The organism is Micromonospora zingiberis, assembly GCF_004331455.1.
Lineage (GTDB): Bacteria > Actinomycetota > Actinomycetes > Mycobacteriales > Micromonosporaceae > Micromonospora > Micromonospora zingiberis.
Genome location: NZ_SJJR01000008.1, coordinates 115,344 through 230,686, shown reverse-complemented (window position 1 = coordinate 230,686; position 115,343 = coordinate 115,344). Strand labels below are relative to the sequence as shown.

The window sequence follows — 115,343 nt, the reverse complement described above, 5'->3', positions numbered from 1 at the left end:
CAGCCCGGCCAGGTCGCGTTCCCCCCGCACCGGGACGGCCGACCGCACCGCGAACCGCTCCAGCACGTCACGCAGCTCGTACAGCTCCCGTACGTCCCGGTCGGAGAGCGTGGCGACCCGGACCCCCCGCCGGGGAATGTGTTCGACCAGCCCTCGCTGGGCCAGCAAGCGCAGCGCCTCCCGCAGCGGCGCCCGGCTGATCCCGAGCCGCCGGGTGAGCTGCTCCTCCACCAGGCGCTCACCCGGGTCACTCCGGCCGCTGAGGATCTCCCGGGTCAGCCGGGAGACCGCGAGGTCCACCAGACTGACGCTCTCCAACTCACCGTCCACCGGCGACGCGGCCACCTCGTTCACCCCGACGAGTCTGCCAGGCCCCGCCGACGCCGATTTGATCAACTCCGTTTCGGCGAAATGGCGGGGTCGGGATGGTCGGGATTCCGCCACACCGCCGACACCACGCCTCGCCTGGTGCGGGCGTGTGGGGTGTCAGTGGAGGATGCCCTCGTGCAGGGCGCGGAGGACCGCGTTCGTGCGGTCTCGGGCGCCGAGCTTGGTGAGGATCGTGGAGACGTGGTTCTTGACGGTGCCCTCGGCGAGGAAGAGGATGCCGGCGATCTCCCGGTTGCTGTAGCCGTGCGCGACCAGCCGCAGCACCTCCTGCTCGCGTTCGGTGAGGTGCTGCACGGCGGGCGCGTCCGGTCCGGCCGGCGACGGGCCGGACCGGATCGCCCGGAGCATCCGGTCGGTGATCGACGGAGCGATCAGCGTGCCGCCCTCGGCGAGGGTGTGGATGGCCCGGGTGAGCTGTGCCAGCGTCACGTCCTTGAGGAGGTAGCCGCGGGCCCCCGCGCGGAGGGCGCCCAGCACGAGCGCGTCGTCGTCGAACGTGGTCAGCACCAGCACCGGGATGTCGATGTCGGCGGCGCGTAGCTGCTCGATCGTCCAGATGCCGTCGAAGCGGGGCATCCGCAGGTCGAGCAGGATCACGTCGGGGGTGGTCCGCGCGATGACCGCGAGGGCGGCCCGACCGTCGTCGGCCTCGCCGACGACGTCGATGTCGGCGACTTCGAGCAGCCCACGGATGCCCTGCCGGATGAGGGTCTGGTCGTCGACGACCACCACGCGGGTCATGCCGCGGGCACCCGGGCGGTCACCCGAAATCCTGCCGCACCGTCGACGGCCAGGTCTCCGCCGAGGGCCTGGAATCGTTCCCGCAGGCCGCGCAGCCCGTTGCCGAACACCGGGTTCCGCGCGCCGCGCCCGTCGTCGCGGGCGTCGAGGATGGTTCCGGTCTCGTCGGCGGTGACCGAGATGCGCAGCTCACCCGCCTCGGCGTGCCGGATCGTGTTCGTGATGATCTCCTGGGCCGCGCGGACGAACACCGCGCCGCGCTCCTCGTCCACCCGCACCCCGGACGAGACGTCGATCGACACGTCGAGGCCCGGCAGGTCGCGGGCCATCCGACGGAGTGCCTGTTCGAGATCGGGAGTCTCGGTTCTCAGCTGCCCGACGGTGCTGCGTACGTCGCCGAGCAGTTCCCGGGCGACCTGGTCGGCGCGCTCCACGTGCCGCCGCGCCGCCGCGCCGTCGAGGTGCCGGGCGGTCTCCAGTTCCAGGGTCAGCACGGTCAGTTGGTGACCGATCAGGTCGTGCAGCTCGCGGGAGATCCTCAGGCGTTCCTCGGTCCGGGCCGACTCGGAGAGCCGGAGACCGGCGGCCTTCAGCTCGACGTGCGCCACCGCCAGTTCACGGCGCATCCGCTGTTCGCGCAGCAGGGTGATCGAGCTGAGCAGCGAGGCCAGCTGGATGAGCAGGTAGAAGCCCACGGTCAGGGTCAGCTCCACCGACGCGGTCGCCGCCGACACCGCGACGGTGGCGATCACCACCGTGTTGAGACCGACGACGACCAGGCCCGCGTACAGCGGGATCAGGTAGACGCTCACCGCCGCGGTGAGGACCAGCAGGACCGGCAGCAGCCCCGGGTGCCGCGCGGTGAGCACGAGCGACCAGGAGGCGACGACGGCCAGCCCGAACGCCACATGGCGCAACCGACCCGACGCGGGCGCGGCAACCGAGGCGAGCAGTGCGAGCAGGAACAGGACGAACAGGGCGATCCACCAGCCCTGCGGGATCACCAGCGCGACGGCGCCGAACAGGCCGGGGACGGCGACGCCGACCGCCACCACGAGCATGGCGAGGCCGGACCACTCCTCCGTGCCGACACGTCGCATGAGCCCACTGTAGGTCGGGTCCGGGCTGGTTAACCCGTGCCGGAAGTCATGGCCACCGGTGCTGACTTCTGGCACAGGATTCGAGGCGGCGACGGCCGTAGCGTCGGGACATGACCAGTTCCGAGCCGGCCATCCTCGCCGAGAACCTCGCCAAGAGCTACCGCCGAACCAGGGCGGTCGCCGATGTGAGCCTGCGGGTCGACAACGGCGAAACGATGGGCGTCCTCGGCACCAACGGTGCCGGGAAGACGACCACCGTCGAGATGATCGCCGGATTACGGGCACCCGACCGGGGGCGGATCCGGGTGCTCGGTCTCGATCCCCGCCGCGACCGGGCCCGGCTGCGACAGGTGCTCGGCGTCCAGCTACAGGACGCCTACCTGCACCACGCCCTGCGCGTCGTGGAGCTGGTCGAGCTGTACCGCAGCTTCTACCCCGCCCCCCGGTCGACCGACGAACTGCTGGACATGGTCGATCTGACCGATCAGCGCCGGACCATCTTCGAGAAGCTCTCCGGTGGCCAGAAGCAGCGGCTGTCCATCGCCCTCGCCCTCGCCGGGCGACCGCGCGTCGTGATCCTCGACGAGCTGACCACCGGCCTGGATCCGGCCGCCCGGCGGCGCATGTGGGACACGATCGCGCGGCTCAAGGCGGACGGTGTCACCGTCCTGCTGGTCAGTCACGCGATGGAGGAGGTCGAACGGCTCTGTGACCGGGTCGCCGTCATCGACAGCGGCCGGGTCCTCGCGCTCGACACCCCCGCCGGTCTCGTCGCCCGGGCGGGCGCGGAAAGCCTCGACGACGCGTTCGTCGCGTTGACCGGTAAGAGCCTGGAGGTCTCGGCATGACCGAAGCGCACGGAACTCTCGTCGCGGCGCACCGCCCCGGGGTGCGGTCGCTGCTCACCCTCGTCGGTTGTGAGGCGAAGATGGTCATGCGGGACACCGCCGGACTGGTCGTCCCGCTGGGCCTGCCGCTGCTGATCCTGCTGACCAGCGCCTCCTCGGCGACCGACCAGGTGGTCGTGAACGGACGCACGGCGCTGGACGTGTTCGTCCTCCCGATCGTGCTCACCATGGTCGTCGCCATGATCGGCATCGTCAACATGCCGAGCTTCCTCGCCTACTACCGGCGCAGCGGGATCCTGCGCCGGCTCGCGGTCACGCCCGCGTCACCGGCGATGGTCCTCACCGCGCAGGCGATCGTCGGGCTCGTTCAGACGATCATCGGCATCACGGGTGCGCTCGTCGTCGCGTACGTGGTGTTCGGCGCCAACCCACCCGCCCACGTCGCGACCGCGCTCGGCGTGCTCGGCCTGACGATGGCGGCGATGTACGCCACCGGCATGATCGTCGCCGCGGTGGCGCCCACCCCGAACTCCGCCGTCGCCATCGGTCTGGTCATCTTCTTCATCGTGGGGGCGCTCGGCGGCATGTTCGGCGGGCGCGACGCGCTGCCCGATCCGCTCGCCGAGATCGGCGGCTGGCTGCCCTTCGGCGCCGCCGTCGAGGCCCTCGGTGCCGCCTCGGCCGGCACCTCCGTCGAGGTCGCACCCCTGCTCGGTCTCGGCGGCACGGTCGTCGTCGGCGCCGTGGTCGCGGGCCTGCTGTTCCGCTGGGAGTGACGCCGGGCGGCTCCGGCGGGTCGCCCGAACGGCGACCCGCCGGAGTCCCTGTCCGTCAGCCCGTGTACTTGCCGTTACGGGTGTCGCCCCACGCGCCGTCGTAGAGCACGGCGCGGAAGCGGTACACCGAGCCCTTCGTCACCTTCTGCCAGGTCCAGGACGGCACGAAGAAGTCGTGGTGCTTCACGTAGTCGCCGTCGGTCTGCCGGTAGTAGATCCGGTGCCGGGCGGCGTTGCCGCCATTGCAGTTGGCCAGATAGCTGTGCGCGTACAACGCCCGTCCGCCGAAGTCGGCCGAGTAGTAGGTCTTCGCCGGGTGGTGCACCGACGCGGGAACGGGATACCCGGGCAGCTCGGCCCAGTGGTACGGGTCGAAGTACAGGTCCCAGCAGCTCGTGATCTTCCGCGCGGCCGTACCATCCGACGAAGGCACGGCCAGGTCGTCGGCGACCACCAGGGACGACGCGATGCTGCGGCCCGCCAGTTCCGGCGGGGTCGGCGTGCCCGGTGCCGGCTCCGCCAGCAGTTCCCGCGGCACCGGCACCGACGCGGGCGTGATGCTCAGGTACGCGGCCAGCATGCCCCGCTCGTCGTCGTCGACCAGCGGTGCGTTGCGCTCGACCTGACCGTCCTCCCGCAGGCCCCAGTCCCCGGACTCCGCGTCCCGGGTGAACGTCACCCGCACGCCGTTCTGGTAGCTCAGCCGCGCCAACTCGATCTCGCGGTCGACCGGCTCGTCGCCGACGGCCCCCGGCCGCAGCGCGTCGGCGGCACTCGCTGGCGCTGCGGTGGCCAGCATCGGCAGGACGACCAGCGCGGCCAGCAGTGCGCGTCCCGACAGCAGTCTCGTCATGACACCCCCCTTGGTGCGATGAATTCGCGGCCCCACGGCCGCGGACCCGGCAATCGTCGGCGAGTGGGCTCAGGGCGCCGTCAAAGTGGCGTCAAAGACATCGATCCGCTTGCTGTCGCAACAGCGACGCTGGCGTGTTCAGCACGGCCGGCGAGGAGCCAAATAGAACATGGACCAACCGCGATCGGAGGGGCGTCAGATGGGGGTGGCGGAGGATCGGGTGCTGAGCCGGCGGTGCGCCTTCGTCGTCGCCGCCGCCGGCTACGGCAAGACGTTCGCCGTACGCGGCTGGTTGCGTGACCGCGCGGCGCGCTGGTGTGACGGCGCGGAGGCGGTGGAGCTGGCGACCGACGGTCCTGAGCACATTGCCGCGTTGGCCGCGCGATGGGGCGCGGAACTGCCCGGCAGCGCACCGGGCTGGCTCGTGCTGGACGACGTGCCGAGCTTGTCGCAGCGGCAGACGCAGGCGCTACTGGCGGTCGTGGAGTTGCTGCCCCGCCGGCTGCGGATGGTGGTGCTGACCCGGCATCCGCCGGCAGCGGTCGGACGGCAACAGGCGGGACTCGTGGCCGAGCATGGGCCGGCGCAGTTGGCGCTCTCGCCCGAGCAGGTGGTGGCGGTCCTCGCCGACCACGGCATGGCCGACCGGGCGCTCGCCACCCGTCTCCACGCGGTCACCGGCGGGTGGCCGGCGTTGGTCGCCCTGGCGGCGAAGACGGCCAGCGTCAGCGGCACCGACGGGACGGACCTCGCCGGTCCGGGTACCCCGCTGGAGTCGTACCTGGTGCGGGAGGTGTTCGCCGAACTGCCGGCGGAGCTGCGCCGGTTGCTGAGCGACGTGGTGCATCTCGATCCGGTGCATCCCGACCTGTGTCAGTTGCTCGGGCACCGGCGGGGCCGGGCGCTGCTGGGCCGGGCGGTCCGTGCCGGCCTGCTGCGTCCGCTGGGCGGGGACGGGCAGCGGTACCAGGTGGTGCCGGTCGTCGCCGAGGTGTTCCGCCGGTGGCGCCCGCTGTCCACCGCAGAGGTGACCCGCCTGCATGCGAGGGCCGCACCCTGGTACGCCGAGCGCGGCTGCCCGGTGCCCGCGCTGAGGTCGTACGCCCGGGCCGCCGCCGCCGAGCAGACCGCCCGGCTGCTCACCGACCACGGTCCCGGGATGCTCACCTCGGGCGGCGCCGAGGACGTCGTCGCGGCGTACCGTTCGCTGCCCGAACCGGCCCGCAGCGACGACCTGCGCCTGTTACACGGCGAGGCGTCGCAGATCCTCGGCGACTTCGATGCCGCGATCACCGGGTACGCCGGGTTGGCCGGGCGGCAGGAGCGCCTCGCCGCCGGCCTGGCCTGGCGGTACGGCCTGGTGCACTACCTGCGTGGTGAGCCCCGGTGCGCCGTCGACATCTTCCGGCGGGGGCGGCTCGACCCGCACCCGTCCATCGACAACGTGCGGCTGCTTTCCTGGAGCGCGGCGGCCTACTGGACGAGTGGAGACGCCACCGCCTGCGCGGACCACGCCCGGCAGGCACTGGCCACGGCGACGGCGGTGGGCGGGGACGACGCGCTCGCCGTGGCGCACGCCGCGCTCGCCCTGGCGGCCAAACTGCGCGGTGACCGGCCGGGCGCCGACGCGCATCACGAGAAGGCACTGCGGGCCGCCGAGTCCGCGCGGGACACCGTGCAGGTGACCCGCATCCGCGCGAACCGGGCGTCCGCGCTGGTGGGTGAGGGTCATTACGACCAGGCCCTGGCCGAGCTGCGGCCGGCGGTGGAGCTGGCCCAGGCCAACGGGTACGCCGCGATGCTCGCCCTGGCGCTGTGCAACGAGGGCACCGCGTACTTCCGGCTGGGCCGGTTGGACGAGGCGATGGGGTGCTACGAGCATGCCGTTCCGCTGTTGCAACGGATGGGTTCCCGCAAGGTCGCGTACGCGCTGCTGGGAGTCGGGGAGGTCCACGCGTTACGGGGCCGCGCCACGCTGGCCCGGGCGGCGTACGAGGAGGCGTTGCGGGCCAGCGAGCCGGTCGCCGACCTACAGGCCCAGGTGCCGGCGCTCGCCGGTCTGGCCCGGGTGTTGGCCGGCGAGGACGCCGCCACGGCGTCCGCCCTGGCCCGACGCGCGGTCGAGCTGGAACGCGGACCGGATTCGGCCATCGCCCGGCTGGCACTCGGCTGGGTTTGCTTGGAGACCGGGCACCGGCAGCGGGCGGCCGAGGTCGCGGCGACGGCCGCCGAGGCGGCCCGGCGACATCGCGACCGGGCGGCGCTGGCCGAGGCGTTGGAACTGCACGGTGCCGCGAGCGGCGACGCGCAGGCCGCCGGGCACGCCTGGCGGGAAGCGCTGGCGATCCTGCGCGACATCGGGTCGCGGGTGGCGGCCGACCGGGTGGCGGTGCTGCTGGGCCGGCGGTCGGGCGCGGATCCGGCGGAGCGTCTCGCCGCCCGGCTGGCCGCCGAGCGGTTGGTGGCGGCCGGCGTGCCGGTGCCGGCCACCGGGCGGACGCACGACGTGGCCCGGATCCGGATCCGTACGCTCGGCCGGTTCGAGCTGGTAGTGAACGGCGCGCCGGTGCCGGCCACGGCGTGGCAGTCGCGCAAGGCCCGGGACCTGCTGCGGATTCTCGCGGCCCGGCGCGGTCGAGCGGTGTCCCGGGAGCAGCTCGGTGAGCTGCTCTGGCCCGGTCAGGACCCGGCCCGGGTCGGCCACCGGCTGTCCGTGGCGCTGTCCACCCTGCGCGCGGTCCTCGATCCCGAGCGCCGGGCCGCCACGGACCACTTCGTCGTCGCGGCGCACGCCAGTCTGGCGCTCGACACCGACCACGCCGAACTCGACGTCGAGGAGTTCCTCACCGAGTCCGCGCACGGCCTACGCCTCGCCGGGCAGGGTGAGTTCGACGACGCGCGTGCCACGCTCCTCCTCGCCGAACGGCGTTACCAGGGCGACTTCCTGGAGGACGAGCCGTACGACGACTGGTCGCGGGCCACCCGTGACGAGGCGCGACGACGCTACCTACAGGTGATCCGCCGGCTGGCGGCGCTGGCTCGGCACGCGCACGAGGTCGACGAGAGCGTCCGCCATCTCGGCCGGGCGCTCGAGATGGAGCCCTGCGACGAGGGCGTGCACGGCGAGTTCATCCGGACGCTGCTGTCCGCCGGCCGGCACGGCGAGGCGGGCGAGGCGTACCGGCGCTACACCGAGGCGATGTCCACGATCGGGGTACCGCCCCGGACCCGCGACGACCTGTGTGCCCGCGGTGGCCCCTGGTCGGTGGCGTGAGGACCGGCCCCGGCGATCCCGCGACGTGCCGGGCCGCCAGGACCGGTCGGGTCCCGGCGGCCCGGGTTCGCGGTGACTCCGGCCCGGCACCGCCGCGTGGTGCCGGGCCGGCGACGGTCACCTGGTGGCCGGTCCGGTCACCAGTTCCCGGACGTCGGGGGCGGTGGTCGACCGGTGCGGCGCCGGCCGGGGCAGGCCGTAGTGGTCGCGCAGGGTGCGGCCGGTGTACTCGGTGCGGAACAGGCCACGGTCGCGCAGGATCGGTAGCACCTGGTCGACGAACTCGGTCAGCCCTCGGGGCAGCACCGCCGGCATCACGTTGAAGCCGTCGGCGGCGCCCGCGTCGTACCAGTCGGTGATCAGGTCGGCCACCTGCTCGGGAGTTCCGGCGACGGTGTAGTGGCCCCGGCCGCCGCCGAGCCGGACGATCAGCGCCCGGACCGTGAGGCGCTCCCGGCGGGCCAGTTCCACCACCAGGGTTCGCCGGCTCTTGGCCCCTTCGATCTCGTTCTCGCTGGGCAGGTTGGCCGGCAACTCGCGGTCCAGATGCAGTTCCTCGGTGCCGACGCCGAGCAGGTCGGCCAGTTGTGGCAGGGCGTACTCGGGTTTGATCAGCTCGCCGAGTTCCTCGGCGTACGCGCGGGCCTGCGCCTCGGTGCCACCGAGGATCGGCACGATTCCGGGCAGCACCTTGATGCTGGCCGGGTCGCGGCCATGTCGCTGTGCCCGCCGCTTGAGGTCCTGGTGGAATTCGCGGGCCACGGCGAGACTCTGGTGGGCGGTGAAGACCGCCTCGGCGTACCGGGCGGCGAACTCGCGGCCGTTCTCCGACGATCCGGCCTGCACCAGCACCGGATGGCCCTGGGGTGAACGCGACACGTTGAGCGCGCCGGCCACCTGGTAGAACCGGCCGGTGTGCGCCGGTGGGTGGATCCGGCTGTCGTCGCCCCACACCCCGGCCGTCTTGTCGGCCAGCACCGCGTCGTCGGCCCAACTGTCCCAGAGCTTGCGGGACACCTCGACGAACTCGGCCGCCCGTTCGTAGCGTTCCCGGTGCGCCGGCAGGCTGTCCAGGTTGAAGTTGCGGGCGGCGTCCAGCCCGGCGGTGGTGACGATGTTCCAACCGGCCCGACCGCCGCTGATGTGATCCAGCGAGGCGAACCGGCGGGCCAGGTTGTACGGCTCGTTGTAGGTGGTCGAGGCGGTGGCGATCAGACCGATCCGGCTGGTGGTCGCGGCGATCGCGGCAAGCAGCAGGGTCGGTTCCAGCGCGGTCGCCGGGCGGCGAGCCACGCTGGACCACAGCACCGGGCTGTCGGCGAGGAAGACCGAGTCGAGCCGTCCCCCCTCGGCGATGCGGGCCAGGTTGCGGAAGTGTTCGACGTCGGCGTCGGCGTACGGGTCGCTCTCCGGCAGCCGCCAGGCGGCCTCGTGGTGCCCGACGCTGAGCAGGAACGCGTTGAGGTGCAGTTGGCCGGGGCGGCCTGCGCGGGTCGCCATCAGGCGTCCTGCGGGGTCGGCGTGTAGTGGGTCGCGGCGTCGCCCTCGACGACGTAGCTGGGCCGGCCGTCGAGGCCGACCGGCACGTCACCGGCGACGGTCACCCGGTGCAGCCGGCGGGGCAGGTCGCCGTAGTCGTCCACGGCGTAGTGCTGGGTGGTCCGGTTGTCGAACAACACCAGGTCACCGGGGGCCCAGCGCCAGCGCACCACGTTCTCCGGCCGGGTGACGTAGCTCTGCAACAGGCGCAGCAGGTCGCGGGACTCGGTACGGGACAGTCCGATCAGTTGTTGGGCGAACCCGCCGATGAACAGGTTCGGTTCGCCGGTCTCCGGGTGCACCCGCACGACCGGATGGACGGTCTGGTAGCGGGTGGAGACGAATACCTCGCGCCGCTGCTCCGCCTCCTCCGTGCCGAACTGTGGATGCGGGATGTAGTCGTAGTCGTTGCTGTGCACCGCCTGGAGTCCGTCGGCGAGGCGACGCAGCGGCTCGGGCAGGTCGGTGTAGGCGGTGGCGGTGTTGGCGATCAGGGTGTCTCCGCCGTACTCGGGGACGACCAGGCTGCGCAGCGTGGTCGCCTTCGGCGGGGAGAGCACGAAGGTGACGTCGGTGTGCCAGTTGTTGGCCCGGGCGCCTTCGCCGCCGTCCACGGCCAGGATGTGGTCGCTGCCCGCCAACGCGGGCACGGTCGGGTGGGCGGTGGTGAGCTGGCCGAGGCTGGCGGCGAAGCGCACCTGGGCCTCGTCGTCGAGTTGCTGCTCCCGGAAGAAGAGCGCCTTGTGCCGCAGCAGGGCGGTGTTGATGGCGGAGATGGTGTCGCCGTCGAGCGGGGCGGCGAGATCGACGCCGCTGATCTGGGCGCCGATTCGACCGCCGATGCGGTGCACGTGCAGGCGGGTGTCGGTGAGGGTCATCAGGGTCCTCCTGGGTTTCAGGCGGTGCGGGCGGACAGGTCACCGAGGCCGGTGTAGCGGCCGTCGTGGTAGAGCAGTGGATCGCCGGTGCCGGTGCCGCCGTCGACCGGTTCGGCCAGGACCACCGCGTGGTCGCCGGCGGTCACCCGGTCGATCAGCCGGCAGAGGAACCAGGCCAGCGGGTCGTCGAGGATCGGCACGTCGTACGGTCCCGGCCGCCACCGGGTCGGCTCGGCGAACCGGTCGATTCCGCTGGTGGCGAAGCGTCGGGCGAGTTCCTGCTGGCCGGTGGCGAGCAGGTGTACGGCGACGTGCCCGGCCCGGGACACCGCCGGCCAGCTCGACGAGGCCCGGTCGACGCAGAAGGACACCAGCGGCGGGCGCAGCGACACCGAGGTGAAGGAGGTGGCGGTGAACCCGGTGGGCGGCTGCCCGGGTGCGGTGACCACGGTGACGGTGCTGGCCTGGCGGCGCAGCAGGGTGCGGAACAGGGCCGGGTCGAGTCCGGTGGTCGGACTGGACGCTGCGGTGATCGTCATCTGCCCCTCCGGGTGGGACTCGGTCGTGGGTGGCGGCTGGTCGTGCGGATCACTGGGTGCGCCAGGTGGAGAAACGCCGCTCCAGGTGGACGAGGAGCTGGTTGACGAGCAGGCCGATGGCGGAGATCGTGATGATCCCGGCGTACATGTCCGGCACCGCGAAGTTGTACTGGGCGTAGTTGATCAGGTAGCCCAGGCCGGCCTTCGCGCCGACCATCTCGGCGGCGATCAGGATGAGGATCGAGTACGCCCCGGCGAGCCGGATCCCGGTGAAGATGGTGGGTACGGCTGCCGGCAGCACCACCTTCTGGAACAGCCGTACCGGACCGAGTCCCAGCGACCGGGCCGACTTGATCAGCAGCGGGTCGACGGTGCGTACTCCGCTGACCGTGTTCAGCAGGATCGGCCAGGAGCAGGCGTAGAGGATGATGGCCACCTTGGACGTCTCGCCGAGGCCGAGGATGAGCACGAAGACCGGCAGCAACGCCAGGGCGGCGGTGTTGCGGAACACTTCCAGCAACGGGTTGAGCAGGTTGGCGATCGGGGCGTACCAGCCGATCACCAGGCCGAGCGGGATGGCGATGACGATGGCCAGGCCGAACCCGCCGAGCGAACGCAGCAGGCTGGCCTGTAGGTGGGCGGTGAGTTCACCGCTGGCCGCGAGCTGCCACCAGGCGACGAGCACCTCGGACAGCGGCGGCAGGAAGGTGGCGTCGGCGAGCCCGAGTCGGGGGAAGAGTTCCCACCCGGCGGCGAGCAGACCGATGGCCACGAGCCGGGTGGCGACGGCGGTGAACACGGAGATGGCCCTGCTCCCCCACCGCCGGGCCGCAGCGGCCGGTCGTTCGACGACCGGTGGGGTCGCCACCGGGGCCGGCGCCTCCGGGTTGGCGGCCAGCGCGGCGGGTCGGGCGATGGTGGCGCTGGACGTGGTGGCGCTAGACAACGCTCGCCTCCTGACGGTTGCGGGCCAACTCCTGGTCCTGGGCGCGGCTGACCTCGTCGCGCAGCAGACTCCAGATCTGGTGCCGGTAGCGGGTGAACTCCGGGTCGGAGCGCAGGTCCTCGGTGTCGGTACGGCCGGCGATGGGGATCTCGACGATCTCCTTGAGACGGCCGGGGCGGGAGGTGAGCACGGCGACCCGCTGACCGAGGTAGACCGCCTCCTCGATGCCGTGGGTGATGAAGACGATGGTCTTGCCGGTCTGCTGCCAGATGCGCAGCAGTTCGTCCTGGAGACCGTCGCGGGTCTGCGCGTCCAGGGCCGCGAAAGGCTCGTCCATCAGCAGGATGTCCGGGTCGAAGGCGAGACTGCGGGCGATGGCCACCCGCTGTTTCATCCCGCCGGACAGCTCGTGCGGGTAGCGGTCGTGGAAGCCGGACAGGCCCACCAGGTGCAGGTACTCGCGGGCCCGATCGGCACGCTCCCGACGGGGCACGCCCTTGGCCTCCAGCCCGAACTCGACGTTGCCCTGGGCGGTGCGCCAGGGCAGCAGCGCGTACTGCTGGAAGACCACGCCTCGGTCGAGGCCGGGACCGGTGATCGGCACCCCGTCGACCAGGATCCGGCCGCTGGTCGGTGCGGCCAGCCCACCGAGCAGGTCGAGCAGGGTGGACTTGCCGCATCCGCTGGGCCCGACGAGGACGAGGAACTCCCCGGCGGCGACGTCGAGGTTGATGTCCTGTAGTGCGGTGACGCTGCGGCCCCGGCCGTGGAAGACCTTGCCGATGCCGTCGAAGCGGATCTTCGGCGGTTCGGTGCGGTCCCGGCCGGCGGAGTCGATGCTGGTCACGACAGCTCGCCCCCCGCTCGGTACGGGTTGAACTCGTTGCTGTAGATGTCGGCGGAGCTGACCTTCTTGCCGCGCAGTTCGCCCTCGCGGCTGAGCCAGTCGACCCAGGTGGCGAACTCGCTGTCGGCGATCACACCGCCGCTGCCGGCCACCCCGTAGCTCCTCCAGAACTGGAGCTGGCTGTTGTCCTCGTTGCGGGCCCGCTTGCGCAGGATGTCCTCGAAGCGGGCGATGACCTCTTCGCGGGGCTGGCTGCGGGACCACTCGATGGCCTTGGCGACGCCGGAGACGAACGTCCGGACGGTGTCCGGGTTGGCCTTGATGAAGTCGTCCCGGAAGACGTAGCTGCCGGCGGTGAAGGTGCCGAGTAGTTCGTGGTCGGTGAAGATCGGCCGCACGCCGCCGCGTTCGAGGGCCCGGTCGCGCAGCGTCCCGCCGAGCCCCGCGACGTCGATCTGCCGCTGGCGCAGGCCCTGCTCGGTGTTGACCGGCGGCACCACGACCAGTTCGACCTGCTTGATCTCGTCGTCGTTGAGGCCGTTGCGAGCCAGGTAGGTCTTGACCACCGCTTCGGCGTGCGCGCCGAGGGTGTTCACCCCGATCCGCTTGCCGATGAGGTCCCGGGCAGTACGGATCGGGCTGTCCTCCAGGACGTAGAAGCCCTGGTAGGTCACCTCGTTGGAGCCGTAGTAGCCGATGACGGCGGTGATCGGGGCGTTGGCGGCGGCGAGTTTGACGATCGCCCCGTTGAAGGCGCCGCCGAACTCGGTGTCACCGGTGGTGGCGGCCTGGATGTCCTGTGGACCGCTGATCGTGTTGCCGATCCACTTGAGCTTGACGCCGTCGAGATAGCCGAGGTCCTCGGCGAGTTCGGGCAGGGTGACCGCTCCGACGCTGCCCTGGTAGCGCAGCTCGGTGACCTGCTGTCCGGAGGCGGTGGCGGCGCTGCGGCCGCAACCGGCGGCAGCGGTGACGACGGTGAGGGCCAGGGCGAGCAGGGTGGTCGAGGTTCTCGTTCTGGGCACGGAAGGTCTCCTGGTCGTGCGGGCAGCAAGGGGTACGCCGACTGCGGCCGCTGACGCGAGGTGACGCGTCGGGGCGGATGCGCGGGAGGGGTCGGGCGTGGCCGGGCAGGTGTCGTCGTCGACACGAGGCCGGTCAGGTCGGGCCGGGGGCGGGTGTCGTCGTCGACACGCACGGGCCGGTCGCCGCTGGCGACCGGGCGGCCGGTGGGAGGGGTACGCACGCCGCGAACCGCGGCGGCGCGGATGTTCGATGGGCCAGGGCTGGTCGCGCCGCCCGACTCAACAGGTGCCGCTGGCCACCCGGAGGAAGTCGACGAAGCGGCGCCGGATCAGGCGAGTGCTCCGATTCATGCCCTCGAAGGTAGCGGTCCGGGCCGACCCAGTCAGGAGGCATGTGACCGGCGTCACATACATTTCCCATAGGATAAGAGGGTTATTGTGCTGGCCGACACCACCTCCCCGCTGGAGCGCCTGGTGCTGCGCAATCCGGGCACGAGCGTCAGCGAGATGCGGGCGGCCATCGAGCAGGCCGCAGCCGAGACGGGGCTCGGCTACGACGAGTTGCTCGCCCAGGCGGTGGCCGAGTCCGAGCGCGCCGTCGAGGTGGAACCGGGCCTGGTGACGTTCGCCCGCGCACACTGGATCGGCCTCGACGGCAACCGGATCGGCGTCGCCGCCGGTGGCGGTCTACTGGCCGGCGTGGCCGGCTTCCTGCTCCTCGGCCGGCGCGGCCGGTCCGGGAATCAGGGCTTGCGGGCCAGCCCGGACCAGTAGTACGCCGCCTCCGGGTCGGCCGGCGCCGCACCGTCGGGTCGCCAGGCCAGCACCGGCACCACACCGGGCTCGACCAGCTCCCAGCCGGCGAAGAACTCTTCCACCTCGGCGCGGGTACGCGGCACGAGAGTCATGTTGCCCTGCGTCGCCGCCGCGACCGCGGCCTGCATCTGGACGGGGTTGAAGTCCTGGGTGGGATGGGTGATCGCCAGGTAGCTGCCGGAGGGCAGCGCGTCCATGAGCGCCCGCACCTTGCCGATCGGGTCGTCCTGGTCGCGCAGCAACATCAGCACCGCGATCAGGGTGAGTGCGACCGGCTGGCTCAGGTCGAGCGTGTCGACCAGTCGGGCGTCACGCAGGATCGTCTCGGGAGCCCGCAGGTCGGCGTGGATGTACTCGCTACGCCCCTGCTCGGTGCTGACCATGAGGGCTCGGGCGTGGGCGAGCACGATGGGGTCGTTGTCGACGTAGACCACCCGGGCCTCCGGCGCCAACTCCTGGGCGACCTCGTGCAGGTTCGGCTGGGTGGGGATGCCGGTGCCGATGTCGAGGAACTGACGCACCCCGGCCTCGGCGACCAGGTACCGGGCCACCCGGTGCACGAAGGCCCGGTTCTCCGCAGCCATCGTCTTGAGGGTGGGGATGGCCTGGATCAACGCCTGACCCATCGCCCGGTCGACGGCGAAGTTGTCCTTGCCGCCGAGCCACCAGTCGTAGACCCGCGCGGAGTGCGGCACCGAATCGTCCACACCCGAGGGCGGCAAGCTGGGCACCTTCGTGTCGCTGTCCCCGTGGATCACCATGTCTCCGCTTCGCCAAGTGGTTCGGACTCGCGCAGCTTAGTCGATGCCGGATCGGGCGGTGGCTCCACTATGGATCGTACATATTGACAAATGTCGTTAACAGTCGGAACCTGAGAGAGCGCTCTCCCGCACCGCGTCACCACCGACCGGAGGAGTTACCGTGCTTGTCCGACGCAGACTGTTGGCGGTCGCCGCCGCTCTGATCGCCGCCGTACCGACCAGCCTCGCCGCCGCCAGCCCCGCACCGGCCGTCGGCCCGACCCTGCTGCCCGTCACGGTCACCAACAACACCGGCCGCGCCGGAGCCGTCCACCTGTACGTCATCGGGGTGCAGCTCTCCTCCGGCCGGCTCGGCTACGTCAACCAGGCCGGCACGTTCGTCCCGTGGTCCGGCGGCCAGATCCCGCCGTCGCCCGCACCAGACGTGTCGATCCCAGGGCCGGCCACCGGCGCGTCCGCGACCATCCGCTTCCCGCGCGGCTTCTCCGGCCGCGTCTACTTCTCCCTCGGCGAGAAGCTGAAGTTCTTCCTCACCCCGACCGGCCTGGTCCAGCCGGCTCCGTGGGCCGCCGGTGACCCCAACCGCGACATCCTCTTCGACTGGAGCGAGTTCACCTACAACGACGCCGGCCTGTGGCTCAACAGCTCCCAGGTGGACATGTTCGCGGTGCCGCACGCGGTCACCGTGACCGGCGCCAACGGCGTCACCAAGCGCACCGGCGACGTCGTCTCCGGCGGCCGCAACGCCATCATCAGCGGCATCCGCTCGCAGGCCGGCTGGGCCAACACCATCCACACCCGGGGCGACGGTACGGTGCTGCGGGTGCTGGCGCCGGGCAAGGCCGCCGGAGCCGGCCTGTTCAGCCCGACCTACCTGGACCCGTACATCGCCTCGGCGTGGAGCGCGTACGCCGCCCGGACGCTGACCGTGGTGCCGTTCGGTGACCGGCCGGACATCCGCTACTACGGGCGGACCTCCGGCACGGTGATGACCTTCACCAACGGTGCGGGTCAGGTCGTCGCGTCGTTCAACCGGCCATCGTCGGCGAGCGTGTGGGGCTGTGACGGCGACCTGCCCGCCCCCAACGACCAGGTGGTCGGGCCGATCTCCCGTACGCTCTGCGCCGCGCTGAACCGGGGCACCCTGGGCACCGTCCACACCCAGCCCAGCACCAACGCCGCCGAGTTCTACCGCAACAGCCCGACCAACCACTACGCCCGGATCATCCACGCCAACATGCGCGACGGAAAGGCGTACGCCTTCGCCTTCGACGACGTCGGTGCCTTCGAGTCGCTGGTCCACGACGGCGACCCCCGCTCCGCCGGCCTGATCCTGAGCCAGTTCTGATCCCGACCACCGCACGACCCACCGGGACCGAGCCACCGCCCCCTCGATGACCACGCCCGATCCGGGATCGAGTGGCCCCGCCGCGCGCAGGCCATTCGCTCCCGGGTCGAGGTCGTCGACCCGCCCGCTGAGCACCCTGCGTCGGCTGGCCGACGCGAGCGGGCGGCGGCCGGTGCCGGGCCGACATAATCGAGTCAACCGCCCGAGTAAACCTTCCGGGCTCTGCTGGCTGTATTCGGATGTCGGAGTCAGCACCTGGAGGAAGGACGCGGCACATGGTTGACGCGGTCGTGTTGGTGATCGTGGTGACGGGCGCCCGGTTGGCGTACGCGCTGGTGTCCCTCTACACCGGACCGGCCCGGATCCGGACCCGGGCGCAGGCCATCGCGTTCCTGGTCCGGGCCGCCGGTCCGGGCGCGGTGGTGGAGGCCGCCGCGCCGGACGGGACGCGGGTGACCGTACGGTCGGCACCGGTTCTGCCGTCGGTGGAGGTGGCTCGGTGACCGCCGGGTCGGTCGGGCCCCGCCCCGACTTCGCCGAGTTCTTCGCGTACGCCTACCCGGCGGTGCTGACCCAGGCGATCATGCTGTGCGGCGACCGGGCCGACGCCGAGGACGCGACACAGGAGGCGTTCGTCGAGGCGTACCGGGTGTGGGACCGGATCGCCGCGTACGACGTACCGGAGGCGTGGATCCGGCGGGTGATGGTGCAACGCCTGTGGAAGGTGTACCGCAAGCGCAAGACCGGTCAGGAGCGGCTGCTCCAGTTGCCCGTGCCGGCACAGGCCAGCCCGGAACAGACCGCGGAGGCACGGGAGGTACTGCGCCTGCTCGCCACGCTGCCACCCCGGCAGCGGATCACGCTGGCCCTGTTCTGTCTGGAGGGCTGGTCGCAGCAGGAGATCGCCGCCGCCCTGGGGATGACCCGCGGCGGGGTGGCCGCCAACGTGGCCAAGGCTCGGCAGACGTTGAGGGAGGCGCTGGGAATGGCGGCCGACGAGGCGACCGGGCGTGAGCCGTTGGTGGCCGGGATGGGCACGGGGTGGCTGGGCCGGTTCGGCGCACCTCGGCTCGGCACCGGTCAGGACCCCCTGGTCGGGGTGCTGTTGGACACGCAGTCCTGGCTGCGGGCCGCCGTCGAGGCCGATCCACAGCTGGTCGAGCGGGCCCGGACGGAGCTGGCCGAACGGCTCCGGGAGGGCCGGTGAGCACCGGCACGGCCGTACCCCGGCCCCGCCGTCGGCCGGTACGCGCGGCGAGTGCGGTACTCGGCTGGCTGCGCGGGCTGCTCGCGGTCGGACTGCTCGCCGGGGTGTACCTGCTGGCGGTCGTCCTGGTCACCGTGAACGCCCTGCTCGTCGCGCTGGTGCTCTGGGGTGCGTTCACCAGGCCGGCCAACAGCGGCGTCTGGCCGCTGGTGGTCGGTGGCAGCATCGCGGCGGCCTTCGCGCTGGTCTACGGCGTCACCACGGTCAGCCGGGTGGCGCAGCCGCCGCCCGCTGCGGTGTTCCTGCCCCGCAAGCACGCTCCCGAGCTGTGGCGGCTGGTCGAGGAGTTGGCCCGCGAGTTGGACACCCGGCCACCGACACGGATCTTCCTCACCCCGGAGGTCAACGCGGCGGTGTCGGAGGAAGCCCGGATGCTCGGCTTCGCTGTCGGCCCACGGACCCTGTATCTCGGCGTGCCGCTGCTGGCCCAGTTGACACCGACGCACCTGCGGGCGGTGCTCTGCCACGAGTTCGGCCACTACGCCGGACGGCACACCCGGTTCGGCGCGGTCGTCTACCGGGGCGCGGCATCGTTGGAGTCGGCGCTGTTCCGGTTGCGGATGACCGCGCTGACGCGGCAGGGCGTCTCCGGGTACCCGTGGTTCTACCAGTTGGTGTTCGGCGCGTACGCCAAGGTGTTCCTGTGGGTGTCACTCGCCGTGCGCCGGCGGCAGGAGTTGGAGGCCGACGCCCGCGCGGCGGAGGTGGTCGGCCCGGCCGCGACCGCCGCGGCGCTGCGCGGAGTCCACGCGCTCGGGCAGGCGTGGAGCGGCTACCTGACCATGTTCGTCCAGCCGGTACAGCGGTTGGGTTTCGTGCCGGCGGACCTGTTCGGGGCGTTCGCGACGATGGTGGACGACCCGCCGGTCCAGCGGCGGCTGGCGGAGTTGCGGCGGCACCCGGTCGAGGCCAACCGGTCCTGGTTGGACTCCCATCCGCCGCTGGCGCGGCGCCTCGCCTCGATCGAGGCGCAACCGGCAGGTCGGCCCACCCCGGCGGAGCAGCCACCGCTGCCGGTCGACCGGGCGCCGGTACTGCGCGTCCAGCAGAAGATGTACGCGCTGGCCCGCAGCCGGCCCACCGAGTTGCCCACGGACACCTGGGTCGACGTGGCCGCCGAGGCGTTCGCGGTCGAACTGGCGAGCCAACTGCTCGCGGCCGCGCGCAGTGTCGGGATGTCGGCGCGGCCCACCCTCGGTACGGTCCTGGACCTGTTGGCCAAGGGCCGGCAGGACGAACTGGCTCGCCGGCTGACCGACGCACCGGAGCCCCGCGAGCAGCTCGCCGAGGCGGTGTTCGCACTGGTGGGCCAGGCGCTGGCCGGTGCCGGCCAGGCGCGGTGGGCGTTGAGCTGGACGACGGGTTACCTGTTGTTGCCGGTCGACGGGACCGCCCAGGGCCGGACGGACCTGACGGACCTGGAGGCTCTGGTGGCCGCCGCCGCCCGCGATGCCTCGGCGGTGGCCGCGCTGCGGCAGGGGTTGCTGCGCCGGGGTGTCCGGGTGTCGGAGCCGGTGCCGCTGCTGCTGCGCACCGTGTCTGCCCCGGCGGGGTCGACCACCGGGGTCGACATCGCCGGACGGCTACCGGACTTCGTGCTGGACGAGTTGCGCCGGCAGGACGCGGTCCGCCGGTTCACCATCGTGGTGCTGGTGGTGCTGGCCGGGTTCTGGGGGATCACGCTGATCGGCTCCGACGACCCGCTGGGCCGTCCGTCGACCGCCAGCAGCCTGCCGGCGAACTGGCCGACGCTGCTGCGTCAGACACCCTGGGTGTTGCCGCCCACCGGCCCGCCCACCGACCCGCTGTCGTACCCGGGCTGGCCGTACCCCCGGTCGACCCCCCTGCCCTGGCCGTACCCCGAGCCGTCGTATCCGGCGCTGGAGGCGCTGCTGCTGAACGACGTGGTCGTGGTCAAGCGGGGTGACACGCTGACCAGGATCGCCGCGCGGCACTGCACCACGGTGAGGCACCTACAGAAGATCAACGACATGGGCCGACGGACCACCATCGTGATCGGCCAACGCCTGCTGGTGCCCGCCCTGTCCGGCAGCGCCGCCGGGAAGTGCGACTGAGCCCGGTAGCGCCCGACGGGCAACCGGTGCGGCCAGACGTTCAGGGTGCCGGCGCCCGCCACCAGGCGAACCGGTCGCTGCGTCGCCACGAGTAGCCAGCCCGGAAGGCCGAGAACGGTTCGTGATATGCCGACGCGTCGGCGCGGCTCGACCGGGCGTCGCTGCTCGGGCCGGCGCCCGGCGTCCAGTCGAACGGGTCGGCGACGGTGTCGTCCGGCGCCGGTGACGGCGTTTCGGGTTCCGGCGTGGGGCCGGTGTCGCGGTGACGCCGGTCGTGTGCGGCCCGCCGGGAGGGATCGAGCAGGGTCTCCCGCGCCTGGTAGAGCCGCCGGAACGTCTCGGCGTCGCCGCCCCGGTCGGGGTGGTGGACGAGCGCCGCGTGGCGGAACGCCCGCAGGATCTGCGCCTCGGTGGCGTTGGCCGGCACACCCAGCAGCGTGTAGTAGTCAGGGTCGCCCGGTGGTCCCATCACCCGGCCACCTCGGCCTGCCGGCAGATCAGCTGCCACGACACCCGGTGCGCCGGCCCGGACCGTCCGCTTCCGTGCCCGGACACGAACGTCACCCACCGCCGCCCGGCCAGGTACGCCCAGATCTCCAGCCGGTCGTCGTCCCCCCGGTAGTAGTAGCCGCTGTCGGTGAGCACGTCGCCGTTGACGAACGGCCACTGTAGTCGGGCCTGCGCGTCGGCCGGCAGGTTGCCCAGCAGGTCGCGCAGGCCGGCGGAGAGCGGCAGGTCGGGCGCCACCGGGGCGGTCGACTGGCCGGCCGGCAACGACGGGCGTCCGGGCAGCCGCCGCGCGGGCTTCTGCACCACCACCGCGTGGCGCAGCGACGCCGGGACGAACGGCACCACGGTGAGCAGTTGGGCCCGCCCACCGCGATCGTTCACCGTCGGAGTGCAGACGGCGAGGCCGCGTGGGCCGAGCACCACGGCGTACGCTCGGTCGCCGTCGACCTGGTGGCAGTCCGCCCACCAGTCGACCATCGGGCCGACCCGGGCGATCATCCGATCGCGGACCGGCTCGCCGAGTTGCTGCCACCAGTGCTCGCGGCCGGCACGCCGGGCGAAGCCCAGGGTGGCGGCCGCGTGCACGGGCGGCGCGACACCGGCGGGCCGGGCCGGCACCGGCTCGGCGCCGACCCGGCCCGCGAGCGGGCCGTGCGGTGGCAGGGCTGGCTGATTCGACGCCATGGACGCCTCCCGATCAGGGCGTGTCCACTGTATCGCCGGCGCGCCCGCCCCCGGAACATCGACGAGCACCGTGCCGGTCGTCCTGGTGGATCCGCCGCTACCGCGGGTCGGGTGCGGGGATCTCCCGCAGGCCGTCGCGGTCGAGCCGCAGCCACCGCCGCACACCGATGTCCCGTAGGAACCGTTCGTCGTGGCTGACCACCACGAAGGCGCCCTGGTAGGCGTTCAGCGCGTCCTGCAACTGACCCACGCTGACCAGGTCCAGGTTGTTGGTGGGTTCGTCGAGCAGCAGCAGGTGCGGCGCCGGCTGCGCGTACAGGACGCAGGCGAGGGTGGCGCGCAGCCGTTCGCCGCCGGAGAGCGCGCCGACCGGCAGGTGGGCACGGGCACCCCGGAACAGGAAGCGGGCCAGCAGGTTCAACCGCTGCGACTGCGGCCGGTCCGGGGCGTACGCGGCGAGGTTCTCCGCCACCGTACGGTCGGCGTCGAGCAGGTCCAGCCGCTGCGACAGGTACGCCACCCGGCCGTCGGCCCGGCGCAGCTGCCCGTCCTCGGGATCGAGTTCCCCGGCCAGCAGGCGCAGCAGGGTCGACTTGCCGACGCCGTTGGGCCCGGTCAACGCGATCCGCTCCGGACCCCGGATGTGCAGGTCGAGTCCGTGGCCGGCGAACAGTGGCCGCGAGTCGTACCGCACCTGGAGCCGTTCCGCCTCGACCAGGGTCCGGCCGGCCGGCACGTCGGTCTCCGGCAGGTCCAGGGTGAGGGTCTGCTCGTCGCGCAGGGCCCGGCTGGCCTCGTCGAGCCGGCCCTGGGCGTCGCTGACCCGGTTGGCGTGCGCCTGTTGGGCCCGGCCGGCGGACTCCTGCGCGCTGCGTTTGAGTCCGCCGGCGACGATCCGGGCCAGCCCGGCGTTGCCGAGGTTGCGGGCGGCATTGCCGGCCCGGCGTTCGGCCCGCTCGCGGGCCTGCTGCATCTCCCGTTTCTCCCGCTTGACCTCCAACTCGGCGCTGCGTACGTGGCGCTCGGCCAGGTCCCGGGCCGCCTGGGCGGCCTCCTCGTAGGCGGTGAAGTTGCCGCCGTACAGCCGCAGCTGACCGCTGTCGAGTTCGGCGATGCGGTCCATCCGGTCCAGCAGCATCCGGTCGTGGCTGACCAGCAGCAGGCAGCCGGACCAGTTCTCCAGCACCGTGTACAACCGGTGCCGGGCGTCGATGTCGAGATTGTTCGTCGGTTCATCGAGCAGCAGCACGTCGGGGCGGCGGAGTAGTTGGGCGGCCAGTCCGAGGGAGACGACCTGTCCACCGCTGAGGCTGTGCAGGCGCCGGTCCAGGGCCACCTCGCCCAGGCCCAGCCGGTCGAGTTCGGCGTGGCTGCGCTCCTCGACGTCCCAGTCGTCACCGACGGCGGCGAAGTTCTCCTCGCTGGCGTCACCGGACTCGATCGCCCGCAACGCGGCCAGCGCCGGGGCGACCCCCAGCACCTCGGCCACGGTGGGTTCACCGGTCAGCGGGAGGTTCTGCGGCAGGTAACCGAGCACTCCCTCGACGGTCACGCTGCCACCGGCCGGAGTCAGCTCGCCGGCGATCAGGCGCAGCAGGGTCGACTTGCCGGCGCCGTTGGGCGCGACCAGGCCGGTGCGGCCGGGCGGCACGGTGAAGGACAGGTCCTGGAACACGATGGTGTCGTCGGGCCAGGAAAAGGAGAGGTTGGTGCAGACGACGCAGACGTCGGACATGGTGGGAGAACCTCGGTAGGACGAGCCGGGGCGCGACCGGCGCCCCGGTCAGGACAGACAGGGCGGTAGGCGGGCCGCCCCGGCGTCGGCCGGTCGGCGGCGGGGCCACTCACCCCGAGATGTCGTCGTCCCCCGACTGCATGTGGCGCTCCTCGTCCCGTCGCGCTCTTCGTCCCGTTCGGCGCGGCTGACCCGCGCGGCCCCAGCCTAGCAACCGGACCGACCGTCGTCACCGGAGATCGCAGCTCGGCGGAACCCGCCGCCCGAGGCTACCCAGGCACAGCCCGGCAGGCATGATCCATCGGCCGGCGGGCGTCGGGCCATCGGGGTGCGGCACCCTGGTGTGGTGGACGAGGTGGCGGACCTGTTGGGCCGGATCTGGCGGACGGACTCGGCCGGCATGCTCGGTGCGCTCAGCCGCCGGCTCGGTGACCTGGACCGGGCCGAGGAGGCGTTGTCCGACGCGCTGACCGAGGCACTCGACCGCTGGCCGGTGGAGGGCGTGCCGGAACGTCCGACCGGATGGCTGGTCACCACGGGGTGGCGCAAGGCACTGGACCGGCTGCGCCGCGACGCCGTCGGTCGGGAGAAGGTGGCGCAGCTGGCCGCGCAACGGCCACCGGAACCGGGCGTGGACGACCGACTGGTGATGCTGTTCGCGTGTTGCCACCCGTCGCTCGCCGAGCCGGCCCGGGTCGCGCTGACGCTGTACGCCGCCAGTGGACTGAGCACGGTCGAGATCGCCGCCGCGTTCCTGGTACCGCCGCCGACCATGGCGCAGCGGCTGACCCGCGCCAAGCGCCAGCTTCGGGACCGTGGCGTCCGGTTCGAGGTGCCACCGCCCGAGGAGTACGTCGACCGGCTACCGGCCGTACTCGCGGTGATCTACCTGGTCTTCAACGAGGGTTATCTGTCCAGTGGGCGATCCGCCCAGCGGCGCGAGTTGGCCCGCGAGGGGGTCGAGTTGGCGCGTCAACTGGCCGAGTGGCTGCCTCGGGAGCCGGAGGCCGCCGGTCTGGCCGCGTTGCTGGAGCTGCACCATGCTCGCGCCGAGGCGCGGTTCGACTCGTGGGGCCGTATCGTGCTGCTCGATCAGCAGGACCGGCGGTTGTGGGATCGGGCGGCGATCGGGCGGGCGGCGTGGCGGCTGCGTTCGGCGGTGCGCCAGGGCCGTACCGGGCCGTACCAGTTGCAGGCCGGCATCGCCGCGCTGCACGCCCTGGCTCCCTCGTACGCGGCCACCAACTGGACCGAGGTGCGGGCGCTGTACGACCGGCTGTCCGCCCTGGATTCGTCGCCGGTGGTGCTGCTGAACCGGGCGGTGGCGACCCGGTTCGCGGTCGGTCCGGCACCGGCGTTGGCGGAGGTCGAGGCGCTCGGCGGGCAGTTGGCCGGTTACCACCTGTGGCACGCCACCCACGCCGACCTGCTGGCCACACTGGATCGTCCGACCGAGGCGCTGGCGGCGGCGCAGCGTGCGCTGGAGTTGGCGACGAACCCGGCCGAGCGGGAGCTGATGTCGCGTCGGGTGGGTGAGCTGAGGCGCCGGTGAGGAGACCGGCGCCCCCGCGATCTGGGGCGCCGGCCCGGGTCGTGCTCGGCGTGGTCCTACTCGCGGGTCATCACCGGGCGGACCTCCAGCGCGCTCATCCCGGCGGCGAGTGGCCAGGTGGCCGCGATCCGCGCGGCCTCGTCGATGTCGTCGCACTCCAGCATGATCACAGCCCCGATGACCTCCTTGAGTTCCAGGTACGGCCCGTCGGTGGTCACCGGCTGCCCGTCGGCTCCGGCACGAACCGTCTTCGCCGTCTCGCGGGGTTGCAACTCGGCGCCACCGTCGGCGATCTTGCCGGTCGGCTGCCACCGCTCGTACCAGCCGTAGATCTGCGTCATCAGATCCTGCTCCTCGGCCGGGGACAGCGCGGTCCACTCCTGGTCGTCGCCGAAGATCAACATCGCGTACTGCATCCTTGCTCCTCCTGATGGCAGAGTCGGTCATCGGGGTAACGAACGGCCGACACCACTTCTCGACAGGTTCCGCCGGAACTCGCCGGATCCGGGCAGGTGCTCCGACAGTCGCAGGTCGTGCAGCCAGGAGTCACCGGCGAGACATCATGGTGCGGCGAAGGGCTGTCCCTCTCGCCCGGCCACTGCCGAGCCCGGGCGGCGGGACGTGCCGAGGTGGCTGGCCAGGACCACCAGCAGTTCGAAGCGGACGGCCGGGTCGTCGAGGTCGGTGCCGTACCGGTCGCGGAGGCGTTTGAGCCGGTAGCTGACGGTCTGTGGGTGGACGAACAATTCGGCGGAGACCTCGGCGCGCGAACCCCAGTGGCGCAGCCAGGCGTGCAGGGTGGCCAGCAGGTTGTCCCGCTGCGCCGGGCGCAGGTCGTGCAGCGGGGCCAGCCGACGGGCGGTGAGTACGGCCAGTGCGCCGGGTTCGCCGCGCAGGGTCAGCGCGACGAGGTGGTCGTCGACGAAGACCGGCCCCGGGTCGGTGCCGACCAGCCCGGCGGCCTGCTCGGCGAGACGTACCGCCGCGGGGAGCTGCGGCCAGGCCGTCGCCGAGGAGATCACCGCCCACCGGCCGGCCAGCGCCGTGCCCAGTGCGGCCCGGGTCGCCCGGGGGCCGGCGCGCAGCAACAGCACGGCGTCCCGGCCGCGCTCGACGACCAGGCCGTCGGTGCCGTACCGGAACCGGGCGTCGCGGGCCTGGTCGGGTGGCAGCAGCACGGGCACCACGAGGTTCAGGTCGGGCCAGCCGATGCGGGCGGCGGCGGCCTGGACGGCGTCGGGCATCCCGTCGCCGCGCAGCAGCAGTTCGGCGAGCTGCCGTCGGCGGTCGACCTCGCCGGCCTGCTCGCGTACCTGTAGGGCGTAGCCGTCGGTGCTGGCGGCGGCCAGTTCGGCGACGTACGCGCTGACCGCGTCGGACAGGTCGATCAGTTCCTCGGTGTCGACCGGCCGGAGCCGGGCCAGGGACTGCGACGCGGTGCGCAGCAGCAGCCGGGCCGCCATCCGCAGCGCGGCCAGCAGCGCCTCCGGTCCCCGGTCCTCGCGTGCCTCGGCGGCGCCGAGCGCGACGAAGACCTCCCGGATCCGGGGTGGCAGTGCCGGTTCGTCGGTGCCGACCAGGTCGAGGAAGCGGTCGAGGGCGACCTGGACGGCGGTGTGCACGTCGCGGGTGAACTTGTCGTCGGCGATGACCGCGAAGGCGGGTGTCGCCTCGGTGACCGCGACCGCCACGGCGGGCACCGTGGCGGGCAGGTGCGGACGCATGGCGGTGGCCAGGTCGGCCGGCAGGCGCTGCCAGGGGGTCGCGGACAGGGGCGCGCTCACCCGGCCGATTTTGTCACGGCGGGATAGTTCCGGGCCGGATTCTCGCTGCCGTCCGGACGGTGTTTCGACCTGGTCAGCCGGGCGAGGATGGACCCCGCCGAGCCCCAGGAGTCGACGGAGGAGCGCCGTGCAGCATCGCCTGTCCCGCCAGCACGTGGTCGACATGTGCCGCACCATGCTCGCCCGTGGCTACCTCAAGGCGACCGAGGGCAACGTGTCGGTGCGGGTGCCCGGCCACCGGCTGTACGCGGTGACCCCGAGCAACTACGACTACGACCGGATGCGGGTCGAGGACGTCTGCATCGTCGACTTCGACGGCAAGCACGTGCCCGACGACACCGGCGCGGACCTCAAGCCGTCCATCGAGTGCGGGATGCACGCCAACATCTACCGGGAACGCCCGGACGTCAACGCGATCGTGCACACCCACCAGCCGTACGCCTCGGCGCTGGCCTTCCTGCGCAAGCCGATCCCGGCGCTCACCGACGAGCAGGTGCGTTTCCTCGGCCGCGAGGTGGCGATCATCGACTACGCCCCGTCGGGCACCTCGTTCCTGGCCCGTAACGTGCAGAAGAAGGTGGCCAGCGGCGACAACGCGTTCATCATCGCCAACCACGGGGTGGTCGCGGTGGGCACCGACCCGGACCGGGCGGTGTTCAACATGGCGTTGCTGGAGAAGGTCTCCATCGCGTACCTGCTGGCGTTGACCAGCGAGACGGGCAAGGTCTACACCATTCCGACGGCGATTCGGGAGATCGCCTTCGGCAAGCTGCGCGCCGACGAGAAGCGGATCGCCGCGCAGATCACCGAGGCGGTGGAGCCGCTGCGGGTACCGGCCGACGAGGAGTTGCCCAGCGCCGACGCGACGGCCGCTGGCGTCGACGTACCGGACCGGGCCGGCGGCAGCGACCCGGACGCGGCCGGCGGCAGCGACGCGGAGCCGGGGGCGGAGTCCGCCCGGCTCGGGTACGCGATCAGCGAGTACCCGGACGTCGCCGACGTGATGCGCCGGCTCAAGGCGCTGACCGCGCAGCCGCTGCGCGGGCTGCGCCACGACGCGCTGCTCGACGTGTTGAACTACTTCGACACCAAGTGTCGGGCCAGCCGGGAGATCACCGACCGGGCCAAGCGGCGCATCCCCGGCGGGGTGCAGCACAACCTGGCTTTCAACTACCCGTTCCCGCTGGCCGTCGAGAAGGCCGAGGGGGCGTACCTGGTCGACCGGGACGGCAACACCTACATCGACTTCCTCCAGGCCGGCGGGCCGACGATCCTGGGCAGCAACTACCGTCCGGTCAACGAGCGGGTCGCCGAGGTGGTCCGCGAATCCGGCCCGGTGACCGGTCTGTTCCACGAGTACGAGCTCAAGCTCGCCGAGATCATCCACCGGTTCATGCCGCACGTGCAGATGTACCGCTCGCTCGGTTCCGGCACCGAGGCGGTGATGGCGGCGGTACGCGGCGCCCGCGCCTTCACCGGCAAGAAGATGGTGATCAAGGTTGGTGGGGCGTACCACGGCTGGTCCGACACGATGGTCTACGGCCTGCGGGTGCCCGGCACGTACCGGATGAACGCCAAGGGCATCCCGTTCGGCGCCACCGCCCGCACCCGGGAGGCGTTCCCGCACGATCTCGGCCAGCTCAAACGCAAGCTGATCGAGAACCGGGTACGCGGCGGCACGGCGGCGGTGGTGGTCGAGCCGGTCGGTCCCGAGTCCGGCACCCGTCCGGCACCGCGTGACTTCAACGCGAAGGTCCGCGAGCTGTGCGACGAGTTCGGCGCGTTGCTGATCTTCGACGAGGTGGTCACCGGGTTCCGGCTCGGCCTGGGTGGCGCGGCCGGCTACTTCGGCGTCACCCCGGACCTGACCGTGCTCGGCAAGGCGGTCTCCGGCGGCTACCCGATGGCCGGCGGGGTCGGTGGCCGGGCCGACGTGATGGCGGTCTTCGGTTCGGGGCTGGACGGCAAGAGCGGGGCGCACATCCAGGTCGGCGGGACGCTCTCGGCCAACCCACTGTCCTGCGCGGCCGGCTACTTCGCGATCGAGGAGATGGCCCGTACCAACGCGCCGGTGATCGCCGGTCGGGCCGGTGACCGGCTCACCCGGGGCCTGCAGCGGCTGATCGACTCCTACGGGCTGCCGTACGTCGCGTACAACCAGGGTTCGATCGTGCACCTGGAGTGCAGCGGCGTGATGCTGCTGGACATGCGCAACCCGGTGAAGCTGCTCAAGGAGAACAAGGCCCGCAAGCGGCTGATGGAGCAGATGGGCGCGGCGTACACCGCGCACGGCATCATCACCCTGGCCGGTTCCCGGATGTACACCTCGATGGCCGACACCGACGCCGTGATCGACGACGCCCTCGCCCGGTTCGACCAGGTCTTCGCGCTGGTCGAAGGGGTCTGAGCCGGTGGCCACCGTCCCGCCGCAGATCCTCGCGATCGACCTGGGCACCTCGGGGCTCAAGGCGGCCCTGGTCGCCGCCGACGGCACGGTGACCGGCTGGGCGGAGCGCGCCGTCCCGCTGCGGGTATTGCCCGGCGGCGGCGCCGAACAGGACCCCCTGGCGTGGTGGGCGGCGCTCGGGGAGGTGACGGCCGAGTTGGGTCGCGCCCACCCCGAGCAGCTTCGGGCCGTCGGCACGGTGTGCGCCTCCACCCAGGGTGAGGGGACCATCGCGGTGGACGCCGCCGGGGAGCCGCTGACCGCGTGCATCTCCTGGCTCGACATGCGGGGCGCACCCCACCTGCGTCGACAGTTCGGCGGCTTTCCCGCGTACCAGGGGATGTCGGTGCGCCGGATCGCCCGGTGGCTGCGGCTCACCGGCGGCATGCCCTCGCCGACCGGCAAGGATCCGGCCGCGCACATGCTCTTCGTCCGTGACGAGCTGCCGCAGGTGTACGCGCGTACCGCGTCGTTCCTCAACGTGCTCGACTGGATGAACCTGAAGCTCACCGGCCGGACGGTGGCCACCGTCGACTCGATCCTCACGTCGTGGGTGACCGACAACCGCCGGCCGGGCCGGATCCGCTACTCCCCCGCCCTGGTCGCCGACTGCGGCATCGACGCCGACAAGCTGCCGCCGATCGTGGCCTGCACCGAGGTGATCGGCACGCTGACCCGGGCCGCCGCCGCGCACCTGGGGTTGCCGGAGTCGGTGCGGGTGGTGGCCGGGGCGATCGACACCACCGCGGCGGCGATCGGCGCCGGCACCACCGGCGACAACGAGCCGCACCTGTACGTCGGCACCTCGTCGTGGATCGCCGCGCACGTGCCCGGCAAGAAGACCGACATCGCCGCCGGCATCGCCTCGGTGCCCTGCGCGATCGGCGACCGGTACCTGATGACCGCCCTGCAGGCCACCGCCGGGGCCAACCTGACCTGGCTGCGCGACAAGATCGTCGAGTACGACGATCCGCTGCTCGGCGCCGGCCACGTCAGCCGCGACGAGGGCACCATCTTCGACGCGTTCGACCGGATCATTCCGGCCGTGCCGGCGGGCGCCAACGGTGTCCTCTACACCCCCTGGCTGTACGCCGAGCGGGCGCCGGTGGACGACCCGCACCTGCGGGCCGCGTTCCTCAACATCTCCCTCGACACCAACCGGTCGGACCTGCTGCGGGCGGTCTTCGAAGGGGTCGCCCTCAACACCCGTTGGCTCGCCGGGGCGGTGAACCGGTTCCTCGGCGCACCGGTCAGCTCGCTGGCGATCACCGGTGGCGGCGCGCTGTCGGACTCCTGGTGCCAGATCTTCGCCGACGTGCTCGACGTCGAGATCCGCCGCGACGCCCAGCCGCTCGCGGTCAACGCCCGGGGCGCCGGCTGGATCGGCGCGGTGGGCACCGGGCTGCTCGATTTCGCCGACATTCCCGGCCTGATCCGTACCGATCGGGTCTTCACCCCGACGCCCGCGCACCGGGCCACCTACGACGACGTCTTCGCCGTATACCGGGAGCTGCACAAACGACTGGCCCCGGTGTACCGCCGGCTGCACCGTTCCCGCTGACCCACACCACCTGAGCAGCGGAAACAGCCACCTGCGACGAGCCGGGTGGGCAAGACTGACGGCATGGTCGACGTCAGGCGCTACGTGGCCGAGTTCATCGGCACCTTCCTGCTGGTCTTCCTCGGCGTGGGCAGCGCCGTCGCCGCCCGTGTCGAGGGTGGCGTCGTGGTGGTCTCGCTGGCCTTCGGGTTCGTGATGCTGGCGTTGGTCTACACGATCGGCCAACTCTCCGGCAGCCACGTGAACCCGGCGGTCACCCTCGGCGTCCTGCTCTCCGGCAAGATCTCACTGATCGGCGCGGTGGCGTACTGGATCGCCCAGTTCGCCGGCGCCGCGCTGGCGTCCTTCCTGCTCTGGGTGCTGGTGCGCTGGGGTGGGGTGACCGACCAGACCGGGATGCTGGGCGCAAACGCCTACGGTACGCACATCAACGCGGGTGGGGCGATGCTGCTGGAAACCGTACTGACCTTCCTGTTCGTCCTGGTCGTGCTGGTGGTGGGCAAGCGCAGCACGGACCTGTCGGGCTTCGCCGGCCTGGCGATCGGCCTGGCCCTGGGTGTGGCGAACCTGGCCGGGGTCGCGCTGACCGGTGCGGCGGTGAACCCCGCGCGGGCCTTCGGACCGGCGATCTTCGAAGGCGGGGACGCGCTGCGGCAGCTCTGGGTGTTCATCGTCTTCCCGCTGCTCGGCGGAGTGCTGGCCGCGCTGGTCGCGCCCCTGGTCGAACACGGCTCCGGCCTCAGCCGGATGGGTACGCCCCGGCCAGCCGGACGCTGAGCGCGGCCCGGCTGGCCAAGGTGGGACCGGGCGTCTCGCACCGCCAGCGGAGCTGCCGCGAACAGTCTCGGGTCACCCATGTCCCGTTTCTCGCCCAGTGGGAGCGATGGCCGGTAGGCCACTCCGGAAGTATCGGTGGCCCATCCACGATGGCGTTTGTCCTCCCTTCGATGCGACGCTATGAGCTCGGCGCCGGACATCGACGGGAGGATTCGTGCAGGCGATTGGTCGAAGGCTTGCCGGAACTTCGTCCGCCGACCGCCGGCAGGACGACCCGGAGCAGGCAGAACCGCCGCCGCGACCCCCGCACGGACCGGGCCGGTTCGCCGCAGTCGCCCGGCCGGCGTCGCGCCTGCTGCGCCATGAATGGACATTGGCGGCAATCGCTGGCGTCGCGTTGGCCGTGCTCCTCACCTGGCCGACGCTGAAGCATCCGTTCACCACGATCCCGGGCGACGCCGGCGATCCCACACTCCAGGCCTGGCAGGTCGCCTGGGCCGGACACGCACTGGCCACGGACCCACTCCACCTCTGGCATTCCAATACGTTCTTCCCGGCGTCGTACACGTTCGCCTACACCGACAGCATGCCCGGTTACGCGCTCGCCGGCTTGCTCGGCCACGGCGTCGAGGCAGCCTTGTTCCGCTACAACCTGCTCTACGTGCTGGCCCACGCACTCGCCTTCGTCGGGGCGTACGCGCTGGTGCGCCAGCTGGGTGGCATCCGGACGGCGGCGGCCGTGGCGGGCGTGGCCTGGGCCTTCGCGCCGTGGCGGCTCGCCCACAGCGGGCACCTGAACGTCCTCTCCATCGGCGGCATCGCCCTGTGCCTGGCGATGCTGGCCCGCGGCCACGGCTGGTCCCTGCGGGACGGCCACCGACCGGCGCGGCACCGCCCCGGATGGATCGTGGCCGGTTGGCTGGTCGCCGCCTGGCAGGTGAGCCTCGGCCTCGCGATCGGCCTGCCGCTGGTGTACTTCCTGGCCGCGACCGGGCTGGTGGTCCTCGCGGCGGTCGGTTGGGCCCGGTGGCGGACCGGCCGGTGGGCGCTGGGCCGCCGGGTGGTGCTCGCCAACCTGTTGGGCGGCGGCGTCTTCGCCGGGGTGTGCGTCTGGCTGGGCACCACCTACCTGCGGGTGGTCGAGCTGAATCCGCAGGCGCGCCGGGACCTGGCCTGGACGGAGATGTTCTCCCCACCGCTGCGGGGATACTTCGTCGCGCCCGCGGACTCGTGGCTGTGGGGTGAACACTTCACGGCCGCCCGCGCCCAGTTGTCCTGGCCGCCGGAGATGACCCTGCTGCCCGGGGTCACGTTGATCATGTTGGCGGTGGCCGGGCTGAGCTACTCGGTGTTCCGGGTCCGGCACCGCGTACTGCTCGGGCTCGGTGTGCTGGTCAGCGGTGCGCTCGGGCTGGGCACCAGCCTCGTCGGTCAGGGCGACCCGGGATACCTGACGTTGTCACGGCTGCTTCCCGGCTGGGACGCGCTCCGCACCCCGGGGCGGCTCATGGTGTGGACCAGCCTGCTGTTGGCCGTGCTGGCGGCGGGGGCCATCACGGAGTTCGGACGGCAGCTTCCCACCCTCAAGTGGCCGCGACTGGCGGGGAGAATCCTGCTCCTGGTGCCGTTGCTGCTGGTCGTGGTCGAAGGCGTCAACCGCACCCCCCACCCCACCGTGCCGACCGCCCCGGCAGCGCTCCGGTCGGCGCCCGACCCGCTGCTGGTCCTGCCCAGCGACAGCTACTCCGACGCGCACGTCATGCTCTGGTCGACCGACGGGTTCCCCCGCGTCGCCAACGGTTACGTCACCTTCGTGCCGGCCAGTCAGCAGCAGATCCGCACCGCGAGCACGACCTTCCCCGATCGGGACAGCGTCGCGTACCTCCGGCAGGTCGGCATCCGGTCGGTGGTCGTGCTGCCGGATCGACTCGCCGGCACGCCGTGGGACGGCATAACCACCCGGCCAGTGGACGGCCTCGGCATCACCCGGGAGGAGATAGCTGGCGCGCTGGTCTACCGCCTCGACTGAGGCGCGGCGGCTGCCGCGCGCCCCTCACTCCCGGGTGGCGCCCATCGGTTCGCGGACCAGGGCGCCGTCGATGTAGCAGTAGCGCCAGTCCTCCCCCGCCTCCAGTGACCGGATCAGCGGGTGGCCGGTCTGCCGGTAGTGCTGCTCGGCGTGGTTGTTGACCGAGTCGCTGCAACAACCCACCGCACCGCAGGTCAGGCACAGCCGCAGCTGCACCCAGTCGTCGCCGGACTCCACGCACTGCGGGCACGCCTCGGCGTCGGACTCGGTGATGTTGATCCGGTCCAGGTGGGTGCAGGCGGTGCTGATGGTCTCCTCCCGCACGTACCGCCAACTGGCGTGCAGCAGCCGGTCCGGGATGATCCGCGCGAGGTAGCGCGAGTTCGCCGCCAGCAGCGGACTGGCCACCGCCAACACCAGCACGTACAGGGCGATGAACGGGCCGAGGCGGGCGTCCAGGCCGGCGGCGAGCGCGAGGGTGGCCAGGATCAGGGAGAACTCGCCACGCCCCAGCACGGTCAGGCCGACGTTGGCCGCGCCCCGCTGGTTGAGCCCGAACAACCGCCCGGCGATCAACCCGGCGAGCACGTTGGTCACCACGGTCAGCAGGACCGCCAGCAGCACCGGCAGGGCCACCGAGCCGATCGCGCTGACGTTGATGCTGAGCCCGAACGCCACGAAGAACACCGCCGCGAAGACGTCGCGCAGCGGCAGGACCAGCCGTTCCACCCGCTCCCGGATGGGGGTACGGGCCACCACCAGGCCGATCATCAGCGCACCGATCGCGTCGGAGACGCCGATCTCGGCCGAGATGCCGGCCACCAGCACCACCAGCCCGACCATCAGGATGGCCAGCAGCTCGTCCTCGTTGCTGTCGATGATCTTGCCGACCAGTCGGGCGCCGAACCGGGCGACGGCGAAGAGCACGACCAGGTACGCGAAGCTGAGCCCGATGCGCAGCGTCAGCTCCCCCGCCGACCCGGCCCCGGACAGCAGCGGCGACAGCAGCGCCAGGTACAGCGCGAGGAACAGGTCCTCGATCACGATGATGCCGAGGATGACCGGGGTTTCCGCGTTGGCCAGTCGGCGCAGCTCGATGAGCAGCTTGGTCACGATGGCCGACGAGGAGATGCCGAGCGCACCGGCCACCACGAACGCCTCGTAGCCACCCCACCCGAGGGCGTACCCGAAGAGCAGACCGGCGCCGACGTTGAGCGCGATGTACGAGCCCGCCGCCACGAAGAGTCGCTTGCCGCTGCCGAGCACCTGCTCGACAGGGAACTCGACGCCCAGGTGGAACAACAGCAGCACCAGGCCCAGCGAGGCGAGCAGGCTCAGGTCCTCGGGATGGGCGATCAGCACCGGGCCCGGGGTACCCGGGCCGAGCAGGATGCCGGCCAGCATGAAGAACGGCACCGTGGGCAGGTTGATCCGGCGACCGAAGCGGGCCAGCAAACCCGCGATCAGTACGAGGGCGCCGAAGCCCACGAGGTCAGCGTGCACGGTGAGACTCCTGAGGTGGGCGCGGTGGGCTCGACGGGGGCAGGGTCGACTACTCGGAGAAGTACGTGCCGGACAGCAGCGCGCCCACCTTGCGGGCCTGCTCCTCCGACATCTCGATCACGGCCACCGGGTCGTCCACCCCGGCGGCGAAGACGTAGAGGTCCCGGGCGCCGTCACGGCGTACCACGATGGAGATCCGTTGGGTGTTGCTGCCCAGGTCGACGTCGTACCGTTTGCCGATCCCCGGCAATTCCTGCACGTAGATCCCTTTTCCCATGGCCCCTCCCGCTGCGCGGTCCGCGATTCCCTGCGCAATCGTACGAGCCTGCGGGCCGTTCCGTTGATCCGCGTGGCACCGGAGTCCGCTGGGTGGTGCAGGTCAGGTGGTGGCGGGCCCCATTTCCCCGACGCCGCCGCGTACTTCATCTTCCTCCGCGACCTCGGTCCACGGCGAGCCGCTCTGGCCGCGGCCGGAGCAACGGCTGTCGTCACCGCCAGCTTCCTGTTCGTGATCTACCTCGCGGTGTTCGCGTTCATCGTCGCCGCCGGTGTCTACCTGCTGGCACGCGACCGGGTGCGGATCAGCCACGCGCTGGTACTGGCGGGGACCACCATCGGTGGGCTGCTGGCCGCTTCCGTCCTCGTCTTCTGGGTCAGCCTGACCTACGTCATGTGACGGCGGGCCCGCCTTGGCTGCCCCGCCCCGGCCGGTGGCTCAGGAGGCCGTGGCGGACCGGCTGGCGGGGTCGGCCGGGGTGCGGCCGTGGGCGGGGCGGCGGGTCAGGACCTGAGGGCCGGCGGCCGTGATGGCGACCGTGTGCTCGGAGTGGGCGGTACGGGAGCCGTCGGCGGAGCGGATCGTCCAGCCGTCGGCATCGAACTTGATCTTGTCGGTGCTGCGGCAGAACCAGGGCTCGATGGCGATGGTGAGGCCGGGCTCCAGTTTCATGCCCCGGCGGGCACGGCCGTTGTTGGAGACGTGCGGGGCCTCGTGCATGGTGCGGCCGATGCCGTGCCCACCGAACTCGGCGTTGACCGGGTAGCCGTAGGAGTCTGCGACGCCACCGATCGCGGCGGAGATGTCGCCGAGGCGGCCGCCGGGCTGGGCGGCGACGATGGCGGCCTCCAGTGCGACCTCGGTGGCCTCGATCAGCCTCAGGTCGGCCGGGTCGGGGGTGCCGACGACGACCGACAGCGCGGAGTCGGCGGCCCAGCCGTCGATGACCACCGCCATGTCGATGCTGAGCAGGTCACCGTCGCGCAACACGTAGTCGTGCGGCAGGCCGTGCAGCACCGCGTCGTTGACCGACAGGCACAGTACGTTGCGGAACGGGCCCCGGCCGAACGAAGGGGCGTAGTCCCAGTAGCAGGATTCGGCGCCGCGTTCGGCGATCCGCCGGCGGGCGTGGTGTTCGAGATCCATCAGGTTGACGCCGACTGCGGCGACGCCGCTCAGCTCGGCGAGCAACTCGCCGACGAACTGGCCGGTCACCGCCATCCGAGCGATCTCCTCGGCGGACTTGAACTCGATCACGAGCACCTCCCTCGTCCTGTCCGGTATTTTTATACCACGCCCGGTTGGACTGCTCCGGAGGACTATCCTGCTGCCATGGTTCGTCAACCACTCACCCCCGAACAGATCGCAGCGGGCCAGCGTCTCGGCGCCGCCCTTCGCCTCGCGCGGGGCGGCCGCAGCCTGGTCGAGGTGGCCCTGGCAGCCGGCATCTCCCCCGAAACCCTGCGCAAGATCGAGGCGGGCCGGCTGCCGGCACCGGCGTTCGGCACCGTGGTCTGCCTCAGCCAGGCCCTCGACGTACCCCTCAGCGACCTGGCCGACGTCTGGCGGGCCGACACGCCCATCCGCCAGGCGTCCTAGCGATCGACCGCACGACCGGGTCGCGCGCAGAGTCGGCCAGACACCGCCCCTGCGAGGTATGGGCGCTGAAACGGCGCAGCGGCTGGCGCCATCGGCGGGTCAGGCGGCCCGGGCCTGGGCGAGCAGCCTGAGGCTGCGGGCCAGGCCGAGCCGGTGCCCGGTCCGGCGTTGCACGTCCACAGCCCTGAGGGCGAAATCGACGGCGTCTTCCGGTGCTCCGTGCACCAGCATCACGCGGCCCAGCATGGCGAGCGCCTGACCCTCGTAGCCGGTGTAGCTCGCCGAGCGGGCCAGGTCCAGTGCCCGGCGCGCGGTGACGGCAGCCGCGGTGCTCAGGCCCACGGCCAGCTGCGCCTCGGCGGTGCCGAGCAGCGCAAGGCACACCCACTGCCGGTCCGCCGTGTCCTCGGCGAGGCGCAGCGCACGTCGCAGGTACAGCAGGCTGCCGTGGTGCCGGCCGTACCGGCCGTGGACCGTGGCGAGACTGATGAGGGCCAGCGCCTCGGTGTGCGGATCGCCGGTGCCACGGACCGCGGCCAGGGCGCTGCGCGCACTGTGCAGTGCCTGCCCGGGACGAACGAGCAGCAGCTGCACCAGCGCGAGGTGGCTGAGCGCACTCGCCGCACCCTCCCGGTCGGCGAGACCGTGGTAGATGTCCGCGCTGTGGCGTAGGTACCGCTCGGCCCGTTCCGGACGGCCCTGGGCGTAGTGCAGGGAGCCGAGGTTCACCATCACGGATGCGGCACCCCGCCGGGTGCCCGCGCCGGTGTGCAGTCGCAGCGCCTCGGCGAGCTGCTGGCCAGCGATGGCGAACCGACCGAGCTGAATGTTGATCGCGGCGAGGTTGTTGAGGTTGATCGCGACGCTGGCCAGTCTGCCAGCGGATCTGCTGGCGGTCAGGGCCAGCTCGGTGCACCGGGCCGCCTCCGCGGTGTCGCCCAGGTGGGCGTGCCGCACGCCGAGCGTGGTCAGCGCGGACGACAGTCCGACGGTCCAGCCCGCCTGTTCGCTCAGTGTCGCGGCCCGTCGGCAGTGCTCGACCGCATCGTCGTGCTGGCCGGCGACGACCCGGGCGACTCCCGCCGCGAGGTGCATGGCGGCCTGGGCTCGCACGTCCCCCTGCGCCTGGGCAGCTGCCAGGCCGATGCCGATGAGCTGGTCCCACAGGACCAGGTTGCGGGACGACATGAAGTGGCCACGCAGGCTGTCGGCGAGCCGCCAGCCCATCGCCGACTCGCCCCGGGACTCGGCCGCGACGATCATCTCGGCCAGTTGCGGCTCCTCGGTACGCAGCCACAGCACCGCGTCCGCCGCCTCCGCGAAGACCGGTTCAGGCTCCGGCTCCAGCCGGACCAGTTGGGGGTAGAGGATGTGGGCGGCACTACGGGCCCGTCGCAGGAACCAGTCGTACCCCCGGCGGATCGACGCCTGCCGCACGTCGTCCGAGTCGCTTCGCGCGGCTCGGTCACGGGCGTACTCCTTGAGTAGGTCGTGAAAGGTGTACCGATCGTCGGCGACCCGCAGCAGCAGATGCGCCGCCACCAGCCGCTCCAGCCCGTCGTCGACCGGGGCCTCCAGTAGCGCCCCGGCGAGCCCGGCGCTGAACGAGGTGACCGGAAGGTTCCCCAGCAGCCGGAACAGCCGTTGGGTCAGCGGGTCGAGCGCGGCGTAGGAATGGTCGAAGGCCCGCTGCACGGTGGCGCTGGCGTCATGGTGAATGGCCAGCGCGCCGAGCCGCTGGTCGGAGTTGAGTCGCTCGACGAGGACGTCCACCGGGACACGGGCGCCACTGACGACGGTGGCACCGGCGATGCGCAGCGCGAGAGGCAGCTGGCCGCAGGCCCGGGCCAACTCGGCGATCCCGGGCCGGGGGCCACCCAACACCCGTTCGAGCAGCGTGCTCGCCTCGGCGATGTCCAGCACGTCGATGTCGATCTCGGTGGCGCCGTTCTGGGCGACCAGACCAGCGAGGCGTTCCCGGCCGGTGACGACGACCCGGCAGCCGGGGCCGGCGGGCAGCAGCTGCCGGACCTGTTCGGCGGACCCGGCGTTGTCCAGCAGGACGAGTACCTGCCGCGCGGCGGTCATCGTCCGGAACATCGACGCCGCCAGTTCCACGTCGGCTGGGACCTGGTGGGCCGGCACGCCCAGGCCGGTCAGCAGGTGAACCAGCGCGGTCTGCGGAGTCAGCGCCGGCTCCTCGTCCCAGCCGCGCAGATTCACGTACAACTGGCCGTCGGGAAAGGCGGGTGCCTGACGGTGCGCCCAGTTCAGCGCGAGGGCGGTTTTCCCGACACCGGCCATGCCGCAGATCATCGTGAGTTTGCCGAGCCGGCCCAACAGCTCCATCTCGGTGTGCCGGCCCACGAACAGCTCCGGCGCCGGTGGGAGCTGCCGGGGCACGGTCGGGGTCGGCGGTGGCCCGGCAGGTGGGTGCGGCGTCGAAAGCGTCCCCCGGGCACCGCTGGTCGATTCGAGCGGCACCGGGGCGCCCGGGCCGTCGTCGCGGTCCGTCCCGCGCAGGATGGCCAGGTGCAGTTCCCGCAGCTCGCTGCCAGGTTCGACGCCAAGCCGTTCGGCGAGCAGCGCACGGGTGTTCGCGTAGCTCTCCAGCGCCTCGGCGGTCCGACCGGCCCGGCACAGGGCCCGCATGGTCACCGCCACGAGCGGCTCCACCAGGGGCTGTTCTGCGGCCAGTCTGGGCACCTCGGCCAGCACCCGCCGGTGTTCGCCCAGTCGCAGCTCGCATCCGGCCCAGGTGACGATGGCCGACAGATGCTGGCGGCGCAGGTCTTCGCGGATCCGGTCGAACCAGGCGCCGGGCAGACCGGCGAACGGCGCGCCGCGCCACAGGTCAAGTGCCGCCCGCAACTGGGCGGCCTGCCGGCTCGGATCGTCGTGCAGCGCCGCTGCGGCGTCGATGATCCGGATGAAGCGGTGCAGGTCCACCGCGTCGGGGTCGATGTCGAGCTGGTAGCCGTCGCGGGCACGGACGAGCCGTGGCGCATCCTCGCCGGCCAGCGCCCGCCGTAGATGCATCACGTGGACGTAGAGCGCGTCCCGGGCGGCGGCCGGCGGTTCGTCGTCCCACACCCGCCGGACAAGCACCGAGACCGGCACCGGGACGGCCGGATCCGCGGCGAGCGCGGCGAACACCGCCCTGCGTTTCGGTGGTCCGAGGTCGACCTCGACGTGGGAGTGGCACACCCGGACCTGACCCAGCAAGACCACTGTCGACACGGATCCCCCCGAGCCCCGACCGGCTGTACTGCCGAATATAGCCGTCTTCCAATGCGGCACCAGATCGGTGACCAGATATTGGCAAGACGCCGACCAAGACCTGCTTGGGAGGGTCGTCCTGCCGGGATGTCGGCACCGACGAGTGAGGAGATGGCATGTACAAGAAGATCGAGAGCTGGGGCACCCAGCTGCTCGGCCGGCTGGTGCCCGTGGTGACGGCCGACGCGGCGTGTGGGCCGCCCGTCGACACCTACTACGCCAGCTGCTGGCAGTGCAACTACCGCTCCTGCTGGGCGATCTGCCGCAGCGGCTGCGGCTGCCAGGTCTACTACTGCAACTGAGCGCCGAACTGGGCACCGTGATCTGACGGCGGTGCCGGCCGGCGGCCCGTCCGACATGGACGGGCCGCCGGCATCCCGCCCAGCCGTTTCGCCGGACAGGAGTGAACATTGCCCATCTTGGTTGCCGCCGTCGTTGTGCTCGGCGCGCTCTGCGTTTTGAACCTGATACTCACCATCGGCCTGGCCAAACGGCTGCGGGAGCAGTCGGAACGGCTCGGCGACCTCGGCCGTCCACCAACCCGGGTACGCGTCGGCCAGGCGATCGACGCCTTCGATTCGGCGACCGTGGACGGGCACCCGATCCGCTCCACGGACATCGCCGACGGCACCGTCGTGGCGTTCCTCTCGCCAACCTGCGGGCCGTGCCAGGACAAGTTGCCGGCCCTGGTAGAGTACGGCGCACAGACCTGGCCCGACGAGCCGCTGGTCGCCGTGGTGACCGGTGATGACGACAGCGCCGATGAGTTCGTACAGCGGCTGCGTCCGGTCGCCCGGGTCGTGCGGGAGGACCGAGACGGGGGCGCGGTCGGCACGGCGTTCGGGGTCAGCGCGTACCCGATCATCGTGCGGGTCGCCCGGGCCGACGACGGCCGGCTCGTCGTCGCGGACAACGATGTCGTCGTCGGTCGCCCGGCCGGTGCCCGGGCATGACCACCACGGGGGCGGCCGACGGACCGGGCCGCGGTGGCCGCCTCGACGCGGCCGGCCCTCCGGGGTCGGCCGGCCGGGCCACGCCGGCCGGGGCCGACACTCACCTGCCACCCGAGCCGGGAGCGGCGCGGCGGGCCCGGGTGGCCGTCGCGCTTGCCGCGCGCACCGCACCCTGGCGGTTTGCCCTGTACGTGACGGTGACACTGCTCGCGGGTGGCCTGCCGGTGCTGACCGCGTGGCTGACCAAGCTGGTGCTCAACGGCCTGACCGGACCCAGCGTCTCGACGGGTGCCGTGGTGGCCCTGGCCGGCGGCCTGGCCGCTGCGGGTGTGGTCGCCGCCATGGTGCCGGTGGTGGCCCGATACCAGCGTGCGGAGTTGGATCGCCGGGTCGGCCTGGCGGTGCGGGAGCGGCTGTTCGTCGCCGTCGACCGCATCGTCGGGCTCGGCCCGTTCGAGAACCCCCGGTTCCTGGATCGACTCCGGCTCGCCCAACAGGGTGCGATGCTGCCGAACGAGGCACTCGACGGCGGGCTCGGCGTGCTGCGCGCCGGCATCACCATCGCGTCGTTCCTCGGCGTGCTGTGGGTGGTCAGCCCGGCAATGACCGTGCTCACCCTCGCGGCCGGCGTGCCGACGCTGCTGACCCAACTCGCCCTCGCCCGACGTCGGGCGCGGGTGTTTCTGGAGATCGGGCCGGTGGAGCGGCAGGAGATGTTCCACGCCGACCTGCTCGGCACCGTCGCGGCGGCCAAGGAGATCCGACTGCTGGCGATCGGGGCGCACCTGCGTGACCGGATGCTGGCCAGCCGGCGGACCGCTGACGGCGCCCGGCGGCGGCTGGACCGCCGGGAGGCGGCCACCCAGGCCGGGGCCGCGTTGCTGGCCGCGGCGGTCGCCGGGGCGGGACTCGTCTGGGCGGTCGGCGCCGCCGCCCAGGGCCGGCTCACCATCGGTGACATCAGCATCTTCGTCGCCGCGGTCACCGGCGTGCAGGCCGCGCTGACCGCGATGGCGCAGGAGTCGGCCCGTACGCACCACGCGTTGCTGATGCTCGGTCACCATCTGGCGATCACCGATGCCGATCCGGACCTGCCGGTCGGTGCGGCACCGGCCCCGTTGCCCGCGCTGCGACACGGCATCGAGCTGCGCGACGTGTGGTTCCGCTACTCCGACGCGCACCCGTGGGTGCTTCGCGGCGTCGACCTGGTCATCCCGCGCGGCGCGGTGCTCGGGCTGGTCGGCCTCAACGGGGCGGGCAAGTCCACACTGGTCAAGCTGCTGTGCCGGTTCTACGATCCGACCCGGGGCAGCGTGCTGTGGGACGGTGTCGACATCCGCGAGGTCGACCCGGCCGAGCTGCGCCGCCGCGTCGGTGCGGTGTTCCAGGACTACATGTGTTACGACATGTCGGCGGCCGACAACATCGGGCTCGGCGACCTCACCGCCCTCGCCGACCAACCGCGAATCGAGGCGGCCGCGCGCCGGGCCGGGATTCACGACACGGTCGCGGCGATGCCACACGGCTACCGGACCCTGCTGTCCCGGATGTTCTTGAGCGAGTCGGACCGCGCCGGCCCGGACAGCGGCGTGCCCCTGTCCGGTGGGCAGTGGCAGCGGCTGGCGCTGGCCAGGGCCTTCGTCGGGCAACGGCGTGAACTCATGATCCTCGACGAGCCGTCGGCGGCCCTCGACGCCGCCGCCGAGGAGGAGATTCATCGGTCGCTGCTGACCTTTCGCGGCGGCACCACCCTGCTCATCTCGCACCGGCTCAACGCCTTGCGGGACGCCGACGCCATCGTGGTGCTCGACGGGGGCCGCGTCGTCGAACAGGGGAACCATGCCACGCTCCTGTCAGCTGGCGGCCGGTACGCCCGGCTGTTCCACGCCCAGGCCAGCGGGTACCAGCCGGCGTCGCCGGTACCGGAACCCGCGACGGGGCGACGATGAGTACCGGGTTCGGTCTGCTCACTCTGCTGCTCGGCGTGCCCTTGCCGGTGGTGCTGTGTTCGTCGGCTGCGGTGGTGGTGGCGGGGATCGTCGCGGTGCGGCGCGGGCTGGCCGTCGTCACGGTACGCGGGCAGAGCATGTGGCCCACGTACGGCGACGGCGACCGGGTGCTCGTGCGCAGGGGCCGGGCGCCCCGGCCCGGCCAGGTCGTCGTCCTGGAACGCCCGGACGTACACGGCTGGCTCCGTCCGCCGATGCCGCCGACCGCCGGCCCGTCCGCCGTCGCGGACCGGCAGTGGATGATCAAGCGGGTGGTGGCGGTTCCGGGCGACCCCGTGCCCTGGGACCTGCTCCCGGCGCTCAGCGGCAACCCGTCCGGGCGGGTGCCGGCCGGGCAGTTCGTCGTGGTCGGCGACAACCTGGCGCGCAGCTGGGACTCCCGGCTTATCGGATACGTCCCGGCCCACCGGCTCCTCGGCCGGGTCCGATGTCGACTCGGCTCGTCCGGCAACACGCAACGGCCGTGGTCATGACGTACGTCGGCGTACTGTGCGCGGTACTGACCGGCCTGGTTCTCACCGTCTCCTCGGTGAGCAAGGTGCGGGGCCTGCGCGCCTTCGCCGCCTTCGCCGCGTCGCTGCCGGCCTTCGGCGTACCGAGGCGCCTGGCACGCCCGGTGGCCGGGGGTGTCACCGCCGCGGAGACCGCCGTCGCGATCGGTCTTGCCGCCTCGCCGCTGGTCGGGGTCGGCTTCGCGACCGCCGCGCTGCTCTCCGCCGCGGTGCTGTTCACGGTCCTCACCGGCGCGGTGGTGACGGCGCTGCGGCGCCCCGGCCGGGCAGCCTGCAACTGCTTCGGGCGTGGCGCCGAGCCGCTCGGCCCGACGCACGTGGTCCGCAACCTCCTGCTGACCGCAGCCGCGGTGACCGGGGCGGCAACGGTCACACCGGAGCCCGGCCACCCGGCGGGCCTGACGGTGGCCGCCGCCACGGGCGCGCTGCTGGCCGGCCTGGTGGTGCGCTGGGACGACCTGACCTATCTGTTGCGCCCGACCGGCCCGTCCGGTCAGGCCGACCTCAGTGGTCGCTGACGGGATCGAAGGCCTCACCGGCGTTGCCGGCCGAACCTGACGGAAGGACTCGGCGGCGACGCCGCACAGGTGGGCCCCCGGCTCCGCCACGGCCGGCTGCCGTGGCGGAGCCAAGGGGCACGGGAGTTACGAGGTCAGCCGGAAGGTGGCGTCGTTACGTCCCGGGGTGTCCGTGATCGGGTCGAGGCGGAGTTGGTAGTCGTAGTGCCGGATGTACCGGTCCGGGTAGTTGTACGACTGGAACGACGACCAACCGCTGTTGCCCAGCCCGGCGACCTGCCGGAAGGTGGCGTCGGCGGCGAAGATCGAACTGCCGTCGTTGGCCGCGAGCACGAAGTCGAAGCCGTAGTGCCGCAGGTAGTAGCCCGGATAGTTGACCGACTCGAACGACACGTACCCGGAGTTGTTGGCCAGGCCGGGCACCACCCGGAACTGGGCGTCCTGGGCGGGGCTGACGTTCGGGTCGATGCGTACGTCGTAGTTGGCGTGCCGCACGTACCGGTCCTGGTGGGTGTACGACTGGATCCGGTTGACCGGGGAGTTGACGCTGCCCCAGCGGGCCAGCACCCGACTCTCCTCGGCGGCGGTCAGGTTCAGGATCGAGCCGTGCCGCTTACGGCTGGCGCCCATGTTGTAGTCCGACCGGATCCGGAAGTTGGTGACACTGCCCAGGTTCGTCGAGGTGATCGGCAGGTAACCACGGTTGGTGGCGAACTGGTCCAGGTACAACGCCCACTCGTCGCGGCCGTTGAACTGCATCCACATCGGGCCCTCGACGATGTTGCCGCCGCCGGTGCCGTTGGAGATGCCCAGGTGCGACAGGTTCCCCAGGCTGGTCCAGGTGCCCAGGATCGAGTTGCTGGCCTCGATCGGGATGTGCCCGTCGGCCGAGGCCCGGTAGTAGCGGTAGCCACCGACGCTGTTCGGCACCTCGATGATCTGGGTGTCGATGATGCCCTGGCCGCCGGGGCGCTCGATGTACAACTGCGGGGCGGTGAAGGTGCGGAAGTCGCCGGTACGTACGTACCAGATGCGGTTCTTGGTGACGCCGTTGCGCGGAGAGTTCGTCGCCCAGTAGAGGACGTAGTCGCCGGTGGCCTGGTTGTAGATGGCCTCCGGCGCCCAGGCGTTGCCCGCGCCGGGGATCGCACCCGCGACGTTGATCAGCCAGGGGGTGGACCAGTTGACCAGGTCGCGGGACTCCCACACCACCAGGGAGGTGCTGCCCCGGTTCAACGCATCGCTCCACGAGATGCCGCTGGCGATACGCAGGTCGGTCGCGACGATCCAGTACCGGTCGCCGGCGGGCGAACGGACCAGGGCGGGGTCGCGGACGCCGCGCGTGCCGAGCGTGGAGAGCAGGACGGGGGCGCCGTTGTTGAGGTCGCGCCAGGTCAGTCCGTCGCGGCTGTGCGCGAGGTAGATCTGTTCGCCGTTGGCGGACTCCCCGGTGAAGTGCGCCATCAGGTATCCGGTGAACGGGTCGAGCGCGGCGGCCTCGGCACGGGGCGCCTGCGCCGCCGGCAGCAACAGCAGGCAGAAGGCAGCGAGCAGGGCGCTCATCCTGGCTAGAACTCTCGACATGGCTCTCCTTGCCGGCGCGGGTCGGGGACGGCGGATGGTGCGGGGTGGCGGCAGTTCATGTGAGCGTTAACAACACCCGTCAGCAATCGGCTTGGATCACTGTTTTGGGCTTGTTTCGCAGTGTTGACGGCGCGCCTCCCACTGTCAAGACATCGACACACCCCGTTTCCCGGTGGGTCATCCGGGGGCCGGATGTGAACGCTGCCGTACCACCAGCCGGGCCAGCGGAGATCCGCCGAGACACCCGATCCGGCGAACCGACGGACGCCGGGGTGGGGACACGGCGGTGGGCGAAGGTCGCCAACCACGCCCTGGAGTCGCCGGCACGCACGCCATCCGGTCTGCGCGCAGATCAGGTCTCTGGGCCCACGGTGACCTGGGAGCAACGCAAGCCGTACCTGTATCTCGCCATTCGATTCAGCGGCTTCGAACTGCACTACGGCCGAGCACCGCAGGGACTCGACCCGACGACCGAGCAGAGCGGTGGCTGCCTGGTCATGATCGACGCGGTGGTGCCGTACCATGCCGCGTTCGTCGCGGCGATGCGTGCCGCGTACGGCAAGGTGCTGGCTCGGGGGTTGCCCCGGATCACCCGCTACCGGCCCGGCGCGTCGCGGTTCAGCATCGTCGACCCGTCCGGCAACACCATCGTCTTCATCCGGCGGGACGAGCCGGCCGAGTTGGAGTACGGCGGGTCGGATCAGCTGTCAGGGCTGGCCCGGGTGCTCGACAACGCCCGGATCCTGCGCGAGTTCAAGAGCGACGACCTTGCCGCCTTCCGGGCGCTGAACTCCGGACTGCGCCGGCACGGCGACGAGGCACCGGCCGTGGAGCAGGCGATGGCGCTCGCCGCGCTGATCGAATTGTCGACCGCGCTGGGCAAGCTCGACGTGGTGCCCGACTGGGGCGATCGGCTCCGCGCGCTGCCGCTGACCGCCCCGGAACTCGATCGGGTACGGCTGTCCGTCGCCGACCCCGCACTGCTCGGCCCCTGGCTGCCCGACGCGACAAGCTGACTTCCCGCGTCGTCCCAGGCTGACCCTCAGGGCTCGGCGCGCCGGGCCTGGCACCTTCCCCACGCCTTCGCCCCTTCGGCGGCACGTACTTGATCTGATACAGTACTTGTCGTGGTTGACAAGTTGGTCCTCTCCGACGACGACGTGCTCGCCGCCGACCTGTTGCGCGGTCACACCGACACGATCGTGCTGGGCATCCTCCGGCGCACCGACAGCTACGGCTTCGAGATCTTCAAGTGGATCCGGGACGGCACCGGCGGTCGCCACGAGATCAAGGAAGCCACGCTGTACGCCAGCTATCGCCGACTCGCCCGCGACGGGCTGATCGAGTCGTACTGGGGCGACGAGACCCAGGGCGGTCGCCGCAAGTACTACCGCATCACCGACGCCGGCCGCGCCGTCTACCAACGCAACGTCGCCGCCTGGGCGGTGACCCGCGACCTCATCGACACCCTGCTCGACCTGGCCGACCGCGCCGGCCAGCCCGACCCGACCGCTGGAGGGCAGCCATGACCACCCACGCCACACTGGACGTCCATCGCCTGCTCGACGAGGCGTTCGCCGGCATCGAGATGAGCCCCGACCGGCAGGACCTCAAGGAGGAGATCCGCGCCAACCTGGTCGCCCGGGTCGGCGAACTGGTCGACACCGGCCACTCCCCCGCGACCGCCGCCCGTCAGGCCATCACCGAACTCGGCGACCTGCGACCGCTGCTGGACGCCGCACCGGCGGCCAGCGCACCGTCCGCCCACGCCGAATGGGAACGCCACCGGGTCCGCCCGACTCCCGGGTTCCTGGTGCGTACGGCGCTGCTCGCCGCCCTCGGCGTCGCCGGGCTCGCACTCCTCGTGCTCGCCACGGCCGGCACCGCCGTACCGTCGGGGTGGTTGCTGGTCGCGGTCACCGCCGTCGCCGTCGCGGCCGGCGCCGGCACCGCCGACGCGCTACGCCAGGAGACCTCCAGCAGCTACCCGATGCCGGCAACCCGAGCCGGCGGGTACGGCCTGGCCGTCACCCTCGCGCTGGCCGGGCTCGGCGCGGGCTGGTCATACCTGACCAGCGGCGGCCTGCCGTCGCTGCCGGTCGGCGCGGTCGCGGTGGTCGCGGCGGTGGTTCTCTTCGCCTACCTCGGTGGCACCCAGACCAACCGGCACAAGCCGTGGATGCTGCGGCTCGCTGCCAACCACCACGACATCGCCAACCGCTTCACCGAGGACCCGGCCAGCGCCGCCCGGTTCGGGCTCTACACGGCCACCATCTGGCTGGTCGCGATCGCGGCCTTCGCGGTCCTGAGCGTCACCGTCGGCTGGGCCTGGTCCTGGCTCGCCCTGCTCGGCGCCATCGTGGTCATGCTGGTCCTACTAGCCCGCATGCAATTCCCCCACCACCCCCCACCACAACCCCCACCTAACCCACCCACCCCGCGCCCACCCCCACCCCGGCCCGCCCTGGCCCTGGTTGATCAAGGAGTTTGCGTCTCGGCACAGGCCACCCAGCGACCAAAACTTCTTGATCAACCGGAGCGGCGGGGCGGGCCTGAGCGGGGGTGGGGTGAGGTTAGGGGTGAGGTGGGGGTGGGTTCTGTCTCGCGGATCTTGGTTCGAAACGGTCCCCGTGGGGGCCTCATGGGGGCCGTTTCGAACCAAGATCCGCGGCTTGGATCGGGTGAAGCGGATCGGGTCGCCCGGCGGTGTCGGCTAGGAGGTCGACCAGCGGTGGTGGGCCGCACCGTGGACTAGTAACGCCGCCAGGTCGAACGCGGCTTCAATGGCGCAGGCACTGGCGCGACCAGGCGGCCAGGTACGACATGCTCGGTACCCACTTCCACGCCTTGCTCGACTCGCCGAACGTCGATCGGCCTACCCGCCGCCCTCGACCAACAAGATCCGCGAGACGGAACCTAGGGGGTGGGGGGTGGGGGTTCGGGGTTGGTGGCGAAGCCGTCGAGTTCGGTGCGCTCGTCGAGGGTGCGTAGTTCCTGGAAGACCGTGATGTGCAGGTTGGCCGGCGCGTCCAGGCGGGCGTTGACCGACTGCCAGGGGGTGAGGGTCGGCGGGGCGACCTGCCTGGCGCCGGCAGCCGTCAGCCGGTCGGTGGTGGCGGCGGTGTCGTCCACCTCGAACGCCACCCGCAGCCGGGGCGCGACCTGCCGGCCCACCTCGACGTCGTCGATCATCCGCTTCTGTGCCGGGTTGGCGATCTCCAGGGTGGCGCGTCCGGCGTCGAGGATCACCACGCGGGCGTCGTCGCCGCTGGAGAAGGCCGCCTGCTCCGGCAGGCCGAGCACGTCACGGTAGAAGCTGACCGCCGCCTCGTAGTCGTCGGCCTCGACCACGAGCCGCAGCTGACGCACCGGCGAAGCGGGCAGCTCGGCGGAGTCCATCGCGGTCCACCTTTCCTCCTGGCCGGCACCCCGACACCGCCGGGGAGCCACTTACCTGATCGTGTGCGTCGGGTCGAGGGCTGCCAGCACATCGATGCGCGCCCGGGTCTCCCGAAGCCGGTCGGCAGCGCAGTGCACGAGAGCATAGTGGATCGCGTAACAGATGGCGGTCATGGCGACCAGCACCCCTTGCCGCACCCGGTCCCGCGGTATCGCGATGACCTGCTGTGGCAGGTCGCTGGACATCAGCGCGTCCTCGTCGGTCAGCAGCACCACCCGGGCACGTCCGACTACCTGCTGGGCCGGCTGGCCCGGCGGGACAACCGGGCCAGCCTCTAACAAGACCCGTCGGCGGCCTCCTGTGCGAGGAGGCCGCCGACGGCGGTCCGGGTGTCACCTCGACCCCCGACGGCGGTCCGGGTGTCACCTCGACCCCCGACGGCGGTCCGGGTGTCACCCCGGCCAGGGACAGCTACGGCTTGGTCTCGAAGGTGGGCTGGGTGGACGGTTCCCAGATCTGCGGGCTGGCGGCCACCGCCTCCTTCAGGTTGGTGTACCTGGGCTGGTCGGTCTTCTGGCCGAGCACGGCGCGGACGGCGAACTGGGCCACCCGCTCCTGCATCAGGGCGACGTTGCCCGGTCCGAAGGCGACCTCGGAGTGCGGGCCACGGACGAACAGGAGTTCCTTGTCGCCCTGCACCCGCAGGTAGGCGTTGAAGGTGGGGAACGGACCCTGGATTCCGTCGAACAGGCCCTTGCCGAAGAAGACCGCCGGCCAGGAGCCGATGCCGGCCAACGGCTCCGAGGTGCCGCCCAGGCCGACGGTGTGGTTGACCTTGCGCCGCGCGGCCTCGGCCAGCGACGGGTTGACCACGGGGAAGCCCGCCATCAACACCGCGCCCTTGACGTTGTGGCCCCACGGCTTGTGGCAGGCCCGCTCGGGAGTGTCCAGTTCGCACCACTTGTTGAAGTTGGCGTTCATCGCCCAGGAGGTGGCCGCCGAACCCTGGCTGGGGCCACCGAGGATGATCGGCAGTTTCTTCATGTTGTTCGGCACCAGCGCGCGGACGGCGTTCTTGCCGGTCAGCTGGCGTCCGTCGGCGCCGACGATGCGTACGCCGGCACCGGTGTCGAGCGCGTCGACCGCCCGCAGCATGTCCAGGCCCTGCTGGAGGATGTTGTCGCCGGAGATGCCGCCGGAGATCCCGTGGCCGCGCTTGTCGAACGTGAGCACGTCGACGCCGGCCTGGTTGAGCTTGTAGAGGTACTGCCGCCAGTGCCGGCCCGCCCACTGCTCGGTGCCGCGCGACGGGTAGCTGACGTTCTCGAACCTGCCGGTGCTCTCCGAGCGTACGTAGAGCGGGTCGCGCGGGTCCTGGATGGTGGTGGTCTCCACCGACCGGCCACCGACGAAGATCGCCAGGGACTGCACCCGGCGGCCGTTGGGCTGCGGCACGCCGGCACCGCGCAGGTACCAGCCGCGCAGCTTGACCGGTGCGGTGATGCCCCGCTTGAGCCGCTCGTACGGCTCGGCCGGCACGGCGAACTCGAAGGTGTAGCTGTCCCGGTCGGCCGCGGCGATGGCCTCGTGGTACGGCGCCTGGGCGAAGAAGCCGGGACGCCGGATCTCGCGTAGGTCGACATTGGCCGCGTGCGGGTCGATCTTGCCTTCCGGCCGCAACGACCCGGTCAGCCGGAACTGTGGGGGGTTGTAGTTCTGCGCGTTGGTGATCGCGGAGCAGGGGGGCGCCGCCTCGCAGTTCGCCAGCATGTCACGCAGCACCTGGTCGGAGAACGCGTCCACCCGGTAGTCACCCTGGTAGCCGGCCGGTTCCAGCGGCACCTGGGTGAACGGCACGCAGGTGACGCCCAGCGTGTCGTCGGGTACGAGGTATCCGGGCAGTACCGCGTTCGCGTCGATGCCCACCGGCGCGGTGCAGTCGGTCGGTGGCGCCTGCTGCGCCTCGCTCGGCAGCTTCGGTGTTGGCTTCGGCTTCGGCTTCGACGACGGAGCCGCCACGGCGCCGCCGGTGGTGAGCACCGCCGAGGCCGCGACTGCGATCGCGAGCGGTGTCCACCATCCTCTCCTGCTCATGTTCCCCATCGCGCCTGGTCCCTTCGGTGGTGGTGTGACCTTCCGGGCAGGCTAAACCGATTTAGCCATCGAGGGCCATACCGGCTTTGTGATCGCCCGACAGCGCTACGCAGTGTCCCGGGACCCGGACGGCCAGTTGACTCAGGCGAGAGACCCGTACGAGAAGGAGCGACGTGTCCGAGCGCGGCAGCGAAAGCGAGAACCCGGCAATCCCCTCCCCGACTCCGAAGCCGAGTCGACCGAGGACGAACCAGGACTGGTGGCCCAACCAGCTGAACCTTCAGGTCCTGCACCAGCATTCCCCCCGGGCCAACCCGATGGGCGAGACGTTCACCTACCCGGCGGAGTTCGCCACCCTCGACGTCGAGGCGCTCAAGCGCGACGTCTTCGAGGTGATGACCACCTCGCAGGACTGGTGGCCGGCCGACTACGGCCACTACGGGCCACTGTTCATCCGGCTGAGCTGGCACGCCGCCGGCACGTACCGCATCGAGGACGGCCGGGGCGGCGCGGGCGACGGCGGGCAACGGTTCGCCCCGCTCAACAGCTGGCCGGACAACGCGAACCTGGACAAGGCCCGCCGGCTGCTCTGGCCGGTGAAGCAGAAGTACGGCCAGCAAATCTCCTGGGCCGACCTGCTGGTGTTCGCCGGCAACTGCGCGCTGGAGTCGATGGGCTTGCGTACGTTCGGCTTCGGCTTCGGGCGCGAGGACATCTGGGAGCCAGAGGAGATCTTCTGGGGGCCCGAGGACACCTGGCTCGGCGACGAACGCTACAGCGGCGACCGGGAACTCTCCGGTCCGCTGGGCGCGGTGCAGATGGGACTGATCTACGTGAACCCGGAGGGGCCCAACGGCACCCCGGATCCGTTGGCCGCCGCCCGGGACATCAGGGAGACCTTCCGGCGGATGGCGATGAACGACGAGGAGACCGTCGCGCTCATCGCCGGCGGCCACACCTTCGGCAAGACGCACGGCGCCGCCCCCGCCAGCTACGTCGGCCCCGAGCCGGAGGCCGCGCCGCTGGAGGAGCAGGGGCTGGGCTGGCGCAACACCTTCGGCACCGGCAAGGGCCAGGACACCATCACCAGCGGCCTCGAAGGCGCCTGGACGCCCACCCCGATCACCTGGGACAACAGCTTCTTCGAAACCCTCTTCGGGTACGAGTGGGAACTCACCGAGAGCCCGGCCGGCGCGAAGCAGTGGCGGCCCAAGGGCGGCGCCGCGGCCGACGCGGTGCCGGCCGCGCACGACCCGTCGATCCGGTACGCCCCGATGATGGCCACCACCGACCTCGCGCTGCGCGCCGATCCGGCGTACGAGCAGATCTCGCGGCGTTTCCTGGCGCACCCGGACCAGCTCGCCGAGGCGTTCGCCAAGGCGTGGTACAAGCTGCTGCACCGGGACATGGGACCGCTGTCGCGCTACCTCGGGCCGTGGGTGCCCGCGCCGCAGCTCTGGCAGGACCCGGTGCCGGCGGTCGACCACGAGCTGATCGACGCCGAGGACGTCGCCGCGCTCAAGGCGGCGTTGCTCGCCGGTGGCCTGTCCGTCGCCCAACTGGTCCGTACGGCGTGGGCGTCGGCGGCGAGCTTCCGTGGCACCGACCAGCGGGGCGGGGCCAACGGGGCGCGGATCCGGCTTGAGCCGCAGCGGAGCTGGGCGGTCAACGACCCGGCGGAACTGGCCACGGTGCTGCCGGTGCTAGCGCGGGTGCGGGAGGATTTCAACGCCGGGCAGTCCGGCGGTAAGCGGGTCTCCCTCGCGGACGTGATCGTGCTCGGCGGCTGCGCCGCCGTCGAGCAGGCGGCCCGCAGCGCCGGGCACGACGTCATCGTCCCGTTCGCACCCGGCCGCACGGACGCCACCGCGGAGCAGACCGACGTGCAGTCGTTCGCCGTGCTCGAACCGACGGCCGACGGGTTCCGCAACTACCTGCGGGCCGGCCGGAAGCTGTCGCCGGAGACGCTGCTGCTGGACCGGGCCAACCTGTTGACGCTCACCGCACCCGAGATGACCGTCTTGATCGGCGGCCTACGGGTGCTCGGCGCCAACGCCGCAGGGGCACCGCACGGTGTCCTCACCGGCCGGCCCGGCACCCTGACCAACGACTTCTTCGTCAACCTGCTCGACATCGGCACGCAGTGGACGGCGTCCGCCTCGGCCGAGAACGTCTACGAGGGCCGCGACCGTGCCACCGGCAAGGTCACCTGGACGGCCACCGCCGTCGACCTCGTCTTCGGCGCGAACTCCCAGCTGCGCGCCATCGCCGAGGTCTACGCCAGCGCCGACGGTCAGCAGCGGTTCGTCCGCGACTTCGTCACGGCCTGGGTGAAGGTGATGAACCTGGACCGCTTCGACCTCGGGCCGGCGGCGGGGCGCCGATAGGTCGCCCCGCGGGTGGCGCGGTGGTGCTGCCGCGCCACCCGTGGCTGCGCCGTGCTGCCTGCCGCCGCGCCGTCCCTGGACCCGGCCGGCGGAGGGTCAGCCTCGGCACAGCAGGGCGTCGGGCTCCTTGCCGGGCGACCAGATCCAGGCCCGGTAGGCGACCCCGACGAGGTGTTCGCCCGGGGCGCACTGGCCCTTGTAGTGGCCGGTGGCGAAGTCGCCACCCGGGCCGCCGGCCGGGCGGTTGTCGCCACGGTCGAACCACACCACCCGGCTGGTGCCGCCGACCGGGGTGCCCGCGTCGCGGCAGAGCACGGACGACAGGTCCCCACCACGGACCGCGTACCCGGTGACGGTCTTGGCCCTCGGGCACTGGAACTTGGTGAAGCCGACCGCCCAGTCGGTGTCCACGTGGGCCTCGTCGCGCACCACCTGATGACCGCCGGTGTCCGGGGCGCCGGTGCAGAGCCCCCGGTTGCCGGTACGGCTCAGGCCGACCAGCCGCTGGCCGTCGGGGCACACCGCCTTGCGCGCACCGGAGTCCCAGTCCGGCAGCGCCCGCATCCGTACCGACTGGTTGAAGTCGGCGTGGTCGAGGGTGAGCATCGACCAGTTGCGGACCGGGGCGACCGGCCCGGTCAGACCGCCGGAGACCAGCCGCCGCCAGGCGTCGGCACGCCAGTCGTCGCCGTCGTAGAGGCCCATCCGGTTACCGGCCGCGTCCCAGTGCATCAGCGCCCAGCCGTTGCCGCGCCGGTTGTCGTGCCAGCCCACCAGCGGCCAGTAGGCGAAGTCGGCGTCGGTGGCGACCAGGTAGTCGACGAAATTGTGGAACCAGGCCCGCGACTTCGGATCGGTGTTGTCCCGGCCACCCACCCCGAACTCGCTGATCCACACCGGGGCGGTGAAGTGCCGGTCGCCGTCGAGCGCCACGTACGCGGCCTGCCGTCGTACGGTCTCGAAGAGCTGATCCCGGCTCAGGTCCTGGTAGCGGGGGTCGGTGGTCTCGCCGATGCCGGTGGCGCCGCTGTGGTTCGGGCCGGTGTAGCCGTAGAAGTGCGCCGAGTAGACCAGCTTGTTGGACCGGACCAGGGTGTGCGACAGCTGGGCGACCGGTTCGAGGGTGGGCCGCCCGTGCGGCAAGCCGTCCACCGGCAGCCCGTACCAGTTGATGCCCTCCACGATGATCAGCAGGTTCGGGTTGGCCTCGGTCAGGATGCGGTCCCCGGCCCGCTGCGCGGCGGCGTGCCAGTCGTGGCGGTCACCGAGCCCCCAGTTCGGGTCGTCGAGGATGTTGCGGCGTACCTCGTTGTAGAGGTCGGCACCGACCACCCGGGCGTTGCCGGCGTACCGGCGGGCCATGAACAGCCAGTCCTGCTCCCACTGCTCGGTGCTCTGGCTCGTGTTCCACCGCTCGTTGCCGTCGAGCCCGCAACACCACCTCGACGTGTTCGTGTGGTTGTTGAGGATCACCGCGAAACCCTGGTCGGTGAGTACGCGGATCGCCTCGTCGTACACCTGGAGGGGGGTCCTGCCGCGCAGCTGCGGGTTGGCGCGGACCGAGGCGTCCGGCACCGGGCGGCCGTCGCGGATCATCTCGTTGGAGAACGGCAGCCGGATGCTGTTCAGGCCCAGCTCGTGGAAGCTGGCCACGATGTCGGCCAGCGGCGCGCGGTCCAGCCCCAACGGCATCTGGTCGGCCTTCTCACCCGCATGGTGGTTGGCCGCGTCCGCCGTGCTTCCACTGCCGTTCCAGGTGCCGCTGGCGCCGTGCCAGTTGCCGGACTTCAGCTTGAACCGGTTGCCGTTGGCGTCCACGACGTAGCGCCCACGGGTGCTCAGCGGCGCGGCCCAGGCGGCGGCCAGCCGGGGCGCCGACTGCGGGGCAGCGCCCTGCGCCGAGGATGGCACGGCGCTGCCCTGCGCCGAGGATGGTACGGCGAGCGCGACCGTGGCCAGCAGCGCTATCGGGGTCAGAAACCGGATCAGACTACGCACGAGCACTCCTTCGCCCCGACCGACTTCCGACGCTCAGATAGTAGGCGATCGATGAAGCGATGGTCATCCGCGGAAATCCCGGTCCGGGGTGTCACTTCTGCGGCGTCGGCGGTGCTTCGTAGGTATGGAGGAGGAAGCTGGTCTCGTCGGGCCGGGACGGGTGGCCGCCGTGCCGCCGGTCCGGCTCGGGCGGGACAGGTCCGCAGGTCGAACGGTGCGGAGGGAGGCCGTGGTGGTCGGGTCGACCCCGGCCGGACGGGAAGGCGTCCGCGCCGACCTCGAACAGGTCTTCCGTACCACCTATCCCCGGGTCGTCGGGGTCGCCGCCCGGGTGCTCGGCTCCCGCGCCGAGGCCGAGGACGTGGCGCAGGAGGTGTTCCTCGCCTTCGGGCGCTCCTCGGTGCCGGCGGGGCAGGCGGTCGGCTGGTTGTCGGTCGCCGCGGCGCACACCGCGCTGAACCAGGTCCGGTCCCGCCGTCGACGCGCCGCCCGCGAGCAGGTCGCCGGTGACCTGGACGCGGTCTGTCCGGACGTCGCGGACACGGTGGTGACCCGCGACGAACGTCGGCGGGTGCGGGCGGCGCTGGCCCGGCTGCCCCGCCGCCAGGCCGTCGCCCTCCTGCTCCGGCACAGCGGCCTCAGCTACGCCGAGGTCGCGGCCGCTCTCGATCTTTCCCCCGGCAGCGTCGGCACCACCGTACGCCGCGCCGAGTCCGCCCTACGCGAGGAGTTGAACCGTCATGCGTCATCCGACTGACGGCACGCTACGCCGGCTGCTGGACGAGCCGGCCGGGGTCGCCGACGCCGACCGCGAGCACGTCGCACGGTGCCCGGTCTGCCTGTCCGGGCTGGCCGCCGCCCGACAGGACGCGGCGATCACCGGCGCGGCGTTGGACGTGCGACCGGACGTCGACGTGGAGGCGGGCTGGCAGCGCCTGCACCGTACGGTCGGCAGCACCGCCCACCGGCGGGCACCCGCCGCCGCCCGGGCACCCCGCTGGCGGGCCGCGCTGCGCAGTCCGGTGGTCGCCGCCGTCGCCGTGCTCGCGCTGCTGGCCGGGGCCAGCGCCGCGGCGGCCGGGAACTGGTTGCAGATCTTCCACACCGAGCGGATCGCCCCGGTCACGCTCCCCCAGGCCGACCTGGTCGCGCTGCCCGACCTGTCGGCGTACGGCGAGGTGAAGATGACCGAGCGGGCCAACGTACGTGAGGTCGCCGACGCCGCCGAGGCGGAGCGGGTCAGTGGGCTGACCCTGCCCCGGGTGGCTCAGCTGCCCCGCGGTGTGAGGGGCGAACCGACGTTCCAGGTCGGCGACCGGACCAGCGCGGAGTTCACCTTCTCGGTCGACAAGGCGAGGCAGACGGCCGAGGCGGCGGGCAAACCGCTGCCGGAGCCACCGGCCGGTCTCGATGGCAGCCAGTTCCGGTTGAGCGCCGGCCCCGGAGTCGCCGCGGTGTGGTCGGCCGGGCGCGAGGTGCCGAACCTGATCGTGGCCCGGATGGCCGCACCGACCGTCTACTCCTCGGGCGTCGAGTTCGCCACGGCCCGCGACTACCTGCTCTCCCTGCCGGGTCTGCCGGAGAACGTCGCGTCGCAGCTGCGGCACTACACCGGGGACGGGGCGACGCTGCCGCTGCCGGTGAACGCCCGGTACCTGACCGCCGCCACCGCCGACGTCCACGGGTCGCCGGCCACCGTGCTGACCTCGCGGGACGGCGTACTGGCCGGGGTGGTCTGGGTGCAGGGTGGGACGGTCACCGCGGTGGCCGGGCCGCTGAGCGCTGACGAGGTGCTGTCGGTGGCGCGCGGACTGCGGTGGAACCGATGACCGGCCCCACGACCGAACGGGGCGGTGCGGCCCCTGGGCAGGGCGGCGCAGCCCCGGACCACGGCGGCACGGCCATCGGGCACGGCGGCACGGGGCCTGAGCGGGATGGCGGGGTCGGCCCCGACGCGGCGGCGCGGCTGCTCGCCGAACTGCCGCCGGCGCCGGCGGCGTGGTGCTCGGGCCTGCGCAAGCGGTACCGGCGGCGCAGCGCGGTGGACGGTGTGTCCTTCACCGTCGACCGCGGCGAGGTGGTGGGTCTGCTCGGCCCCAACGGTGCCGGCAAGACCACCGTCATCAAGATGCTGCTCGGCCTGGTCCGGCCCGACGCGGGCGAGGTGCTGCTGCTCGGACGACCGGCGAGCGACCCGCGTTCCCGGGCCCGCGTCGGATACCTGCCGGAGCTGTTCCGGTACCAGCCGTGGCTGACCGCGGCAGAGGTGCTCGCCCTACACGTCCGGCTCGCCGGCACCGCCGTACCCGCGCACGAGCGACGGGAGTGTCTGGCCGCCGTCAGCCTGGCCGACCGGGCCGACGATCGGGTGGGCGGCTTCTCCAAGGGCATGCAGCAGCGCCTCGGGCTGGCCGTAGCGCTGGTGGCCCGCCCGGAACTCGTCGTGCTCGACGAGCCGACCAGCGCCCTGGATCCGCTCGGCCGGGCCGACGTACGGGACCTGCTGCTCTCCCTCAAGGCCCGGGGCGTCGCGGTGCTGCTCAACTCGCACCTCATCGGTGAGGTGGAACGGGTCTGTGACCGGGTGGTCATCCTGGACAAGGGGCAGGTGGCCGCCGCCGGCACCCTCGCCGAACTGCTCGGCCGACGGGAGCTGCGACTGCGGCTCGACGGGGTGGACGAGCGGGCCCACGACCGGCTGGCCGCCGCCGGCCCGCTCACCCAGGAGGGAAACCTGTTCACCGTCACGCTGCCGACCGAACCAGAGCCGACATGCGTGCCGGACCTGGTGACCGATCTGGTCGGCCTCGGGGTACGCGTACATGCCGTCGAGCCGGCGCGGGTCAGTCTCGAGGAGCGGCTGCTGGCCATCCTGCGTACCGGAGGTGACCGGCGATGACCGTCCGGACCGTGCTCACGGTCGCCGCGCTCACCCTGCAGGAGGCCGCGCGGCGGCGGGTGTTGCGCTCGCTCGGCGTACTGACGATCGTGCTGCTCGCGCTCAGTGCCTGGGGGTTCTCCCGGATCGACGCCGAGTTCGGCGGGCTCACCAGCGGCGAGGCCCGGCTGGTCGCGGCCCTGGTGCTCAACCTGGTGATGTTCGGCCTGAGCCTGATCGCCGCACTCGGTACGGCGTTCCTCGCCGGTCCGACCCTGGCCGGCGACATCGAGTCCGGGGCGGCGCTGGCGATCCTGGCCCGGCCGGTGCGCCGCTTCGCGGTGCTGCTCGGCAAGTGGGCGGGACTGGTGGTCTTCGGCGCCGGTTTCGTCACCGTGGCCGGCCTGGCTCAGCTGCTGGTCGTCCGGGTCACCGTGGGCTACTGGCCGCCCGGGCCGGTGACCGGTCTGGCGCTGCTCGCCGCGCAGACCATCGTGCTGCTCACCCTCGGTCTGCTGCTCTCCAGCATCAGCTCACCGATGGCCTCGGGGGTGGTGGCCGTCGGCCTGTTCGGGGCCACCTGGATCGCGGGCGTGGTGGGCGCGTTCGGCACCGCCCTCGACAACGAGGGCGTGGCCCGGGTGGGCACCGTGTCCCGGATGCTGCTGCCGACCGACGGGCTGTGGCGCGGTGCCATGAACGCCTTTCAGGACCCGACCGTGTTGATGCAGTTCGGTCCGGCCATGCAGGGCCACCCGTTCCTCAGTGATGCCTCACTGACCGGCACCTACCTCGCCTGGGCGGGCCTCTGGATCACGCTCGTCCTCGCCCTGACCGCCCTCCTCTTCCGCCGCCGCGACCTCTGAGAAAATCGCCCCGGATCGTAGTGCGAAAGTGCCCCCGGAAGGGCGTTTTCGTACCAAGATCCGGGGCGACAGCCTTACGGTTTGCGGCCGACCGCGCAGTACTGGTCGATCTCCGCTGGCTCGGTGTCCGTGCCGTCGGGACGCCAGCGGGTGACCGAGACGACGCCGGGCTCGACCAGTTCCAGGCCGTCGAAGAGGGCCGCGATCCGCTCAGGGCTGCGCAGGTGGTACTTGGGGTTGGCGGAGATGTTCCAGATCCGCACCGCCTCGGTGACCGCCTCGCTGGTGTCGCTGCCGTCGTACATCGCCAGGTAGCTGCCCGACGGCAGCTCGGCCATGATGCTGTCGATGATCGACTTGGCTTCCTCGTCGGACTCGACGTGGCCGAGGATGCCCATCAGGATGAGCGCGACGGGCTGGGTCAGGTCCAGCGTCCGCGCCGCCTCCCGGAGGATGGTCTTCGGGTCCCGCAGGTCCGCGTCGACGTAGTCGGTGGCGCCCTCGGGGGTGCCCACCAGCAGCGCCCGGGCGTGCGTCAGCACCAGCGGGTCGTTGTCGACGTACACGATGCGGGCCTGCGGGTTGACCGACTGGGCCACCTCGTGGGTGTTGTCGGCGGTGGGCAGGCCGGTGCCGATGTCGAGGAACTGCCGGATGCCGGCCGTACCGGCCAGGTAACGCACCGCCCGGGTGAGATAGGCCCGGGAGAGCCGGGCGTTCTCCGCCAGATGCGGCAGGTTCGAGATGATCTGGTCGCCGACCTGCCGGTCGGCGGCGAAGTTGTCCTTGCCGCCGAGCAGGTAGTTCCAGATCCGGGCCGTCTGCGGGACGCCAGTGTCCAACTTGGGCCTGTTCTGTTCGCCGCCCGCCACGGCCGTACCGTCCACCACGATCGCACCTCAGTCTCGTTTGGACCATCGAGCTTCTGGGTGGCAGCTTAGAGCGTCGGACCTGACCGAGCGCTCAGCGGTCCGGTGGCGTGTCACGGCGCGGCGCGGCCTCGGCGGGCGTCTCAGGCCAGCAGCTCGCCGAGGGCGGCGGCGAAGACCTCGTGGTGCCGGGCGACGTCCGTGACGGTGGTCTGCGGGCACATCAGGGCCATGTTGTGGAACGGGGTCATCAGGATGCCCCGGTTGCTCAGGTAGACGTGCAGGTAGTCCTCCAGTACGGGATCGGCCCGCTGCGCCGACTCGGTGCCGGTACGGGGTGCCGGAGCGGCGAAGCGGTACTCCACCCGCGCGCCCAACTGGCTGACCGACCAGGGCAGCGCGTACTGCTCGATGATGGCGCGTACGCCCGTGGCGAAGGCGGTGGCCACCTCGATCATGCCGGCGAACGCCTCGTCGGTGAGCACCTGCTCAAGGGTGGCTCGGGTGGCCGCGATCGACACCGGATTGCCGGCGAGGGTGCCGCCGACGCCGCCCATGTCGACCAGGTCGAGATCCGCCCGACCGGCCAGTGCGGCGGCCAGCTCGGCGGAGAGGCCGTACGCGCCGACCGGGATCCCGCCGCCGATGGCCTTGCCGATGGTGACCACGTCCGGGGTCAGGCCCCAGGCGGCGGTCGCGCCGCCCGGCCCGGCGGAGAAGGTGTGCGTCTCGTCGTTGATCAGGTAGGTGCCGTGCTGCCGGGTGAGCGCGCGTACGCCGTCGAGGTAGCCGGGTTCGGGCAGGACGATGCCGATGTTGGTCAGCGCCGGTTCCATCAGCACGGCGGCCACGTCGCCGTGGGCGAGTTCGCGGGCCAGCCCGTCGAGGTCGTTGAACTCGGCGACCCGGCTGGTGCTGGTCACGTCGTAGGGCGCCCCGACGTTCCCGGGGCGGCTTCGTGGGCGGCCGTCCGGCCCGACCACGATCAGCGATTCGTCGACCGAGCCGTGGTAGCAGTAGCTGTTGACCAGGATGCGGTCCCGGCCGGTGACGGCGCGCAGCAGTCGGATCGCCCACCGGTTGGCGTCGGTGGCGGTGAGCGTGAAGCTCCAGGCGGGCAGTCCGAAGCGCCGGCTCAACTCGGCGCCGACCGTCGCCGCCTCCTCGGTGGGCAGCATGGTGGTCGCGCCACCGAGTTCGGCCAGGCGTCGGGTGACCGCGGCGACCACCGGAGCCGGTGAGTGGCCGGCCATCGCCCCGGTGTCGCCGAGGCAGAAGTCGAGGTACTCGTTGCCGTCGATGTCGGTGAGGCGGGCGCCGTGCGCCCGGTCGACGTACACCGGGAAGCCGGCGGCGTTCTTGTTCATCCAGGTCATCGGCACCTTGCCGAACAGGTGCGCGGCACCGGCGTACGCGGCGGCGGAGCGGGGGTTGCGCTCGGCGAAGGTGGCCCGCTCCCGCTCCAGCAGCCGTTGCAGGCGTGCCCGGTCAACCCCGTCAGCTTCGAAATCCGTCGACATCGCGCGACAGTACCAACGATATGAGCGCTCGACCAGACTCCGCGCGACTGATTCCCGCTGTCCAGGGTGCTCGTCGCCCGGCCCGATCAGCGCAGCACGTCGTACACCGCCAGCTGCACGCCGTTGCGGTACGTGGCGTGCTCGGCCAGCGTCAGCCGCTGCTTGTCGGCGACCTCCGTGGCGAACAGCCGTCGCCCACCGCCGAGCAGGAGCGGGAAGACGAGCAGGTGGTACCGGTCGACCAGGCCGGCGGCGGCGAGGCCCTGGGCGAGGGTCGCGCTGCCGTGCACCAGGATCGGGCCGCCCTCGCCCTGCTTGAGTTCGGCGACCTCGTCCAGCGAACGCAGCACGGTGGTGTTGTGCCACTGCGGGTCGGTGAGCGTGGTCGACACCACGTACTTCGGCATCGCGTTGTACTCGGCGAACTCCTCCATCGTCGGCCAGACCGGCGCGAACTCGTCGTAGCTGACCCGGCCGATCAGCATCGCGCCCGCCTCCTGCTGCTCGCGTCCCTTGATGTCGTACGCGGCCTCGTCCATCTGCACGTCCTTGAACGTCCAGCCGGCGTGCGGGTAGCTGCCCCCGCCGGGCGAGTCGATCACGCCGTCGAGGGACATGAACTCGGTGACGATCAGCGAACGCATCTGGGTCTCCTTCATCAGCCATCGGTGGTGCCTCCACCAGAACGTCGAACGAGGCGGACCGGATTCGACAACTCGGGCCTGAGAAATTTCGACCGTCCGACGGGCGGTGCCCCGCCGGTACGGAGAACCGCACCGACGGGGCACCGCAACCGCAGAGCCGACGACTAGTTGTCGATCGTGATGGTCGCCTTGCGGAAGTTGTTACGCGTGTCGCTCTTCGACGGGTCGTAGTTCTGCTCGATGTTGCCCGCCGTGTCGACCGAGAACCAGTGGAACGTGGTCGTCTCGGTCACGTGGAACACCTCGCCGGGCTCACGGAACTCGGTCGCCTTGTAGCGCGGCGAGTCGAGCGTCGGCCGGCTGCCGTCGGTGGTGTAGTAGATGCTCACCGGCTCGTCGGCCTCGAACCGGACGTCGACCGGCCCGGGGTAGGTCCCGCCGCCCGGCACCAGCTTGGAGGTGGGCTTCTTGTTGTCCTTGCCCCACTCGGCCGCGATCCGGAACATCTCCATGATCCCGTTGGCGTACTCCATCGTCTCGGCGTGCCCGCTGACCAGCGCCGGGTTGCCGATCCACGGCGGCTGGAACGAGCCGCCCTGCCAGTTGCCGGTCGTCGGGTTGTAGACCGAGCCACCGACCTCCCACCCGAAGGCGTAGATCCCGTACGTGTGGTACAGGTCCTCCCGCACGTTGCCGGCCGACGAGTAGAGCACGTCGGACGAGCCACCCACGTTCTCGGGCGTCACCACGGTCTCCCGGTGCGCCTTCACCTGGGACAGGATCCGGGAGGCCGACTGCCAGTAGAACAGCTCGTCGCGCAGCGGCGGCCGGGGCGTGGTGACCCGCCCGTTGGCGACGTAGGCGCCCGGCTGCCAGAACAGCTGGCCACCGTTGGAGTGCACCGACATGAAGAACTTGATGTTCGAGTACGTCTCGGCGAGCCAGACGATGTTCTTCGCCTCCGGCTCCGACAGCTTCTCCGGGCCCTGGTAGGTGTCGCTGACGCAGCTGAACGAGCCACCCGCGTAGCCGTCCTGGGCGGAGCCCACCCGGTAGTTGCGGTTCAGGTCGACGCCCCAGGCGTTGCGCCGGGCCGGATCGGCGTTGTCGTCCGCACAGTGGTTGGTCAGGTTACGACGCTGCGAGGCGAAGTTGTAGAAGCTGTAGTTCGCCCCGTCCGGGTTGTTGGTCGGGATGAGGAAGATGTCGGTGTTGTCGACGATCTTCTTCGTCTCCCAATCCGTCTTGTAGTTGTGCACGAGCCGCTCGGCGGTCTCCAGCGTGGTCGTCGCCGGCACCCACTCGCGGGCGTGGTCCTGGGCCTGGATCAGCACGCCCGGGTTGCGCCCGTCGCGGTGCTTGCCGATCCGCAGCGCGCGGATGGTGTTCGGGCCGCGCGGCACCTCACCGTCGGGCGCACCGACGCGCTTCTGGTCGAGGAAGTCGGTCAGCGCCACCGGAGCCGACGCCTGCACGATGCCGGTACCGGCGTTGGTGCGGTACGGGTGCGCCCGGTCGATCAGCCCACCCGACTGCGTCTTGAGCGCCTGCGCGACCTGCGCCGCGGTGCTCGCGAGCGCCCCGGCGGCGTTCTTGGCGAGCAGGACCCGCACGGCGTTGCCGTTGACCTCGACCGCCAGCGGCAGGTCGGCGCCCGGTCGGTTGACGAACTCGACGCTGATGTCGTTGCCACCCTCGTGGCCCCAGGCCGCGGAGCTGACCACGACCGCCGCCTGTCCGGTGCCGCCGATGGTGGCCTGCGCCTTACGCTGGTACCCGTTCGTCTGGTACGGCAGGTAGACGATCTCGGCGATCTTCGGGTACTCGCGGGCGATCTCCTCGATCCGGTCGTGCAGCTGCTGGGGGTGCTTGTAGCCGTCGACGAAGTCCCACTTGTAACCCGGGTTCGCGGTGAGCGGCGGCGCGCCGTCCTCCAGCCAGTTCGACACCGGGCCGGTGGTGACACCGCCGGTCGAGCTGGTGACCCGGATCTGGCTCGGACGGGTGTCGAGCTTGAACAGGTTCCGGTGGAACATGTACTGGCCGGAGTCGACGAACCGGCTCATCGTCCGGGCGAAGGCGAAGTCGCTGCCCGGGCCCGAGTCGTTCTCCAACTGCATGGTGACCACCGGGCTCGTCTGCTGCCCCTGGGTGGTCCGCGCCTCGACGTAGAGGAAACCCTGGCCCTTGGTGGTGAACCAGTCGGCGCGGGCGATGCGTACCGTCGCCTCGTGACTGAAGGTCTGGGCGGACCGCGCGCTGACCGACTGGAGACCGCCGTCGGCCTCGTCGCTCCAGGTGAAGCTCTCGTGATCGGCGAGGATCTCGACGCCCATCGCCTCAAGTTCCGCGCGCTGCTCGGCCGTCACCACGGCCTCACCCTCGATGCCGGTCGGCACCCGCTTGAGGCCGTGTTCCAGGTCGAAGCCGGCGGCCAGGACCTGGTCCAGCATGTCCGCACCGCTCAGGTGGACCCGGACCAGGTTTATCTGGTCCGGGTTCTCCAGGTGTGACCGGCCGGACTCGGCCGTCGGGCCCGTGGTTTCCGCGCCTGCTGGCCCGCTCGCCAGCAGGAAGCTCCCCACCAGAACGGGCAGTACGAGAAGAGCTATGCGTTGTCGGGTGCGCCGCATCCTTCCCTCCTTCTGCTTGTGGCATGTGTGGGGAGAAGCTATCGGCGCCAATCGAATTCAACGGTCCCTGACGTGCCCAGTTGACCGAATCTTGAGCTTCGGCGCGGACCCGCACAGACGCCGACGGGGCCGCCGGAGGATTCCGGCGGCCCCGTCGCACCCGATGTCAGTGGATGACGACCGGCGTCTTCGGCTGGTCGCCGGGCTGGTCGTCGAGCAGGTGTGAGCGCTCGCGCCGGCGCGGCAGGAACGCCGCCGGGATGAGCGTCAACAGCACCAGCCCGAACGCCACCCAGAAGGTCGTGGCGAAGGCGTTGGCGGCGAAGTCGAGGCCACGCTCGATGACCGACGGGTCGACCGGGAACTGCTCAACCAGCTCCGGTCGTTGCTGCGACGCGATGGCCAGGCCGGCCTCGCTGACCGGATTGCCGTTCGGGTCGGTCACGCCCGGGATCGGACGGGACCCGTTCAGCTCGTTGGTGAGGATCACCGACATCAACGCGGCGCCGACGGAACCGCCGATCTGCTGGAGGATGTTGAGCAGGGTGGAGCCGCGGGCCACCTCGTGCCCGGTCAGCGTTCGCAGCGCCGAGGTCATCACCGGCATCATGGTGCCGCCCATGCCCATCCCCATCACGAACAGCGAGCCGCAGAGCAGCAGGTAGGAGCTGTTCGCGTCGACCTGAGTGAAGGTGGCGAAGCCGGCGATGATCAGCAGTAGCGCGAACGGCACCGTCCGGCCGACCGGCACCTTGTCGGCCAGCATGCCGGCGATCGGCATGGTCAGCATCGCGCCGATGCCCTGCGGCGCGATCAGCAGGCCCGCCGCCAGGGTCGACTCGCCGCGTACCTGGAGGAAGTAGCTCGGGAACAGCAGCCCGGCGCCCATGAAGGCGATGATGAAGACGAACATCGTCACCGCCGCGACGGTCAACCGACGGTTACGGAACAGCCGCAGGTCCAGCAGCGGATGCCGGGGCCGGAACGAGTAGACGACGAACGAGACCACCAGCGCCGCACCGATCAGCATGGGTGCCCATACCCCGGCGTCGGCGAAGGTGCCGACCTCGGGCAGCGACGAGACGCCGTACAGGAACAGGGCGAGGCCCGGCGAGAGCATCAGCATGCCGACGAAGTCGAACGACTCCGACGGTTCGGGGTTGTCCTTCGGCAGCGCCACCTGCGCGTAGGCGAGGGCCACCAGACCGATCGGCAGGTTGATCAGGAAGATCCAGTGCCAGCTGGCCACGTCGATCAGCCAGCCGCCGAGGATCGGGCCACCGATCGGGCCGAGCAGCATCGGAATGCCGAGCACGGCCATCAACCGGCCGATCCGGTGCGGTCCGGCGGCCCGCGTCATGATCGTCATGCCGAGCGGCATGAGCATTCCACCGCCGAGACCCTGTAGCACCCGGTAGGCGATCAACTGCCCGATGCTGTCGGCGGTGGCGCAGAGTCCGGAGCCGATGGTGAACAGGGCCAACGCCAACATGTAGAGGCGTTTCGTACCGAACCGGTCCGCCGCCCACCCGGCGAGCGGAATGACCGTGGCCAGCGCGAGGGTGTAGCCGGTCATGGTCCAGGCCACCCGGGCGTACGACGCGTCGAACTCGCTCTGGAAGGTCGGCAGCGCGACGGTGACGACCGTCACATCGAGAATCGACATGATCGCGCCGAGCACGACGACGCCCGCCACCTTGAGAACCGTGGCGTCGAGCTTGTCCGACGTCGGGACAGGCTGTGACGCCGCGACCGATTGCTGTGTCACGAGGTCTCCTGAATCAAAAGGTGCCCGGTGTCCGCAGAGGGCTTACTGGCGGCCCCAGCCGGCAAAGGCGGGCATGACCAAATGGGCACGAACCCGCAGCGCAGATTAGCCTGCGCCACAGACGAAACGCCGTTGGATTAACGGTCGGCAGACAAACACGTCACGTGTTCCTGATCACTGATGGGACCCGCCCGATCGATACCGACCGCAGCCTCCCGCATCCGGTACGCGATCAAACGGCGACGGAGACGAATATGCGCATCGATTTCCGCGCGGCGCGCGTTGTGCCCGGTTGCGGCGGCGAACTGCCCGAGCCGGGCACCGATCAGGATGCCCGCCGCACCCTCCGGTAGGGGCGGCACCTGCACGGATCACGGTCACCTGCCGGCGTCCGACTGCCCGGCGTCGGTCGCCGGATGACCACATCGGGCGACATCCGGACAGCCGCAACGCCGCTTCCGTCCTGGATCAGGCCGGCCAGCGTTGTCTGTGCACATACCCGGTGTGTACGGTGGGCGCGTCACGCTCAGGGTTCATGGCTCATTCCGTGGGGGAATCGAACGGTGCCCAACGAAGCAGGGTCCCCGGACGCCGATCCGATCCCGCGCATCCTCGGTAGTGCACCCCGGCCGGACCGTTCGAGCCGCACCCGGCAATGGGTGGGTATCGGCACGTTGACCGGCGCTATCGCCCTGGCCGCGATCGCGGTCCCGCCGTTGCTGGCCTCCACCGAGTCACCGCCGGTCAGCTCCCCGGAGACGGTGGCCACCCCCGTCGCGACGAGCGCACCGACGGAGCCGGCAGCATCGGCCCCGGGCGAGTCTCCGAGCCCGACGCCGAGCCCTGAGCGCACCGCACCGGCCGCCGGTCCGACGCCCAGCCCGTCGACCAGGACGGCGGCACCGGCCCCGCCGCCGACCACCTCGGCGGCCTCGCCGTCGGCCACCAGCAGCCGGTCCACCGCACCACCGTCGCTGCGCCCGGTCAGTGTGGAGGCCGAGGACCCCGGCAACGTGCTCGGCGAAGGTGCCGGCATCGTGGCCTGCTCCGCCTGCGCGGGTGGCGCCCGGGTGCGCTATCTCGGCACGCTCAGCGTGTACCTGACCAATCCGACCGCTGGTCCGCGTACCGTCACCGTCGCCTACACGGTCGACGGCAGCCGTGAACTCAAGATCTCCATCAACGGCGCCGCGCCGACCAACCATTTCCTCACCGGCACCGCCTGGGACACCCCGCGCACCTTCCGGTACACCACCACGGTGCCGGCCGGGCGCGTCAGCTTCACCTTTTACAACGACACCGGCCCCAGCCCGGACATTGACAAGATCACAATAAGCTGACCGCGACCGGATGAACCGTTTCGTCGCCTACGTCGCGCTGTGCCGAGCCCTCCTGCTCGGCAGGCTGGCGCTCACGGTGGCCGCCGTCGGCGTCGGCATCCAGCTCGTCGACGACACCTGGCGTGCGGTCGGCACCCTGGTCGTCATCGCCGTCGCCACCGCCGTTCAGGTCACCGTGCTGAGCCGGTGGCCGACCGTGATCCGCTGGCGGTTGGGCTTCCTGGCCGTCGACGCCGCCCTGATGCTCGCGGTACTGATGGTGAGCCAGGGTAACGTCGCCTTCTTCTGCTACGCCGCCGGCTTCGCGGCCCTCACCGGCGCCCTGCTGGGCACCCGCGCGCTACCACTCTGGATCGCCAACGCCGGGCTCGGGCTGGCCGTGGCGACCCAACTGTTGCGCATCGACGGCACGGCCGACTCCGTCGCCGCCCCGTTCCTCCTCGCCTTCCCGATGATCGACGTCGTCTGCGGGTACGGCGCCGCCGTGGTGACCGGCGCCCTGGCCCGCTACCTCGACGCCACCGTCGCGGCGGTGGCCAGCGCCCACCACTCCGCGGCGGCCTCCGAGCGGGCCCGGCTGGCCCGCGAGCTGCACGACTCGGTCGCCAAGACGCTGCGCGGGGTCTCCTTCGCCGCCGTCGCGCTGCCCACCCTGCTACGTCGCCATCCGCAGCTGGCCGAGGAACTCGCCAGCACCGTGTCGGCCGGCGCGGACACCGCCATCAGGGAGGCCCGCGAACTGCTCTCCGGACTCCGCCGCGACGCGTTGGACCGGCCGTTCCCCGACTACCTGCGACAGGCGTGCCAGACCTGGTCGGAACGGACCGGCGTACCGGTGCGTCTCAACCTGGCCGCCGTCGAGCCGGCGCCGGCGGTCCGCTACGAACTGGCGCGGATCACCGACGAGGCGCTGGAGAACGTGCTCCGACACGCGGACGCGACCCTGGTCCAGGTCGGACTGTACGAACGGGAGGGACACGCAGTGATCACGATCACGGACGACGGTGCCGGTTTCAGCCTTCCCGGCGAGCTGACCGCGCTGTCCACCACGGGTAGCTTCGGCATCATCGGAATGACCGAACGCGCCCAGGCCGTCGGCGGCATGTTGCGCCTGGACTCGCACCCCGGCGCGGGCACCACGGTGACCGCCCGGGTGCCCCTCCCGACCGGCGCGATCGCGGCCACCCCGGGTGGGTGACAGCGTGATCGAAGTGCTGATCGTCGACGACAATCCGATCGTCCGGATGGCGCTTCGCGGCTTCCTCGCCGGCGCCGAGGACGTCACCGTGGTCGGTGAGGCGCCGGACGGGCGCACCGCGTTGGCCACGGCGCAGCGGCTCCGCCCGGACGTGACCCTGCTCGACCACCGGATGCCGATCGCCGACGGGCTCAGCGTGGTCGGCGAACTCACCGAGCACTCCCGGGTGCTCGTGCTGACCAGCGACGACGCCGACGAGCTGATCGCCGGGATGCTGCGGGGCGGTGCGCGCGGCTACCTGGTCCACGGTGAGTTCGATCCGGCGGAGCTGCTGCGCGCGGTGCGGGCCGTGGCCGCCGGACAGGGTTGGCTCTCGCCGCGCAGCGCGTCGGTCACCATCTCCGCCCTACGCGAACAGGCCGCCCGCGAACAGCAGGACGCGCATCGGGCGGAAAATGCCCGGGCCACCCGCGAGGGGTTCGGCCTGACCCGGCGCGAGCAGGAGGTGATGGCGTTGCTGTGTGCCGGGCATTCGAACGCGAAGATCGCCCGCCGGCTGCTGCTGACCGAGAAGACCGTGAAGAACCACCTGGCGAACATCTTCACCAAACTCCAGGCGCGTAACCGCACCGAGGCGGTGGTGCGGTGGACCGGCCGGCAGGAACCCGGCTGAGGTTTCCCATCTGACACGTCTGCGGCTGAACGCCGGGCCCCGCGCGGTCGTTGTAGTGACGACGGGCCCTCCCCGCCCGCCATCACCGCCGGATGGGAGTAGCCATCAGCGACGCCAGCGGGCCGCCGAACCGCCACAACTTGGTGCCGACCGACGGCGAGGTCGAGCTGGTCACCGTGTTGATCGTCCACCCCCGGCCGGTCGAACGGGCCGCCCTGCGCGCCGTGCTCCACGCCGACGACCGGATCCGGGTCGTCGCGCTGACCGGTGACGGCGACCGGGCGGTGGACCTGGCACGCCGGCTGCGACCCGCCGTGACCCTGCTGGACGATCACCTCGCCGCACCGGGCGACGGAGAACTGGTCCGCGCCCTGGCCCGAGAGTCACGGGTGCTCATGCTGACCGCGGCCACCGAGCGCCGGGCGATAACCGCGCTGCTGCGCGCCCCCGTACGCGGCTGCCTGGTGTACGGCCAGTTCGACGCCGCCGACCTGCACGGCGCCGTCTGCGCGGTCGCCGCTGGTCTGGGCTGGCTGTCGCCGGTGGCGGTGGCCGCCGCCAGCTGGGAGCTGCGGAGCGGGCGGGCCGCGGCGGCCACCCAGAGGTCATGACACCAGTTCGTCGACCTTGTCGAGGAATCCCCGGGCGGCCCGCAGGGCGTAGAACGACCGGGACCGGACCGTCCCCTCCGGAATCCCGATCCGGCTGGCCGCCTCGGCGACCGAGGCGCCGCCGTAGTAGAGCTCGACCAGCACGGCCCGGTGCTCGGCAGTGAGCTGGCTGAGCGCGTCGGTCAGCGCGTACCGGTCCACGATCTCCTCGAACGCGTTGTCCGGCGACGGCATCCACGCCACGTCCACCCCGTAGATCTCCGTCGGCCGGGCGGCGCGGGCCCGAGCGGCGTCGATCGCCAGGTGCCGGGCCACGATGAACAACCACCGGCGTACGGTGTCCGCGTCGACCGGCAACTCCTCCAGCCGACGCCAGGCCCGCAGCATGGTCTCCTGGAGCAGGTCTTCGGCCAGTTCACGCTGCCCCCGGGTCAGCCGGAGCAGGAAGTGGTAGAGCGGCTGGGCGTTGGCGGTGAAAATGCCCCGCATCCGGCGTACGCCGTCGGTGTCGATCCCGGCGCTTCGGGTCGGATGCACGTCGGTGTCCACGGCTGCTCGCTTCCTGCGGGCTCGGTGATCTACGGTGCATCGGACGCTAGCCACCGGAGGAGCCGGGACGCCTGAGGCGAAGGGCCCAGGACGGCCCAGAGGTGGCCCGGGATGGCGTAGATCAGCGAGCCCGTTGGGGTCACCGCACCTCGAACTCGTAGACCGAGTACCCGTACCCCGGCATGTCCCGGGCCGTGCCGACCATCCGGACATGCCGGGCCGGGGTGCGGGCGAACGAGATGTCGACGACGCCCCCGGCACCACTGCTGGTCCGGTACACGGTCTGCCAACTCCGGCCGTCGGTGGAGACCTCGACGCGGTAGGCCGTCGCGTACGCCCGCTCCCACCGCAGCCTGACCTGGCTCACCTGCCAGGTCTCGCCGAGGTCGACGGCCAGCCACTGCGGGTCCGGGGCGAAGGCGCTGGCCCAGCGGGTCTCCGGATCGCCGTCGATGGCGCGGTGCGCGCCGAGCCGATCTGTTGCTTCGACGCTGGACGCGGTGGCGGTGCCGGTGCTCGCCAGGTTCCGCCCCGAGCTGTTGACCCGTCCGACCGGGGCGGACGACGTCGCCGGTCGCGGTGTCGCTCGGCTCTGGGTGGGGGTGGGCGGTCGACCGGTGCCGGCCGCCGGGCTGGGCCTCGACGAGGCCGGCCCGGTGGTGGTGCGGGTAGCGGGAGCGGACGGGACGGCGATGGCCGGACCCGTGGTCGACGGATTCGCGGTGGACGGGACAGCCGTCGGCGTGGCGGTGTCGGTCGGGCCCGACTCCACGGTGTCCATTGGCGGTGCCGGCGACAGCGGCCCCGCAGGTGGCGGCAGGGCATCCTGGCTGTTCTGCGGCGGGAGATCAGACCGGTCCGAGGTGGGTCTCAGGGCGTATCCGGTGGCCGTCGCGATCGCCAGGGCCGAGACGGCGGCCAGCACCGGAACCGCCCGTCGCCGAGACCGCGACCAGCGCCCACCGCCCGGCGGCACCACCGGCAACAGCACGGTCATCTCACCCTGCCGGTCGTTTTCCGCCGCCAGCGGCGCCGGGTCGCGCGACGGTACGGCGACCGGCACCACCAGCTCGTCCGACGACACGGCGACCGGCTCGTTCCGTGCGACGAACTCGTCCGGCAGCACGGTGAGCGGTTCGGTGGGCACCGCACGGTCGGCCGGCGGTGCCGGGATACCGGCGGAGGCGAGCCGGTGCGTGGCCGGCACCGCCGAGTTCGCCGGGATGGGCGCCGAGTTCGGTGGCGTCGCCAGTTGTCCGGCCGTCGGCTCGACCTCGGTGACCGTCGACAGCACCACCGGCACGGGCGGTGGGCCGGCGGCCGGCCGCAACGCGGCGACCCGCGGTCCGGACGGACGCCGCCGACCGGACGGACGCGGCTCCGGCTCGGCCGGTGGCTTTGCCGGCGCGGGCAGCGCGGTTTCGGCCGGAGCCGGCACGTCGGCGTCGGGTGACGGTTCGCGCAGCACCAGCGCCCGTCGAATGGCCGCCGGTACGCCGGTCGCGCCTTCGGCGAGGGCGGCCGACAGATCGATCCCGGCGGCGTCGGCGAACCCGGCCGGTGCCAGTTCCACCCGGCGCCGGGTCTGCTCGGGCAGCCGCGCCAGCAGCGCCCCGAGCAGGGGCAGGACCTGGGAGGTGGGCGTCCGGCCCGGAACGCCGACGAAGATGCGTACTTTGCCGTAGTCCCAGGGGTGTGCCCGGACGACCTCGGCGCGGGTCTCCTGCCCGGCCGGGCGCACCCACAGGCCGGACTGGGTCACCTCCGCGACCCACTGCTCGTTCAGTCGGAACAGGTGGTCTCCCAGGGACGGGTACCCGTCGAGTCCGGGTACCGGTCCGCTGGGCCGCGCGGTGCCGTCGGGCGCAACGCGAAGTGCGGTGGCGAGCGGTTCCCAGCCGCCGGCCGGCTCGTCCACCGCCAGGCTGCTCGGCCGGCTGTGGAGCGCCAGCACGGGCAGTCCGGTGTGGATCGTGACCGGGCGGGACTCGGTGCGGGCCAGTTGCCCGGCGACGGTGGCGGTCGCGGTGGCCGAGCCGTACGGGGCCAGGACCAGGTGCCGCCGCAGCCGGGGGGCAAGGCCGCGCAGCAGTGCGGCGAGTTCGTCCCCGGTCGGGTCCGGCTGTCCGGGCCGGCCGAGCACGAGAAGCGGCCGGGTGGCATCGGCGGGTATGCCGTAGACCACGTCGTCCAGCTCCGGTGCGGGCAGCTCGCTCGGTCGCCGGAACAGCCACATCCCGGCCGGGATGGGCAGTACGACGAGGTCACCGGCCGCAGCGGCGGTCGAGACGCAGAACTCGTCGACGTCGGACTCCCAGGGCGGTGCCGGGCTGCGCCGGCCGAGCGGGGTGGCCGTACCGTCCGGGCTGTGCCGCAGCCAACCCTCCACCGCGAACAGCGACCCGCCGGGCACCAGCAGCACCTGCCCGCGCGGGGCGTCCAGGACGGCGGTCAGTTCGCGGGCGAGCCGGTCGGCGAAGGCTCCGCCCGCGCCGGGCACCACGACCCGTGCCCGGCTGCCGGGCGGTACCGCGATCGGTAGCACCGTCTCGACGACCGACCGGTCGTCGGCGGTGTGGACCGGTCCGATCACGGTGACGACGTCCGGTTCGGTGGGCAGCTCCGCGGCCATCGCGGCGACCGTCCCGTCCGGGTCGGGGCCGACCACCACGACCCGCTCCCCCACCCAGCTCAGGGCCGAGCCGATCCGCCGGAAGCGGCCGGTGTCGGCGAGCCAACCAGGTTGCGTCGTGCGGGCCGACCGTCGAGGGTGCTCAGGCCGGTCACCGGGACCGCCCGGCGAGAGGGGTGCTCTGCCGGCCCGGTCGCGATCTCCACTCGTCATGCCACCCACGACGCATCTCAACGGCGGCGTGTTCAGCACTCGTGTCGAAATACCGACAGGATGGGCGTGGCCACGGCCGGGCTCCCGTCGGTCACCAGTCGACGGAGTCCATTTCCTCGATCTCCTCGATGTCCTCGATGTCCTCGACCTGCGGTCGGTCCTTCGGCCGGTGCAACCCGGGTTTGCATCCCGCGAACGGACCGTTCGGCGAACGCAGGGCGTCCATGGTCGGCCAGAGGTAGCTCTGATGCCAGTTCGCCGGGTCGGAGGCAGTTGCCTGCCGGCCGGTCCGTTCCTGCCAGGCCAGCCAGAGCCCGTGCAGGTAGGCGATCGCCTCGGGGTGTTCCCACCAGCGTGGACACCACGGTGACGAGGAGCTGACCTCCCCGCCGTACACCGGCAACAGCAGGTCTTCCACCCAGACGGAGAGTCGGCGGAGTTCCTCGTCGTACTCCGGGCCGTCCAGGTAGAGGATGAAGAAGGGCTGCCCCTGCTCGGCCTCCGCTGGTTCGTCGACCGGCGGGCCCGGCGGTTCCACGGCCGGCTCGGCGGCCGGGATCAGCTGCGTCATCGCGTCACTCCACTTCGTCCTAACACCGCAGGGTGCTCTCGGCGCCGGGATCGACGCCCAGGGTGGTGGCGAACCGCTTGTACGCGTCGACCCGGGCCTGCACCTGAGCGGTGTTCCGGCCGCCGCACTCCAGTGCGCCGTTGATGGTCCGGATGGTCTCGCCGAACCCACCGCCACCGGTGATCGCGGAATGTGCGGTCATCGTGCCCGCACCGGACTGGGTCATCCAGAACCACAACGCGGTCTGCCAGGCCACCGAGGCGTCGTTCTTGACCAGGTCCGGCTCGTTGAGCAGGTCCAGGCCGAGCGCGTCACCGGCGGCTTTGTAGTTGGTGTTCCAGCTGAGCTGGATCGGCCCCCGTCCGTGGTACGCGGTCTGCCCGGCGGGGCAGCCGTACGGCTGGCCGGTGTCGCAGTAGTTGCCCCACGCGGCCTGGTTGATCTCCTCCACGTGCACCAGGCCCCCCGACTCGTGGTTGATGTTGGCCAGGAAGGCGGCCAGTTCCCGCTTGCGGGTCTGCTCGTTGCCGGTGCCGGCGAAGGCGGGAAACTTCGCCATCGCGTCGGTCAGCCCGGCGTAGCTGTAGAAGGAGTTCCGGTTGGGGAACATGGCGGCGAACTCCGACCCGCTGAGCAGTTCCGTCCCGTCCCCGTCCGCATCGTCGTCCGGGTCGTCCTGGACGGGAAGGGCGGTGGCGGTGTCCGCCGGCGTGGGTTGCGAGTCGTCGGAGTCGGCGTCCTCCTCGTCGGCGGTGTACTTCTGGAAGTAGGCGCGGACCTGGAACGGGTAGGTGCCCAGGGCCAGGACGGGCATGCCGCCGTGGGCCTCGACCGTTTCCAGACCGATGTCCCAGGCCATCAGGGTCAGGCTGAGGTGGTCACCGACCACCTTCTTGTCCTTCAGCAGTTGCTCGGTCTTGTCGGCCAGGTCGCAGAAGTACCGGGCGTGGGCGTGGATCGAGTCCTCGGCGTCGAGCACGGAGGCTTCGCCGCTGTCGTCGTCGTCCTCACCGAACTCGTCGAACACCTCGTCGGTCAGCTGGGAGAGCCCCTTGCGGCCCTGCGGACCCTCCTTGTCGGCGTCGAACCCGGACGCGTAGTCGATCTGCGCCGCGAGGATCACCGGGGTGAGCAGCTTGCACTTCTTGGCGGCGTCCTTGATCGGGGCGACCAGATCCTGATCCGGCACGCTCGTCGCGTCGAACTCCCAACGGCCGTCTCCGCCGGACAACTCGATCAGGGCGGTCGCGTGGGTGGCCTGGTCACCGGTGGCGTCCGGTTCGGCCGAGTTCGAGGCCATCTGCGACCCGCCGGCCATGGCGAAGATGACGAGCAGGAGGATCAGGGCCAGCAGCGCCAGCACCACCAGCGGGAACGTCCCCACCAGCGAGACGACCAGCCAGAGCAGCTGCGTCGCGTCGGGTTTGAAGATCGACCTGCTGGCCTGCTGGGCCGCCTGGGCCTTGCGTACCACCATGGCGGTCAGCCGACCCGGCGGGACTCGCGGCGGCTCCAGCTCGCCGCCGCACGGTCGGTGATGGCCTGCACCTCGGCCTTGGCCGCCGCGGAGATCGCCGCGGCGTTGGCCTCCTTGTACCAGGGACGCAGCCGGATCAACGCGGGCCGGACACCGGTGGCCAGCAACAGGGCGGTGCCCTTGGGCAGGGCCCGGATCTTGTCCGCCGGCAACACCTGCTCCTGACGGTACGACACCGAGCGGGACGAACCGTCCTTGGACCGGGAGTAGGTGGGGGTACGCACGTCGTGCTGGCCGACCAGCCTGGCGACCTTGTCGACGAAGTCGGCGTCGTCCAGCCCGGCACCGAGCAGCTTGATGGTGGCGGCGCTCCACAGCGCGTCCATGCCCGGCTCACCCCAGACCCGTACGCCCTGCCGGTAGCTCTGTAGCAGGGTCACCACGCTGATGCCGCGGGAGCCCAGGTGGCTGTAGAGGTCGGGCAGATCGGAGATGCGGCAGACGTTCGCCGCCTCGTCCAGGATCGCGGTCATCGGCGGGTCCAGCCGTCCGCCCATCCGCTCGGCGGCGACCACACCGGCGCGGATGATGGCGTCGGCCAACCCGGCGATCACCCCGGCCGCGGAGCCGCCGCCGTCCTTGGAGAGCAGGTAGAGGGTGTCCCGCCCGAGCACGTGCTGATCCGGGATGAACTCGGGGAGATCCGGGTCGGGGCTGACCCAGGCGAGGATCTCCGGGTCGAGCAGACAGGCGACACACTGCCGGGCGGTCTCGTAGATGCCGTCGCGGGTTTCGACGGCGCCGCGTACGGTGCCCTGCAACTGGTCGGCCATGGCCGTCATACCGACGTCGCGCAGCAGGTCGACCGGGGTACGGTCGGCCGGGTCGGCGAGCCAGGCCAGCAGTTCGTTGACCGAGGAACCACTGCGGGAGGCGGCGAGGAAGAGCGCGGTGAGCGTGTTCTGGGCCGCCGCGATCCAGAAGTCCTTCTTGGACGAGTCGTCGTTCACCGAGCTGACGAAGTGACCGGCCAACCGCCGCGCGCCCTCGATGGTGTCGCAGCCGCTGAGCATGTCCCACCACATCTCGCGCTCGGTGTACGCGATGCCCTGCGGATCGAAGGTCCAGACCCGGCCGACCTTCATCCGTTCCTGCCGGGTGACGGTGAACACGTCGGACTTGTTCGAGGTCAGCAGGACCGGTCCCGGTGCCCGCAGCACGCGCGGGATGGCGATGCCGGTGGACTTGCCCGCCCGTGGTGCCATCAGGTCGAGTTCCACGTCCTCGTAGGAGGAGCGCAGTTCCGGCCCGGCGGGCATCAGGTCACCGAGCAGGTTGCCGGTGTCGTCGGGACTTAGCTGGGCGACGTCCTTGAGCGCGGGACGCAGGTCACGGGCGCGGGCCTCGATTCCCTTGCCCATCATGGCGCTCAGCTCGCTGGGGCGGGCCAGGCTGCGGGGTTCCCGCAGGCGGCGGACGACCCGGCGGACGAGCAGCGCCGCCGGGGAGATGCCGAGCAGGACCAGCGCGACCGCCCCGCCGTACACCAGGTACGACGGCATTCCCGGCCAGATCTTGCCGGTGTTCCCGCTGACCAGGCTGATGTACGCGTCCAGGGTGAACGGTGGGGGCTGCCAGCCGTACCCGCTGAGCAGGGCGGCGAGGGTGCCACCGAGCCACAGCGGCACGAAGATCACGACGTTGAGCGCGGCGAAGCCGGGAATCAGCCACGGCAGGAACTCCCCACCCATCCCACCCTGGCGGCTCATCGGTACCCCGGCTCGTCGTTCGGCCAGTCGTCCTGGTCGGTGGTGGGGGCAGCGGCCACGGGCAGGTCACCGCCGGTCACGGCGCGCACGGCGGCGGCGCGTTCGGCCAGGAGCCGTTCGGCCTCGCCGTTGGCGATCCAGCGGGTGTTCGTGTCGTGCAGGTGCCGTTCGGTGTCGGTGATCGCGACCCGGATCGGGATGCCGGGACGACCACCGACCTTGATCAGGAAGCGGCCCCGGCCGGGCGGTTCCTCGTGGCCGCCGTCCTGGGCCCAGCCCGGCGGTGAGGACCACGACGAGACCAGTTCGATCTCCCGCCTGGACAGTCCCACCACCCGCCCCAGATCCTCCATCTCCGCCTTGGGCAGTCCGGCGCAGGCCACCATGCCGGCGCGTTCGACGAAACCCCGCGCCTTGGCCTTGTCGGCCTCGTTGCCGAGCGCCTCGGCGTCCTTCAGGGTGTGGGTGATCTTCGCGTCGGCGAGGCCGAGCGACCGGTTGAGCCGGGTGAGCGCGTCGATCCGGTCGACGATGCCGGAAGCGGCGCGCAGCGGACGCCACAACTCGTCGAGGACGGTGAAGAACCACCGACGGGGTGCCAGCCCGGCATCGGCCAGCGCGTGCGAGGCGGCCACCGTGCCCAGGCCGTCGGACCAGGCGGCGAGCATCGCGGCGGCGGTCAACTGCCCGTCGGCCTCGCCGATGCGGGAGATGTCGATGCAGACGGCGGTGGCGTCCGGGTCGATCCGGGTGGAGGTCTCCGAGGCGAAGGTGTCACCGAGCGGGCCGTCGAGGATGCCGAGCAGCGACCGGTGCAGCGGGTCGACGGCGTCGCGGTAACGGGACTCCTGACCCCGGTCGAGGGTCACCTGACGGACCCGGGGCGGCCCCTCCTCCAGCACGCTGAGCAGTTGCGGCAGCCGGAACGTCTGCCCCTGTGGGGTACGTTCGCGCAGGTGCCGCAGGCAGGCCGAGAGCACCGACTGTTCGTGGTCGCTGATCGGTACGCCCCGGACGATGGTGAGCAGCGCCGCGACCATGTTGAGGACCCGGCCGTGGGTTTCGGCGGCCAGGGCCTGTCCCGCCTGGCCACCGATCTTCGCCGCGGCGGCGCCCATGGCGCCCGGGTCGAGGATGTTCAGCCCACCGACCCCACGGGCGATGGAGATGACCTGCCCGCCGAGGGCGCGGACCGTGTCGGCGTAGTCGGGCTTGAGGTCACCGAGCACCAACGGTACGACGCCCTGGGCGCTCAGCCCGATCAGCATCCGGTTGATCAGCGTCGACTTGCCCAGGCCGGGCATGCCGAGCATGAACAGCGACGGGTTGGAGATGTACCGGGCCCGGGTGAACCAGTTCAGCGGATCACCGCAGACCGTGGCGCCGGTGTGGATGTGCTGCCCGAGCGGGATCCCGGTCATCGGGGCACCGGAGCCGGAGGCGAAGGGCCAGAGACCGCACGCCTGCACGGTGGTGGCCCGCCACATGGTGGGCGGATCCAACGCGGCGACCCGGCCACCACCGAGGGCGTACGAGCCACGGTGCGGCACGTTGTCGTCCGCGTTGGCCCGGGCGAGCCGCTTCAGGTACCGCTGCTCGGCCGCCGCCTCCTGCGCCCGGCGCTTGCGTTCGCGGCGCAGCGCGCGTGGGGTCTGCCTGCCCGTCTCGTCGAGTTCCCGGTCCTGTGCCTCGGCGGGCGGGACCACCAGGTCGGACATCGCCGTGGTCGGTCCGGAGGCACGCCGTGGCCAGCCCGCACCGAGGTCGAACAGCCGGGCACCGACGCTGCCGGGGGTGGGCGTCACAGCGCCTCCTTCAGCTCGTGCGGCACCAGCGTCTGCTCCCAAGGCAGGATGCCGACGGGAAGTGCGCAGGAGAACGCGGCGGCCTGCATCCGGTCGGCCGGACGCATCGCGATACGGGTGGCCCCGAGCAGGTTGCGCATCGTCACGTCGGCGTCGCGTACGTCGTCGGCCGAGTCGACGGTCAGCGTCACCAGCATCGAGAACTCCACCAGGCCCGCGCCGGAAGCCTCCTCCGCCGCGGTCTGCTCGGCGGCCTCGATCTCGGAGGCCGCGCGGGCGCGGACCAGGCCGCGGGTCGAGTTGGCCATGAACTGGGCGGACCGGCGGTCCGACTCGACGATCTTGGCGGAGGTCGCCGGGTCGATCGGGCGGTAGACCAGGGCCACCCGTTTGCGGCGGATGCCCAGTGCCGGATCGAGCAGGCTGCGCAGCACGCCGGAGCGGACGGTGCCGCGCGGTGCCAGGGTGAGCAGCCAACTGCGGGAGACCCCGGAGTCGTGCTGGTAGTGGGTGACCGTCTCGACGGTGGCGGCCGGTCCGGCGTCGGCCCACTCCAGTCCGGTGCCGCCGTGCTGGGCGCGTACGTCGAGCACCTCCGCGGCGACGGCCGGATCGTACGCGACCCGGACGACCTCGGCGATCCGCTCGGCCGACAGCGGCTCCGCCGACCCACCGCCGGCCGCGACCAGCCCACCCAGCACGCCCGGTAGCCGCAGCGCCAGGTCGGCGAGCATGGTGTCGTGGTCGCGCCGGGCGCCGCCGGGTGCCGAGTAGGTGAGGGTGAGGAAGGTGTTCATCTCCGACGACGCGTCCGGGTAGGTCCGCACCACCTCCTCCATCACGGCGCGGGCGGCGGGTGGCGCGTCCGGGGAGATACGTCCGAGCACCTCGGTTGCCAGGCGGGTGCCCGGGTCCGGCGCGGTCTCGATGACCACGGCGGCACCCCGCAGTCCGGGTTCGTGCGACAGCCGGGACAGCCACTCACCCCAGAGCGCCACCCACGTGTCGACCTGGTCTGCGTCAACGAGCGAACCGCCGTCCGGCTCACAGCTGAGCACGATCGTGTACTGGTTGCGGTTGCGGTGGTAGAGCACGCCGAAGGGGCGGTCGTACGGGTCACGCCCCTCCAACATGGTCACCCGGCTCAGCAGACCGGGTGGACGGAACCGGCCGCCCGGGCGCGCCGACAGCGGGCCGGACGCGTACAGGTGCTGCCCCTTGGACTTGCGGCGCAGCCAACCGATCCGGACGGCCGCCATGTCGTAGACGTTGCGGCCGTCGGCGGTACGGATCGCCAGCGGTCCCAGCAGCACCACGAACGGGAACCCCACCACCAGGGCCGCGTTCAGCGAGACCATCGAGGAGATCAGCACCAGCACGAGCCCACCGAACAGGCCGATGGTCCCGACCAGGCCCAGGGAGCCGAGCCCGGCCTTACGGGGGCGACGCCAGTTGCCGTACGTCGGTGTCTTGATGGATTCCGCGGTCGTACTCACGATGGTTGTTCTCCTCGTCCCGGCCTCAGCTAGTCACGGTCACGATCTGGCAGTGCTCCGCTGGCGATCTTGCTGGCGTGCTTGTGGGTGCTGGCCGCGACCTGCACCGCCGTGGCGGCGGCACCGACCGTCGCGGCCGCGATGCCGACCGCGCCCCGGGCCGCCCGACCGGTTCTCGATCCGCCGCCGCCGGACCCGTCGCTGGATCCACCACCGGACCCACCACCGGTTGGCCTGCCGCCCGAACCACCACCCGAACCACCGGATGACCCGCCGCCCGACCCTCCGGATGGCCGGCCGCCACCTGATGCCGTACCCGCCGACGAACTACCTCCGCTCGCTCCTCGGGATCGGCCAGCGGAAGCAGCCGCGCCGCTGGCAGCGCCAGCGATCTTCTTGGCCCCACTCGCCACGGCGGCACCGGCGCCGACGCCCGCACCCACGCCACCACCCGAGCCGAGGCTGGTCATCGCCGGCACGACCAGCCGCATCAGTGCGGGCAGGGCGACGGCGGCCATCAGCAGGATGGCGACACCGGCAAGCTTGTAGTGCCGGGCCTGGTCACCGTCGCTCAATTCGCTGGTGGCGCCGATCATGACCGCGCCCGAATACATGATCAGCCCGACCACAGGTTTGAAGGCCAGCCAGGCGACCATCCAGGCGAGGTGCTTGCGCCACCAGTTCCCGCCCATCTCGGTCATCGAGGCCGCGGCGGCCAGCGGCAGCGTGCCGGTGAGCAGCACCATCACGCCGAGCCGGATGTACATCAGGATGACGTGGATGCAGCCGGCGATCAGCAGCAACAGGCCGACGATGATCAGCAGGAAGGCGGTGAGCCCGTCGGTGCCACAGTTGGCGATCAGCTTCAGCTGCGCCTTGATGCCCTGGTCGTACAGATGCTGGGAGTAGGAGTCCGCCTCCTTGGCGAGCCAGTCGGCGACCCACCAGGCGGCGCTCACCGTGATCACCAGGCGGACCAGGCCCATCAGCGTCACGACCAGGGGCTGGCCCTTGCGCTCCAGCGCCATCCGGAACGCCGCCGCCAGCAGCGACGCGACCGCGATCGTGACGACCAGCCAGTTCGTCTGGGATCGGATGCTGTCGTTGATCCCCGGGCTACCGAGAGTGGGGATGTTGCCGAGGTTGGCGAAGAGTTCGACCGCCGCACCCAGGATGGCGGCGGCGATGTCGCTCAGGATGCCGTCGATACCCCGCTCGAAGAAGCCGACCACCTGTCCGATGGTGCCGATGTAGACGGCGTCACCAGTAGCGCATTCCGACACGTCACACCTCGTCCCACAGCACGAAGCCGACGAGCGAGACGACCGGGTTGGCCCGGGTGTGCAACCCACCGGAGTTCAGCGGGCGCAGCTGCCAGTCCACCCCGTTCCAGTCGACTGTGTAGTCGACCGAGGCGTAGAGCACGTTCGCCTGCCGGACCAGCACCCGGACGGTGGCGGTGCCCGGCGAGTACTTCAGCACGAGGAAGCCGGCCAGCGAGTTGACCGTCTGCATCGGCCCGGTGTCGGGCATCGACGCGCGCATCGCGTCGAAGTACTCCCGCCCCATGCCGGGCACGAGCTGCTGGTCGCTGACCGTACGCCAGTCCGGGCCACTCATCTGACGGGAGATGGTGTGCACGGCCATGACCGCCCCCATCGGAGTGTGCGCGAAGCACCACCGCAGCGAACCGGTGGTCTTCAGCGGCCCCGCCGTAGCCGACACCGGCGTGTTCGCACCGTTCAACGGCCGCCAGACGATGTCCTTCGGTGCCTCGCTCGGAAGCTGCTGCACGGAATCGTCGGTGCGGCAGTCCTGCGGCCGGGAACCGTCCGGACCAAGGCCGCCGATCACCGGGCCGGCGGCCGTCACGCTGGAGTTGGCGTCCCGGCCGCCACTGAGCGCCGCGACCGTGCCGGTGCAGAGGACGAGGGCCAGAAAGGCGGCCGACATCTGCCATCGGCGGTGCTGCCAGAACGGCCGCTCCTCGTCCACCTCGTCGGCGGATCCGAATCTCAGTCTCATGGCACCTTCCCTGTCCGGCGGACGACCGGGATCCTCGGTCGACGCGGTTCAGTTAGATCCGGACTGCGGGGTGGTGAACAGCCAGCTGACGATCGGTCCGGCCATGGCGACCAGGATGCAGCCGCCCAGCACCATGCCGAGGCGGCTCATGTGCTCCGAGCTCTCACCGCGCTTGTGCGAGATGGCCATCACCGCGCCGGTGATCAGGACGCCGACCACACCGGCCGCCGTCCCCGCCCAGGCGACCAGGCCCAGCACCTGCTGCACCTTCGTGGACAGACCGCTCGGCAGTGAGCCGTTGATGGAGGGCTGCGGCACGGTGCCCCCGCCCGCCGGGTCAGGTGCCGCGAGCAGGTTGGTGACCCGAACCATGCTGCTGTAGTACACGTCGGTGAGGGACACTGCGTCTCCTTAGGAATCAGGTGGTTCTCTGGTTGGCCGCAGCGGCATCCGCCGTTCGGCGCGGTGGTTATTTGGTGAGGTCGAGCCAACTGACGATGGGACCGGCGGTGGTGGCGAGCAGGCACGCCGCGAGGACGAACGAGAGGTGCTTGGTGTACTCGGTCCGCTCTTCGAGCGCACCACGACGCAGCTGAGACGCCAGCGTCGCGCCGGTGATGAGCAGTCCGGTCACGGCCGCGGCGCTCACCAGCCACGCCATGAAGTCGAGCAGCTTCCGGATCGATCCGTGCTGGTTGGTGTTGATCGTGTACGCCTCGATCGCGGGCGGCGAGAAATGGACACTGTTGACCGGGACGTCACACTCGAACTTCCCGGCGTGCACCAACCCCGAGATCGTGCAGCTGGTCGCCCCGGTGATCTCGATGTTGTCCTTGGTCACCGATTCGCCAACGAGACCCGTGTGCATCTCGACGTCCATCTTCACGCTGTCGCCCGGCTTGTACGCAGCGGACATGTCGTAGGACCCGTCTGTCGAGTTCCGCTTCCCCGTGCACTCCCGGTCACCGTTGTTGGCGGCATTCCTCGCCATGGTGGTGGTGGTCTTCAGACAGAGGGTGTAGTTGTAGACGGCGCCACCGCCGTGGATCTTCACGGTGTAGGTGTCCTCCGCCGCCGTCGCACCCGAGGGCGCCAGCATGCCCAGGCTGAGCAGCCCCAGCACGACGCCGACCACGACGGTCGCCGCGTTGCGGACAGCCCTGGTCATGGTTGCCTCCGCGCTTCGGCACGGGGGCCCACCACCGTGACGAGTCGGGTCAGTTGCCGGGGCAGGCGCTTCGGCTCCTCGCCCACCCGGTACGACGGGATCCAGGGCACCCGGTGCACGGGGGCGATCGACCGCAGCAGGCGGATCCGGCCGAGCAGCGGCGCCGGCAGCCCGCCGGGAGCGTCGGCGATCAGCACCACGCCGACCAGCCGCATCCCGGCCGGGTGCCGGCCGTCCTTCATGGCGTGCAGCGCCCGGGACACCGCCCGCAGCCCGTCGGAGTTCGTCCGTCCGACCACCATGACCTGGGCGGGTTCGGCGAGGGCCGGGTCCGGCCAGCGGCAGCCGATGTCGGTGCCGCCCAGCAGCCGGGTCAGCGTGCTCGCGCCGGCACCGCCGTGCGCGCCGATCCACCCGATGCCGTCCTCGGAGAGGCTGTCGCGCCGCCAGGCCGGGCCGTCGCCGTACGCTGGTACGCCAAACGGCTCCCCTGGCCCCGATCTCATGGTCGAAGCCCCTGGTCGTTGGAGCGCCACGGATCCGTTGCCCATCTGCCTCGCCTCCTTCCCTGTTCGCCGCTGCGGTCACCGGCCGCACCACCGGCCACTGGTGACTGCCGCTTAACGGCGCTACCGGACGCTCGGTTCAGGACGAGTTCCGAGTTTTTTCTCGGAACATCTCTCGCCCGGCGAACCCAGCGGCGGCGTGCCCGTAGAACGGGGTGTAGCCGACCCCTGGAGGAGACCGATGCGCCCACCGCGTTCCCGCCAGAACGAAGCCGTCCGCAGTCCGATCTCGCGACGACGTCCGTGGCCGAGCCCGACCCCACCGCCCAGGGGTGTCGCGACGGCGGCGGCACTCGCCAGCCTTCGCCGGGCGCAGTACGCGGAGGCCGCCGCGACGCCGGCCATCACCGACGGGAGTCGGCGGGTGGAGCAGCCACAGGTCCAGGACACCGACGCGCACGGCGCAGAGCGTGACCGCGCCTGGGCCCGCGCCAACCAGGCCCGGGGCCTGGCGGCGAAGGAGTACCTCGACGACCGGGCCACCCCGACCGGGCACCCCGCCGCTGCCAAGGAGTCACGCGAGCGGTACTGGACCGCCGCCGATCACTCCCGCTGGCGGCGGTTGGCCCTGGCCGCCCCGGCCACTCCCCGGTTCACCTCGGCGGCGCGGCTCACCAGCGTGCGCAGCGCCGGGGCGAGGAGCCAACCCGGCCTGCTCCCGACGTCCACCGCATCCCGGCGCCGCACCAGGGCACACGCCCGCTGAAACCGTTGGCTGCGCAAAGCCCCCGGATGCCGGTGTACCGGCATCCGGGGGCTCAGTGGTGGGGCGGGACACCGGCAAATCATCAGGTAATGCCTGTGTTGGACGGGATGCCGTCCACGTCGACGGCCACGCTACCCGGGCTTCTGCCGATTCGCCCAGCCACCGCCAGATTGCGGCTCAACCGCACACGCCGCTGATCATGCCTTCTTCTTCCCCTTCTTATCGCGCTTATCGCGATGGCTTTCGCCCTGCTCCGGCAGGTTCCGTGACGGACCGGCCACCGGGGCAGTTTTGCTCCTGCCCGGAGGGCGCGGGGCCGGCACCCTACTGCGCGATGACTCGGCGGAAGCCCCGATTCTCGAACTGGCCCGCGACAATTGCGACTCGAGATCCGAGACCTGCCGAGACAAACTCTCGAATTCTTTGCCCTTGGCCTTCTTCTCCGAAGGCTTGGTACCCCACTTCGCAACCTGGACCGCCATCTGCGCCACGTCGATTCCGAACTTTGCGTTTTCGAGACCACTCTGCTTCGACAGATCGATCCCCAAGCGCGCCAAGCCCAGAGCAGATCCAGTTACGTTGGCCGCGAAGTAGTAAGGATTTTTACGAGCCTCCCCACCTTCGACGCCCCAGTAGAATTCGGACACCGCGGTTCCCAGGTTGGTGGCAGCGTTGACAACGTCAAGCGCCACTTCGGCTCCGAATACGTTACCCGCATAATCCTTGACCGTGGCTCCGAAAGCGGTCAAGGTGGTCGCGACGTTGGCAACGTCCTCGGCCTTACTGGTCGAGTCCGGAGTAGGCCTGGTCACCGCATTTTTCACCGCACGTGCGGCCGACTTCAGATAGCTCCTGGATTCCGCCTGCACCTGCCGAGCCGCAAGCGCGTCCGCCTGAGCCTGAGCCTGCGCATTCGCAAACGCCTCCGCCTGCGTCTGCGAATAATCCTGCGCCTCCCCCAGCGCATCCGGATACGAATCAAGATCGAGGCCACCCATCTGCGCCTCAAGATCATAATCGTCGTTTGCCACTTGACCTGCCTCTCCGTTAGGACCACACCGCCCCGTTGGCGGATGTCGGTGATGATCGACAAGAGTCGACCCACGTGGCTTCCTTTTCGGTGCGGCTCAACATGGGGCACTACGAGAACCGGATTAGCTGCACGGCCGCCGCTGCGATGACACCCCGGACGGTCCGGTCACCGTCAACTCCGGCCCTGGAAAACCTGCCTCATGTCGCCGCTCCGATCCGGCTACTCACGCTGCCTCTTGCCGCGATGACGGATGCGACACGGTCTCGGTTCACCGGTTCGGCAAACTTTCTGGGCTGGCCGCAGGGACGTGTTCACCAGGGGACGCGGCAACAGAACCGAGGCCGAAGATCGCCAGGGAAGGAACGGTCGCGGCCCCGCCCAACCGGAGCAGGGCCGGTCAGCGGGGCGAGGCCGAATCCTGAGCGGTCAGCGGGGGGAGGCGGGACTCTGGGCGATCGGCGCGGTCACGATCGCGGAGCCGTCGGTCAGCCCGACGGTGATGAACGACAGCTGGTCGACCGGTAGGGAGGTTTCGCCGGCCACTTCCTGTGGCCCCGATGTCGCGGTCCAGTCCCGGATGGCGTGGGTGGCGCCGTCGCGGGTCACCGCGAACAACCGGTATCGGGTGCCCTGCCGCAGGCCACTGGCGGTGATCCGGATCGTGGCGCCACCCCGCTCGCCTTCGGTGATCACGACGGAGAGACTGGCCCCGTAGCCCGGTGCCTCTCCGGTGGCGATCAACACCGGATCGGGTCGGGAAGTCCACTCGTTGACGACCGCCACCCCGCCGGCCAGGGCCAGGACGAGTGCTGCCGCGCCGGCCCAGAGCGCCCGGCGCCGTCGCCGCGAAGCGGCCGTAGAGGCTGGTCGCGTGCTGGCGGGACGCCTGGCACCCGGGCGGCTGCCGGTCGGTCGGACCGGGCCGGCGCCCGCCTCGCCGCCGCGCCCCGGACCGGCCGGTGCGCCGCCGGTCCCGGCGGCGGTTGCCGGAGGATCGGTGTGCTGGGGACTGTCCACGCCAGGGGCGACGCCGAGCGTCGACGCATCAGGGTCGGATGCGGCCTGCGGCGGAGCTGCCGCGACCGGCGGCGCGGGCTGCGGCGGACCGGCGGCGACCGGCGGCGCGGGCAGGGGCGGGCCGGCGTCGGCCGACGCCGTAGGTACGGATGGCACCGGGCCTGCGTCGGTGGAGGGCGTCGACAGCGATGGCTCGTCGGTGGGCAGTGACCAGTCGGCGTCGCCGAGGCCGGCCAGGCCGCTGATCGACGGGCCGATCGCGGCCGCCTCGTCGAGGCAGTGCCAGCAGCCGGCGAGGTGCGTCTCGAACGACTCGCGTTCCGCGTCGTCCAAGGCACCCATCAGGTAGAGGGCCAGCCTCTCCTGCTCGGCCGTGGCGTGATCCCCGCCTGCGCGCATCCAGCCCTCTCCTCAACGGGTCGGCACCACGCGGTGTCTGTCTGGGTCCGGGGCGACCTTGGGTCAGGACGACTCGGTCGAGCCGATCGCGGCATGCAGTGCGCGTACCGCGTAATAGGCTCTGGATTTTACCGTACCCTCGGGTATCCCCAGCCGCACCGCCGCCTCAGCCACTGAGGCGCCCCGGTAGTACATCTCCAGCAGCACCGCACGGTGCTCTGGACTGATTTTTCCGAGCGCACTGCGCACCGCGTGCACGCTCACCACCCGGTCCATCTCGTCGTCCGTGGTGGGGACCCGGTTCAGGTCCGGCAGGCTGACCTCGGGCGGTCGGGCCTGCCTGGCCCGCATGGCGTCGATCGCCACGTGCCGGGCCACCGTGTAGAGCCACGGTGCGATCTTCGACGGATCGGCGGCGAGGGTCTGCGCGTTACGCCAGGCCCGCAGGAACGTCTCCTGCACCAGGTCCTCGGCGAGATCCTGCTGCCCGAGCAGCAGGCGGGTGAGGAAGCGGTGCAGGGGCCGACGGTATTCGTCGACGATCTGCCTCAGCAGCGCCTCGGCGGCGGACGGCACGACGGCGGCACTGTCCGGAAGACACGGTCCAATCGCCTCGTTGGGCACCGCCGACACAGGCCGCCTCCCTGACGGACGGATCGCATCCTGCCGGCCGGGTGAACAACGGTACGTGTCCTCACGGCCCTGACCGCGAGCATAGCCGTACCGGGGTGGGGGTGCCCTGCCCAGGTCACCCCTCCACCCACCGCTGTGTCCACAGAATTCACCCCCGGCGCATAGCGCCTGGTCAGCATGTTTGTCCTCCACTTTCGACGGTGTGGCTCGGCGGTCAGGTCTGGTGGGCCGCGGTGTGGCGGCGCTGCCCGGTTGACGGCTGTGCGGGGAGGTTGGTTCAGTGCCGGTCGACACGAATTGAAAAATGTCGCCCCGACCATGAACGCCGGACGGCGGAGATCCGTCACGACAGGTGTCGCCACGCCGAAAGGGATGGCCTGTGACCACCGATCTCGTATTCAACAAGCTCAGACTCGGCCGTACGCCACGCAAGGTGCTGGCGGCCGTGCTGGCCGCGCTGGCGATCCTCTCCGCCGTCGTCGCCACCATCAACTGGGGTGTCGCCTCAGCCCGCGACGACACCGTCGTCGGCGAATCGGTCACCAAAAAGCAGATGACCGCCATCGTCGCCGCGGCCCGGTCCTGTCCGGTGCTCACTCCGGCCCGGATCGCCGGGCAGCTGATGACCGAATCAGGGCTCGACCCTCGGGCGCGGGACACCGCCTCCGGCGGGCGGGGCATCGCCGGCCTGAACGACGAGGACTGGAAGAGGTGGAAGCCCTGGCCGGACGCCAGCCGCTCCGACGTCTCCGCCAGCGTGCTGGCCCTCGCCCACCAGATGTGCGACTTCACCGGGCAACTCCGGCTGGCCGGCACCCCCGGTGACCAGTGGCGCCTGGCGGTGGCCGCCTTCCACACCGGGCTGCCGGCGGTCACCCGGGCCAAGGGCGTACCCGCCGAGGCCGTCGAGTACGTCGACCTGGTCAGCGGCTACGCCGGGTACTACGGCAAGCTGAAGCAGTTCGGCGGGCCTGGTCTGCCGACCGCGACGCCCCCGCCCGCCAGCGACGCGAAGGGGGTACCCGCGCCGTATGTTCGGCTTGTGGTCAGCGCCGGGTCGGTCTGCGACCAGGTGACTCCGGCGATGGTGGCCGCACAACTCATGACGCTGTCCGGGTTCGACGCCAACAAGCTCGGCTCGGAAGGGCAGCGGGGCATCGCGCAGTTCCTGCCCGAGGTGTGGCAGACCTACGGCCCGGACGGTGGCTCCGCCTGGGACCCGACGGCGGCGATCCCGGCCGTGGGCAACGCGATGTGTGGCCTTGCGGACGAGCTGGCCAGTCTCGACGGTGACCCCTACCTGTTGGCCCTCGCGGCCTACCGCAACGGCCCCACCGCGGTACGGCAGACCGGTGGCAGTTTCGACCAGGGCACCGAGACGTTCCTACGCGCGGTGAAGGCCCTCACCGACCTCTACGCGCTGGACACCCGGCTGACCAAGCCCACGCCGACCAAACCCGCCCCGTCGGCACCGCCGACGTCGCAGGCTCCCGACCCGGATCCCAGCTCGTCGGACGAGGCACCGTCGCCGAGCCCGAAGACGCCCAGCACGCCGCCTTCCGACACGTCCGAGCCGGACACGAAGCCGACCACCGCGGCACCGAAGCCGACGACGGCCGCGCCGAAGCCGGCACCGAAGCCGCAGCGTCCCGCCGGCGCCAAGCAGATCTTCCACCCGCGTACCGGGCTCTGCGTCAGCTCCGGCAGCACCGGCGACGGCACCCGCCTCGAACTGCGCACCTGCACCGAGGCTCCGGCACAGTGGTGGGACGTCCGTAACGACGGCACGATCCGTTCCCGTGGACTGTGCATGGACATCGCCTGGGGCGGTTCCGAGGACGGCACCGCGATCCAGGTGGCCATCTGTAGCGGGAACCCGGCCCAGTCCTGGAAGATCAACGACAAGGGCGGCATCATCAGCCAGCTCAACGGCAAGTCGGTCGACGTCGACATGAACGCCAAGGGCAAGCCGCTGGAACTCTGGATCTACGTCGCCAACGCCGAGCAGACCTGGCGACTGCGGTAACCGACGGCACGAACGGAAAACGGGGTACGGGCCCACAGCCCGTACCCCGTTTCCGTGGGTGGTGACCTGGCGGCTCAGCTGTACGCGCGGCGGCGGTGCAGGCCCAGCGCCAGGAAGGCGCCACCACCGACCAGTGCGACGCCGATCAGGACGAGAGTGGCCACGCCACCGCCACCCCCACCGCCGCCGCCGCTCACCCCGGTCCCGGTCGGCTGCTCGCCCTCGATGGTCCGAGCGAGCGACACCGCCGGATTGATCATTCCGGCGCCGTACCCGGTGTCCGGGGTGTCACCGCCCACCGCGTCGGCGGTGCCCTGGATCCGCTGCTCGACCTGGACCGCGCTCAGCTCCGGATAGGCGGCCCGGACGAGCGCCGCCTGCCCGGCCACGAAGGCGACCGCGAAGCGGGTGCCGGTGTAGCTCAACGGGCCGGCGTCGCCGGGCCCGATGCCGGTCACGTCCGCGCCAGGCGCGACCACCTCCACCGTGTCCGGCTGGTACTCGTCGACCAGCTTGTTGTCGGCACCGACACCGCCGACCAGCAGCAGCGCGCCGGTGGCCTTGGGTTCGGTGGGTGAGGGCAGCGTGACGGGCTTGGTCGGGGCGCCCGCCACCACGATCACGTCGTGGTTGAGCGCGGTGGTGATCGACGCGGTGACCGCCGGGGCGGCCAGGTCCACGTGCGAGCCGAGGGCGAGTACCGACGCGCCAGCGCTCACCGCCACCTCGATGGCGTTCGCCGCGTCCGTGGCCCGCGCGTTACCCGACTTGCCGACCATCCGCACCGGCAGGACGGTGGCGTCGGGGGCGAGGCCGACGGGTGCCTGCTGGACACCGGCGTTCCCCGCGATGATGCTCGCCATCGCCGTGCCGGTGCCCAGGCAGTCGGTGTCCCCCCGGCCGTTGCCGACGGTGACGTCCGCGCCGACCGCCACACGGCCGCTGAGCTGTTGGAGGCCGCCGTCCACGCCCGAGTCGACCACCGCCACCATGACGCCGTTACCCCGGCTCAGATCCCATGCCCCGTCGGCGGCCAACCGCATCTGCGCCCAGTCCGAGCGGCTGCTGGACCCGGCGACCGCGGTACAGCCGGGGGCGGCCTTCGTACCGGTGGGCGACGGGCTGGGACTGGGGCTGGGGCTGCCGCTGGGGCTGGGACTCGCGGAGGGCCTCGCGGTGCCGGTGGGGCTGGGTGCCTTGGTGGGCGACTTCGTGCCGGACGGGACCTGCCCGTACTCCACTCCCTCGCCGACCGCGTCCCACGGCAGCACCAGGTACCAGCCACGGTTGAGCCGGGCCGGGTCGGTCAGGCTTTTCCCGTCCGGCTGCACCCGGCCGGCGTTGAGGTTGTAGATCTCCGCAGATCGTTCGCCGCTGCCGAGAAACCGAGTCGCGATCTCGGTGAGGTTCTCCGGCTGTCCCTGGTACGCCGCGGTGACGACGTAGTACTTGACGTATGCCTGCGGGTCCGGCGGGGCCTTCTGGGCCGCTGCCGTACCGGCCATCGCCACGACCAGGCAGCAGACGGCCGCCACGCCCGCGAGCAGGCGGCCAACGTTCGGGCGCTTCGCCAGCACTGATGTTCCTCCTTCAGTAGCCCGGCCGATCAGCCCGGCCGACACCCTCTACAGCGGATCTGCGCCGCATCCGTTCAATCTGATCGGCAAAAACGTTCGAACACAGGTGAACCAGAGCCCGATGACCATCGTCGTGATGACGTAAGGGCCAGGAGACCAGGTCATGTGGTGGGTTCGCCGGCCGTCACCCGCACGCTGAACCCTGCGGACGGTGGTGAGAGCGCATGGACACAGTCAGGACGATAGACGCGGACGCAGACCAGCCCTCGGCTGCACTCCGCTTCGATCCCCGCCGGCACCGGCGGATCCCCGGCCTGTTCGATCTCTGGCTGGCCCCGGGTGGGCGCGGTGGTCTGGTGCTGCCGGCCAAACCCGACCGTCCCCTCACCGCGCGGGCCATCACCGACCTGGTCCTACGCTCCGGTGAGGCCGCCGACGACGTACGGATCCTGACCGACGACGGTGCCCGGCACGCCGACCTGTTCAGCGAGGTGGCCGGGCTGCTCGCGCACGACATCCTGGTCAGCCCCAAGGGCACCGAGATTCGGCAGCACGGCCGGCAGGGCGGGCCGATGCACGCGGTGCCGTTCGATCGGGAGGCCGGGAACAGCCGGGACTGGCTGGTCATCCAGCCGCCCGATCTGGCCACGCCGCTGCCCGGCTGGTTCACCGTCGAGCGTGGTCTGGTGCGCCCGCGTACCGGCGTGGTGGGTCTGCCCCTGCACGGCGGAGTCGTCCTCGCCACCCGGGCCGACTTCGTCACCCGACGCGCCACCGCGCACCGGCTCGGCACGGCCCCGGACGGGCTGGTGACCGTCGCGGTCACCGCCCGGGCCGGTGGCTTCCTGGTCGGCGACTACGGCGGTACGCAGCGGGTCTACCGTGGCGACCAACTGGCCGCTCTGCTCGGCGACCTACCGCTCTACGGCAGCGATCTGCGGCTCTGGCTGACCTGGCCATCCGATCCCCAGGAGCAGCAGAGCCTCGTCGCCCAGGCGCGGGAGTTGGCGGAGACGACCGGCGCCACGGTCTGGACGCCGCCGCCGGGTGGTAGCGCGGAGCTGGTCGACGGCCGGCGGGATCTGCGCGCACTCGACCACGCGGGGCGGCCCGCCGAATGGCAGGCGTACCGGCCGCCGTTCGCCGCCGGCCCACCCGCGCTACGCACGACGCCGACCGGCCTGCTCGTCGCGGCGTCCGCCGGGCTCAGCGTCACGGTGCATCCCACGTCACCGCCGGACACCGAACAGCCGGATACCGAGCAGCCGGACGTCGAGCCGCCGGATACCGAGCAGCCGATGGCGGAGCTGGCCCTCCAGCCGACGGTCACCACCGACGCTTCGCACCCCCACCAGCCACTCGCGCCGACACCGGACAGCACACCGGAGCAGGCGGACCAGCCAGCACCGGAGCAGACCGACCAGCCAGCACCGGAGCAGGCGGACCAGCAGGCGGAGCACGCGGACCAGGCGGCGGACGCGGACCAGGCAGCCGGGCCGGCAACGGAGCAGACCGGCCAACGGTCGCCGGAGAAGACCGAGGTCGTGCCGGAGACGCCCCTCCCCCGCCCCGCGATGGCCGGCGAGGACCGCCGGGCGGGGTACGGCCTGGGGTGGCTGTCCCCGGGGCAGCAGGTCAACGCCGAACGATTCGAGGCGTTCGTCGTGTCGCCGGTCGAAGCCCAGGCGGTCGGCGGTGGACTGCCCGGCGCCGAGCTGTTCCTGCTCGCGTTCCTGGATCCACGGTCAGTGCCGGACGGCCGTCACCTGCTGCGGGTACGGGTCGAGCCGGGCGGCGCGATTCCGATGGCCGCGCTTCGCGCGCAGCTGCCCGCACGCCTGCAACACCTGCGTGGTCTGCGCGAGGCGTACCTGCTGCCAGCGGCACGGCTGGACCGGGCCTTCGCGGTGGACACCTTCGCCATGGACCAGCGTGGTGAGCTGACGTCGACCGGCGAGTGTGCGGGCGAGTCGCTGTCGATCCGCTGTGCCTCGCAGGCCCGGTCGATCGCCGGCCTACCCAACGAGGTGCGGCGCTGGCCGACCTTCGGCACCCGGCGGGCCTACGCCCTCCTGCCGGCCGACCGCGTCCGGCTGCCACGCAACTGGCTCCGGCTCTACCGTCGCCAACCGCCGGTACGGGCCGGACGGCTGCTGGTGGAACTACGGGTGCCGAGGCATCGGGCGATCGACGTGACGGCAACCGCCGACCTGCTCGCCCCGCTCGGCCGGGTCCGCACCCGGGCCGAGTCTCTCCGCGCCGCGCAGGTGGAGCTGATCCTCGCCAGCCGCTCCTACCCACGGGTGCGGGTCCGCCGGGCGTACCGTGCCGAGGCAGGTGCCTGGCAGCGGATACCCCGGCTGGAGCAGGCACCACTGCCGAGCGTCCTGCCCCGGCTTCAGTCCCCGACGGAAAGCTGAGCCGACCACCGGCCGTACGGGACCGGACCGATCACCAACGGGATGTAGCGGCCCTTCGAGCCGGCGGCGAGTCCGCGTATCCCGCCGCCCGCGCCCGCCGGCAGACCCGCGGTGATGACGACGTGGGGCCCGGACACGGTGTCGTCCGGCTCGGGCCACGCGGTCAGCCGGCGGCAGCCGTCGACGGTCTCTGCACCGAGCGCGTCACCAACGACGGCGACCGCCACCCCGGCCTCGTGCAACTGCCGGGCGTACGCCGCAGCCAGCCGGCGACACTCGTCCACGACGCCGACCAGGGTGAAGACGTCCGGCGCCCGCCCCAGGTCGATCTGTAGCTGCCACGGACCCTTGCGGCCCAGCACCAGCGGTACGGCCGCCAGGGGTGCCGGCTCGGAGTCGGCGAGCCAGGCGTAGGCGGGAGCCGACGGGCCGGTCGTGACACCGACCAGGCGCACCAGGATGGGGCCCGATTCGGTCTTCAGTTCGGTCCGGACGTACGGCACCTCGCCGTCGACCGGCAAGGTCGGCCGAGGCAGATCGCGGTCGTCGTCGTCTGACCCCGCGTCGGGCTGCGCCGCTGCCTGCGGGCGAGCGGGCGCGGCTGGCGCGGCTGGCGAGGCAACGGCGAACGGCGGCCACTCGGGCGGCGGTGCCGACGGCGCCTCGGCCGGTGCTGAAGTCTCCAGTGGCAGCCGCGCCTGCTCGGCGGCGGTCAGGTCAGTCAGCGTCGGGACGGAAACCAGCTGACCCGCCACCGGCTCGCCATTCGTCTGGCCGGGCACCTGCGGCCCACGTCGGCCCGCCGAAATCCCGACGCCGGGAGAAGCCGGCCCCGGCGGGACCGCCGGCTGCCCTGAACGGGGCAGACCCGACGCCGGCGAATCGGCAGCCGACGAAGCGGACACGGGCAGCACGGCCGGTTCCGACACGCCGGACGGCACTGGCGTGCCGGGCATCGGCGACGCAGCCGACCTGGTCACCGGAGGCGACACCGGGTCGGCGGACGCTCGGGATGCCTGGGACAACGAGGACGACCGCGGTGTCGCCGGCGGACCTGACAGCAACGACGGCGGTGGGCCCGACGGACCCGGCGGGAACGACGGCGGCGGGCCGGACGGACCCGGCGGCGACGACGGCGGCGGGCCGGACGGACCCGGCGGCGACGACGGCGGCGGGTTCCTCGGATCCGGTGGGGATGCCGACGAGGTGGCCGCCGATGGGCCTGCGGCGAGTTCGGCCGGAGTGGGCGTGTGGTGCCGTTCCGGCGGCCACGGCCCGTCGTCGAGGGTCACCGAACGCATCCGGAATGCCCTCCGGGGCAGCACCAGGATCGCGACCACGGCGAGCGCCACCGCGAGCACGGCAGCCCCGATCCGGATCAGGTTGGGGCTGATGTTGGTCAGCCCGGACTGCGGGCCCTGCGCCCGGGGGCCGGTGACGGCCGGGGTCGTGGGTTCGGCCGCCGGAGGCGACTCGGCCGGGGCGGTTGGCGGTGGGGTGAAGCTCGGCGAGGGCGCCGCGGCGGTCGGCGAGGGCGCTACCGGGCTGGGCGACGGTGCCACCGGACTCGGCGACGCACGGGGGGTCGGCGGTCGGATCGCCGGGAGAGCGCCGGTACGGACCCCCGGCCCGTCGGCGTCGCGTGGCAACACGAGGATCCAGCCGGGTGCGAGCTGCACACCGTCGGTGAAGGTGGTCCCGTCGGGCTGCTCCCGACCCCGGTTGAGGTCGATGATCTCCCGGAACCGGTTTCCGTTGCCGAGGGTGCGCAGCGCGATGCTGTAGAGGTAGTCGCGCTGGCCGTGCACCGGTGGCCCGACGACGTAGTACTTTCCGGTTTCGTCGGCCGGTGCGGCGCTGGCCGGTGCCGCTGCGGCGAGGGGGACGAGCAGCACCGTCAGCAGCAGGGACAAGGTCCACCAGTGGCTCGTCCGTCGACCGCTCATCCGGTGCGAGTACGCCGACGCACCCGGATGCGGCCCCGACGCCCGACACCGACCCGCTGACTCCATTCGTATCCTTCTCTCATCCGTGCTCCGCAGCGTTGCACCGCAGGTCCGGCACGCCGTGCCCACCCGCGTACCGCATCGGTCCCCCGCCGTGGACCGGGCCGGAACATGCCGTCGGCCCGGTCCACCGGGTGTGGCTCAGCGGCCGGCTGGCCGCCAGGTCTGGTTCTCCTGCCCGGGGTTGCATTCCCAGATCTGGAGGGGGGCGCCGTCGGCGGTGTTCCAGTCTCGAACGTCGACGCACTTGCCCGAGTGCGGATTCCGCACCATGCCACGCTCGACGACCCAGACCTGCGCCGGGCCACCGTTGCAGTGCGCCAACTGCACCTTGGCGCCGTTGTCGCGGGACGCCCAGGCGACATCCATGCACTTGCCGAGCGCGACCAGCGACCCGTTGGGGCCGGACGAGAACCGCTGTGCCGGGGTGCCGTTGCACCTCCACAGCTGCAACTGGGCACCGTCGGCGGAGATGCCGCCGGGTACGTCGACGCACTTGTCCTTGTACCCGCGCAGGGCGAAGGCCGAGGAGTCCGGCCCGCCGGGCCGGTCGGCGGGCGGCGGCGCGGTCGCTCCGCTGTTGCGGAAGGTGACCACGAAGTCGGCGCATCCGGGGCAGCTGAACACCGTCTCGTTGCCCGGGACCTTGTCATGGGTCGACCACAGGTAGGCGCGCGGGACGAAGGGACGGAGTGCGGCGGTGTAGGCGCTCTCCGCGTCCCGGTTGGGGTTGACACAGTTGATCCGGTCCCCGCGCCGTGGGTCACGTACGGCGTGGGCTTCGGGGCAGGCGGCGAGCATCTGCCCCCCGGAGCAGTCCGATCTGACGCAGGTTCCCGCCACCGGGTTGGACCCACCGGGGGCGTCGATCGTGATGATGGTGGACAGCGCGTCGACGTAGCTGACGTTGTACCAGGGGGCACCGGAGTTGTTCTGGTCGAAGTTGAACTCGGCCAGGCTCACCGGCTCGGCGCCCCGCTCGCAGCGGTCCGGGTAGGCACCGCAGTCACCCACGAGGCACTTGAAGGTGCTGCCGGGGTCACCGCTGCATCGTTGCCGGGCGAAGAACCGGCCGCGCCAGTGGCCCGGCTGACCGGCATCGGGGATGACGATCGTCTTCGACTCTCCGGGTCGCAGCACGGGCAGGTTGGTGATCGGCCGCGAGCCGTCGGCGCTCTCGCCCGCGCCGATCCACAGCGTCTCGCCGGTCGAGTTGACGAACTTCACCCGTTCCCCGGCTACCGCGTCCGACCTGCTCGACATGACCACGATCAGACCGAGCGCGAGCACCATGATGGACAGGAGGGCGACCCTCCTACCCAGCCGGCCTCTACGGCCCGAGAACAAACCCGTACCCACAGTCATACAGCCCTCCACTGGCCGGATGGGCGGACGCACCAGGTCCGCGGACGAGTGCGGCAGCCGCACGTCCGCATGACGGCGCCGGACCGCCGCCGGTTCACCGGCAGATGGCCCGGGTTGGCGAACATCGGGTTCTCGTCAGCACAGCCGTCCTCTCGTCGGGGCTGCTCCCCGGCCACTGCCGGGCTGCTGGTTACTTGACGGCCGCCATCACCGCCACGTTCAAGCGCACCTGGTGACGGCACATGCCCGGCCCGTATCCCGGCACCTCCAACGGACCCGGTCCGCCCCAACGACACTCCCGTGCCGGGTCCCAGACGGGAAATCTTGGACAGTTTCCGTTAGCTGCTAACGGAAACTGTCCAAGGTCTTGAGAAGGTGCCCTCCCGGCACGCCGTCGGGTGGGCAGGCGGGCCGTGGACGGTGGGCCCGGTCGGGCATGACCTATTCGTCGGGCGTGGCCGTTTGGGGCTGCCGGGAGACCGCTACCAGCATCGCGGTCACCGCGCCCCGATTGTGCAGTGCCCGCAGCGGTAGCGCCGCCAGCCACAGCACGTCACCGCAGCCGACCACCTGACGGGTGCCACCCACCGCCTCCAACTCGACCTGCCCCTGCTCCACGACGACGATGGCATCACGCCATTCGGCCTCGTCGTAGTCGAGCGCGGTGCCCGGTGGCAGCGCCACCACCCGCCGGGTCAGCTCCGGTCGCAGCCGGGAACGCAGGAACGAGAACGGTCCGGCACCGTCTTCCATCAGCGGACGGTACGCGGACCGCAGGGGCGGGTTATTCCAGCGCACGGGGCGCACCCCGGGTGAACCTCAGTCACGGACCGTTCTCCGCTTCGACCGGCGGCTTGGCGCCGCGTCCGACTCCGTTTGTGGTAAGACTTCCGGCGCTCCGAAAACTCATCGGCCCGGCGCCGAACCGGCCCGTCGCGTCGGCCACTGCGGATGATCGAGAACTGCGCAACAACGAATAAGCGCGCCCCGCAGGCCGTCACTTAGCGTGTCCGATAAGTTATCCAGCCCTCTGGATGGAGTCCACACATGACAGTGGCCAAGGAGCAGTCCGCCCGGGGCGGGGTGCTCGGTGCGATCAACACCGCGCATCACCGCGCGGTGTTGGGGCTGTACATGCTCATCGTGCTCGCCCACTGGGCCGAGCATCTGGTTCAGGCGTACCAGATCTGGGTGCTGGGCTGGGCCCGGCCACAGGCCCGTGGCGTGCTGGGCATGCCGTTCCCCTGGTTGGTCAGCTCGGAGTGGCTGCACTACGCGTACGCGATCATCATGCTGATCGGCCTGTTCGCGCTACGTCCCGGCTTCGTCGGTCGGGCCCGGACCTGGTGGACGGTCGCCCTGGTGATCCAGTTCTGGCATCACGTCGAGCACCTGTTCCTCCTGCTCCAGGTGCAGGTCGGCTTCCTGCTGCCCGGGACCGCCGTACCGACCAGTTTCGCCCAGCTCCTGATCCCCCGCGTCGAGCTGCACCTGTTCTACAACTCCATCGTCTTCGTACCGATGCTGATCGCGATGTACCTGCATCTGCGTCCCAACGATCGCGAGAAGATGATGGCGAGGTGCAACTGCACCCCCGAAGGCCGCCGGCGGCTCGCGCTCGCCAACTCCGGCAGCTGACCGGCCATCATGTCTGCCGGACGCCGCGCGTTGGCCATCGTCACCGCCCTCGCCTCCGTCGGGGTCGCGCTCACCATCGCCGCGGTCGTCCGACAGTCCGATGGCGCCCCCGCCCGGGTCCTGACCGTGGACCCGGGCGACGGCGCCGTCCTGACCACCGCACCGGACGCCGTCGTCCTGCGGCTGTCCACCGGCGCGGACGCGGTGCTGTCCCACGTCACCGTGCGCGACAGCACCGGGAAACCGGTCAACGACGGCCGGGCCCGCACCGACGGAGAGGCCGGGCTGCGCCAGGCGGTACGCCTCACCGCCTCCGGCGACTACAGCATCGCGTACCACATCACCTTCACCAACGGGCAGGACGCCACCGACGTCCTGCGCTTCAGCGTCGGCACCGGCATCGCACCCCAGGACACCTCGCCGGTTCCCGACCCGATCCTGGACGCCGCCGACCACGCCCACGGCATCGACCCGATCGGCGCCACGCTGCTGGTGGTCGACGGTGTCGTCCTGGTCGCCGTGCTGGTCCTCCTGCTGCTGCGCCGCCCGCACAATCGCCGACGGTCACCGGCCGAACCCGAGACCGTCCGGGTCGCCTCCGGTCACCTCGACCGGTCACCCCACGAGCCGGGCACCCACTGACCGCAGTACGCCCGCCACGGTTCAGCGCAGTACCAGTGATCTCATGCGCCGCTGTTGCCCCGGTCCACCCACCACGGGTGCCGGGGCAATGCGCAGTCCGGTCGACTGACCGAAGACGGCCCGCCGGTGACAGCCTCTCCGCTCGTGGAGCTGGTAGCCCTCCAGCCGAGACGCCGACCGTTGCGGCCACCACCGGCCGAGCACGCCGCGTTCGTATACGACGCAACGGCGGATCAGCGACAACAGCTGGTGACTTCGCTGGCCCGAGCTGCGCAACGGGCGGCAGATGCCCTCTCCACCCACCGGGAAATTCGAAAGCCGTGGGCTGACGAGAGCAGTGGCGAGACGGACGGGGCTGTTCCGCTCGCCGGAGGGCAGCCCTTCGGCAGTTGCCTCAATCGAGTCACAGAACGTCGGCGAAGCCATCCGACGGGGGCGGCGGCCGGCGCAACCCGCTGGGGGAAACCCACGGCAACCGACAAAGGCGCCGCGGGAGGTGACCGGGGAAGCTACGCGCTGTCCCCGACGACAATGATCCGCAGGACCGGAACTTGCCTGGCGGCGGACCCGGTTTGCGGTAATCGGCCAGCGCGGTCAGCGGGCAGGGCCGCAGACCGCGCCTGAGCAACGGGGTCGGGCTGCACGGTTCGGGCCGGATGCTCGTGGCATCCGGCCCGAACTCGGTGCGGTCGGTGGTTACGACTCACGGTGGCGGCGGGGCCGCCGTGGTGCGCGGGACACCGTGCCGGTCAACGCCAGGCCCGGCGGGAGCAGCGCGGCGAGCGCCGCCGGCTTGGCCGAGCCGAGGTTGCCGAGGGCACGGGTGCGGCTGTTGGGCAGCAGCCGCTCGCCGCTGTTGGGCGGCGGGATGGTCTTGCGTTGGGCGTCGGCCACCCGGAACACGTCCGGCGCCAGTTGGGACCGGGGGATGTCGGTGTTCAGGGAGATGATGTCACCGAGCGACTTGCGGTAGTCAATCTTGAAGGCGGCCCGGACCAGCGGCAGCAGCGGGTCGTTGGCGTAGTGGAACCGGTCCCCGTCGCGCAGCGCGGTGAACTCCTTGCGCCACATCGCCAGTTGCAGCTCGCCGAAGTCCCGACCGGGCAGGTTCGGCTCGGCGATCATGCCGACGAACGCGTCCAGCCGGTCCACGCTGCCGTAGACGGCCTTGAGCCGGGCGGCCAGCGGCGTACGACGCTCGGCCCGCACCGCGTTGTCGGCCGCGGGCGTGGTGCGCTTGCCCTTGACGTCGTACAGCGCGGTGAAGTCCAGGCTGTCCAGGTCGTCGATCTCGGCTCCGGGGGTGAGCTTCGGGTCGGCCGGGAAGGACTCCGTACGCTCCCCCGTGATCGCCTTGAACGACGACTTGCGCGGCAGGCCGTACGCGGCCCGCATGTCGTTGTAGCTCGGCATGCCGTGGTCGCGGCTCCGGGCGATGTCGATCGCGCCCAGGTCGTTGCGGCCCGGCAGGCAGGGCGGCAGCGCCGGGTCGTCCGAACAGTTCGGGTTGCCCGGTACGGGGATGAAGAACGGGAAGCTGCGCAGCATGTTGCTGATCAGCTCGTCGTTGCGGGTCTGCGGGCGCAGCCCGACACCCTGGAGCATCGGCCCGAGCTGGAGCAGTTCCAGCAGGTCCGGGTTGAAGAAGGCGTCCTCACCCATCGGGATCATCAGCTTGACGGTGTTGCCCTCGACGGTGACCTCGACGTCCAGCTCCCGCAGCCGGTTCAGGGTCTGCTCGCTGTAGCGGCCGACCTTCGCCTCGAGCCGGAAGTCACCCCGGATCTGGCTGTGCGCGCGATATCCGACGGTGGCGAACTCGTTGGTCACCGAGGCGTCCACGCCGGGCTTGTAGCCGCTGTAACGGGGCAGGTCCACGCCGAGCGACGGCAGGAACTGGGTGTAGGTGATGTACTGCTTCTCGGCGGCGACCACCGTCCGGGCGATCTCGAACTTGTCCTGCTCGGGCAGCCAGTTGGGCAGTTGGCCGACGATCCGGTTGTGTTCCCGGGCGAAGAGGGTCTGGATGGCCAGCAGCGCCGGGTTCTCGTTGGCCCGCTGGTCACCGGCGACCGCCGCCTTCTCCGGGGTGTTGAACAGCTGCCCGCCCGCGACCATGTTCGGCGCGGTGGAGGCGTCGCCCCGGGTGTCGCGCCGGGGCAGGTAGCCGCCGGGCATCAGCAGCTTGGCGCCGTTGTTGCGCGGGTCGCCGTCGACCCGGCCCTCCCGCATCCAGTCCAGCCGCTCGTGGCTGTTGCCGTAGACGGCGGCCGCGTCGAGGTAGGAGCTGACGGTGTTGATCTGATCCCGGGGGGTGGTGATGCCGGTGTCGTCGGCCGGTCGGGACCGGTCGAACGGGATGATGCCGATGTCGTTGCGGAACGACTCCATCGGGTCGGCGTTGTCGAAGGCGATGTTGCGGGTCTCCCCCGGCGGGCTGACCAGCCGCCGGCCGAGACGTTGGGCGATGCTGTGGTCCACGAACTGGCCCCACACGAAGCCCCACTGGCTGACCCCGTGCGGTGAGTAGAGGTTCTGGTCCATGTCGTTGAAGATCCGGTTGCTGACGTACCGCTCCGACGGCAGGTCGACGATCTCGTTGAGTCCGTCGGCGTACCAGGCGGGTCCGACCCGGGGATAGATCGTGTCGATCTTTCCCCAGGTGGGGTTCGCCCGGTTGTTGGCGGACCCGTCGATGCTCTGCACCTCCCACAGGCCGAGGATCCGGTCGCTACGGCCCGCGCCGGCCTGGGCCGGTGCGCTGATGCTCACCCCGGCGGCCACCACCACGGCGACCACCGCCGCCTGTGCCGCTCTGACTGATCGGTGCCGGCCGGGCCGACCGGCTGCGACTACGCGCATGCCCAACTGCTCCCTTCGACGTGACGTTCACGATGGCCGCAGCTTCAGCGACCCCGCTGCCGGACGCCCGTCCGGCCATGACAGGTCAGATCGCCCGGCGGAATCGGCCGGACGGCACGCGGCACCGGCGGGCGCAGCCGCCGAACACCGGGTACGGCTGTCGATCTCCCCGGTAGTGTGGTCTTCGCCTGGTCCGGGCGCTTCTTCGGCCGTGCGCAGCACCGTTGGCGCCGCACCGCTGCGCGCTCGCGAGCCGGCGTGGCACTCCCGCGAGCCGGCTCGGCACTGCGGCCACGGGCCGGTGTGACGGTGCTGCCGCCGCCGGTCCGAGGGCCCGGATCATGGCCGGCCGACGGGAGACGGCGGCGGACCGACCAGCGGCCGGCGTTCGGACCAGACGTCGATGTCACTGTCGGCGTTGAGGATCGCCTGGTGCAGGCGCTGCACCGGAGCGGCGGGTTCCAGCCCCAGTTCGGTGACCAGGTTCCCGCGTACCCGGTGGAAGACCTCCAGGGCCTGGGCCCGCCGACCGCTGAGGTGCAGCGCCCGCATGTACTGCGCGTGCAGGCCCTCGTGCAGCGGGTTCTCCACGATCACGGCGGCCAGCTCGGTCAGCACCTCGCGGTGCATGCCCAACCGCAGCTCCACGTCCACCAGGTATTCCAGGGTGACCAGTCGGGACTCCTCCAGCTGGCAGCGCCGTGCCTCCAGCAGCCGCCCCACGGGGAGATCCAGCAGGGCCCGGCCCCGCCACACCCGCAACGCCTCGGACAGGTGCCGTACGGCCGCGACGTCGTCCCCTTCGGCCAGTGCCGTCCGTCCACGCTGGGCCAGCAGCTCGTACCGGCGCAGGTCCAGGCTGGCCAGCCGGCCGTTGAGCAGGTAGCCGCCGGTGCGGGTGACCAGCAGCTCGTTGCTGATCTCGGCCACCGTACGGCCGGTCGCGGTGGCGAAGTGCTTGCGCAGGTTGAGCAGGTACGTCTGTACCGTGGTCGACGCGCTGGCCGGCGGTTCGTCCCCCCACAACTCGGTGGCCAGCGACGAGGCGGGCACCACCTGGTCGGCGTGCGCGATCAGCATGGCGAGCACGTTGCGCATCTTCGGCGCCGTCGGGGTCCAGGAGAACTCCCGCACCCGTACGGACATCGGCCCCAGCACGGCCATGTCGATGTCTTGCCCCGTAGCTTCCACGAGCGCCCCTGATCATCCGGCTTGAGCGGATCTCCATCGTCATCGGCGGCCCGTCGCGCGTGCATCTTCTACCGTGCCGGTCGCAACCCGGCGCATGATTGAGTCAGGCTCGACCGGCTGTCGAGGCGACGCTGCTTACCTACCCGTGCCGCCGAGAGGGAGGCGTGGGAGTGACCGACGAGACGAACACCGATGGGCCGGTCCGCCCCGCGGCGGCGCCACGCCGGACCTCCGGCGAACGGACGGCCGGGTCCCGGATCGCCGTGCTGGGGGCGACCGGTTGCGTCGGGCGCGCGGTCTGCGCCGCGTACGCCCGGCATGGCGCCCAGGTCCTCCAGGTCGGCCGGACGCCACCACCCGGCTGTCGCGATTTCCTTGCCCTGGACCTCGCCGCCACCGCTCCCGCCGAGCTGACCCGGATCCTCGCCGACGCGGGCGTGGACACGGTGGTCAACGCCGCCGGAGGTTGGGCCCGCAGCGAGGAGTTGAACCGCGCCCACGTGGAACTCGTCCACCGGCTCGTCGCCGCCGTCGGCGCGATGCCGAGCCGGCCCCGCCTGGTGCATTTGGGCTCGGTGCACGAGTACGGCCCGATCGCCGAGGGCACCAGCGTCCACGAGACCGCCGAGGTGCACCCGGACAGCACGTACGGCCGGGTGAAGCTGGCCGGTAGCCGCATCGTGCTCCAGGCCGCCCAGGCCGGTTCGGTGGATGCGGTGGTGCTGCGGGCGGTGAACGTCTACGGCCCGTACACCAATCCGGCCAGCTTCCTGGGGATGCTGCGCGACCGGCTGCGACAGGCCGGCCCGCCGGAGTTGACGGTGACCGTCGCGCCGGCCCGGCGCGACTTCGTCGACGCCCGGGACCTGGCCGAGGCCGTGGTGTTGGCGGGCCGGGCGCCGGTCACCGGCCAGGTGATCAACATCGGCCGTGGCGTCGCCGAGGACATCCGGAAGCTGGTCCGGATGCTGCTGGAGACCGCCGGCCGGCGGCCGGACGCGGTGGCCCTGGTCGACGCGCCGGTGACCAGCAACGGGGGCGCGTGGACCCGGGCCGATATCGGCCGGGCCCGGCGGCTGCTGGGCTGGCGGCCGCGCGCCGGCGTCCAGGAGTCGATCACGGCGCTGTGGGAGCAGGGCTGACGCCGACCCGGTCGGCCGGGCGATGATCGGTACCGAGGTCGACGACAGGGCACTCGGCTGGACCGGGGCGGTCAGTGCCGGCCGGTCACGAAGGTACGGATGGTGTCGATCACGAAATCGGCCATCTCCAGCGTGATGCCGGGGTACACGCCGATCCAGAAGGTGTGCTCGGTGACGAAGTCCGAATTGGTCAGGTCACCGACGATCCGGCAGGGCACGCCCTGGTAGGCCGGGTGCCGGGTGAGGTTGCCGGCGAAGAGTCGCCGGGTGCCGATCTTGCGGTCCTCCAGGCGTGCCACCAGTTCCTGGCGGGTGAACGGCGCCTCGGGGCGGACACTGATCGGGAAGCCGAACCAGCTGGGGTCGCTGTCCGGGGTCGCCTGCGGCATCAGCAGGCCGGGCAGGTCCGCCAGCCCGTCGTACAGGCGGCGGAAGTTGCGGCGCCGGCTCTCCACGAACTCGGGCAGCCGGCGCAGCTGGCTGAGCACGAGGGCGGCCTGGGTGTCGGTGGCCTTGAGGTTGTAGCCGACGTGTGAGTACACGTACTTGTGGTCGTAACCGGCGGGCAGCGTGCCCAGCTGGTAGTCGAACCGCTTGAGACAGGTGTTGTCGGTGCCCGGCTCGCACCAGCAGTCGCGGCCCCAGTCGCGCAGCGACTCGACGATCCGGGCCAGCTCCAGGCTGTTGGTCAGCACGCAGCCCCCCTCACCGGCGGTGAGGTGGTGTGCCGGGTAGAAGCTGACCGTGGTGAGATCGCCGAAGGTGCCGGTGAGCTGACCACGGTAGGTCGAACCGACCGCGTCGCAGTTGTCCTCCACGAGGAACAGTTCGTGCTCGGTGGCCAGGTCCGCGATCTCCGCGACCGGGAACGGGTTGCCGAGGGTGTGCGCGATCATGATGGCCCGGGTGCGTGGCGAGATCGCCTCGGCGACCCGTTCCGCGGTGGTGTTGTAGGTGCCCAGATCCACGTCGACGAAGACCGGCACCAGGCCGTTCTGGAGGATCGGGTTGACCGTGGTCGGGAACCCGGCGGCCACCGTGATCACCTCGTCGCCCGGCTGGAGCCGTGCCTCACCCAGCTTCGGGGAGGTCAGCGCGGTCAGCGCGAGCAGGTTCGCCGACGAGCCCGAGTTGACCAGGTGCGCCTTGCGCAGCTTGTAGTAGGCGGCGAAGGCGCGCTCGAAGCGCCGGGCGCTGACTCCTGCGGCGATCCGCATGTCCAGCGCGGCCTCCACGAAGGCCGCCCGGTCGTCCTCGTCGAGCACCGCGCCCGAGGACAGGATCGGCGTGACCCCGGGTACGAAGTCCCCCGGCTCCTGTTCCCGGTGGAACTTGCGGGTCTGTTCGAGTATCAACGCCTTGAGCGATGTCATCTCGCGCCCCCTCGGCTCAGCTTGCTAAGCCCATGGTCGAGGGCGCCGGTCGAGGACGCGTCGAGGAACGGTGGAGGCACCGCCGGCCGGGCGTTGTCCCGGCCGGCGGTGCGGCCCGTCAGGCCCGGCGCCCCAGGTAGGCGAGCAGCTTCGTCTGCTCGTCCGCACCGGGCGGGGATTCGAGCGCGGGGCCGCTGACCATCCGGCTGCGCACCACCTCTTCGCCGACCATCCGCAGCGCTTCCCACGCCTTGTCGATGTCGACCTGGTCGATCCGTTCGTCCTGCCCGGTGGCCCGGGCCAGATCCCAGCCGTGCACGACCAGCTCGGTGCAGACCGCACTGTCGATCGCCTCGGCGAAGGTACGCAGGCCGAACCGCCCGTCGAACTCCGCGCGGGCCTGCTCGGGGTCGTTCAGGCTGGCCTCGATCTGGTCCCGTACCCGTACGAACGCCTTGTACGGGTCGACGTCGACGCCCGGCCCGGACGGGACGGGCAAGCCGACCATGTTGAGGTGGATCTCGCTCATCTCCACCACGTGCGCGACGAGGGCGCGCACGTCCCACTCGGTGCAGGGCGTCGGCCCCGACCAGTCGTTTGCGCCGACTGCGGCGACCCGGTCGGCGAACTGCGCACCGAGCCGGGCGAACCGGTCGGCGACGGCCTGCTCCTGCGCCGTGAGTCCGGTACCGCTGGGCGCCGGACCGGACCTGGGTCCAGGCTTCACCGTTGACATAACCGCTCTCCTGCCACTCGACATCAGCTGGCCCCGGCGTACGCCTGTCCTGGCGGCACCGGGGCCCTACCTGTACGACGAGCGGCCAGCGGGAAAGTCATCGCCGCGCGACCCGGCTCGGCGTGTCGCGCACGGCGCTGGCCTGCGGCGACACCCCGCCGCGAGAGAGGGGCGTCAGTACTCCACGACCGCCCGGAACCGCACCTCGCCCTTGGCGACCCGGTCGACGGCCTCGGCCACCCGGTGCGCCGGGAAGGTCTCCACCCAGGGGGTCACCCGACCTGCGGCGACCAGATCCAGCGCCTCCTTCAGCAGGTGGGGGCCGTTGTGCGTGGCACCGATGATCTGCTGGCCGAGGGCGAAGAACGGGTAGGTCATGGCGGACGGGATGGTGAACGGTTCGGCCCCGTCGATGCCGGCCAGCACCATCCGTCCCTGCACGCGCAGGCCGGGCAGGCAGGCCGCCGCCGCCCGGTGTGACGGGGCGGTGAGGATGACCACGTCGGCGCCACCGACGGCGCGCAACTGCTCGGCGTCGGTGACCACGTGGTCGGCACCGAGTCGGCGGGCCGAATCGACCTTGTCGACCGAGCTGGTGACCGCGATCGTCTCGTGCCCGGACGCCTTGGCGTACTGCACGGCCAGGTGGCCGAGGCCACCGATGCCGATGACCGCGACCCGGTCGTGCGGGCGCGGCTGCGCCGCGCGCAACGCCGACCAGGCGGTGTACCCGGCGCACATCACCGGGGCGGCCAGTTCCCAGTCCAGCCCGTCGGGCAGGAGCACGGTCGACTCGGCGGCCGCCACCAGATATTCGGCGTGTCCGCCGGGGGCGGTGAACCCGGTGGTCGTCGGCGCCGGGCAGCACATCGCCGTCTGACCGGTCACCGGCAGGCCCTGCACGCAGTAGTCGCACCGCCCGCAGCCGGCCCGTACCCAGGTCACCCCCACCCGGTCGCCGGGCTGGCGGCTGGTCACCCCGGCACCCACCTCGACCACCTCGCCGACCGGCTCGTGTCCGGTGACGGCCGGATCGATCGCCGGGAAGGGCAGCAGCCCCCGGGTGGCCAGTACGTCGTTGACGCAGACCCCGCAGGCCCGCACCCGGACGAGCACCTCGCCGGGGCCTGGCGAAGGGGTCGTCACCTCCCGCAACTCCCAGGCGACATCGACGCCCGGGACCACCGCCGCTCTCATCACCAACCACCACCCGTCCTGTGCACGACTCGGAAGAGGACCGCCCGCAGTGCGGGGCGGGCGGCGCGGACGCAACCCGCCGCGTCCGCGCCGCCCCTGCATGCTCGCCCCGCGCCGACCGGCGCTACATCCTCCGGATTGCCGCACCGCCTCAGGACCGGCGGGCCGCCAGTTCCTCCAGGGTGGGGACGATCTCGTTGGGGCTGGGCATCGACTGCCAGATGTCACGGACCGTGCTCGCCCCGGTCCGGAAGGCCGGCTCGGTGAGCACCCGCGACAGCTGCGCCCGCAGCTCCTCGACGGACTGCTTCTGGTGGTCCAGCCGCACCCCGGCGCCCTGCTCGGTGACATAGCTGGCGCAGGGGGTGGCCAGCAGGTTCTTCTCCGGATGCAGCCAGCCGGCCGCCTCCTCGGCCGTGTCCTCGTTCTGCACCCCGAACTCGCGGCCGGCCCGGTAGGTGCCGCTGTCCGCGGCGGCCGGCGCGGCGGTCGCCGGGCGGAACAGCAGCGAGTCCTCGGTGTCGCAGACCAGCTGCGGGATGCCCGCGGCGACGGCGGAGCTGAACGTGCCCATCCCGCCGTGGTGCACCAGGGCGTCGCAGGTGGGCAGCAGTTGGGTCAGCGGCACCCATTCGATCGCCCGGACGTTGTCCGGCAGGGTGTCCACGGCGGCCAGTTGCAGCGGGCTGAGCGTCGCCACCACCTCGACGTCGAGGCCGGCCAGCGCGTCGAGCAGCTTGGGGGTACGACCCCAGTCCCCGGCGACGTAGCGGCGGGTCGACTCGCCCAGTGACAGCGCGATCCGGGGTCGGCCCTGCGGCCGGCGGTGCAGCCAGCGCGGGAAGGCCGCCGCACCGGTGTACGGGATCTTGCGCACCGGCACCTTCACCGTGGCGGTGGGCAGGCTGAGCCCCTTGGGCAGTGGGTCGATGGTGAACTGCCCGATCAGCAGTTCGTCGTCGACACTCACCCCGTAGCGGTCGGCCAGCGGACGGACCAGGTCCGCCAGCGGGTCGGTGGCCAGCCCGGCGGCGCGGACCGCGGTGCGGTGCTCGGCCAGCCGCTCCTGGCTGTACGCGAAGTAGTCGAGGTTGCTGCCGAGCAGCCGGCCGTGCGCCGCGCCGCAGGCCCGAGCCGCCACCGCGCCGGCCGGGAAGACCAGATCCCACAGGACCAGGTCCGGGCGCCAGGCGCGGGCGAACTCGACCAGGTCCGGGGCGTCCGGCAGGTCGGCCCGGACGTAGTCCGAGGCCGGGTTGAGGTTCCACTGGTAGAAGGCGATCCAGTGCTCGACCTCCTCCGGGCTCAGGCCCATGGCCTGCGCGTACGCGATGACCTGCTCGGGCGCCGGTGGCTGCCGGGCGTCCTCGCGCAGGCGCGGCTCCGGCGATCCCGCGTCACCGAGCGCGACCGGAACCAGCCCGGTGCTGGCGATGGTGTCGGCGAAGCCGGCATGCGACGCCACCCGGACGTCGTGCCCGGCGGTCTGCAACGCCCAGGCGTACGGCACCACGGGGTACAGATGCGCCAGGGCGGGATACACGGTGATCAGCACACGCATGGGTCCTCCTCGATCACGCGGAATGGCAGGGGTTCCGGCGTCCGAGGGGCGCAGACGTGCGGGGACGGTGGCCGCCGGAAGTTGGCGCGGGACGACGGGGCGGCCGGCCTGGCGCGACGCCGGGTCGGCTCGCTGGCCAGTCTGCCGACCGCGCGGCGCAGCGGCTTCTTCTGCGGTGCGCAGGCCGATCATCGCCGGACGCGGTGACCTGGACCGGCACCCGACCGGCGAGCGCGCAGGCACGGTGGTGGGCAATCAGGAAGATGCCGGCGCCCGGCGCCCGGTTGGACGATGGGCGCCCGACGACATCGGATCCTGCGGGCGGCGTGCGTGTCCGTCACGCGCGCGGCGGCCCGTGGTGAGTGAGGGGTGACCCATGGCGATGCCCGAAGCCGCCGTCCCACCGGACTTCCCGATTCCCCGGGAGTGCCCGTACCGGCCGTCGGCCCGACACGTCGGCCTGCGGGCGGACAGCCCGATGACCAAGGTCAAGCTCTACAACGGTCGGACCGCCTGGCTGGTCACCGGTGCGGCGCAGGCCCGTGCCGTGCTCTCCGACTACCGCCGGGTGTCCATCCGCCCGTACCACGGCAACTATCCGCTGCTGAACGAGGAGTTCGAGAAGGTCGTCGACAGCGGCTACGCGGACGTGTTGTTCGGGGTGGACCCGCCGGAGCACACCCGCCAGCGCTCCATGATCATGCCGAGTTTCACGTTGCGTCGTACCGCGCTGCTGCGCGACGCCGTCCAGCGCATCGTCGACGAGAAGCTCGACGACATGATGCGGCACGGCGCACCGGCGGACCTGGTCAGCATGTTCGCCCAGCCGGTGCCGTCGATGGTGATGAGCACCGTGCTCGGCGTGCCGTACGACGAGCACGAGGACTTCGAGACGCCCGCGCACAAGCTCTTCGTGCCGGAACTGGCCGAGGAGGCCACCACGGAGTTGGGCGAGTACCTGGACCGGTTGATCCAGAAGAAGGAGAACGACCCGGGCGCCGGTGCCGTCGGCCTGCTCGACGACCTGATCGCCAACCACCTGCACACCGGCGAGCTGACCCGCTCGGAGCTGGTGCACATCGCCATGGCGATGCTGGTGGCCGGCACCGACACCACCACCAACGTGATCTCGCTGGGCACCATGGCGCTGCTGGACAACCCCGAGCAGTGGGAGGCGCTGCGGGCGGACCCGGACATCGTGCCCGCCGCGGTCGAGGAGATCCTGCGGTACGTCTCCCTGGTGGAGGCGTTCGCCCGGGTGGCGGTGGAGGACATCGACCTGGGCGACGGCAACGTCATCCGCAGCGGCGAGGGAATCCTGATCAGCTGCGCCGGAGTCAACTTCGACCCGGCGCAGGTTCCGGAACCGGATCGGTTCGACATTCTCCGGCCGGCCAAGCCCAGCTTCTCCTTCAGCCACGGCATCCACCGGTGTCCCGGCGACAACCTGGCCCGGCTGGAACTGGAGATCGCCTTCCGGACGCTGGTCGAGCGGATGCCGAACCTGCGCGCGGCCGCGGACCTGGACAAGCTGCCCAGCAACAACAACGACGGCACCCTGCAACGGCTGTACGAGTTGCCCGTGACGTGGTGACCGGCGCCGACGGCGACGAGGAGAAGGAGCAGCATGGCACAGCCCCGCACCGACCAGGCCGGCGGCGCGACCGGCGCGGTCCTGGAGTACCGCGGTGTCGCGTACGACACCGGGACGAACTTCGCCACCGGTCAGGGCGAGCTTTCCCGCATGTCCTGGAGCAGGCGACAGATGCTGGAGGAGCTGAGCCTGATCAGCGACCAGCTCAACTGCAACTCCATCACCATCTACGGCAGTGACCTGGGTCGGTTGCGGGACACCGCCGAGGCCGCCGTCGAGCGGGACCTGCACGTACGGTTGCAGCCCCGGCTGGCGGACCGGCCGCAGGAGGAGGTGCTGGACCATCTCGCCGAGGCGGCCCGGCTCGCCGAGTCGCTGCGCCGGCAGCAGGCCCGCATCGACCTGACCGTCGGCGCGGTGCACCTGCTGTTCACCCCCGGCATCGCCGAGGGCGGGCAGTACCACGAACGGATGGCCAACGCGTACGCCGACGCGGATCACCAGCTGCTCCGGCCGACCGGCCGGATCGACTTCGCCGAGACCGCGCCCCGGCTCAACGACTTCCTGGCGAGGGCCAACGGGGTGGCCCGGCAGTTGTTCTCCGGGCCGGTCAGCTACTCGGCGGCACCGTTCGAGCAGGTCGACTGGTCGCTGTTCGACCGGATCGCGCTGATGTGGCAGTACCTGCCGACGTACCACACGCCGCAGCAGCACCAGGCGGTGCTCGACGGTTACCGCAGCTGGAACCTGCCCATCCAGGTCGCCGAGTTCGGCACCGCCACCTACCAGGGTGCCGAGGAGAAGGCGTTCTTCTTCTGGGACGTGGTGGACCGGTCCGGGCCGACCCCGCTGGTGTTCGACGGTGTGGTGCGGGACGAGGGCCGCCAGGCCGCGTACCACCTGCGGATGTTCGAGCTGTTCGAGCAGGCCGGGGTGAACGGGGTCTGGGTCTCGGAGTTCATCCACCCGACCCACCCGCACTCCGAGGATCCCCACCTGGACCTGGACACGGCGAGCATGGCGATCGTCAAGACGATCCGGGACGACTTCGCCGACACCGCCTCCACCTACCGGCTGGAGCCCAAGGAGTCCTTCCACGCCATCGCCGACCACTACGCGCACCTCGGTTTCCAGGCGGCCCGTCGCTGAGCGTCCGGGCCGGTCTGCCGTACCGGTCCGGCAGCACGTCAGTACCGCCCGCCGCCGTCCGGCGCCACGGCCGGGGAGCCCTCGCCGGTTCCCCGGCCGACACGCGGGAGGGGTCACCGGCCCTTCCCGCGTCACCGTCGGCGGCCGGGCCCGACCCTTCAGGAGCACCATGCGAACCGCCCACCGGACCTGTCCGATCTGCGATGCCGTCTGCGGCCTGCGACTCACCCTCGACGACCACGACCGGGTCACCTCCGTCCGCGGTGACCCCGACGACCCGTTCAGCGGCGGGTACGTCTGCCCGAAGGGCGCCAGCCTCGGTCGGCTGGACGAGGATCCGGACCGGCTGCGGACGCCGATGGTCCGCGACGGTGACCAGTGGCGCGAGGTGAGCTGGGCGGAGGCGTTCCGCCGGGTCGACGAGGGCCTGTCCCGGGTGGTCGCCGAGCACGGCCGGGAGGCGCTGGCCGTCTACTTCGGCAACCCGACGTACCACACGATGGCGGGCTTCATGTACCGCGAGCCGCTGACCCAGGCGCTGGGCAGCCGCAACGTCTTCTCGGCCAGCACGATCGACCAGATTCCCAAGCACGTCTCGACCGGGTACATGTTCGGTGACCCGTTCGCCATCGCGGTGCCCGACGTGGACCGGACCGACCATCTGTTGATCATCGGTGCGAACCCGCTGGAGTCGCATGGCTCGCTCTGTGCGGCGCCGGACTTCGCCAGCCGGCTGCGGGCGTTGCGGGCCCGGGGTGGCCGGGTGGTGGTGGTCGACCCACGGCGTACCCGCACCGCCGAGTTCGCCGACGAGCATCTGCCGGTCCGCCCCGGCACCGACCCGCTGCTGCTGTTCGGGGTCGTGCACACCCTCTTCGCCGAGGGACTGACCCGCGTCGCACTGGAGGTGGACGGCCTCGACGAGCTGCGGACGTTGGCCGAGGAGTTCAGCCCCGAGGCGGTGGCGCCGATCTGCGCGGTGGCGCCGGAGGACATCCGCCGATTGGCCCGGGACCTGGCCGCCGCGCCCACCGCCGCCGTCTACACCCGGGTCGGCACGTCCACCGTGGAGTTCGGCACCCTGGCCCAGTGGCTGGTCGACGTGGTGAACATCCTCACCGGAAACTTCGACCGGCCCGGTGGGGTGATGTTCACCCGGACCGCCGCGCTGGAGGTCTTCCGCACCGGGCAACCGTTCAGCACGGGTCGCTGGCACAGCCGGGTCCGCAAGCTGCCGGAGGTGCTCGGGGAGATTCCGGTGGCGACCCTCGCCGACGAGATCGAGACCCCGGGTGAGGGTCAGGTGCGGGCGTTCGTCTGCATCGCCGGCAACCTGGTGCTCTCGGCGCCGAACGGGCCCCGGCTGGATCGAGCCCTGCCCGGCCTGGACTTCATGGTCGCCGTCGACCCGTACCTCAACGAGACCACCCGGCACGCGGACGTCATCCTGCCGCCGCCCCGGATCCTCCAGATGCCGCACTACGACTTCCTGCTGCTGATCGTGACGGTACGCAACTACACCCGGTTCTCGCCGCAGATCCTGCCGCTGGCGCCGGGCCAGCCGTCCGAGGCCGAGATCATGGCCCGGCTGCTGCTGATCATCACCGGTCAGGGCGCCGACGCCGATCCGTCCCTGGTCGACGAGGCGATCCTGGACGCGGTGCTGCGGGGCGGGGTGTCGATGCCGGGTTCACCGCTGGCCGGCGCGGACGTGGCGCAGCTGCGTGCCGAGCTGACCGGCGACAGCGGGCCGGAGCTGATGCTCGACGCGATGCTGCGGCTCGGCCCGTACGACCTGTCGTTGGAGAAGCTGCGGGCCAACCCGCACGGCATCGACCTGGGCCCGTTGGAGCCTCGGCTGCCGGAGTTGCTGCGTACGCCGTCGGGGCGGGTCGCGCTCGCCCCGCCGCAGGTGACCGCGGACGTGGCCCGGCTGCGGTCCCGGTTCGCCGGGCCGCCGCCGGAGTTCCTGCTCGTGGGTCGCCGCCAGTTGCGGTCCAACAACAGCTGGCTGCACAACACCCCGACGCTGACCGGTGGCAGCAACCGGTGCACCCTGCACGTCAACCCGGCCGACATCGCTCGGCTCGGGCTCGGTGAGCGGGCGCTCGTCCGGTCCGCCGCCGGCGAGGTGGTGGTGCCGGTGGAGGCGAACGACACGGTGATGGCCGGTGTGGTGAGCCTGCCGCACGGCTGGGGCCATCAGCGCACGGGTCAACAGTTGGCCGCCCGCGATCCGGGGGTCAACGCCAACGCCCTCACCGACGAGACGATCGTCGACGTGCTGTCCGGCAACGCCGTGTTCAGTGGGGTCCCGGTGACGGTCGCCCCGGCTAACTGATCATCGTGGCGTGACTGCGCCCCCACCCGACCCGGGTGGGGGCGCATTCGGTGCTGCCGCCCCGGCGGGAGGCCGCGGACAGCACGATTCCCGGTGGGCGGCGACGCTGCCACCCACCGGGAAGTCGTGCACCGGCCGGCCGGGCCGGCGGCGGGATCAGCGGGGTACGACCGAGTCCGGCACCCGCCGGCCGTACGCCCAGCGCCGCATCGCGGGCTTCTCCACCAGGGCGTACAGCGCCCAGGAGACG

The 115,343-nt window shown here is 71.6% G+C and carries 98 protein-coding genes (2 of these 98 cut by a window edge); 42 read left to right on the top strand and 56 right to left on the bottom strand.

The window, feature by feature from the left end; genetic code table 11:
• From E0H26_RS14700 to E0H26_RS14690, 3 genes are all read right to left on the bottom strand, one after another.
• Window positions 1-354 carry the 5' portion of a GntR family transcriptional regulator gene (locus E0H26_RS14700; protein ID WP_131304166.1) on the bottom strand. It extends 312 nt beyond the left edge of the window, so only the first 354 of its 666 coding nucleotides appear in the window; its start codon is at window positions 352-354; its stop codon lies off the left edge, out of view.
• Between the two features lie 132 nt (window positions 355-486).
• Window positions 487-1,131, bottom strand: a complete 645-nt coding sequence (locus E0H26_RS14695; RefSeq protein ID WP_131304164.1) for a response regulator — start codon at window positions 1,129-1,131, stop codon at window positions 487-489.
• A complete protein-coding gene (locus E0H26_RS14690; RefSeq protein WP_131304163.1) occupies window positions 1,128-2,231 on the bottom strand; it encodes a sensor histidine kinase in 1,104 nt (367 codons plus the stop codon). The genes E0H26_RS14695 and E0H26_RS14690 overlap by 4 nt, the downstream gene beginning before the upstream one ends.
• Window positions 2,232-2,341: 110 nt before the next feature.
• Between E0H26_RS14690 and E0H26_RS14685 the strand changes: the two genes are divergently transcribed.
• Window positions 2,342-3,079, top strand: a complete 738-nt coding sequence (locus E0H26_RS14685) for an ABC transporter ATP-binding protein (RefSeq protein ID WP_131304161.1) — start codon at window positions 2,342-2,344, stop codon at window positions 3,077-3,079.
• A complete protein-coding gene (locus E0H26_RS14680; RefSeq protein ID WP_131304160.1) occupies window positions 3,076-3,855 on the top strand; it encodes an ABC transporter permease in 780 nt (259 codons plus the stop codon). The genes E0H26_RS14685 and E0H26_RS14680 overlap by 4 nt, the downstream gene beginning before the upstream one ends.
• A 55-nt stretch (window positions 3,856-3,910) precedes the next feature.
• On the opposite strand, the gene E0H26_RS14675 is transcribed toward E0H26_RS14680, so the two are convergent.
• Complete coding sequence (locus tag E0H26_RS14675) at window positions 3,911-4,708, bottom strand: hypothetical protein (RefSeq protein ID WP_131304159.1); 798 nt, start codon at window positions 4,706-4,708, stop codon at window positions 3,911-3,913.
• Window positions 4,709-4,877: 169 nt separating this feature from the next.
• Here E0H26_RS14675 and E0H26_RS14670 point away from each other — a divergent pair, with 169 nt between their 5' ends.
• Window positions 4,878-7,982, top strand: coding sequence for an AfsR/SARP family transcriptional regulator (locus E0H26_RS14670; RefSeq protein ID WP_131304158.1), 3,105 nt, complete (start codon window positions 4,878-4,880; stop codon window positions 7,980-7,982).
• A 117-nt stretch (window positions 7,983-8,099) separates the two neighbouring features.
• Here the strand turns inward: E0H26_RS14670 and E0H26_RS14665 are convergent, their stop codons facing one another.
• Genes E0H26_RS14665 through E0H26_RS14640 form a run of 6 tightly spaced genes read right to left on the bottom strand, consistent with a single transcriptional unit; the run spans window position 8,100 to window position 13,756 of the window.
• A complete protein-coding gene (locus E0H26_RS14665; RefSeq protein WP_131304157.1) occupies window positions 8,100-9,482 on the bottom strand; it encodes an LLM class flavin-dependent oxidoreductase in 1,383 nt (460 codons plus the stop codon).
• Complete coding sequence (locus E0H26_RS14660; RefSeq protein ID WP_131304156.1) at window positions 9,482-10,399, bottom strand: TauD/TfdA dioxygenase family protein; 918 nt, start codon at window positions 10,397-10,399, stop codon at window positions 9,482-9,484. The genes E0H26_RS14665 and E0H26_RS14660 overlap by 1 nt, the downstream gene beginning before the upstream one ends.
• Before the next feature lie 17 nt (window positions 10,400-10,416).
• Window positions 10,417-10,938 (bottom strand): flavin reductase family protein, encoded by a 522-nt coding sequence (locus tag E0H26_RS14655; RefSeq protein ID WP_131304155.1) that lies wholly within the window; start codon window positions 10,936-10,938, stop codon window positions 10,417-10,419.
• A 49-nt stretch (window positions 10,939-10,987) separates the two neighbouring features.
• Window positions 10,988-11,884: an ABC transporter permease gene (locus E0H26_RS14650; protein ID WP_240742178.1), complete on the bottom strand. Its 897-nt coding sequence runs from the start codon at window positions 11,882-11,884 to the stop codon at window positions 10,988-10,990.
• The gene (locus E0H26_RS14645; RefSeq protein ID WP_240742177.1) at window positions 11,877-12,731 is read right to left on the bottom strand and encodes an ABC transporter ATP-binding protein; all 855 of its coding nucleotides are present in this window, start codon (window positions 12,729-12,731) and stop codon (window positions 11,877-11,879) included. Before E0H26_RS14645 ends, E0H26_RS14650 begins: the two co-directional genes overlap by 8 nt.
• The gene (locus E0H26_RS14640) at window positions 12,728-13,756 is read right to left on the bottom strand and encodes an ABC transporter substrate-binding protein (RefSeq protein WP_131304154.1); all 1,029 of its coding nucleotides are present in this window, start codon (window positions 13,754-13,756) and stop codon (window positions 12,728-12,730) included. The genes E0H26_RS14645 and E0H26_RS14640 overlap by 4 nt, the downstream gene beginning before the upstream one ends.
• A 438-nt stretch (window positions 13,757-14,194) precedes the next feature.
• Between E0H26_RS14640 and E0H26_RS14635 the strand changes: the two genes are divergently transcribed.
• Complete coding sequence (locus E0H26_RS14635; RefSeq protein WP_131304153.1) at window positions 14,195-14,530, top strand: hypothetical protein; 336 nt, start codon at window positions 14,195-14,197, stop codon at window positions 14,528-14,530.
• Here the strand turns inward: E0H26_RS14635 and E0H26_RS14630 are convergent.
• Window positions 14,500-15,267 carry an SAM-dependent methyltransferase gene (locus tag E0H26_RS14630; protein WP_240742181.1) on the bottom strand — a complete coding sequence of 256 codons (768 nt, stop codon included), beginning with the start codon at window positions 15,265-15,267 and terminating at the stop codon, window positions 14,500-14,502. The genes E0H26_RS14635 and E0H26_RS14630 overlap by 31 nt on opposite strands.
• Before the next feature lie 226 nt (window positions 15,268-15,493).
• Here E0H26_RS14630 and E0H26_RS14625 point away from each other — a divergent pair, with 226 nt between their 5' ends.
• The 4 genes from E0H26_RS14625 to E0H26_RS14610 all read left to right on the top strand — a co-directional run bounded on the left by E0H26_RS14625 (window position 15,494) and on the right by E0H26_RS14610 (window position 20,023).
• Complete coding sequence (locus E0H26_RS14625; RefSeq protein ID WP_240742176.1) at window positions 15,494-16,681, top strand: beta-1,3-glucanase family protein; 1,188 nt, start codon at window positions 15,494-15,496, stop codon at window positions 16,679-16,681.
• A 275-nt stretch (window positions 16,682-16,956) separates the two neighbouring features.
• Window positions 16,957-17,184: a hypothetical protein gene (locus E0H26_RS14620; protein ID WP_131304151.1), complete on the top strand. Its 228-nt coding sequence runs from the start codon at window positions 16,957-16,959 to the stop codon at window positions 17,182-17,184.
• Window positions 17,181-17,888, top strand: a complete 708-nt coding sequence (locus tag E0H26_RS14615; RefSeq protein WP_131304150.1) for an RNA polymerase sigma factor — start codon at window positions 17,181-17,183, stop codon at window positions 17,886-17,888. The genes E0H26_RS14620 and E0H26_RS14615 overlap by 4 nt, the downstream gene beginning before the upstream one ends.
• Window positions 17,885-20,023 (top strand): M48 family metalloprotease, encoded by a 2,139-nt coding sequence (locus E0H26_RS14610; RefSeq protein WP_131304149.1) that lies wholly within the window; start codon window positions 17,885-17,887, stop codon window positions 20,021-20,023. Before E0H26_RS14615 ends, E0H26_RS14610 begins: the two co-directional genes overlap by 4 nt.
• Before the next feature lie 40 nt (window positions 20,024-20,063).
• Here the strand turns inward: E0H26_RS14610 and E0H26_RS14605 are convergent, their stop codons facing one another.
• The 3 genes from E0H26_RS14605 to abc-f all read right to left on the bottom strand — a co-directional run bounded on the left by E0H26_RS14605 (window position 20,064) and on the right by abc-f (window position 22,952).
• A complete protein-coding gene (locus tag E0H26_RS14605; protein WP_131304243.1) occupies window positions 20,064-20,492 on the bottom strand; it encodes a J domain-containing protein in 429 nt (142 codons plus the stop codon).
• A complete protein-coding gene (locus tag E0H26_RS14600; RefSeq protein ID WP_206025124.1) occupies window positions 20,492-21,217 on the bottom strand; it encodes a hypothetical protein in 726 nt (241 codons plus the stop codon). The genes E0H26_RS14605 and E0H26_RS14600 overlap by 1 nt, the downstream gene beginning before the upstream one ends.
• 97 nt (window positions 21,218-21,314) lie before the next feature.
• On the bottom strand, window positions 21,315-22,952 hold the full coding sequence (gene abc-f / locus E0H26_RS14595; protein ID WP_131304148.1) for a ribosomal protection-like ABC-F family protein: 1,638 nt from the start codon (window positions 22,950-22,952) through the stop codon (window positions 21,315-21,317).
• A 346-nt stretch (window positions 22,953-23,298) separates the two neighbouring features.
• Between abc-f and E0H26_RS14590 the strand changes: the two genes are divergently transcribed.
• On the top strand, window positions 23,299-24,504 hold the full coding sequence (locus E0H26_RS14590; protein ID WP_131304147.1) for an RNA polymerase sigma factor: 1,206 nt from the start codon (window positions 23,299-23,301) through the stop codon (window positions 24,502-24,504).
• Between the two features lie 56 nt (window positions 24,505-24,560).
• Here the strand turns inward: E0H26_RS14590 and E0H26_RS14585 are convergent, their stop codons facing one another.
• Both E0H26_RS14585 and E0H26_RS14580 read right to left on the bottom strand, forming a co-directional pair.
• Window positions 24,561-24,920: a YciI family protein gene (locus E0H26_RS14585; RefSeq protein ID WP_131304146.1), complete on the bottom strand. Its 360-nt coding sequence runs from the start codon at window positions 24,918-24,920 to the stop codon at window positions 24,561-24,563.
• A 144-nt stretch (window positions 24,921-25,064) separates the two neighbouring features.
• A complete protein-coding gene (locus E0H26_RS14580; RefSeq protein WP_240742175.1) occupies window positions 25,065-26,288 on the bottom strand; it encodes a PucR family transcriptional regulator in 1,224 nt (407 codons plus the stop codon).
• Window positions 26,289-26,415: 127 nt separating this feature from the next.
• Between E0H26_RS14580 and E0H26_RS14575 the strand changes: the two genes are divergently transcribed.
• From E0H26_RS14575 to E0H26_RS14560, 4 genes are all read left to right on the top strand, one after another.
• Window positions 26,416-28,695, top strand: coding sequence for an aminotransferase class III-fold pyridoxal phosphate-dependent enzyme (locus tag E0H26_RS14575; RefSeq protein ID WP_131304145.1), 2,280 nt, complete (start codon window positions 26,416-26,418; stop codon window positions 28,693-28,695).
• 4 nt (window positions 28,696-28,699) lie between these two features.
• Window positions 28,700-30,295: a xylulokinase gene (locus E0H26_RS14570; RefSeq protein ID WP_131304144.1), complete on the top strand. Its 1,596-nt coding sequence runs from the start codon at window positions 28,700-28,702 to the stop codon at window positions 30,293-30,295.
• A 63-nt stretch (window positions 30,296-30,358) separates the two neighbouring features.
• Window positions 30,359-31,072: an MIP/aquaporin family protein gene (locus E0H26_RS14565; protein WP_131304143.1), complete on the top strand. Its 714-nt coding sequence runs from the start codon at window positions 30,359-30,361 to the stop codon at window positions 31,070-31,072.
• Between the two features lie 373 nt (window positions 31,073-31,445).
• Window positions 31,446-33,101 carry a hypothetical protein gene (locus E0H26_RS14560; RefSeq protein WP_240742174.1) on the top strand — a complete coding sequence of 552 codons (1,656 nt, stop codon included), beginning with the start codon at window positions 31,446-31,448 and terminating at the stop codon, window positions 33,099-33,101.
• 24 nt (window positions 33,102-33,125) lie between these two features.
• Here E0H26_RS14560 and E0H26_RS14555 read toward each other — a convergent pair whose 3' ends face one another.
• Together E0H26_RS14555 and E0H26_RS14550 are read right to left on the bottom strand one after the other, a co-directional pair.
• Window positions 33,126-34,604 carry a cation:proton antiporter domain-containing protein gene (locus E0H26_RS14555; RefSeq protein WP_131304141.1) on the bottom strand — a complete coding sequence of 493 codons (1,479 nt, stop codon included), beginning with the start codon at window positions 34,602-34,604 and terminating at the stop codon, window positions 33,126-33,128.
• A 49-nt stretch (window positions 34,605-34,653) separates the two neighbouring features.
• On the bottom strand, window positions 34,654-34,881 hold the full coding sequence (locus E0H26_RS14550) for a cation:proton antiporter regulatory subunit (RefSeq protein WP_131304140.1): 228 nt from the start codon (window positions 34,879-34,881) through the stop codon (window positions 34,654-34,656).
• Between the two features lie 72 nt (window positions 34,882-34,953).
• On the opposite strand from E0H26_RS14550, the gene E0H26_RS14545 reads away from it, so the two are divergent.
• On the top strand, window positions 34,954-35,280 hold the full coding sequence (locus E0H26_RS14545) for a hypothetical protein (protein ID WP_131304139.1): 327 nt from the start codon (window positions 34,954-34,956) through the stop codon (window positions 35,278-35,280).
• Between the two features lie 39 nt (window positions 35,281-35,319).
• Here E0H26_RS14545 and map read toward each other — a convergent pair whose 3' ends face one another.
• The gene (gene map, locus E0H26_RS14540; RefSeq protein ID WP_131304138.1) at window positions 35,320-36,138 is read right to left on the bottom strand and encodes a type I methionyl aminopeptidase; all 819 of its coding nucleotides are present in this window, start codon (window positions 36,136-36,138) and stop codon (window positions 35,320-35,322) included.
• A gap of 75 nt (window positions 36,139-36,213) precedes the next feature.
• Between map and E0H26_RS14535 the strand changes: the two genes are divergently transcribed.
• Complete coding sequence (locus tag E0H26_RS14535; protein WP_131304137.1) at window positions 36,214-36,480, top strand: helix-turn-helix domain-containing protein; 267 nt, start codon at window positions 36,214-36,216, stop codon at window positions 36,478-36,480.
• A gap of 99 nt (window positions 36,481-36,579) precedes the next feature.
• Here the strand turns inward: E0H26_RS14535 and E0H26_RS14530 are convergent, their stop codons facing one another.
• The gene (locus E0H26_RS14530; RefSeq protein WP_165521871.1) at window positions 36,580-39,720 is read right to left on the bottom strand and encodes an AfsR/SARP family transcriptional regulator; all 3,141 of its coding nucleotides are present in this window, start codon (window positions 39,718-39,720) and stop codon (window positions 36,580-36,582) included.
• 155 nt (window positions 39,721-39,875) lie between these two features.
• On the opposite strand from E0H26_RS14530, the gene E0H26_RS29330 reads away from it, so the two are divergent.
• From E0H26_RS29330 to E0H26_RS14510, 5 genes are all read left to right on the top strand, one after another.
• The gene (locus tag E0H26_RS29330; RefSeq protein WP_165521870.1) at window positions 39,876-40,061 is read left to right on the top strand and encodes a hypothetical protein; all 186 of its coding nucleotides are present in this window, start codon (window positions 39,876-39,878) and stop codon (window positions 40,059-40,061) included.
• Window positions 40,062-40,169: 108 nt separating this feature from the next.
• Complete coding sequence (locus E0H26_RS14525) at window positions 40,170-40,712, top strand: TlpA family protein disulfide reductase (RefSeq protein WP_131304135.1); 543 nt, start codon at window positions 40,170-40,172, stop codon at window positions 40,710-40,712.
• Window positions 40,709-42,661, top strand: a complete 1,953-nt coding sequence (locus E0H26_RS14520; protein ID WP_131304134.1) for an ABC transporter ATP-binding protein — start codon at window positions 40,709-40,711, stop codon at window positions 42,659-42,661. Before E0H26_RS14525 ends, E0H26_RS14520 begins: the two co-directional genes overlap by 4 nt.
• Entirely contained in the window at window positions 42,658-43,194 is a 537-nt protein-coding gene (locus E0H26_RS14515; protein WP_131304133.1) for a S26 family signal peptidase, read from the top strand. The genes E0H26_RS14520 and E0H26_RS14515 overlap by 4 nt, the downstream gene beginning before the upstream one ends.
• Window positions 43,191-43,751 carry a MauE/DoxX family redox-associated membrane protein gene (locus E0H26_RS14510; RefSeq protein ID WP_338106211.1) on the top strand — a complete coding sequence of 187 codons (561 nt, stop codon included), beginning with the start codon at window positions 43,191-43,193 and terminating at the stop codon, window positions 43,749-43,751. The genes E0H26_RS14515 and E0H26_RS14510 overlap by 4 nt, the downstream gene beginning before the upstream one ends.
• A 126-nt stretch (window positions 43,752-43,877) precedes the next feature.
• Here E0H26_RS14510 and E0H26_RS14505 read toward each other — a convergent pair whose 3' ends face one another.
• Window positions 43,878-45,335, bottom strand: coding sequence for a glycoside hydrolase family 43 protein (locus tag E0H26_RS14505; RefSeq protein ID WP_131304131.1), 1,458 nt, complete (start codon window positions 45,333-45,335; stop codon window positions 43,878-43,880).
• 272 nt (window positions 45,336-45,607) lie between these two features.
• Between E0H26_RS14505 and E0H26_RS14500 the strand changes: the two genes are divergently transcribed.
• The 3 genes from E0H26_RS14500 (at window position 45,608) to E0H26_RS14490 (ending at window position 48,090) form a co-directional block, all read left to right on the top strand.
• A complete protein-coding gene (locus tag E0H26_RS14500; RefSeq protein WP_206025120.1) occupies window positions 45,608-46,351 on the top strand; it encodes a glyoxalase in 744 nt (247 codons plus the stop codon).
• Window positions 46,352-46,462: 111 nt separating this feature from the next.
• Window positions 46,463-46,864 carry a PadR family transcriptional regulator gene (locus tag E0H26_RS14495; protein WP_240742173.1) on the top strand — a complete coding sequence of 134 codons (402 nt, stop codon included), beginning with the start codon at window positions 46,463-46,465 and terminating at the stop codon, window positions 46,862-46,864.
• Window positions 46,861-48,090 (top strand): permease prefix domain 1-containing protein, encoded by a 1,230-nt coding sequence (locus E0H26_RS14490; RefSeq protein WP_131304130.1) that lies wholly within the window; start codon window positions 46,861-46,863, stop codon window positions 48,088-48,090. The genes E0H26_RS14495 and E0H26_RS14490 overlap by 4 nt, the downstream gene beginning before the upstream one ends.
• Before the next feature lie 161 nt (window positions 48,091-48,251).
• Here the strand turns inward: E0H26_RS14490 and E0H26_RS14485 are convergent, their stop codons facing one another.
• The 3 genes from E0H26_RS14485 to E0H26_RS14475 all read right to left on the bottom strand — a co-directional run bounded on the left by E0H26_RS14485 (window position 48,252) and on the right by E0H26_RS14475 (window position 50,829).
• Window positions 48,252-48,734: a VOC family protein gene (locus E0H26_RS14485; RefSeq protein WP_131304129.1), complete on the bottom strand. Its 483-nt coding sequence runs from the start codon at window positions 48,732-48,734 to the stop codon at window positions 48,252-48,254.
• Window positions 48,735-48,785: 51 nt separating this feature from the next.
• Window positions 48,786-49,010 carry a hypothetical protein gene (locus E0H26_RS14480; RefSeq protein WP_131304128.1) on the bottom strand — a complete coding sequence of 75 codons (225 nt, stop codon included), beginning with the start codon at window positions 49,008-49,010 and terminating at the stop codon, window positions 48,786-48,788.
• 196 nt (window positions 49,011-49,206) lie between these two features.
• A complete protein-coding gene (locus E0H26_RS14475; protein WP_131304127.1) occupies window positions 49,207-50,829 on the bottom strand; it encodes a hypothetical protein in 1,623 nt (540 codons plus the stop codon).
• Window positions 50,830-51,002: 173 nt separating this feature from the next.
• On the opposite strand from E0H26_RS14475, the gene katG reads away from it, so the two are divergent.
• On the top strand, window positions 51,003-53,216 hold the full coding sequence (katG, locus tag E0H26_RS14470; protein ID WP_131304126.1) for a catalase/peroxidase HPI: 2,214 nt from the start codon (window positions 51,003-51,005) through the stop codon (window positions 53,214-53,216).
• A gap of 96 nt (window positions 53,217-53,312) precedes the next feature.
• Here katG and E0H26_RS14465 read toward each other — a convergent pair whose 3' ends face one another.
• On the bottom strand, window positions 53,313-55,214 hold the full coding sequence (locus tag E0H26_RS14465; RefSeq protein ID WP_240742172.1) for a glycoside hydrolase family 5 protein: 1,902 nt from the start codon (window positions 55,212-55,214) through the stop codon (window positions 53,313-53,315).
• Between the two features lie 214 nt (window positions 55,215-55,428).
• Between E0H26_RS14465 and E0H26_RS14460 the strand changes: the two genes are divergently transcribed.
• Genes E0H26_RS14460 through E0H26_RS14445 form a run of 4 tightly spaced genes read left to right on the top strand, consistent with a single transcriptional unit; the run spans window position 55,429 to window position 58,958 of the window.
• Window positions 55,429-55,971: an RNA polymerase sigma factor gene (locus tag E0H26_RS14460; protein ID WP_240742171.1), complete on the top strand. Its 543-nt coding sequence runs from the start codon at window positions 55,429-55,431 to the stop codon at window positions 55,969-55,971.
• Window positions 55,955-57,043: a hypothetical protein gene (locus E0H26_RS14455; RefSeq protein WP_131304123.1), complete on the top strand. Its 1,089-nt coding sequence runs from the start codon at window positions 55,955-55,957 to the stop codon at window positions 57,041-57,043. The genes E0H26_RS14460 and E0H26_RS14455 overlap by 17 nt, the downstream gene beginning before the upstream one ends.
• Window positions 57,040-58,113, top strand: a complete 1,074-nt coding sequence (locus E0H26_RS14450; protein ID WP_240742170.1) for an ABC transporter ATP-binding protein — start codon at window positions 57,040-57,042, stop codon at window positions 58,111-58,113. The genes E0H26_RS14455 and E0H26_RS14450 overlap by 4 nt, the downstream gene beginning before the upstream one ends.
• The gene (locus E0H26_RS14445; protein WP_131304122.1) at window positions 58,110-58,958 is read left to right on the top strand and encodes an ABC transporter permease; all 849 of its coding nucleotides are present in this window, start codon (window positions 58,110-58,112) and stop codon (window positions 58,956-58,958) included. Before E0H26_RS14450 ends, E0H26_RS14445 begins: the two co-directional genes overlap by 4 nt.
• A gap of 74 nt (window positions 58,959-59,032) precedes the next feature.
• On the opposite strand, the gene E0H26_RS14440 is transcribed toward E0H26_RS14445, so the two are convergent.
• The 5 genes from E0H26_RS14440 to E0H26_RS14420 form a co-directional block, all read right to left on the bottom strand.
• Window positions 59,033-59,848 (bottom strand): SAM-dependent methyltransferase, encoded by an 816-nt coding sequence (locus tag E0H26_RS14440; RefSeq protein ID WP_131304121.1) that lies wholly within the window; start codon window positions 59,846-59,848, stop codon window positions 59,033-59,035.
• Window positions 59,849-59,970: 122 nt separating this feature from the next.
• Complete coding sequence (locus E0H26_RS14435) at window positions 59,971-61,347, bottom strand: transaminase (protein WP_131304120.1); 1,377 nt, start codon at window positions 61,345-61,347, stop codon at window positions 59,971-59,973.
• Window positions 61,348-61,433: 86 nt separating this feature from the next.
• Window positions 61,434-61,991 carry a dihydrofolate reductase family protein gene (locus E0H26_RS14430; RefSeq protein ID WP_131304119.1) on the bottom strand — a complete coding sequence of 186 codons (558 nt, stop codon included), beginning with the start codon at window positions 61,989-61,991 and terminating at the stop codon, window positions 61,434-61,436.
• Between the two features lie 164 nt (window positions 61,992-62,155).
• Window positions 62,156-64,624, bottom strand: coding sequence for a M14 family zinc carboxypeptidase (locus E0H26_RS14425; protein ID WP_131304118.1), 2,469 nt, complete (start codon window positions 64,622-64,624; stop codon window positions 62,156-62,158).
• 166 nt (window positions 64,625-64,790) lie between these two features.
• On the bottom strand, window positions 64,791-66,392 hold the full coding sequence (locus E0H26_RS14420; RefSeq protein ID WP_131304117.1) for a DHA2 family efflux MFS transporter permease subunit: 1,602 nt from the start codon (window positions 66,390-66,392) through the stop codon (window positions 64,791-64,793).
• A gap of 164 nt (window positions 66,393-66,556) precedes the next feature.
• Here E0H26_RS14420 and E0H26_RS14415 point away from each other — a divergent pair, with 164 nt between their 5' ends.
• From E0H26_RS14415 to E0H26_RS14395, 5 genes are all read left to right on the top strand, one after another.
• Window positions 66,557-66,745: a hypothetical protein gene (locus E0H26_RS14415; protein ID WP_131304116.1), complete on the top strand. Its 189-nt coding sequence runs from the start codon at window positions 66,557-66,559 to the stop codon at window positions 66,743-66,745.
• A 210-nt stretch (window positions 66,746-66,955) separates the two neighbouring features.
• Window positions 66,956-67,732, top strand: coding sequence for a carbohydrate-binding protein (locus E0H26_RS14410; protein WP_131304115.1), 777 nt, complete (start codon window positions 66,956-66,958; stop codon window positions 67,730-67,732).
• A gap of 10 nt (window positions 67,733-67,742) precedes the next feature.
• A complete protein-coding gene (locus tag E0H26_RS14405) occupies window positions 67,743-68,930 on the top strand; it encodes a sensor histidine kinase (RefSeq protein WP_131304114.1) in 1,188 nt (395 codons plus the stop codon).
• A gap of 4 nt (window positions 68,931-68,934) precedes the next feature.
• A complete protein-coding gene (locus E0H26_RS14400; protein ID WP_206025118.1) occupies window positions 68,935-69,603 on the top strand; it encodes a response regulator in 669 nt (222 codons plus the stop codon).
• Window positions 69,604-69,695: 92 nt separating this feature from the next.
• A complete protein-coding gene (locus E0H26_RS14395; RefSeq protein ID WP_131304113.1) occupies window positions 69,696-70,214 on the top strand; it encodes a response regulator in 519 nt (172 codons plus the stop codon).
• Here the strand turns inward: E0H26_RS14395 and E0H26_RS14390 are convergent.
• From E0H26_RS14390 to E0H26_RS14335, 12 genes are all read right to left on the bottom strand, one after another.
• Complete coding sequence (locus E0H26_RS14390; protein WP_240742169.1) at window positions 70,209-70,763, bottom strand: sigma-70 family RNA polymerase sigma factor; 555 nt, start codon at window positions 70,761-70,763, stop codon at window positions 70,209-70,211. The genes E0H26_RS14395 and E0H26_RS14390 overlap by 6 nt on opposite strands.
• 139 nt (window positions 70,764-70,902) lie before the next feature.
• Window positions 70,903-73,608 (bottom strand): discoidin domain-containing protein, encoded by a 2,706-nt coding sequence (locus tag E0H26_RS14385; RefSeq protein WP_131304112.1) that lies wholly within the window; start codon window positions 73,606-73,608, stop codon window positions 70,903-70,905.
• A 91-nt stretch (window positions 73,609-73,699) separates the two neighbouring features.
• On the bottom strand, window positions 73,700-74,179 hold the full coding sequence (locus E0H26_RS14380) for a DUF4913 domain-containing protein (RefSeq protein ID WP_131304111.1): 480 nt from the start codon (window positions 74,177-74,179) through the stop codon (window positions 73,700-73,702).
• 19 nt (window positions 74,180-74,198) lie between these two features.
• Window positions 74,199-75,656 carry a glycoside hydrolase family 19 protein gene (locus E0H26_RS29575; protein WP_206025116.1) on the bottom strand — a complete coding sequence of 486 codons (1,458 nt, stop codon included), beginning with the start codon at window positions 75,654-75,656 and terminating at the stop codon, window positions 74,199-74,201.
• 5 nt (window positions 75,657-75,661) lie between these two features.
• Entirely contained in the window at window positions 75,662-77,425 is a 1,764-nt protein-coding gene (locus tag E0H26_RS14370; RefSeq protein WP_131304110.1) for a type IV secretory system conjugative DNA transfer family protein, read from the bottom strand.
• Window positions 77,422-79,230 carry an ATP/GTP-binding protein gene (locus tag E0H26_RS14365; RefSeq protein WP_240742168.1) on the bottom strand — a complete coding sequence of 603 codons (1,809 nt, stop codon included), beginning with the start codon at window positions 79,228-79,230 and terminating at the stop codon, window positions 77,422-77,424. Before E0H26_RS14365 ends, E0H26_RS14370 begins: the two co-directional genes overlap by 4 nt.
• Window positions 79,227-80,726, bottom strand: coding sequence for an SCO6880 family protein (locus tag E0H26_RS14360; protein ID WP_131304109.1), 1,500 nt, complete (start codon window positions 80,724-80,726; stop codon window positions 79,227-79,229). Before E0H26_RS14360 ends, E0H26_RS14365 begins: the two co-directional genes overlap by 4 nt.
• Window positions 80,727-80,755: 29 nt before the next feature.
• Window positions 80,756-82,009, bottom strand: a complete 1,254-nt coding sequence (locus E0H26_RS14355) for a hypothetical protein (protein WP_131304108.1) — start codon at window positions 82,007-82,009, stop codon at window positions 80,756-80,758.
• Between the two features lies 1 nt (window position 82,010).
• A complete protein-coding gene (locus tag E0H26_RS14350) occupies window positions 82,011-82,751 on the bottom strand; it encodes a DUF8175 domain-containg protein (protein WP_131304107.1) in 741 nt (246 codons plus the stop codon).
• A 48-nt stretch (window positions 82,752-82,799) separates the two neighbouring features.
• Complete coding sequence (locus E0H26_RS14345) at window positions 82,800-83,153, bottom strand: hypothetical protein (protein ID WP_206025114.1); 354 nt, start codon at window positions 83,151-83,153, stop codon at window positions 82,800-82,802.
• A gap of 67 nt (window positions 83,154-83,220) precedes the next feature.
• A complete protein-coding gene (locus E0H26_RS14340) occupies window positions 83,221-83,919 on the bottom strand; it encodes a hypothetical protein (RefSeq protein WP_131304106.1) in 699 nt (232 codons plus the stop codon).
• Window positions 83,916-84,425: a DUF6668 family protein gene (locus E0H26_RS14335; protein ID WP_240742167.1), complete on the bottom strand. Its 510-nt coding sequence runs from the start codon at window positions 84,423-84,425 to the stop codon at window positions 83,916-83,918. Before E0H26_RS14335 ends, E0H26_RS14340 begins: the two co-directional genes overlap by 4 nt.
• A 424-nt stretch (window positions 84,426-84,849) precedes the next feature.
• Here E0H26_RS14335 and E0H26_RS14330 point away from each other — a divergent pair, with 424 nt between their 5' ends.
• Window positions 84,850-85,191: a hypothetical protein gene (locus E0H26_RS14330; RefSeq protein WP_131304104.1), complete on the top strand. Its 342-nt coding sequence runs from the start codon at window positions 84,850-84,852 to the stop codon at window positions 85,189-85,191.
• A gap of 197 nt (window positions 85,192-85,388) precedes the next feature.
• Here the strand turns inward: E0H26_RS14330 and E0H26_RS14325 are convergent, their stop codons facing one another.
• The 3 genes from E0H26_RS14325 to E0H26_RS14315 form a co-directional block, all read right to left on the bottom strand.
• Complete coding sequence (locus E0H26_RS14325) at window positions 85,389-86,222, bottom strand: hypothetical protein (RefSeq protein WP_131304103.1); 834 nt, start codon at window positions 86,220-86,222, stop codon at window positions 85,389-85,391.
• Window positions 86,223-86,650: 428 nt separating this feature from the next.
• Window positions 86,651-87,640, bottom strand: coding sequence for a zf-HC2 domain-containing protein (locus tag E0H26_RS14320; RefSeq protein WP_131304102.1), 990 nt, complete (start codon window positions 87,638-87,640; stop codon window positions 86,651-86,653).
• 63 nt (window positions 87,641-87,703) lie between these two features.
• Window positions 87,704-88,273 (bottom strand): sigma-70 family RNA polymerase sigma factor, encoded by a 570-nt coding sequence (locus E0H26_RS14315; RefSeq protein WP_131304101.1) that lies wholly within the window; start codon window positions 88,271-88,273, stop codon window positions 87,704-87,706.
• A 379-nt stretch (window positions 88,274-88,652) separates the two neighbouring features.
• On the opposite strand from E0H26_RS14315, the gene E0H26_RS14310 reads away from it, so the two are divergent.
• The gene (locus E0H26_RS14310; RefSeq protein WP_131304100.1) at window positions 88,653-90,299 is read left to right on the top strand and encodes a ricin-type beta-trefoil lectin domain protein; all 1,647 of its coding nucleotides are present in this window, start codon (window positions 88,653-88,655) and stop codon (window positions 90,297-90,299) included.
• 74 nt (window positions 90,300-90,373) lie between these two features.
• On the opposite strand, the gene E0H26_RS14305 is transcribed toward E0H26_RS14310, so the two are convergent.
• A complete protein-coding gene (locus E0H26_RS14305; protein WP_131304099.1) occupies window positions 90,374-91,876 on the bottom strand; it encodes a S8 family serine peptidase in 1,503 nt (500 codons plus the stop codon).
• 224 nt (window positions 91,877-92,100) lie between these two features.
• Between E0H26_RS14305 and E0H26_RS14300 the strand changes: the two genes are divergently transcribed.
• On the top strand, window positions 92,101-94,296 hold the full coding sequence (locus tag E0H26_RS14300) for a hypothetical protein (protein WP_131304098.1): 2,196 nt from the start codon (window positions 92,101-92,103) through the stop codon (window positions 94,294-94,296).
• On the opposite strand, the gene E0H26_RS14295 is transcribed toward E0H26_RS14300, so the two are convergent.
• The 3 genes from E0H26_RS14295 to E0H26_RS29325 form a co-directional block, all read right to left on the bottom strand.
• Window positions 94,275-96,242: a hypothetical protein gene (locus E0H26_RS14295; protein ID WP_131304097.1), complete on the bottom strand. Its 1,968-nt coding sequence runs from the start codon at window positions 96,240-96,242 to the stop codon at window positions 94,275-94,277. The genes E0H26_RS14300 and E0H26_RS14295 overlap by 22 nt on opposite strands.
• Window positions 96,243-96,443: 201 nt before the next feature.
• A complete protein-coding gene (locus E0H26_RS14290) occupies window positions 96,444-97,595 on the bottom strand; it encodes a ricin-type beta-trefoil lectin domain protein (RefSeq protein ID WP_240742166.1) in 1,152 nt (383 codons plus the stop codon).
• A gap of 513 nt (window positions 97,596-98,108) precedes the next feature.
• A complete protein-coding gene (locus E0H26_RS29325) occupies window positions 98,109-98,420 on the bottom strand; it encodes a cupin domain-containing protein (protein WP_165521869.1) in 312 nt (103 codons plus the stop codon).
• A 294-nt stretch (window positions 98,421-98,714) separates the two neighbouring features.
• Here E0H26_RS29325 and E0H26_RS14280 point away from each other — a divergent pair, with 294 nt between their 5' ends.
• Both E0H26_RS14280 and E0H26_RS30320 read left to right on the top strand, forming a co-directional pair.
• Window positions 98,715-99,305: a hypothetical protein gene (locus E0H26_RS14280; protein ID WP_131304094.1), complete on the top strand. Its 591-nt coding sequence runs from the start codon at window positions 98,715-98,717 to the stop codon at window positions 99,303-99,305.
• Between the two features lie 9 nt (window positions 99,306-99,314).
• Window positions 99,315-99,947 (top strand): copper resistance CopC family protein, encoded by a 633-nt coding sequence (locus tag E0H26_RS30320; protein ID WP_131304093.1) that lies wholly within the window; start codon window positions 99,315-99,317, stop codon window positions 99,945-99,947.
• Window positions 99,948-100,643: 696 nt separating this feature from the next.
• Here the strand turns inward: E0H26_RS30320 and E0H26_RS14270 are convergent.
• On the bottom strand, window positions 100,644-102,809 hold the full coding sequence (locus tag E0H26_RS14270) for a peroxidase family protein (protein WP_131304092.1): 2,166 nt from the start codon (window positions 102,807-102,809) through the stop codon (window positions 100,644-100,646).
• Between the two features lie 339 nt (window positions 102,810-103,148).
• Window positions 103,149-104,000: an AfsR/SARP family transcriptional regulator gene (locus E0H26_RS14265; RefSeq protein WP_206025112.1), complete on the bottom strand. Its 852-nt coding sequence runs from the start codon at window positions 103,998-104,000 to the stop codon at window positions 103,149-103,151.
• Between the two features lie 170 nt (window positions 104,001-104,170).
• Between E0H26_RS14265 and E0H26_RS14260 the strand changes: the two genes are divergently transcribed.
• Entirely contained in the window at window positions 104,171-105,142 is a 972-nt protein-coding gene (locus tag E0H26_RS14260) for an NAD-dependent epimerase/dehydratase family protein (protein WP_206025110.1), read from the top strand.
• A gap of 71 nt (window positions 105,143-105,213) precedes the next feature.
• Here E0H26_RS14260 and rfbH read toward each other — a convergent pair whose 3' ends face one another.
• From rfbH to E0H26_RS14240, 4 genes are all read right to left on the bottom strand, one after another.
• Window positions 105,214-106,515, bottom strand: coding sequence for a lipopolysaccharide biosynthesis protein RfbH (gene rfbH, locus E0H26_RS14255; RefSeq protein WP_131304091.1), 1,302 nt, complete (start codon window positions 106,513-106,515; stop codon window positions 105,214-105,216).
• A 118-nt stretch (window positions 106,516-106,633) separates the two neighbouring features.
• Window positions 106,634-107,251, bottom strand: a complete 618-nt coding sequence (locus E0H26_RS14250) for a TIGR03086 family metal-binding protein (protein WP_165521868.1) — start codon at window positions 107,249-107,251, stop codon at window positions 106,634-106,636.
• A 174-nt stretch (window positions 107,252-107,425) separates the two neighbouring features.
• A complete protein-coding gene (locus E0H26_RS14245) occupies window positions 107,426-108,448 on the bottom strand; it encodes an alcohol dehydrogenase catalytic domain-containing protein (RefSeq protein ID WP_131304089.1) in 1,023 nt (340 codons plus the stop codon).
• 151 nt (window positions 108,449-108,599) lie between these two features.
• The gene (locus E0H26_RS14240; RefSeq protein WP_131304088.1) at window positions 108,600-110,009 is read right to left on the bottom strand and encodes a nucleotide disphospho-sugar-binding domain-containing protein; all 1,410 of its coding nucleotides are present in this window, start codon (window positions 110,007-110,009) and stop codon (window positions 108,600-108,602) included.
• A gap of 376 nt (window positions 110,010-110,385) precedes the next feature.
• Here E0H26_RS14240 and E0H26_RS14235 point away from each other — a divergent pair, with 376 nt between their 5' ends.
• The 3 genes from E0H26_RS14235 to E0H26_RS14225 all read left to right on the top strand — a co-directional run bounded on the left by E0H26_RS14235 (window position 110,386) and on the right by E0H26_RS14225 (window position 115,093).
• A complete protein-coding gene (locus E0H26_RS14235; protein ID WP_420812843.1) occupies window positions 110,386-111,603 on the top strand; it encodes a cytochrome P450 in 1,218 nt (405 codons plus the stop codon).
• A 33-nt stretch (window positions 111,604-111,636) separates the two neighbouring features.
• Complete coding sequence (locus tag E0H26_RS14230; protein WP_131304087.1) at window positions 111,637-112,752, top strand: abortive infection protein; 1,116 nt, start codon at window positions 111,637-111,639, stop codon at window positions 112,750-112,752.
• Between the two features lie 169 nt (window positions 112,753-112,921).
• Window positions 112,922-115,093, top strand: a complete 2,172-nt coding sequence (locus E0H26_RS14225; protein ID WP_131304086.1) for a molybdopterin oxidoreductase family protein — start codon at window positions 112,922-112,924, stop codon at window positions 115,091-115,093.
• A gap of 156 nt (window positions 115,094-115,249) precedes the next feature.
• Here E0H26_RS14225 and E0H26_RS14220 read toward each other — a convergent pair whose 3' ends face one another.
• Window positions 115,250-115,343: the final stretch of an acyltransferase family protein gene (locus E0H26_RS14220; RefSeq protein WP_165521867.1), read on the bottom strand. The gene runs 1,088 nt beyond the window's last position; only the last 94 of its 1,182 coding nucleotides appear in the window; its start codon lies beyond the right edge, outside the window; the stop codon is at window positions 115,250-115,252.

Coding starts and splice junctions, on each gene's coding strand:
- E0H26_RS14695 (WP_131304164.1), bottom strand. CDS start 1,131: ATGACCCGCGTGGTGGTCGTCGACGACCAGACCCTCATCCGGCAGGGC.
- E0H26_RS14690 (WP_131304163.1), bottom strand. CDS start 2,231: ATGCGACGTGTCGGCACGGAGGAGTGGTCCGGCCTCGCCATGCTCGTG.
- E0H26_RS14685 (WP_131304161.1), top strand. CDS start 2,342: ATGACCAGTTCCGAGCCGGCCATCCTCGCCGAGAACCTCGCCAAGAGC.
- E0H26_RS14680 (WP_131304160.1), top strand. CDS start 3,076: ATGACCGAAGCGCACGGAACTCTCGTCGCGGCGCACCGCCCCGGGGTG.
- E0H26_RS14675 (WP_131304159.1), bottom strand. CDS start 4,708: ATGACGAGACTGCTGTCGGGACGCGCACTGCTGGCCGCGCTGGTCGTC.
- E0H26_RS14670 (WP_131304158.1), top strand. CDS start 4,878: ATGGACCAACCGCGATCGGAGGGGCGTCAGATGGGGGTGGCGGAGGAT.
- E0H26_RS14665 (WP_131304157.1), bottom strand. CDS start 9,482: ATGGCGACCCGCGCAGGCCGCCCCGGCCAACTGCACCTCAACGCGTTC.
- E0H26_RS14660 (WP_131304156.1), bottom strand. CDS start 10,399: ATGACCCTCACCGACACCCGCCTGCACGTGCACCGCATCGGCGGTCGA.
- E0H26_RS14655 (WP_131304155.1), bottom strand. CDS start 10,938: ATGACGATCACCGCAGCGTCCAGTCCGACCACCGGACTCGACCCGGCC.
- E0H26_RS14620 (WP_131304151.1), top strand. CDS start 16,957: ATGGTTGACGCGGTCGTGTTGGTGATCGTGGTGACGGGCGCCCGGTTG.
- E0H26_RS14605 (WP_131304243.1), bottom strand. CDS start 20,492: ATGGGACCACCGGGCGACCCTGACTACTACACGCTGCTGGGTGTGCCG.
- E0H26_RS14600 (WP_206025124.1), bottom strand. CDS start 21,217: ATGGCGTCGAATCAGCCAGCCCTGCCACCGCACGGCCCGCTCGCGGGC.
- abc-f (WP_131304148.1), bottom strand. CDS start 22,952: ATGTCCGACGTCTGCGTCGTCTGCACCAACCTCTCCTTTTCCTGGCCC.
- E0H26_RS14585 (WP_131304146.1), bottom strand. CDS start 24,920: ATGCAGTACGCGATGTTGATCTTCGGCGACGACCAGGAGTGGACCGCG.
- E0H26_RS14565 (WP_131304143.1), top strand. CDS start 30,359: ATGGTCGACGTCAGGCGCTACGTGGCCGAGTTCATCGGCACCTTCCTG.
- E0H26_RS14550 (WP_131304140.1), bottom strand. CDS start 34,881: ATGGGAAAAGGGATCTACGTGCAGGAATTGCCGGGGATCGGCAAACGG.
- E0H26_RS14535 (WP_131304137.1), top strand. CDS start 36,214: ATGGTTCGTCAACCACTCACCCCCGAACAGATCGCAGCGGGCCAGCGT.
- E0H26_RS29330 (WP_165521870.1), top strand. CDS start 39,876: ATGTACAAGAAGATCGAGAGCTGGGGCACCCAGCTGCTCGGCCGGCTG.
- E0H26_RS14520 (WP_131304134.1), top strand. CDS start 40,709: ATGACCACCACGGGGGCGGCCGACGGACCGGGCCGCGGTGGCCGCCTC.
- E0H26_RS14515 (WP_131304133.1), top strand. CDS start 42,658: ATGAGTACCGGGTTCGGTCTGCTCACTCTGCTGCTCGGCGTGCCCTTG.
- E0H26_RS14510 (WP_338106211.1), top strand. CDS start 43,191: ATGACGTACGTCGGCGTACTGTGCGCGGTACTGACCGGCCTGGTTCTC.
- E0H26_RS14505 (WP_131304131.1), bottom strand. CDS start 45,335: ATGTCGAGAGTTCTAGCCAGGATGAGCGCCCTGCTCGCTGCCTTCTGC.
- E0H26_RS14490 (WP_131304130.1), top strand. CDS start 46,861: ATGACCACCCACGCCACACTGGACGTCCATCGCCTGCTCGACGAGGCG.
- E0H26_RS14485 (WP_131304129.1), bottom strand. CDS start 48,734: ATGGACTCCGCCGAGCTGCCCGCTTCGCCGGTGCGTCAGCTGCGGCTC.
- E0H26_RS14475 (WP_131304127.1), bottom strand. CDS start 50,829: ATGAGCAGGAGAGGATGGTGGACACCGCTCGCGATCGCAGTCGCGGCC.
- E0H26_RS14455 (WP_131304123.1), top strand. CDS start 55,955: ATGCGTCATCCGACTGACGGCACGCTACGCCGGCTGCTGGACGAGCCG.
- E0H26_RS14450 (WP_240742170.1), top strand. CDS start 57,040: ATGACCGGCCCCACGACCGAACGGGGCGGTGCGGCCCCTGGGCAGGGC.
- E0H26_RS14445 (WP_131304122.1), top strand. CDS start 58,110: ATGACCGTCCGGACCGTGCTCACGGTCGCCGCGCTCACCCTGCAGGAG.
- E0H26_RS14435 (WP_131304120.1), bottom strand. CDS start 61,347: ATGTCGACGGATTTCGAAGCTGACGGGGTTGACCGGGCACGCCTGCAA.
- E0H26_RS14430 (WP_131304119.1), bottom strand. CDS start 61,991: ATGCGTTCGCTGATCGTCACCGAGTTCATGTCCCTCGACGGCGTGATC.
- E0H26_RS14425 (WP_131304118.1), bottom strand. CDS start 64,624: ATGCGGCGCACCCGACAACGCATAGCTCTTCTCGTACTGCCCGTTCTG.
- E0H26_RS14405 (WP_131304114.1), top strand. CDS start 67,743: ATGAACCGTTTCGTCGCCTACGTCGCGCTGTGCCGAGCCCTCCTGCTC.
- E0H26_RS14395 (WP_131304113.1), top strand. CDS start 69,696: ATGGGAGTAGCCATCAGCGACGCCAGCGGGCCGCCGAACCGCCACAAC.
- E0H26_RS14385 (WP_131304112.1), bottom strand. CDS start 73,608: ATGACGAGTGGAGATCGCGACCGGGCCGGCAGAGCACCCCTCTCGCCG.
- E0H26_RS14380 (WP_131304111.1), bottom strand. CDS start 74,179: ATGACGCAGCTGATCCCGGCCGCCGAGCCGGCCGTGGAACCGCCGGGC.
- E0H26_RS29575 (WP_206025116.1), bottom strand. CDS start 75,656: ATGGTGGTACGCAAGGCCCAGGCGGCCCAGCAGGCCAGCAGGTCGATC.
- E0H26_RS14370 (WP_131304110.1), bottom strand. CDS start 77,425: ATGAGCCGCCAGGGTGGGATGGGTGGGGAGTTCCTGCCGTGGCTGATT.
- E0H26_RS14350 (WP_131304107.1), bottom strand. CDS start 82,751: ATGAGACTGAGATTCGGATCCGCCGACGAGGTGGACGAGGAGCGGCCG.
- E0H26_RS14340 (WP_131304106.1), bottom strand. CDS start 83,919: ATGACCAGGGCTGTCCGCAACGCGGCGACCGTCGTGGTCGGCGTCGTG.
- E0H26_RS14335 (WP_240742167.1), bottom strand. CDS start 84,425: ATGAGATCGGGGCCAGGGGAGCCGTTTGGCGTACCAGCGTACGGCGAC.
- E0H26_RS14320 (WP_131304102.1), bottom strand. CDS start 87,640: ATGCGCGCAGGCGGGGATCACGCCACGGCCGAGCAGGAGAGGCTGGCC.
- E0H26_RS14300 (WP_131304098.1), top strand. CDS start 92,101: ATGGACACAGTCAGGACGATAGACGCGGACGCAGACCAGCCCTCGGCT.
- E0H26_RS14295 (WP_131304097.1), bottom strand. CDS start 96,242: ATGAGCGGTCGACGGACGAGCCACTGGTGGACCTTGTCCCTGCTGCTG.
- E0H26_RS14290 (WP_240742166.1), bottom strand. CDS start 97,595: ATGGTGCTCGCGCTCGGTCTGATCGTGGTCATGTCGAGCAGGTCGGAC.
- E0H26_RS29325 (WP_165521869.1), bottom strand. CDS start 98,420: ATGGAAGACGGTGCCGGACCGTTCTCGTTCCTGCGTTCCCGGCTGCGA.
- E0H26_RS14280 (WP_131304094.1), top strand. CDS start 98,715: ATGACAGTGGCCAAGGAGCAGTCCGCCCGGGGCGGGGTGCTCGGTGCG.
- E0H26_RS30320 (WP_131304093.1), top strand. CDS start 99,315: ATGTCTGCCGGACGCCGCGCGTTGGCCATCGTCACCGCCCTCGCCTCC.
- E0H26_RS14270 (WP_131304092.1), bottom strand. CDS start 102,809: ATGCGCGTAGTCGCAGCCGGTCGGCCCGGCCGGCACCGATCAGTCAGA.
- rfbH (WP_131304091.1), bottom strand. CDS start 106,515: ATGACATCGCTCAAGGCGTTGATACTCGAACAGACCCGCAAGTTCCAC.
- E0H26_RS14250 (WP_165521868.1), bottom strand. CDS start 107,251: ATGTCAACGGTGAAGCCTGGACCCAGGTCCGGTCCGGCGCCCAGCGGT.
- E0H26_RS14245 (WP_131304089.1), bottom strand. CDS start 108,448: ATGAGAGCGGCGGTGGTCCCGGGCGTCGATGTCGCCTGGGAGTTGCGG.
- E0H26_RS14240 (WP_131304088.1), bottom strand. CDS start 110,009: ATGCGTGTGCTGATCACCGTGTATCCCGCCCTGGCGCATCTGTACCCC.
- E0H26_RS14235 (WP_420812843.1), top strand. CDS start 110,386: ATGGCGATGCCCGAAGCCGCCGTCCCACCGGACTTCCCGATTCCCCGG.
- E0H26_RS14230 (WP_131304087.1), top strand. CDS start 111,637: ATGGCACAGCCCCGCACCGACCAGGCCGGCGGCGCGACCGGCGCGGTC.
- E0H26_RS14225 (WP_131304086.1), top strand. CDS start 112,922: ATGCGAACCGCCCACCGGACCTGTCCGATCTGCGATGCCGTCTGCGGC.